94 protein-coding genes and 3 rRNA genes (1 of these 97 only partly in view) are annotated in these 115343 nt (G+C 71.8%); 66 read left to right on the top strand and 31 right to left on the bottom strand.

Translation table 11 applies throughout. From position 1 onward, the window contains the following. Positions 1 to 346: 346 nt before the first annotated feature. The 10 genes from MID12_RS12150 to MID12_RS12105 all read left to right on the top strand — a co-directional run bounded on the left by MID12_RS12150 (position 347) and on the right by MID12_RS12105 (position 11667). Positions 347 to 1876 (top strand): 16S ribosomal RNA (locus MID12_RS12150). A 315-nt stretch (positions 1877 to 2191) separates the two neighbouring features. After that, a 23S ribosomal RNA gene (locus tag MID12_RS12145) occupies positions 2192 to 5314 on the top strand. A 100-nt stretch (positions 5315 to 5414) separates the two neighbouring features. Then, positions 5415 to 5531, top strand: a 5S ribosomal RNA gene (gene rrf, locus MID12_RS12140). Together the 16S, 23S and 5S rRNA genes form the textbook arrangement of a ribosomal RNA operon. A gap of 103 nt (positions 5532 to 5634) precedes the next feature. Beyond that, entirely contained in the window at positions 5635 to 6291 is a 657-nt protein-coding gene (locus MID12_RS12135; protein WP_040249852.1) for an HAD family hydrolase, read from the top strand. Positions 6292 to 6378: 87 nt separating this feature from the next. Continuing rightward, a complete protein-coding gene (locus tag MID12_RS12130; RefSeq protein ID WP_040249849.1) occupies positions 6379 to 7551 on the top strand; it encodes an acetoin utilization protein AcuC in 1173 nt (390 codons plus the stop codon). 243 nt (positions 7552 to 7794) lie between these two features. Then, on the top strand, positions 7795 to 8622 hold the full coding sequence (locus MID12_RS12125; protein ID WP_263166876.1) for a phosphatase: 828 nt from the start codon (positions 7795 to 7797) through the stop codon (positions 8620 to 8622). 128 nt (positions 8623 to 8750) lie between these two features. Further along, positions 8751 to 8960, top strand: a complete 210-nt coding sequence (locus MID12_RS12120) for a helix-turn-helix domain-containing protein (protein WP_040249844.1) — start codon at positions 8751 to 8753, stop codon at positions 8958 to 8960. 152 nt (positions 8961 to 9112) lie between these two features. Then, positions 9113 to 9211 (top strand): 30S ribosomal protein bS22, encoded by a 99-nt coding sequence (locus MID12_RS12115; RefSeq protein WP_003948845.1) that lies wholly within the window; start codon positions 9113 to 9115, stop codon positions 9209 to 9211. Positions 9212 to 9515: 304 nt separating this feature from the next. Next, positions 9516 to 10607: an NAD-dependent epimerase/dehydratase family protein gene (locus MID12_RS12110; RefSeq protein WP_040249842.1), complete on the top strand. Its 1092-nt coding sequence runs from the start codon at positions 9516 to 9518 to the stop codon at positions 10605 to 10607. Positions 10608 to 10620: 13 nt separating this feature from the next. Next, a complete protein-coding gene (locus MID12_RS12105) occupies positions 10621 to 11667 on the top strand; it encodes a lysophospholipid acyltransferase family protein (RefSeq protein ID WP_263166869.1) in 1047 nt (348 codons plus the stop codon). A gap of 13 nt (positions 11668 to 11680) precedes the next feature. Here MID12_RS12105 and MID12_RS12100 read toward each other — a convergent pair whose 3' ends face one another. The 4 genes from MID12_RS12100 to MID12_RS12085 form a co-directional block, all read right to left on the bottom strand. Next, positions 11681 to 12334, bottom strand: a complete 654-nt coding sequence (locus MID12_RS12100; RefSeq protein ID WP_263166866.1) for an SAM-dependent methyltransferase — start codon at positions 12332 to 12334, stop codon at positions 11681 to 11683. 397 nt (positions 12335 to 12731) lie between these two features. Next, a complete protein-coding gene (locus MID12_RS12095; RefSeq protein ID WP_263166862.1) occupies positions 12732 to 13919 on the bottom strand; it encodes a DUF5667 domain-containing protein in 1188 nt (395 codons plus the stop codon). A 251-nt stretch (positions 13920 to 14170) separates the two neighbouring features. Next, entirely contained in the window at positions 14171 to 14974 is an 804-nt protein-coding gene (locus MID12_RS12090) for an ECF subfamily RNA polymerase sigma factor, BldN family (RefSeq protein ID WP_040249834.1), read from the bottom strand. 509 nt (positions 14975 to 15483) lie between these two features. Then, entirely contained in the window at positions 15484 to 16458 is a 975-nt protein-coding gene (locus MID12_RS12085) for an HAD family hydrolase (protein WP_040256944.1), read from the bottom strand. Positions 16459 to 16653: 195 nt separating this feature from the next. Between MID12_RS12085 and MID12_RS12080 the strand changes: the two genes are divergently transcribed. The 6 genes from MID12_RS12080 (at position 16654) to hemB (ending at position 23182) form a co-directional block, all read left to right on the top strand. Further along, positions 16654 to 16941 (top strand): glutaredoxin family protein, encoded by a 288-nt coding sequence (locus tag MID12_RS12080; RefSeq protein ID WP_186095440.1) that lies wholly within the window; start codon positions 16654 to 16656, stop codon positions 16939 to 16941. A 330-nt stretch (positions 16942 to 17271) separates the two neighbouring features. After that, positions 17272 to 18030: a redox-sensing transcriptional repressor Rex gene (locus MID12_RS12075; RefSeq protein WP_040249831.1), complete on the top strand. Its 759-nt coding sequence runs from the start codon at positions 17272 to 17274 to the stop codon at positions 18028 to 18030. After that, positions 18027 to 19394, top strand: coding sequence for a glutamyl-tRNA reductase (locus tag MID12_RS12070; protein ID WP_040249828.1), 1368 nt, complete (start codon positions 18027 to 18029; stop codon positions 19392 to 19394). The genes MID12_RS12075 and MID12_RS12070 overlap by 4 nt, the downstream gene beginning before the upstream one ends. Further along, positions 19391 to 20350, top strand: coding sequence for a hydroxymethylbilane synthase (gene hemC / locus MID12_RS12065; protein ID WP_040249827.1), 960 nt, complete (start codon positions 19391 to 19393; stop codon positions 20348 to 20350). Before MID12_RS12070 ends, hemC begins: the two co-directional genes overlap by 4 nt. Then, positions 20347 to 22023 carry a uroporphyrinogen-III synthase gene (locus tag MID12_RS12060; protein WP_040249824.1) on the top strand — a complete coding sequence of 559 codons (1677 nt, stop codon included), beginning with the start codon at positions 20347 to 20349 and terminating at the stop codon, positions 22021 to 22023. Before hemC ends, MID12_RS12060 begins: the two co-directional genes overlap by 4 nt. 166 nt (positions 22024 to 22189) lie before the next feature. Then, positions 22190 to 23182: a porphobilinogen synthase gene (hemB, locus tag MID12_RS12055; protein WP_040249822.1), complete on the top strand. Its 993-nt coding sequence runs from the start codon at positions 22190 to 22192 to the stop codon at positions 23180 to 23182. Between the two features lie 40 nt (positions 23183 to 23222). On the opposite strand, the gene MID12_RS12050 is transcribed toward hemB, so the two are convergent. Then, positions 23223 to 25439, bottom strand: a complete 2217-nt coding sequence (locus MID12_RS12050) for a serine/threonine-protein kinase (RefSeq protein ID WP_263166850.1) — start codon at positions 25437 to 25439, stop codon at positions 23223 to 23225. 1091 nt (positions 25440 to 26530) lie between these two features. Continuing rightward, entirely contained in the window at positions 26531 to 27865 is a 1335-nt protein-coding gene (locus MID12_RS12045) for a hypothetical protein (protein WP_263166848.1), read from the bottom strand. Positions 27866 to 28594: 729 nt separating this feature from the next. Here MID12_RS12045 and bla point away from each other — a divergent pair. Together bla and MID12_RS12035 are read left to right on the top strand one after the other, a co-directional pair. Next, on the top strand, positions 28595 to 29794 hold the full coding sequence (bla, locus tag MID12_RS12040) for a class A beta-lactamase (RefSeq protein ID WP_263166846.1): 1200 nt from the start codon (positions 28595 to 28597) through the stop codon (positions 29792 to 29794). A gap of 636 nt (positions 29795 to 30430) precedes the next feature. After that, complete coding sequence (locus MID12_RS12035; protein WP_237282720.1) at positions 30431 to 30922, top strand: hypothetical protein; 492 nt, start codon at positions 30431 to 30433, stop codon at positions 30920 to 30922. A 66-nt stretch (positions 30923 to 30988) separates the two neighbouring features. On the opposite strand, the gene MID12_RS12030 is transcribed toward MID12_RS12035, so the two are convergent. Next, positions 30989 to 31969, bottom strand: a complete 981-nt coding sequence (locus MID12_RS12030; protein WP_263166844.1) for a DUF4253 domain-containing protein — start codon at positions 31967 to 31969, stop codon at positions 30989 to 30991. A gap of 297 nt (positions 31970 to 32266) precedes the next feature. On the opposite strand from MID12_RS12030, the gene MID12_RS12025 reads away from it, so the two are divergent. After that, positions 32267 to 33184, top strand: a complete 918-nt coding sequence (locus tag MID12_RS12025; RefSeq protein ID WP_263166842.1) for an LAGLIDADG family homing endonuclease — start codon at positions 32267 to 32269, stop codon at positions 33182 to 33184. A gap of 65 nt (positions 33185 to 33249) precedes the next feature. On the opposite strand, the gene MID12_RS12020 is transcribed toward MID12_RS12025, so the two are convergent. Next, complete coding sequence (locus MID12_RS12020) at positions 33250 to 34443, bottom strand: RtcB family protein (protein ID WP_263166840.1); 1194 nt, start codon at positions 34441 to 34443, stop codon at positions 33250 to 33252. Positions 34444 to 34660: 217 nt separating this feature from the next. Here MID12_RS12020 and MID12_RS12015 point away from each other — a divergent pair, with 217 nt between their 5' ends. The 3 genes from MID12_RS12015 to MID12_RS12005 all read left to right on the top strand — a co-directional run bounded on the left by MID12_RS12015 (position 34661) and on the right by MID12_RS12005 (position 38554). After that, the gene (locus MID12_RS12015) at positions 34661 to 35671 is read left to right on the top strand and encodes a DUF3558 domain-containing protein (RefSeq protein WP_263166838.1); all 1011 of its coding nucleotides are present in this window, start codon (positions 34661 to 34663) and stop codon (positions 35669 to 35671) included. A 113-nt stretch (positions 35672 to 35784) separates the two neighbouring features. After that, a complete protein-coding gene (locus tag MID12_RS12010) occupies positions 35785 to 36597 on the top strand; it encodes a DUF3558 domain-containing protein (RefSeq protein ID WP_263166836.1) in 813 nt (270 codons plus the stop codon). 376 nt (positions 36598 to 36973) lie between these two features. Beyond that, on the top strand, positions 36974 to 38554 hold the full coding sequence (locus MID12_RS12005; RefSeq protein ID WP_411576944.1) for a DUF2637 domain-containing protein: 1581 nt from the start codon (positions 36974 to 36976) through the stop codon (positions 38552 to 38554). Between the two features lie 111 nt (positions 38555 to 38665). Here MID12_RS12005 and MID12_RS12000 read toward each other — a convergent pair whose 3' ends face one another. Continuing rightward, complete coding sequence (locus tag MID12_RS12000) at positions 38666 to 40108, bottom strand: sugar porter family MFS transporter (protein WP_263166834.1); 1443 nt, start codon at positions 40106 to 40108, stop codon at positions 38666 to 38668. 344 nt (positions 40109 to 40452) lie between these two features. Further along, the gene (gene lysS, locus MID12_RS11995) at positions 40453 to 42201 is read right to left on the bottom strand and encodes a lysine--tRNA ligase (RefSeq protein ID WP_263173095.1); all 1749 of its coding nucleotides are present in this window, start codon (positions 42199 to 42201) and stop codon (positions 40453 to 40455) included. Positions 42202 to 42436: 235 nt separating this feature from the next. Here lysS and argS point away from each other — a divergent pair, with 235 nt between their 5' ends. Then, positions 42437 to 44233 (top strand): arginine--tRNA ligase, encoded by a 1797-nt coding sequence (gene argS, locus MID12_RS11990; protein ID WP_263166832.1) that lies wholly within the window; start codon positions 42437 to 42439, stop codon positions 44231 to 44233. Between the two features lie 164 nt (positions 44234 to 44397). Here argS and MID12_RS11985 read toward each other — a convergent pair whose 3' ends face one another. The 4 genes from MID12_RS11985 to MID12_RS11970 form a co-directional block, all read right to left on the bottom strand. After that, a complete protein-coding gene (locus MID12_RS11985; RefSeq protein WP_040249794.1) occupies positions 44398 to 45183 on the bottom strand; it encodes an ABC transporter permease in 786 nt (261 codons plus the stop codon). After that, complete coding sequence (locus MID12_RS11980; protein ID WP_263166829.1) at positions 45180 to 46190, bottom strand: ATP-binding cassette domain-containing protein; 1011 nt, start codon at positions 46188 to 46190, stop codon at positions 45180 to 45182. The genes MID12_RS11985 and MID12_RS11980 overlap by 4 nt, the downstream gene beginning before the upstream one ends. A gap of 177 nt (positions 46191 to 46367) precedes the next feature. Continuing rightward, entirely contained in the window at positions 46368 to 47210 is an 843-nt protein-coding gene (locus MID12_RS11975) for a DUF4097 family beta strand repeat-containing protein (RefSeq protein ID WP_263166827.1), read from the bottom strand. A 159-nt stretch (positions 47211 to 47369) separates the two neighbouring features. After that, positions 47370 to 47879, bottom strand: a complete 510-nt coding sequence (locus MID12_RS11970; protein ID WP_040249784.1) for a hypothetical protein — start codon at positions 47877 to 47879, stop codon at positions 47370 to 47372. A gap of 406 nt (positions 47880 to 48285) precedes the next feature. Here MID12_RS11970 and MID12_RS11965 point away from each other — a divergent pair, with 406 nt between their 5' ends. From MID12_RS11965 to MID12_RS11900, 14 genes are all read left to right on the top strand, one after another. Then, complete coding sequence (locus tag MID12_RS11965) at positions 48286 to 48624, top strand: YnfA family protein (protein WP_040249779.1); 339 nt, start codon at positions 48286 to 48288, stop codon at positions 48622 to 48624. A 184-nt stretch (positions 48625 to 48808) separates the two neighbouring features. Then, positions 48809 to 49579, top strand: coding sequence for an SDR family NAD(P)-dependent oxidoreductase (locus MID12_RS11960; protein WP_040249776.1), 771 nt, complete (start codon positions 48809 to 48811; stop codon positions 49577 to 49579). Between the two features lie 5 nt (positions 49580 to 49584). Next, positions 49585 to 49839, top strand: a complete 255-nt coding sequence (locus MID12_RS11955; protein WP_263166824.1) for a hypothetical protein — start codon at positions 49585 to 49587, stop codon at positions 49837 to 49839. 113 nt (positions 49840 to 49952) lie between these two features. Next, entirely contained in the window at positions 49953 to 50573 is a 621-nt protein-coding gene (locus MID12_RS11950; protein WP_237282717.1) for a TIGR03086 family metal-binding protein, read from the top strand. Between the two features lie 167 nt (positions 50574 to 50740). After that, on the top strand, positions 50741 to 51916 hold the full coding sequence (locus MID12_RS11945) for an LLM class flavin-dependent oxidoreductase (protein WP_263166821.1): 1176 nt from the start codon (positions 50741 to 50743) through the stop codon (positions 51914 to 51916). Further along, the gene (locus tag MID12_RS11940) at positions 51913 to 52569 is read left to right on the top strand and encodes an FMN reductase (protein ID WP_040249768.1); all 657 of its coding nucleotides are present in this window, start codon (positions 51913 to 51915) and stop codon (positions 52567 to 52569) included. The genes MID12_RS11945 and MID12_RS11940 overlap by 4 nt, the downstream gene beginning before the upstream one ends. A 266-nt stretch (positions 52570 to 52835) precedes the next feature. After that, positions 52836 to 54041 carry a glycosyltransferase gene (locus tag MID12_RS11935; RefSeq protein WP_263173093.1) on the top strand — a complete coding sequence of 402 codons (1206 nt, stop codon included), beginning with the start codon at positions 52836 to 52838 and terminating at the stop codon, positions 54039 to 54041. A 361-nt stretch (positions 54042 to 54402) separates the two neighbouring features. Further along, complete coding sequence (gene helR / locus MID12_RS11930; protein ID WP_263166819.1) at positions 54403 to 56589, top strand: RNA polymerase recycling motor ATPase HelR; 2187 nt, start codon at positions 54403 to 54405, stop codon at positions 56587 to 56589. Between the two features lie 235 nt (positions 56590 to 56824). Further along, on the top strand, positions 56825 to 58849 hold the full coding sequence (locus MID12_RS11925) for an NAD-binding protein (protein ID WP_411577057.1): 2025 nt from the start codon (positions 56825 to 56827) through the stop codon (positions 58847 to 58849). An 811-nt stretch (positions 58850 to 59660) separates the two neighbouring features. Then, entirely contained in the window at positions 59661 to 61412 is a 1752-nt protein-coding gene (locus tag MID12_RS11920) for a thiamine pyrophosphate-binding protein (RefSeq protein ID WP_263166815.1), read from the top strand. After that, positions 61384 to 62037, top strand: coding sequence for an SRPBCC family protein (locus MID12_RS11915; protein ID WP_263166813.1), 654 nt, complete (start codon positions 61384 to 61386; stop codon positions 62035 to 62037). The genes MID12_RS11920 and MID12_RS11915 overlap by 29 nt, the downstream gene beginning before the upstream one ends. Beyond that, complete coding sequence (locus MID12_RS11910; protein ID WP_040249762.1) at positions 62034 to 63032, top strand: 3-oxoacyl-ACP synthase III family protein; 999 nt, start codon at positions 62034 to 62036, stop codon at positions 63030 to 63032. Before MID12_RS11915 ends, MID12_RS11910 begins: the two co-directional genes overlap by 4 nt. 46 nt (positions 63033 to 63078) lie before the next feature. Next, positions 63079 to 64404: an aspartate aminotransferase family protein gene (locus MID12_RS11905; RefSeq protein WP_263166810.1), complete on the top strand. Its 1326-nt coding sequence runs from the start codon at positions 63079 to 63081 to the stop codon at positions 64402 to 64404. A 220-nt stretch (positions 64405 to 64624) separates the two neighbouring features. Next, positions 64625 to 68017 (top strand): GH92 family glycosyl hydrolase, encoded by a 3393-nt coding sequence (locus MID12_RS11900; RefSeq protein ID WP_263166808.1) that lies wholly within the window; start codon positions 64625 to 64627, stop codon positions 68015 to 68017. Between the two features lie 114 nt (positions 68018 to 68131). Here the strand turns inward: MID12_RS11900 and MID12_RS11895 are convergent, their stop codons facing one another. The 3 genes from MID12_RS11895 to MID12_RS11885 form a co-directional block, all read right to left on the bottom strand. Next, a complete protein-coding gene (locus tag MID12_RS11895; RefSeq protein WP_040249758.1) occupies positions 68132 to 69478 on the bottom strand; it encodes a lipase family protein in 1347 nt (448 codons plus the stop codon). A 180-nt stretch (positions 69479 to 69658) separates the two neighbouring features. After that, on the bottom strand, positions 69659 to 70237 hold the full coding sequence (locus MID12_RS11890) for a dihydrofolate reductase family protein (protein ID WP_263166803.1): 579 nt from the start codon (positions 70235 to 70237) through the stop codon (positions 69659 to 69661). 316 nt (positions 70238 to 70553) lie between these two features. Further along, positions 70554 to 71918, bottom strand: coding sequence for a lipase family protein (locus MID12_RS11885; RefSeq protein WP_263166801.1), 1365 nt, complete (start codon positions 71916 to 71918; stop codon positions 70554 to 70556). Positions 71919 to 72676: 758 nt separating this feature from the next. Here MID12_RS11885 and MID12_RS11880 point away from each other — a divergent pair. The 3 genes from MID12_RS11880 (at position 72677) to MID12_RS11870 (ending at position 79081) form a co-directional block, all read left to right on the top strand. Then, a complete protein-coding gene (locus MID12_RS11880; RefSeq protein ID WP_263166799.1) occupies positions 72677 to 75205 on the top strand; it encodes a helix-turn-helix transcriptional regulator in 2529 nt (842 codons plus the stop codon). Positions 75206 to 75504: 299 nt separating this feature from the next. Further along, positions 75505 to 76500 carry an AraC family transcriptional regulator gene (locus MID12_RS11875; RefSeq protein ID WP_263166797.1) on the top strand — a complete coding sequence of 332 codons (996 nt, stop codon included), beginning with the start codon at positions 75505 to 75507 and terminating at the stop codon, positions 76498 to 76500. A gap of 535 nt (positions 76501 to 77035) precedes the next feature. Beyond that, positions 77036 to 79081, top strand: coding sequence for an AMP-dependent synthetase/ligase (locus MID12_RS11870; protein WP_263166795.1), 2046 nt, complete (start codon positions 77036 to 77038; stop codon positions 79079 to 79081). A gap of 832 nt (positions 79082 to 79913) precedes the next feature. Here MID12_RS11870 and MID12_RS11865 read toward each other — a convergent pair. After that, complete coding sequence (locus MID12_RS11865) at positions 79914 to 80651, bottom strand: acyl-CoA thioester hydrolase/BAAT C-terminal domain-containing protein (RefSeq protein WP_263166787.1); 738 nt, start codon at positions 80649 to 80651, stop codon at positions 79914 to 79916. 21 nt (positions 80652 to 80672) lie between these two features. Then, positions 80673 to 81128: an acyl-CoA thioesterase/BAAT N-terminal domain-containing protein gene (locus MID12_RS11860; RefSeq protein WP_263173091.1), complete on the bottom strand. Its 456-nt coding sequence runs from the start codon at positions 81126 to 81128 to the stop codon at positions 80673 to 80675. A gap of 304 nt (positions 81129 to 81432) precedes the next feature. Here MID12_RS11860 and MID12_RS11855 point away from each other — a divergent pair, with 304 nt between their 5' ends. After that, positions 81433 to 81933, top strand: a complete 501-nt coding sequence (locus tag MID12_RS11855) for a hypothetical protein (protein ID WP_263166785.1) — start codon at positions 81433 to 81435, stop codon at positions 81931 to 81933. A gap of 106 nt (positions 81934 to 82039) precedes the next feature. On the opposite strand, the gene MID12_RS11850 is transcribed toward MID12_RS11855, so the two are convergent. After that, positions 82040 to 82591 carry a flavoprotein gene (locus tag MID12_RS11850; protein ID WP_263166783.1) on the bottom strand — a complete coding sequence of 184 codons (552 nt, stop codon included), beginning with the start codon at positions 82589 to 82591 and terminating at the stop codon, positions 82040 to 82042. A 208-nt stretch (positions 82592 to 82799) separates the two neighbouring features. Between MID12_RS11850 and MID12_RS11845 the strand changes: the two genes are divergently transcribed. From MID12_RS11845 to MID12_RS11830, 4 genes are all read left to right on the top strand, one after another. After that, positions 82800 to 83981, top strand: coding sequence for a helix-turn-helix domain-containing protein (locus MID12_RS11845; protein WP_263166781.1), 1182 nt, complete (start codon positions 82800 to 82802; stop codon positions 83979 to 83981). A gap of 317 nt (positions 83982 to 84298) precedes the next feature. Continuing rightward, a complete protein-coding gene (locus tag MID12_RS11840) occupies positions 84299 to 84526 on the top strand; it encodes a hypothetical protein (protein WP_263166779.1) in 228 nt (75 codons plus the stop codon). Between the two features lie 11 nt (positions 84527 to 84537). Then, entirely contained in the window at positions 84538 to 84843 is a 306-nt protein-coding gene (locus tag MID12_RS11835; protein ID WP_263166778.1) for a hypothetical protein, read from the top strand. Positions 84844 to 85356: 513 nt separating this feature from the next. Beyond that, complete coding sequence (locus tag MID12_RS11830) at positions 85357 to 86472, top strand: methyltransferase domain-containing protein (RefSeq protein ID WP_263166776.1); 1116 nt, start codon at positions 85357 to 85359, stop codon at positions 86470 to 86472. Positions 86473 to 86987: 515 nt separating this feature from the next. Here the strand turns inward: MID12_RS11830 and MID12_RS11825 are convergent. Beyond that, on the bottom strand, positions 86988 to 87599 hold the full coding sequence (locus MID12_RS11825) for a hypothetical protein (protein ID WP_078844911.1): 612 nt from the start codon (positions 87597 to 87599) through the stop codon (positions 86988 to 86990). A gap of 376 nt (positions 87600 to 87975) precedes the next feature. Here MID12_RS11825 and hemL point away from each other — a divergent pair, with 376 nt between their 5' ends. The 7 genes from hemL (at position 87976) to ccsB (ending at position 96248) form a co-directional block, all read left to right on the top strand. Continuing rightward, entirely contained in the window at positions 87976 to 89331 is a 1356-nt protein-coding gene (hemL, locus tag MID12_RS11820; protein WP_263166773.1) for a glutamate-1-semialdehyde 2,1-aminomutase, read from the top strand. 83 nt (positions 89332 to 89414) lie between these two features. Continuing rightward, positions 89415 to 90062: a histidine phosphatase family protein gene (locus tag MID12_RS11815; protein WP_052483124.1), complete on the top strand. Its 648-nt coding sequence runs from the start codon at positions 89415 to 89417 to the stop codon at positions 90060 to 90062. Between the two features lie 462 nt (positions 90063 to 90524). Next, a complete protein-coding gene (locus MID12_RS11810) occupies positions 90525 to 91850 on the top strand; it encodes a hypothetical protein (RefSeq protein ID WP_263166772.1) in 1326 nt (441 codons plus the stop codon). A gap of 114 nt (positions 91851 to 91964) precedes the next feature. Next, a complete protein-coding gene (locus tag MID12_RS11805; protein ID WP_040249733.1) occupies positions 91965 to 92585 on the top strand; it encodes a TlpA family protein disulfide reductase in 621 nt (206 codons plus the stop codon). Positions 92586 to 92613: 28 nt separating this feature from the next. Next, positions 92614 to 93351 carry a cytochrome c biogenesis CcdA family protein gene (locus tag MID12_RS11800; RefSeq protein ID WP_040256913.1) on the top strand — a complete coding sequence of 246 codons (738 nt, stop codon included), beginning with the start codon at positions 92614 to 92616 and terminating at the stop codon, positions 93349 to 93351. A gap of 6 nt (positions 93352 to 93357) precedes the next feature. Then, the gene (locus MID12_RS11795; protein WP_040249730.1) at positions 93358 to 95163 is read left to right on the top strand and encodes a cytochrome c biogenesis protein ResB; all 1806 of its coding nucleotides are present in this window, start codon (positions 93358 to 93360) and stop codon (positions 95161 to 95163) included. Beyond that, positions 95160 to 96248, top strand: a complete 1089-nt coding sequence (ccsB, locus tag MID12_RS11790) for a c-type cytochrome biogenesis protein CcsB (RefSeq protein ID WP_040249727.1) — start codon at positions 95160 to 95162, stop codon at positions 96246 to 96248. Before MID12_RS11795 ends, ccsB begins: the two co-directional genes overlap by 4 nt. 101 nt (positions 96249 to 96349) lie before the next feature. Here the strand turns inward: ccsB and MID12_RS11785 are convergent, their stop codons facing one another. Both MID12_RS11785 and MID12_RS11780 read right to left on the bottom strand, forming a co-directional pair. Next, positions 96350 to 97111: a ScbR family autoregulator-binding transcription factor gene (locus MID12_RS11785; protein ID WP_052482273.1), complete on the bottom strand. Its 762-nt coding sequence runs from the start codon at positions 97109 to 97111 to the stop codon at positions 96350 to 96352. Between the two features lie 644 nt (positions 97112 to 97755). Further along, complete coding sequence (locus MID12_RS11780) at positions 97756 to 98505, bottom strand: ScbR family autoregulator-binding transcription factor (RefSeq protein ID WP_078844908.1); 750 nt, start codon at positions 98503 to 98505, stop codon at positions 97756 to 97758. A gap of 382 nt (positions 98506 to 98887) precedes the next feature. Between MID12_RS11780 and MID12_RS11775 the strand changes: the two genes are divergently transcribed. Together MID12_RS11775 and MID12_RS11770 are read left to right on the top strand one after the other, a co-directional pair. Then, on the top strand, positions 98888 to 99889 hold the full coding sequence (locus MID12_RS11775; protein ID WP_052482272.1) for a ScbA/BarX family gamma-butyrolactone biosynthesis protein: 1002 nt from the start codon (positions 98888 to 98890) through the stop codon (positions 99887 to 99889). Continuing rightward, positions 99886 to 100971 carry an NAD-dependent epimerase/dehydratase family protein gene (locus MID12_RS11770; RefSeq protein WP_263166766.1) on the top strand — a complete coding sequence of 362 codons (1086 nt, stop codon included), beginning with the start codon at positions 99886 to 99888 and terminating at the stop codon, positions 100969 to 100971. Before MID12_RS11775 ends, MID12_RS11770 begins: the two co-directional genes overlap by 4 nt. Positions 100972 to 101066: 95 nt before the next feature. Here the strand turns inward: MID12_RS11770 and MID12_RS11765 are convergent, their stop codons facing one another. The 5 genes from MID12_RS11765 to MID12_RS11745 form a co-directional block, all read right to left on the bottom strand. After that, positions 101067 to 101726, bottom strand: a complete 660-nt coding sequence (locus MID12_RS11765) for a hypothetical protein (protein ID WP_263166764.1) — start codon at positions 101724 to 101726, stop codon at positions 101067 to 101069. Beyond that, positions 101716 to 101925 carry a hypothetical protein gene (locus MID12_RS11760; protein ID WP_168542543.1) on the bottom strand — a complete coding sequence of 70 codons (210 nt, stop codon included), beginning with the start codon at positions 101923 to 101925 and terminating at the stop codon, positions 101716 to 101718. Before MID12_RS11760 ends, MID12_RS11765 begins: the two co-directional genes overlap by 11 nt. Before the next feature lie 182 nt (positions 101926 to 102107). Further along, positions 102108 to 102452 carry a DUF952 domain-containing protein gene (locus MID12_RS11755; protein WP_040249714.1) on the bottom strand — a complete coding sequence of 115 codons (345 nt, stop codon included), beginning with the start codon at positions 102450 to 102452 and terminating at the stop codon, positions 102108 to 102110. A gap of 9 nt (positions 102453 to 102461) precedes the next feature. Then, complete coding sequence (locus tag MID12_RS11750; RefSeq protein ID WP_263166758.1) at positions 102462 to 103031, bottom strand: CchlQ; 570 nt, start codon at positions 103029 to 103031, stop codon at positions 102462 to 102464. A gap of 36 nt (positions 103032 to 103067) precedes the next feature. Then, the gene (locus MID12_RS11745; protein WP_263166756.1) at positions 103068 to 103544 is read right to left on the bottom strand and encodes a PLD nuclease N-terminal domain-containing protein; all 477 of its coding nucleotides are present in this window, start codon (positions 103542 to 103544) and stop codon (positions 103068 to 103070) included. A gap of 89 nt (positions 103545 to 103633) precedes the next feature. On the opposite strand from MID12_RS11745, the gene MID12_RS11740 reads away from it, so the two are divergent. From MID12_RS11740 to MID12_RS11715, 6 genes are all read left to right on the top strand, one after another. After that, positions 103634 to 105085 carry a menaquinone biosynthesis decarboxylase gene (locus MID12_RS11740; RefSeq protein WP_263166753.1) on the top strand — a complete coding sequence of 484 codons (1452 nt, stop codon included), beginning with the start codon at positions 103634 to 103636 and terminating at the stop codon, positions 105083 to 105085. A gap of 77 nt (positions 105086 to 105162) precedes the next feature. Continuing rightward, positions 105163 to 106002, top strand: a complete 840-nt coding sequence (gene mqnP / locus MID12_RS11735; RefSeq protein WP_052483122.1) for a menaquinone biosynthesis prenyltransferase MqnP — start codon at positions 105163 to 105165, stop codon at positions 106000 to 106002. A gap of 42 nt (positions 106003 to 106044) precedes the next feature. Further along, complete coding sequence (locus MID12_RS11730) at positions 106045 to 106200, top strand: hypothetical protein (RefSeq protein WP_263166751.1); 156 nt, start codon at positions 106045 to 106047, stop codon at positions 106198 to 106200. Positions 106201 to 106320: 120 nt separating this feature from the next. Continuing rightward, complete coding sequence (locus MID12_RS11725; RefSeq protein ID WP_263166750.1) at positions 106321 to 106977, top strand: CatB-related O-acetyltransferase; 657 nt, start codon at positions 106321 to 106323, stop codon at positions 106975 to 106977. Beyond that, positions 106974 to 107966, top strand: coding sequence for a virginiamycin B lyase (locus MID12_RS11720; protein WP_263166747.1), 993 nt, complete (start codon positions 106974 to 106976; stop codon positions 107964 to 107966). Before MID12_RS11725 ends, MID12_RS11720 begins: the two co-directional genes overlap by 4 nt. A 71-nt stretch (positions 107967 to 108037) precedes the next feature. Continuing rightward, the gene (locus MID12_RS11715; RefSeq protein ID WP_263166746.1) at positions 108038 to 108712 is read left to right on the top strand and encodes a UbiX family flavin prenyltransferase; all 675 of its coding nucleotides are present in this window, start codon (positions 108038 to 108040) and stop codon (positions 108710 to 108712) included. A 95-nt stretch (positions 108713 to 108807) separates the two neighbouring features. Here the strand turns inward: MID12_RS11715 and MID12_RS11710 are convergent, their stop codons facing one another. After that, entirely contained in the window at positions 108808 to 108951 is a 144-nt protein-coding gene (locus MID12_RS11710) for a hypothetical protein (protein WP_163011110.1), read from the bottom strand. A 135-nt stretch (positions 108952 to 109086) separates the two neighbouring features. On the opposite strand from MID12_RS11710, the gene MID12_RS11705 reads away from it, so the two are divergent. The 6 genes from MID12_RS11705 (at position 109087) to MID12_RS11680 (ending at position 114029) form a co-directional block, all read left to right on the top strand. Continuing rightward, the gene (locus tag MID12_RS11705) at positions 109087 to 109542 is read left to right on the top strand and encodes an Lrp/AsnC family transcriptional regulator (protein ID WP_040249697.1); all 456 of its coding nucleotides are present in this window, start codon (positions 109087 to 109089) and stop codon (positions 109540 to 109542) included. Between the two features lie 105 nt (positions 109543 to 109647). After that, on the top strand, positions 109648 to 110811 hold the full coding sequence (gene mqnE / locus MID12_RS11700) for an aminofutalosine synthase MqnE (RefSeq protein ID WP_263166742.1): 1164 nt from the start codon (positions 109648 to 109650) through the stop codon (positions 110809 to 110811). A 97-nt stretch (positions 110812 to 110908) separates the two neighbouring features. Then, positions 110909 to 111724: a hypothetical protein gene (locus MID12_RS11695; protein ID WP_263166739.1), complete on the top strand. Its 816-nt coding sequence runs from the start codon at positions 110909 to 110911 to the stop codon at positions 111722 to 111724. Positions 111725 to 111881: 157 nt separating this feature from the next. After that, positions 111882 to 112406, top strand: a complete 525-nt coding sequence (locus MID12_RS11690; protein ID WP_040249692.1) for a GNAT family N-acetyltransferase — start codon at positions 111882 to 111884, stop codon at positions 112404 to 112406. Between the two features lie 293 nt (positions 112407 to 112699). Continuing rightward, positions 112700 to 112999: a DUF4229 domain-containing protein gene (locus MID12_RS11685; protein WP_040249690.1), complete on the top strand. Its 300-nt coding sequence runs from the start codon at positions 112700 to 112702 to the stop codon at positions 112997 to 112999. A gap of 340 nt (positions 113000 to 113339) precedes the next feature. After that, positions 113340 to 114029 (top strand): TetR/AcrR family transcriptional regulator, encoded by a 690-nt coding sequence (locus MID12_RS11680; RefSeq protein WP_040256908.1) that lies wholly within the window; start codon positions 113340 to 113342, stop codon positions 114027 to 114029. A gap of 124 nt (positions 114030 to 114153) precedes the next feature. Here the strand turns inward: MID12_RS11680 and MID12_RS11675 are convergent, their stop codons facing one another. After that, positions 114154 to 115056, bottom strand: coding sequence for a MaoC family dehydratase (locus tag MID12_RS11675; protein WP_263166732.1), 903 nt, complete (start codon positions 115054 to 115056; stop codon positions 114154 to 114156). A gap of 70 nt (positions 115057 to 115126) precedes the next feature. Continuing rightward, positions 115127 to 115343, bottom strand: the 3' portion of a protein-coding gene (locus tag MID12_RS11670; protein WP_040249689.1) for a 3-oxoacyl-ACP reductase. Its footprint extends 1106 nt past the window's final position; only the last 217 of its 1323 coding nucleotides appear in the window; its start codon lies off the right edge, out of view — the gene reads right to left on this strand; it ends in the stop codon at positions 115127 to 115129.

The following is a 115343-nucleotide window of genomic DNA, read 5'->3' as shown; positions in this document are numbered from 1 at the left end:
AGGGAAACGCGAAAGCGGAGAACAGCCCGGCAAACCCCCTCCGGAGGGTGGCGGAAACGGAAATCGGATCTGCTAAAGTCGGAAACACCGAAGGGAAACGCCCGGAGGAAAGCCTCGGCTGAATGGTCGGGGTGAGTACGAAGGAAGTGTCCGTTCCTTGAGAACTCAACAGCGTGCCAAAAGTCAACGCCAGATATGTTGATACCCCTGACTCTCGGCAGTCGTTTGTGACTGTCTTGGGTTTGGGTTCCTTTGAAGAAACACACAGCGAGGATGCTGTGGACCGGGGGGATTATTCCTCCTCCTGGTTCCGCTCTCGTGTGTGTGACCGGATTACCGGTACACATTCACGGAGAGTTTGATCCTGGCTCAGGACGAACGCTGGCGGCGTGCTTAACACATGCAAGTCGAACGATGAACCCGCTTCGGTGGGGGATTAGTGGCGAACGGGTGAGTAACACGTGGGCAATCTGCCCTGCACTCTGGGACAAGCCCTGGAAACGGGGTCTAATACCGGATATTGACCTGCTTGGGCATCCAAGTGGGTGGAAAGCTCCGGCGGTGCAGGATGAGCCCGCGGCCTATCAGCTTGTTGGTGAGGTAGTGGCTCACCAAGGCGACGACGGGTAGCCGGCCTGAGAGGGCGACCGGCCACACTGGGACTGAGACACGGCCCAGACTCCTACGGGAGGCAGCAGTGGGGAATATTGCACAATGGGCGGAAGCCTGATGCAGCGACGCCGCGTGAGGGATGACGGCCTTCGGGTTGTAAACCTCTTTCAGCAGGGAAGAAGCGTGAGTGACGGTACCTGCAGAAGAAGCGCCGGCTAACTACGTGCCAGCAGCCGCGGTAATACGTAGGGCGCAAGCGTTGTCCGGAATTATTGGGCGTAAAGAGCTCGTAGGCGGCTTGTCGCGTCGGTTGTGAAAGCCCGGGGCTTAACCCCGGGTCTGCAGTCGATACGGGCAGGCTAGAGTTCGGTAGGGGAGATCGGAATTCCTGGTGTAGCGGTGAAATGCGCAGATATCAGGAGGAACACCGGTGGCGAAGGCGGATCTCTGGGCCGATACTGACGCTGAGGAGCGAAAGCGTGGGGAGCGAACAGGATTAGATACCCTGGTAGTCCACGCCGTAAACGGTGGGCACTAGGTGTGGGCAACATTCCACGTTGTCCGTGCCGCAGCTAACGCATTAAGTGCCCCGCCTGGGGAGTACGGCCGCAAGGCTAAAACTCAAAGGAATTGACGGGGGCCCGCACAAGCGGCGGAGCATGTGGCTTAATTCGACGCAACGCGAAGAACCTTACCAAGGCTTGACATACACCGGAAAACTCTGGAGACAGGGTCCCCCTTGTGGTCGGTGTACAGGTGGTGCATGGCTGTCGTCAGCTCGTGTCGTGAGATGTTGGGTTAAGTCCCGCAACGAGCGCAACCCTTGTCCCGTGTTGCCAGCAGGCCCTTGTGGTGCTGGGGACTCACGGGAGACCGCCGGGGTCAACTCGGAGGAAGGTGGGGACGACGTCAAGTCATCATGCCCCTTATGTCTTGGGCTGCACACGTGCTACAATGGCCGGTACAATGAGCTGCGATACCGCAAGGTGGAGCGAATCTCAAAAAGCCGGTCTCAGTTCGGATTGGGGTCTGCAACTCGACCCCATGAAGTCGGAGTCGCTAGTAATCGCAGATCAGCATTGCTGCGGTGAATACGTTCCCGGGCCTTGTACACACCGCCCGTCACGTCACGAAAGTCGGTAACACCCGAAGCCGGTGGCCCAACCCCCTTGCGGGGAGGGAGCTGTCGAAGGTGGGACTGGCGATTGGGACGAAGTCGTAACAAGGTAGCCGTACCGGAAGGTGCGGCTGGATCACCTCCTTTCTAAGGAGCACCTCTCACTCGGACTTGTCCGAGTCAGAGGCCAGTACATCGGCGAATGTCTGATGCTGGTTGCTCATGGGTGGAACGTTGACTACTCGGCACACTCGGTTCGGTGGGTTCGCTAGTACTGCTCGTAAGGGCGTGGAACGTGAAGATCATGGAGCTGGGGGTGTCGGGCACGCTGTTGGGTGTCTGAGGGCACGGGCTGTATGCCTGGTGTCTTCGGTGCCGGCCCCAGTGAACTCGGGATGTGGTCCCGGGGTGATGGGTGGTTGGTCGTTGTTTGAGAACTGCACAGTGGACGCGAGCATCTGTGGCCAAGTTTTTAAGGGCGCACGGTGGATGCCTTGGTACCAGGAACCGATGAAGGACGTGGGAGGCCGCGATAGGCCCCGGGGAGCTGTCAACCGAGCTGTGATCCGGGGGTGTCCGAATGGGGAAACCCGGCAGTCGTCATGGGCTGTCACCCATGCCTGAACACATAGGGCATGTGGAGGGAACGCGGGGAAGTGAAACATCTCAGTACCCGCAGGAAGAGAAAACAACCGTGATTCCGGGAGTAGTGGCGAGCGAAACTGGATGAGGCTAAACCATGTGTGTGTGAGACCCGGCAGGGGTTGCGCATGTGGGGTTGTGGGATTCTTCTTGATCAATCTGCCGGTTGGTCGACGAGTCAGAAACCGTTGGTGTAGGCGAAGGACATGCGAAAGGTCCGGCGTAGAGGGTAAGACCCCCGTAGCTGAAACATCAACGGCTCGTTTGGAGAACACCCAAGTAGCACGGGGCCCGAGAAATCCCGTGTGAATCTGGCGGGACCACCCGCTAAGCCTAAATATTCCCTGGTGACCGATAGCGGATAGTACCGTGAGGGAATGGTGAAAAGTACCCCGGGAGGGGAGTGAAATAGTACCTGAAACCGTGTGCCTACAAGCCGTGGGAGCGTCGGGCAAGCACTTGTGCTTGTCTCGTGACTGCGTGCCTTTTGAAGAATGAGCCTGCGAGTTTGCGGTGTGTTGCGAGGTTAACCCGTGTGGGGAAGCCGTAGCGAAAGCGAGTCCGAATAGGGCGGTATAGTAGCGCGCTCAAGACCCGAAGCGGAGTGATCTAGCCATGGGCAGGTTGAAGCGGAGGTAAGACTTCGTGGAGGACCGAACCCACCAGGGTTGAAAACCTGGGGGATGACCTGTGGTTAGGGGTGAAAGGCCAATCAAACTCCGTGATAGCTGGTTCTCCCCGAAATGCATTTAGGTGCAGCGTCGTGTGTTTCTTGCCGGAGGTAGAGCACTGGATAGGCGATGGGCCCTACCGGGTTACTGACCTTAGCCAAACTCCGAATGCCGGTAAGTGAGAGCGCGGCAGTGAGACTGTGGGGGATAAGCTCCATGGTCGAGAGGGAAACAGCCCAGAGCATCGACTAAGGCCCCTAAGCGTACGCTAAGTGGGAAAGGATGTGGAGTCGCAGAGACAACCAGGAGGTTGGCTTAGAAGCAGCCATCCTTGAAAGAGTGCGTAATAGCTCACTGGTCAAGTGATTCCGCGCCGACAATGTAGCGGGGCTCAAGCGTACCGCCGAAGTCGTGTCAATCCAGCAGATAGCCCTAACGGGTGTTGGGTTGGGTAGGGGAGCGTCGTGTGCCGGGTGAAGCCGCGCCGGAAGGCAGTGGTGGATGGTTCACGAGTGAGAATGCAGGCATGAGTAGCGATACACACGTGAGAAACGTGTGCGCCGATTGACTAAGGGTTCCTGGGTCAAGCTGATCTGCCCAGGGTAAGTCGGGACCTAAGGCGAGGCCGACAGGCGTAGTCGATGGATAACCGGTTGATATTCCGGTACCCGCTGTAGAGCGTCAAACATCGAGCATCGTGATGCTAAGGCCGTGAAGCCGCCCTGATCTCTTCGGAGTTGAGGGGAGTGGTGGAGCCGCCGGTCCAAGCGGTTAGTAGGTGAGTGATGGGGTGACGCAGGAAGGTAGTCCATCCCGGGCGGTGGTTGTCCCGGGGTAAGGGTGTAGCCCGTGCGATAGGTAAATCCGTCGTACATAGGGGTGAGACCTGATGCCGAGCCGATTGTGGTGAAGTGGATGATCCTATGCTGTCGAGAAAAGCCTCTAGCGAGTTTTATGGCGGCCCGTACCCTAAACCGACTCAGGTGGTCTGGTAGAGAATACCGAGGCGTTCGGGTGAACTATGGTTAAGGAACTCGGCAAAATGCCCCCGTAACTTCGGGAGAAGGGGGGCCATTTCTGGTGATCCCACGTGCTGGGTGAGCTGGGGGTGGCCGCAGAGACCAGCGAGAAGCGACTGTTTACTAAAAACACAGGTCCGTGCGAAGCCGTAAGGCGATGTATACGGACTGACGCCTGCCCGGTGCTGGAACGTTAAGGGGACCGGTTAGCTCACTTTCGGGTGGGCGAGGCTGAGAACTTAAGCGCCAGTAAACGGCGGTGGTAACTATAACCATCCTAAGGTAGCGAAATTCCTTGTCGGGTAAGTTCCGACCTGCACGAATGGCGTAACGACTTCTCGACTGTCTCAACCATAGGCCCGGTGAAATTGCACTACGAGTAAAGATGCTCGTTTCGCGCAGCAGGACGGAAAGACCCCGGGACCTTTACTACAGTTTGATATTGGTGTTCGGTTCGGCTTGTGTAGGATAGGTGGGAGACTGTGAACTTGTCACGCCAGTGGCGGGGGAGTCGTTGTTGAAATACCACTCTGGTCGTGCTGGATGTCTAACCTGGGTCCGTGATCCGGATCAGGGACAGTGTCTGATGGGTAGTTTAACTGGGGCGGTTGCCTCCTAAAGGGTAACGGAGGCGCCCAAAGGTTCCCTCAGCCTGGTTGGTAATCAGGTGTTGAGTGTAAGTGCACAAGGGAGCTTGACTGTGAGACCGACGGGTCGAGCAGGGACGAAAGTCGGGACTAGTGATCCGGCGGTGGCTTGTGGAAGCGCCGTCGCTCAACGGATAAAAGGTACCCCGGGGATAACAGGCTGATCTTCCCCAAGAGTCCATATCGACGGGATGGTTTGGCACCTCGATGTCGGCTCGTCGCATCCTGGGGCTGGAGTCGGTCCCAAGGGTTGGGCTGTTCGCCCATTAAAGCGGTACGCGAGCTGGGTTTAGAACGTCGTGAGACAGTTCGGTCCCTATCCGCTGTGCGCGTAGGAATATTGAGAAGGGCTGTCCCTAGTACGAGAGGACCGGGACGGACGAACCTCTGGTGTGCCAGTTGTTCTGCCAAGGGCATGGCTGGTTGGCTACGTTCGGGAGGGATAACCGCTGAAAGCATCTAAGCGGGAAGCCTGCTTCGAGATGAGTGTTCCCACCTCCTTTGAGAGGGTAAGGCTCCCAGTAGACGACTGGGTTGATAGGCCGGATATGGAAGCCCTGTGAGGGGTGGAGTTGACCGGTACTAATAGGCCGAGGGCTTGTCCTCAGTTGCTCGCGTCCACTGTGTTGGTTCTGAAACCACGAACAACCGCTGCCCCGCACCACGTGTTGGTGTGGTGTGGCTTCGGTTGTGTGTTTCATAGTGTTTCGGTGGTCATAGCGTGAGGGAAACGCCCGGTTACATTCCGAACCCGGAAGCTAAGCCTTACAGCGCCGATGGTACTGCAGGGGGGACCCTGTGGGAGAGTAGGACGCCGCCGAACGAATTGTAGAGAAGAGCCCCTGTACCGGGAGACCGGTACGGGGGCCTTTTTCATTTCCAGGGGCATTTTCCGTTCCCCTTTTCCGGCACCGTAAGGTCAGGGCATGCGCTACGACCTGGTCATCTTCGACAATGACGGGGTGCTCGTCGACAGTGAGCCCCTGTCGAACCGACTCCTGGCCGCGTACCTCACGGAGCTCGGGCACCCGACCACGTACGAGGAATCGCTGCGGGACTACATGGGCGGGGCCATGCACCGGGTGCATGAGACCGTGCTGGCGCGGACGGGGCGGAAGCTGCCCGAGGACTTCGACGAGGAGTTCCACCGGCGGGTCTTCGCGCTCTTCGAGCGGGAGTTGCAAGCGGTGGCCGGCGTACCGGAGGTGCTGGCGGAACTGGCGGCTGACTCCGTCGCCACCTGTGTCGCCTCGTCCGGGAGCCATGAGCGGATCCGGGTCGGGCACCGGAAGACCGGCCTCGACAGGTTCTTCGACGAGGGCCGGATCTTCAGCTCGCAGGATGTGGGCCGGGGCAAGCCGGCCCCCGACCTCTTCCTGCACGCCGCGGACCGGATGGGGGTGGCACCGGCCCGCTGCGCCGTCGTCGAGGACAGCCCGCTCGGGGTACGCGCGGCGGTGGCGGCCGGGATGGACGTGTACGGATTCACCGCCATGACGCCGGCCGGGCAGCTGGCGGAGGCCACCCGGCTCTTCGCGGACATGCGGGAGCTGACCGGGCTCCTGGACCGCCGCCAACCGTGACGTTCCGCCGCCGACCAGGAGGTTCCGGGTCGTGAGGCGTGCCACGCTCCGTCGAGGACGGGGCGGGCGGCCGGTACGGTGACGGGCATGAGTGGCCGCACGCAGCTGATGTGGGACGAGGCAGTTACGCGCTACGACTTCGGTGCCGGGCATCCGATGGACCCGGTGCGGTTGGCGCTGACCCGTGGGCTCGTCGGCGCCCTCGGCCTGGACGCGGCCGTGGATGTGGTCACGGCGAAGCGGGCCGGGGAGTCCACGCTGCAGCTCGTGCACCGCGAGGACTATGTGAACGCCGTGAAGGCGGCCTCCGAGAACCCGGCCGCCGCGGACGGGTCGTACGGGATCGGGACGGTGGACGATCCGGCCTTCGCGGGGATGCACGAGGTCTCGGCAGTGATCGCGGGCCAGTCGGTCGGGGCGGCCGAGGCGGTGTGGCGGGGCGAGGCGCCGCACGCGGTGAACTTCGCGGGCGGGCTGCACCACGCGATGCCGGGCGGGGCCTCCGGGTTCTGTATCTACAACGACGCCGCGCTGGCCATCGCCCGGCTGCTCGAACTCGGCGCGGAGCGGGTCGCGTACGTCGATGTGGACGTGCACCACGGGGACGGGGTGCAGGCGGCCTTCTGGGAGGACCCGCGGGTGCTCACCGTCTCGCTGCACGAACACCCGCGCACGCTGTTCCCGCAGACCGGCTGGCCGCAGGAGACCGGCGCCGACTCCGCGGAGGGCTCGGCGGTGAATGTCGCGCTGCCCGCGGGCACCGGCGACGAGGGCTGGCTGCGGGCCTTCCACGCGGTGGTGCCCGAACTCCTCGCCGACTTCCGGCCGCAGGTCCTGGTCACCCAGCACGGCGCCGACACCCACTTCGAGGACCCGCTCGCCCACCTCGCGGTCTCCCTGGACGCGCAGCGTGCCGTCCAGGTCGCCCTGCACGAGCTGGCGCACCAGCACGCCGGGGGCCGCTGGGTGGCGCTCGGCGGCGGCGGATACGCGGTGGTCGACGTGGTGCCGCGGTCGTGGACGCATCTGGTGGGCATCGCGGCCGAGCGGCCGGTGGCGCCGGAGACGCTGATCCCCGAGGAGTGGCGGCAGTCCGTGTACGCACGGACCCGGCAGGACGCCCCGCGCCGGATGACCGACGGGCGCTGGCCGGTCGACTTCGCGGAGTGGGAGGCGGGCTACGACCCGGCCGACCGCCTCGACCAGGCCGTCCTCGCCACCCGCAAGGCGGTCTTCCCGCTGCGGGGCATGCTGCCGTAGCCGCGGCGGACCAGACCCGGGCCACCAGACCCGGGCCACCAGACCCGGGCCACCAGACCCGGGCCACCAGACCCGGGCCACCAGACCCGGGCCACCAGGAGCGGGCCCAACCGGCCGCGCGCCGCGCTTGGTTGGCCCCGTGCCTTCCCCCGCCCTCAGTACATACGTACGTACCGTCCGTCGACCGGGTGCCGTTTCGCCGGTGCGGGCGCCGGGGCGGGGCCGCTGCGCGAGCATCGGGGCGTGCTCACTACCCAGGCGCTGCGGGCGCACCTGCTGGCGTCCGGGATCGCCGGGGCGGTGGCCACCTCCCGGGAGGCCAATCTGCGCAGCTACCGGTTGTTCGCCGCCCGGGACCCCCGCGTCCTGCTCGGCCTCGATCCGCGGGGGGAGTGGCCGCAGCGGGCGGTGATGGCGCTGATGGCCGAGCGGTGCGGGATCTCCGGCGATCCCGCGCGGTGCGGCGGGCCCGACGCGATCGACCCGGAGCGCACCCTCGCCGCCCTGGACGCCTTCGCGGACCGGCTCGGGCGGGCCGCCCGGCTGCGCAGCCCGGTGCTGTTCGGCACGGGGCATCCGCATCGGCTGCTCGGCTTCTACGCCGCCCTGGCGCGCGGGATGTCGGCGGCCGGCTGCCCCGTACTCACCCCGGCGCGGGGGGCGGTCCTCCCCCTCATGACGCGCTTCGGTCTACGCGCCCATCACCTCGACTACGTAGCCGAGGTCGCCCTGGTGCGGGAGGCGGGGCAGACGGGGGCGGGGCGTGCGCCGGGGCGTGGGCGACCGGCGCACTCGCATTCCCCGCGCCCGGTGCGCACCGCGCTCGCGGCGCTCGCCGAGGGGGGCGGGCCGCTGCCCGCGCTGGTGGTCGGCGACCACGGCTGGGTCTGCGGGGCAGGTCAACTGGGCATTGATGCCATGGGACTTGCCGACACCGATGATCCGGCGCTCTTCGTCGGCGAGGCCGAGGGGCGGATTTCGGTCGTCGTCCCACTGGATGACGCGGTTCGCTCCGATCACTACCGGCCACTTGTGCGCCATGTGCTGACGCGGGCCGGACTGTCGGGATAAAGGGGACCCGCTGCTCCTCTTCCCCACTCGCACCACCCGCCTCTACTCTGGTGAGTGAGCACGCAACGACGAGGAGTCACCGGAAGGGGAAGCCGGGGCGCGTCGTGTGCGGAAGGTTCAGGTGTGTCATGGCTGGTGGCGAGAGGCCTCTGAACGAGGTTCAGTTCCTTACCGTGGCGGAAGTCGCCTCGGTGATGCGCGTATCCAAGATGACCGTGTACCGCTTGGTGCACAGCGGTCATCTGCCCGCGATCCGGGTGGGCAGGTCGTTCCGAGTCCCGGAGCAAGCGGTTCACGAGTACCTCCGCGAGTCCTATGTGGGGGTGGAGACTGCCTGAGAGAAGGTCCGGTTTCCACCGGCCCGTCACCCGATTACGGGCTCAGCGCTCGGGCGGGTAGGCTAGCCCCTCGTAGGTCGTGTGGGCCCATGTCGCCCCGCACCAAGATCCCCGAAGTGTGGGGATGTTCCGAGAAGTGAGCGAGGGTAGTCGTGGGCTCTGTTATCAAGAAGCGGCGCAAGCGGATGGCGAAGAAGAAGCACCGCAAGCTGCTGAAGCGCACGCGTGTCCAGCGTCGTAACAAGAAGTGAGCGACGCTGACGAGAAGCGCTCTGCGGCCCCCCTGCTGTGACAGCAGGGGGGCCGCGGTCGTTTTCGCGCCCCCGCGGGCCGGGCGCGTCCGGCCCGGATTGAGCGCGGGCCGGGCGGGCAGGCGTGCCGGAGCCCGGAATTCCGGACCGGTGGGAGGCCGGTGGGGGCAATCCCCGCGAATCGGTGCCGCGCGGCGATTACAGCGCGGCGGTGAAGCGCTACGGTGGCGCGTACGGCACGTACCGGTGAACGCGTGGTGCGGGGCCGGGGCGGCGAGCGGCGACGGGAAGGCGGGCGCGGATCGTGGGCGAGGTCGTGCTGGTGACAGGGGCGGCCCGGCAGCTGGGCGGGCGTTTCGTGCGCCGCATCCAGCGCGATCCCGAGGTGGACCGGGTCATCGCCGTGGACGCGGCACTGCCCCAGCACCACCTGGGCGGCGCCGAGTTCGTGCAGGCCGACATCCGGCAGTCCACCATCGCCAAGGTCCTCACCGAACGCGGCGTGACCACCGTGGTGCACCTGGACGTCAGCGGTACCGGACTCGGCGGCACCGGCCGGACCGCGGTCAAGGAGACCAACGTCATCGGCACCATGCAGCTGCTCGGTGCCTGCCAGAAGTCCCCCGCGGTGCGGCGCCTGGTGGTGAAGTCCTCGACCAATGTGTACGGGGCGGCGCCCCGCGACCCGGCCGTCTTCACCGAGACCACCCCGCCGAAGTCGCTGCCGAGCGGCGGCTTCGCCAAGGACACCGTCGAGGTCGAGGGCTATGTGCGCGGCTTCGCCCGGCGCCGCCCCGATGTCGCGGTCTGCGTGCTGCGCTTCGCCAACATCCTCGGGCCCGGCGCCGAGACCCCGCTGACCGAGTACTTCTCGCTGCCCGTGCTGCCGACCGTCTTCGGCTACGACCCGCGGCTGCAGTTCGTGCACGAGGACGATGTGATCGAGGTGCTGCGGATCGCTGCCCGGGAGCCGCGCCGGGGCACCCTCAACAGCGGCACCTTCAACATCGCCGGGGAGGGCGTGCTGCTCCTGTCGCAGTGCTCGCGCCGGCTCGGCAGGCCGACCGTGCCGATGCTGCTGCCCGCGGTGAGCTGGTTCGGCTCGGCGCTGCGCAATCTCGGCGTCACCGACTTCTCGCCCGAGCAGCTGCGGCTGCTCACCCACGGCCGCATGGTGTCGACGGCCCAGATGCGTGAAACCCTGGGATACGAGGCCGGGTACACGACGGCCGAGGCCTTCGAGGACTTCGTGCGCTGCCGGGGCGCGGGGCTGCTGCCCCCGCAGCTGGTGGCGTCCGCGGTCGACAAGCTCGCCGCCCTCCCCTTCCTGGCGGGCGCGCGCGAGGCGGCAGGCACCGGCACGGGCGGTACGGCCCCCGCGCAGAGCGCGAACTGAGGAGCGCAGCAACATGGCGGACGCCAAGGTCATCCCCTTCGACGACGACCGCTCCCGCGCGGGCGAGCGGCGCCCGGCCCGGCGCAGGCCCGCCGCCTCCGGGCGCGGGGCGGACCCGGTGCCGATCCACAAGAGCGCGAGCCTGCCCGGCCAGCAGTCCGGACCGGCCGGGCAGGAACCGGAGCCCGACCCCGAGCCGGGTGAGGCCCCGCCCGAGCCCGGCCCCTGGGAGCGCCGGATCGCGGGCGGCCTCAGCTTCCTGCGCCGCCGGCTGACCGGTGACTACGAGGTCGACGACTTCGGCTACGACGCCGAACTGACCGACCAGGTCCTGATGTCCGCGCTGCGCCCGGTCTACGAGAAGTACTTCCGGGTCGAGGTGAAGGGCATCGAGAACATCCCCGCCGAAGGGGGCGCCCTCATCGTCGCCAACCACTCCGGCACGCTGCCGCTCGACGGGCTGATGCTCCAGATCGCGGTGCACGACGAGCACCCGGCGGACCGCAATCTGCGGCTGCTCGCCGCCGACCTGGTGTTCATGCTCCCGGTGGTCAACGAGCTGGCCCGCAAGGCCGGGCACACGCTGGCCTGCGCGGAGGACGCCGAGCGGCTGCTCGCCCGCGGGGAGGTGGTCGGGGTGATGCCGGAGGGCTTCAAGGGGATCGGCAAGCCCTTCGGGGAGCGGTACAAGCTCCAGCGGTTCGGGCGGGGCGGCTTCGTCTCGACGGCGCTGCGGGCGCGGGCGCCGATCGTGCCCTGCTCGATCGTCGGGGCCGAGGAGATCTACCCGATGATCGGCAACGCCAAGACGCTGGCCCGCCTCCTCGGCTTCCCGTACTTCCCGATCACGCCGACCTTTCCGCTGTTCGGGCCGCTCGGCGCGGTGCCGCTGCCGACGAAGTGGACCATCCAGTTCGGTGAGCCGATCCCGACGGACGGCTATCCGCCGGAGGCGGCCGAGGACCCGATGCTGATGTTCAACCTCACCGACCAGGTGCGCGAGCAGATCCAGCACACGCTGTACAAGCTGCTCGTGCAGCGGCGTTCGGTCTTCTTCTGAGGGGCTGGGCCGCTCAGCCCGGGAGCCGCCGTACCTTCAGGGTGGTGTCCTCGCGGGTGTCCATGACCCCGTCGGGGCGGGCGGCCGGGCGTTCGTAGGTCTCGCTGACCAGGACCTCCCAGGCGCCGGCGGGGAGCCGGAGCTCGGCGAGGACGTCCTCGGGGGTCGGGAAGTACACGTCGGGGTCCGGGTCCTCGGCCCACTTGGGCCAGCCCGCGTGGCCGACGACCAGGAGGATGCCGCCGGGGGCGACCGAGTCCACGGCCCGGCGCAACACCTCCTCCCTGCGCAGGGCGCCGTAGGTGTGCAGGAAGTGCGCGGAGATCAGGTCGTAGGCGCCCGCCGGGAAGCTGTGGCCGAGGTCGTGCCGCTGCCAGTCGACGCGGTCGGCGACGCCCTGCTCGGCGGCGTGGGCGGCGCCCCGGTCGAGCGCGACCCGGGAGACATCGGCGGCGGTGACCTGCCAGCCCTGGCGGGCCAGCCAGATCGCGTCGGCGCCCTCGCCGCAGCCGAGGTCCAGGGCGCGGCCGGGGGCCAGCCGCTCGGTCTCCCGTACCAGGGCGTGGTTGGGCAGCCCGCTCCAGACGCGGGTGCTCTGCGCGTAGCGGCTGTCCCAGAGCTCCTCGTCGGTGACGGGGGCGGGGTCGGGGGCGGTGCTGCCGGTCATGGGTCCTCCGTACGGCTCGGATGCGGGGCGCGGCGGGTTCGGCGCCCGCGGCTGCCGACGATGGTCCGGCCGGGCGGCCCGGCGTGACCAGCTTTGTTGCCGGGTCGGCAAATCGGGGGCGTGCGGTACGGGGTGCGGTACGGGATTGCCGGGGGCGCGGTACGGGGTGATCGGGCGTGCGGTGCAGGGCGATGGGGGTGTGCGGTACGGGGCATGCGAACGGGCCCCGGCGGGAACCGGGGCCCGGTGCTCGCGGGCCGAGAGGGTGGGGCGGCGGGGCGAGTGGGGCGGCGGGCTGACGGGTGCTCAGGCGACGCGCGGTCGGGCGTTCACCGCCGGTCGGCTGCTCACTCGCGCCAGCCGCTCACTCTCGGGGCCGCTCACCCTCGGGGGCCGTTCAGTCCTCGGCGTCCCGGGCGTCGAGGCCGAGGCCGGGGAGCAGGCCGGGGAGGAGGGGCGGGAGGGTGACGTCCGGCTTCGGGCCCTGGCCGCCGCCCGGCTTCTGCGAGCCGGAGTCCTCGGGGTCCGGGAAGAGGCCGCCGGTGTTGCCGCCGAGGAGGCCGTCGTCGGCGCTCTCGGTGGGGGAGGGCTTCGGCCCCTCGGGGCTCTGCTTGTCGCGGTGCTTCTCGTGCGGGCTGGAGGAGGGGGAACGGTCCTCGGAGCCGGGGCCCCGGGAGCCGGAGCTGCCGGGGGCGGCGGGCTCGGACTCGTGCGCGGGCGGCTCGGGGAGCAGCGAGCGCAGCGGTGCGACCTCTTCGTCTATGGCGTCGAAGACGCTGCTGACCTGGTCGCGGATGTCGCCGAGCTGCACCGGGAGCTTCTCGCGCAGCAGGCTCCAACTGTCGCGGTGCGCGCGGGAGAAGGAGGACAGGGTCTGCAGGGGGCCGAGCGAACCGTCGCGGGTGTAGGCCTCGTGGAGCAGGCGGTGGCCCTCGGCGGCGTCGTGGTTCATGCCGGACAGGGCGCGGCGGACCTCGCCGAGCGCCTCGTGGTCCAGGTCCCTGCCGTGCCGGCCGCGGTCCATCAGGCGGCGGGCCTCGCCGAGCCGGGTGGAGGCGTGGTCGAGGTAGATGCGGCCGCGGTCGGAGTCGCTTCCGGCCAGGCCGAGCTTGAAGTCCTCCATGCCGCGCTTGAGGCCGTAGAGGGAGTCCCCGGGCAGGGCGTCGGAGCTGGCCGCGGCGACCCCGCCGAAGGCACCGGCGGCGACGCTGACGGTGAGTCCGCCCGCGGCCAGGCCCTTGGAGAGCCGGGTGCGCGGGCGCAGGGAGCGGAGCGGGCTCGCGCGGTGCCGGCCCGGTTTCCGCTGGGAGGGCACCGCGGGTCCGGCCGGTTCGGCCAGGGTGCCTTCCTGGGCAAGGGACTCCATCGCGGCCATCAGCTGTGCCCGCTGGGTGGCCTTGACGTCGGGGTCAAGTGCCGGTCTGGGCAGGGCGCCGAGCTCGCTCACCAGCTGGGTGAGGCGTCTCGGCTCGGCCGCGGGTGCGGAGTCCGCGCTGTGCTCGGCGGCCGCACCCTGGCCGGAGGCCTCCTCCAGGGCGCGGGCGAAGGCGTTCGCCCGCCGCTGCCCCGACACGTTCGCGATCACGGGCGGCACCTCCTCTCGTCAGGACGGTCGACTCCCCAAGGGGTCCGAGTGGTTCCTGGATCCGCCCAGCCTCACCCGATCGAGTGGGCGGGACTGGACAGGAAGCAACCAGAGGGAGCCTGTATCCCGCACAACGACGGGGGCGGCACTTGGGTTACGGACAGCGGATGATCCGACCGGGAAAGCCAACAGGCTTCTACGGAAGGTGAGTTGACGATCGCGGGGAGTGTCCGCCGGGTGGTGGCCCGGCCTCAGCGGGCGTCGTCGGGCAGCAGCCGGGCCAGCGTGCGTACGGCCCGGTACTGCAGGGTCTTGATCGCGCCCTCGTTCTTGCCCATCACACGGGCGGTCTCGGCGACCGAGAGTCCCTGGAGGAAGCGCAGCGTCACGCACTCCTGCTGCTGGGGGTTGAGCCGCTTCACCGCCTGGAGCAGGGCGGCGTTGGACAGCGATTCGAGGACGGAGTCCTCGGGGGAGCGCTCGACCTCGTTGGCGTCGAGCATTTCGCCGGTGGTCACTTCGAGGCGGAAGCGGCTCGACTTGAAGTGGTCGGCGACCAGATTGCGCGCGATCGTGACCAGCCAGGCCCCGAAGTCGCGGCCCTGGTAGGTGAAGGTGCCGATCCGCCGCAGCGCGCGCAGGAAGGTCTCGCTGGTCAGGTCCTCGGCCGTGGCCTTCCCGCCCACGCGGTAGTAGATGTACCGGTACACGGTGTCGCTGTACTGGTCGTAGAGGCGGCCGAAGGCCTCGGTCTCACCGGCCTGGGCGCGCTCGACGAGTTCCATCATCCGGGCGCTGTCGCTGTCCGCGGCGGGACGGCGCACGGGGGAGGCGGTGGTGCTGGGACGGGTGCGGCGACCGACGGCGGCATGGCTGTTGGTCATGGCGTAGCAGGGGCCGGCCGGGCCACCCACGGCGGTTTGCGGTCCGGCGAGGGCGGGGACGGCATACGCGGGAACGGCGTACGCGAGGGGGACGAGATCGCGCAGGCGGTCGAGGACCGCTCCACGCAGCGTAGCCAGGCCCGAGGCGTCAACCCCGACGTGTGGGTACACGGGACTCCCAGAGGCAGAGCTTGCTTGCATCAGGTGCAGTACCGGCACGTTCACCCGCCGAGGCGACAAAGCCGCGTCCGGGTGGGCACCGGATTGCGTCTGAGGAGAATAACGCTTCGTACAGGGGGCGCTACGCCCAGTTGCTCAAAACTGTGAGGACGTCGCCTCTCCTGACGTTCCGTGTTCGGTCAATCGCCCTTTGCTGATCACCGGTTGACCGAAAAGCTTCGTCTCGGGGTAGCCCCGGGGCGAGTTGTGGCCGAGCGTCACCGAAGCGACCGGTGGGAGGGGCGGCCGGGTAAGAAGAAACGATTGACCTGGGGCCGAACGGGGTCCGCGTGTGTCGTACGAGCCGGTGAGCAGATTTCTGTGGCCCGAACGAGTGCGGTTTCCGCCGTCCGGGCGCGTTGGCGGACGGGCGCGCCCGCGGGTCAGACGGGTGCTGAGTGGGTGCTCAGCTGCTGCTCAGTGGGTGGCCGACGGGAGCGGCGGCAGGGCGGCTGCGGGCCTCAGCGGGCGAAGCGGCGGCGGTGCAGGGCGATGGCGGCCGCGGTGCCGCCCGCCATCGCGCCGACCCCGGCGGCCGCCGGGATGCCGATCTTCGCGGCCTTGCGGCCGGTGCGGTAGTCGCGCAGCCGCCAGTCGCGCTCGCGCGCGTGCCGGCGCAGCTTGGCGTCCGGGTTGATCGCGTAGGGGTGGCCGACCAGCGAGAGCATCGGGATGTCGTTGTGCGAGTCGCTGTAGGCGGCGCAGCGCGCGAGGTCGAGGTCCTGGGCGAGCGCGAGGGCGCGTACCGCCTCCGCCTTGGCGGGGCCGTGCAGGGGTTCGCCGACGAGCCGCCCGGTGTAGATCCCGTCGACCGACTCGGCGACCGTGCCGAGCGCGCCGGTCAGGCCGAGGCGGCGGGCGATGATCGTCGCGGTCTCCACCGGGGCCGCGGTGACCAGCCACACCCGCTGGCCCGCGTCGAGGTGGGCCTGGGCGAGCGCCCGGGTGCCCGGCCAGATGCGGTCGGCCATGTACTCGTCGTAGATCTCCTCGCCGATGGCCATGAGTTCGGCGACCCGGTGGCCCTTGACGATGGAGAGCGCGGACTCGCGGGCGTCCTCCATGTGCGAGGCGTCCTCGATGCCCGCGAGCCGGAACCAGGCCTGCTGCCAGGCGAACCGGGTCAGGTCGCGGGTCTGGAAGAACTTCCGCTTGTACAGGCCGCGCCCCATGTGGAAGATCGCGGCGCCCTGCATCACGGTGTTGTCGAGGTCGAAGAAGGCGGCCGCGCGTTCGTCGCCGACGACGGGGAACTCCGGTTCCGGCGGCGCCTCCTCGACCAGGAGGCTCCCGGCCTCCTCGGCCGCGGGCACCTTCGCCGGCTCCCCGGTCTCGTCCGCTGCCCTGCGCGCGGCCTCGGCGGAGGCCTCGCCTGCCAGCACGCTGCGTGCGGTGGCGGAGCGCCTACGGGAAGTGAGCCATCCGAGAGAGGCCATGGCGTCGAGCATAACGAGTCGGGCCACCGGCTCCTAAGTCGCTGAGCTGCGAGGCTGTGAACTCTCCCCGACAGGGGCGTGAACCGGCCGCGGGCAACCGGAGGCGCCGGGCCGCGGGTGATCCGCGTGCCCCGCGCGGAGGTCTCGGGACCGCCGGGTGCGCAGTTGGCCGGGCAGGGGTCCGGTGGGGCGAGAATGGCAGGCATGAGCCCTCTGTTCCGGCGTACCGAGAAGAAGCGGCCCGAGGACCGGGTCGTGACCCTGATCCGCAAGCCCGGCTGCCACCTCTGCGACGACGCGCAGCGGGTGGTCGAGGCGGTCTGCGCGGAGCTGGGCAGCAGCTGGGAGCAGCGGGACATCACCGAGGACGAGGAGTTGTACCGGACGTACTGGGAGCAGATCCCGGTCGTGCTGGTGGACGGCGCCCAGCACGACTTCTGGCGAGTGAACCCGGACCGGCTGCGCAGGGCGCTCACCTCCTGAGCGCGGCGGGCGCCGCCGTCGCGCCCGTTCGGATGTCTGCGCACTGGCGGAAAACAGCCCGCAAGTCCCGTAGCATCTGGGGCTGTTGGGCCTCCGGGGACGGGGACCGGCGAGGAGCGTGTCCTGTTCGTGACCCCCATCGACGGGCGAGAAAGAGCCGGTTGCCACGGCTGTCGTGGCAGGTGGCGGGGCCGCGTGAGCCCTATCACGTTGCCCGGGCAAATCGGACACAATCTTTGTGCACGCGTTCACAAAGACATAGCCTGCTGTCGATGGGGCGGCCGCGGGACGTGCGACCGCCTACAGCCCCGCTCTACCCGCAGGAGCACCGTGGCAACTGGCCGAACTCACCGACCGGCGACCCGTAGCCGAGGGATTCCCGAGGCCACTGTCGCCAGGCTTCCGCTGTATCTGCGGGCCCTGACCGCTCTGTCCGAGCGCTCGGTGCCCACGGTCTCCTCCGAGGAACTCGCGGCCGCGGCGGGCGTCAACTCCGCCAAGCTGCGCAAGGACTTCTCCTACCTCGGTTCGTACGGAACCCGCGGTGTCGGCTACGACGTCGAGTACCTCGTCTACCAGATCTCCCGCGAGCTGGGCCTCACCCAGGACTGGCCGGTCGTCATCGTCGGCATCGGCAACCTCGGTGCGGCACTGGCCAATTACGGAGGGTTCGCCTCCCGCGGCTTCCGGGTGGCGGCGCTGATCGACGCCGACCCGGCGATGGCGGGCAAGCCGGTGGCCGGGATCTCCGTCCAGCACACCGACGAGCTGGAGCGGATCATCGACGACAACGGCGTCTCCATCGGGGTCATCGCGACCCCGGCGGGCGCCGCCCAGCAGGTCTGCGACCGCCTGGTCGCCGCCGGGATCACCTCCATCCTCAACTTCGCGCCGACCGTGCTCTCGGTGCCCGAGGGCGTCGACGTACGCAAGGTCGACCTCTCCATCGAGCTGCAGATCCTCGCCTTCCACGAGCAGCGCAAGGCCGGCGAGGGCGAGGCCGCCGAGGACCGGCTGCCGCCGCCGCCCGCCACCAAGAGCGACCGCAAAGGACCTGACGGGGACCTGCCCGCCGTGATGCCGGCATGAGTCTCCTCGTCGTCGGCCTCAGCCACCGCAGCGCCCCGGTCAGCGTCCTGGAGCGGGCCGCCCTCGGCGCCGATGCCCAGGCCAAGCTGCTCACCGACACGGTGGCCGCCGAACCCGCCGCCGAGGCCGCGGTGCTCGCCACCTGCAACCGGGTCGAGCTGTACGCGGACGTGGACAAGTTCCACGCGGGCGTCGCCGAGCTGTCCACCCTGCTCTCCCAGCACAGCGGAGTGGGCCTGGAGGAACTGACCCCGTACCTCTACGTGCACTACGAGGACCGGGCCGTGCACCACCTGTTCTCGGTGGCCTGCGGCCTGGACTCGATGGTGGTCGGCGAGGGCCAGATCCTCGGCCAGATCAAGGACGCGCTCGCCACCGGGCAGAGCCTGCACACCGCGGGCCGGCTGCTCAACGACCTCTTCCAGCAGGCCCTCCGGGTCGGCAAGCGCGCCCACAGCGAGACCGGAATCGACCGGGCCGGGCAGTCCCTGGTCACCTTCGGGCTCGGGCAGCTCGCCGAGGGCCGCCCGGTGACCGAATGGGCCGCGGGCAAGCGGGTCCTGGTGATCGGCGCGGGCTCGATGTCCGCGCTCTCGGCGGCCACCCTGGCGCGCGCGGGCGCGGGCGAGATCGTCATCGCCAACCGCACCCTGGAGCGCGCCGAGCGGCTCGCCCGGATCCTCACCGAGCCCGGCAGCGGCACCGCGGGAGCCGGCGCCCGCGCGGTGCCGATGGAGCGGGTCCCGGCCGAGCTGGCCCGCGCCGACCTCGCCCTCTCCTGCACCGGGGCCACCGGACTGGTGCTCACCGGCCGGGACATCGAGGCGGCGCTGGCCGGGCGCGAGGCGCCGCTCGCCCTGCTCGACCTCGCGATGCCCCGGGACATCGACGCCGCCGCGCACCGCCTCGACGGGGTCCGCCTGGTCGACATCGAGTCGCTCGCCGAGGCCAGCGCGGACGCCCCGATGGCCGCCGACGTCGACCAGGTGCGCGCGATCGTCGCCGACGAGGTCACCGCCTTCGGCGCCGCCCAGCGCGCCGCCGTGATCACCCCGACCGTGGTCGCCCTGCGCACCATGGCCGCCGGGGTGGTCTCCGGGGAGATCGCCCGCCTCGAAGGACGGCTGCCCGGTCTCGACGAGAAGGAGCGCGGCGAGATCACCCAGACCGTCCGACGCGTGGTGGACAAGCTCCTCCACGCCCCCACCGTGCGGGTCAAACAGCTCGCCGCCGAACCCGGCGGGGCCGGTTACGCCGACGCCCTGCGCACGCTCTTCGACCTGGACCCGGAGACGGTGGCCTCCGTCTCGCGGGCGGGCGGGGCCGACCGGACCGAACCCTCCACGAACCGAGGCCGCTCATGACCCAGAACGCACTGAGGCTCGGGACCAGGCGCAGCAAGCTCGCCATGGCCCAGTCCGGGCACGTCGCCGAGGCCGTACGGCAGGTGACGGGACGGCCCGTCGAGCTGGTGGAGATCACCACCTACGGCGACACCTCCCGCGAGCACCTGGCGCAGATCGGCGGCACCGGGGTGTTCGTCACCGCCCTGCGCGAGGCCCTGCTGCGCGGGGAGATCGACTTCGCGGTGCACTCCCTGAAGGACCTGCCGACCACGCAGCCCGAGTCCCTGGCGCTGGCCGCGGTGCCGCGCCGCGAGGACCCGCGCGACGTGCTGATCGCCCGGGACGGCCTGGCCTTCGGGCAGCTGCCGCACGGCGCCCGCGTGGGCACCGGCTCGCCCCGGCGGATGGCCCAGCTGAACGCGTACGCGCGCGAGCACGGGCTGATGATCGAGACCGTGCCGATCCGGGGGAACATCGACACCCGCATCGGCTACGTCCACAGCGGGGAGCTCGACGCCGTCGTGCTCGCCGCCGCCGGTCTCAACCGGATCGGGCGAGCGGCGGAGGTCACCGAACTCCTCGCTCCCGAAACGGTTTTGCCCGCCCCCGGCCAGGGAGCCCTGGCCATCGAGTGCGCCGCCGCGAACGTCGCCCTCGCCGCCGAACTGGCCGAACTCGACGACCCGCACACGCGGGTCGCGGTGACGGCCGAGCGGTCCCTGCTCGCCGCCCTGGAGGCCGGTTGCAGCGCACCCGTGGGTGCCCTGGCCGACCTGTTGGGCGACGGGCAGATTGTCACTGAAATGCGCCTGCGGGGCGTCGTCGGCTCGATCGACGGCGCGACGCTGGTGCAGCTGTCCACCACCGGTCCCGTGCCCGAGACACACGACCAGGCACTGGCGCTCGGTCGCGAACTCGCCACCGAGATGCTTGCCAAGGGCGCGGCCGGTCTGATGGGGGAGCGAGCACATTGAGCCCCACCACCTCGAACCGACCCGCAGTCCCCGGCGCCGGGCACGTCACCTTCCTCGGTGCCGGCCCCGGTGATCCAGGGCTGCTGACCCTGCGCGCCGTCGACGCACTGACGCATGCGGACGTACTGGTCGCCGAGCCCGAAGTGCTCGACGTGGTACGCCTCCACGCTCGCGCGGACGTGACGGCCACCGAACTGGCGACGGACACGCCTCAGCTCACGCTTGTCGACGGTCCGTCAGCAGGCGAGGCCCCTGCACCGAGGGACGCGGCCAATCTTGTCATGGAGGCCGCGCGCGGCGGCAAGCGGGTGGTCCGTGCGGTGACCGGCGATCCGGGCCTGGACACCTACGCGGCCGGCGAGATGCTCGCCTGCTCCGCCGCGGGCATCCCCTTCGAGGTGGTGCCCGGCATCGCCTCCGCGGTCGGCGTCCCCGCCTACGCGGGTGTGCCGCTGCGCGACGCCCAGGGCGCGGACGTACGGTTCGTCGACGCGCGGACCGCCTCCGAGCGGTGCTGGACGGAGACGGGCGCCTCGGACGGCACCGTCGTCGTCTCCGCCACCCTGGACTCGGTGGCCGCCGCCGCGGGCGAACTGGTCTCCGCAGGGCGCAAGCCGGACACCCCGGTGACCGTCACGGTCGGCGGCACCACCACCCGCCAGCGCACCTGGACGGCCACCCTCGGCACCCTCGCCCAGACCCTGAAGCAGGCCAAGGTGCTGCCCTCGGCGGAGGGCGGCAGGCCGGTGATAGCCGTGGTCGGCGAGCGCAGCGCGGCCGCCCAGCGCGAGCAGCTGTCCTGGTTCGAGTCGAAGCCGCTCTTCGGCTGGCGGGTCCTGGTCCCGCGCACCAAGGAGCAGGCCGCCTCGCTCTCCGAGCAGCTGGTCTCCTACGGCGCGGTCCCGCACGAGGTGCCGACCATCGCCGTCGAACCCCCGCGCACCCCCCAGCAGATGGAGCGCGCGGTCAAGGGCCTGGTCACCGGGCGCTACGAGTGGATCGCCTTCACCTCGGTCAACGCCGTGAAGGCGGTCCGGGAGAAGTTCGAGGAGTACGGGCTCGACGCCCGCGCCTTCGCCGGGATCAAGGTCGCCGCGGTCGGCGAGCAGACCGCGAAGGCCCTCGTCTCCTTCGGCGTCAAGCCCGACCTGGTGCCCAGCGGCGAGCAGTCGGCCGCCGGACTCCTGGAGGACTGGCCGCCGTACGACCCGGTCTTCGACCCGATCGAGCGGGTCTTCCTGCCCCGCGCGGACATCGCCACCGAGACCCTGGTGGCCGGTCTGATCGAGCTGGGCTGGGAGGTCGACGACGTCACCGCCTACCGCACGGTGCGCGCCTCGCCGCCGCCGGCCGAGACCCGGGAGGCGATCAAGGGCGGCGGCTTCGACGCGGTGCTCTTCACCTCCTCCTCCACGGTCCGCAACCTGGTCGGCATCGCGGGCAAGCCGCACAACGTCACCGTGATCGCGTGTATCGGCCCGGCCACCGCCAAGACGGCGGAGGAGCACGGCCTCCGGGTGGACGTCATGTCGCCCGAGCCCTCGGTGCACAAGCTCGCCGAGGCGCTCGCGGAGTTCGGCGCCCAGCGCCGGGCGGCCGCCCTCGACGCGGGCGAGCCGGTGACCCGGCCCAGCGAGCGCAGGCCCGGCTCCCGGCGGCGCCGGACGACCTGAGCGCGGAAACCTCACTGCGGGCCCGGACGCGGGAAGCGTCCGGGCCCTTGTGCCGCCCGGGGCCGCGCGGACGGCGGGGGCCCGGTCCGTGCCCGGCGGCGGGCGGGCGTAGCGTGAAGAGGTACGGCCCGTGGGGCGGTCGTAGAGGAATGGCGAGGCGGAGCAGATGACGACGAAGTACGGTTCCTTCCCCGGCGCCCGGCCGCGGCGCCTGCGCACCACCCCGGCGATGCGCCGGATGGTCGCGGAGACCCGGTTGCACCCGGCCGACCTGATCCTGCCCGCCTTCGTCCGCGAGGGCGCCGGCGAGCCGGTACCGGTCGGCTCGATGCCCGGCGTGGTCCAGCACACCCTGGACAGCCTGCGCAAGGCCGCGGTGGAGGCGCTGGAGGCCGGGGTCAGCGGGATCATGCTCTACGGGGTCCCCGAGGAGTCCAGGAAGGACCCGCTCGGCACCGCGGGCACCGACCCGGACGGCATCCTCCAGGTCGCGCTGCGCCAGGTGCGCGCGGAGGTCGGCGACGAGCTGATCATCATGTCCGACCTGTGCCTGGACGAGTTCACCGACCACGGCCACTGCGGCGTCCTGGACGAGCAGGGCCGGGTGGACAACGACGCCACCCTGGAGCGGTACGCGGAGATGGCGCAGGTCCAGGCCGACGCGGGCGCCCATGTGGTGGCCCCGAGCGGGATGATGGACGGCCAGGTCGGCGTGGTCCGCGACGCCCTGGACCAGACCGACCACGAGGACGTGGCGATCCTCGCCTACACCGTGAAGTACTCCTCGGCCTTCTACGGCCCCTTCCGCGAGGCGGTCGCCTCCTCGCTGCGCGGCGACCGCAAGACCTACCAGCAGGACGCCCCCAACTCCCGTGAGGCGCTGCGGGAGTTGGCGCTCGACCTCCAGGAGGGCGCGGACCTGGTGATGGTCAAGCCCGCGGGCCCCTACCTCGACATCGTGGCGAAGGTCGCGGCCGAGGTGGACGTGCCGCTGGCCGCGTACCAGATCTCCGGTGAGTACGCGATGATCGAGGCCGCCGCCGAGCGCGGCTGGATCGAGCGGGAGAAGGCGATCCTGGAGACGCTGACCGGCATCAAGCGGGCCGGGGCGAACCTGATCCTCACCTACTGGGCGACGGAGGTCGCGCGGGGGCTGTGAGCCGCCCGCGGGGGCGGGGCCGCGGCCCGCGGGCGGCGGCTCAGCCCAGGTCCTGGGCCTTCTTGCGCACCTGGGCGGCCAGCTCCGGCGGCAGTGGTCCGAAGCCGAGCCCGGCCGTCGCCGACTGGCCTTCCCGGCCCGTCGTGTAGGCGAGGAAGGAACGCAGCGAGGGCAGCGTCCCCGGGGCGTTGCCCTGGTCGCAGACGAGCGCGTAGCCGAGCTGCACGAGCGGGTACGCGCCGGGTGCGCTGGTCCCGTGGTCGAGGTCCACGGCCAGGTCGGCGCCCTCGCCGGTGATCCGGCTCGCCGCCACGGTCTTGGCGGCGGACTCCGGGGTGAGCGCGACCGGATCGGCCGCGCCGGTGTCCAGGGCGGCCTTCGCGGCTCCGCCCTCCTGCCCCCGCTCGACGTAGGAGAGGGAGCCCTCCGTCCCGGCGACCTCCTCGGCCAGCTCCTCGGAGGTCTGCTTCCCGATGCCCGCCTCCGCGGCCATCTCGGTGTCCGGCGCCTCCGGCCAGTCGTAGGCGGCGGCCTTCGCGAGGTACTGGGTGAAGGTCAGATTGGTGCCGGACGCCAGGGACTTGAAGAGGGGCTTCACCGCGGTGGCGGGCAGCTTCGCGCCGGGGTTGAGCGCGGCGATCCGGGAGTCGTTCCACTTGGTGATCTCGCCCCGGTAGATCCCGGCGAGCGTCTTCGCGTCCAGGACCAGCGAGTCCACCCCGCTCAGGTGGTAGATCACCGACACCGGCATGGTGGCCAGGGGGAGTTGGACCGCCTTGCCCTTCTTCCCGCCGCTGCCCTCGGCGCAGCGGGTGGCGGAGGCGGAGATCTCCTGCGGGCGCAGACTGCCGTCGGTCAGGGCCAGTTCGGTCGTGCCCTCCGCGAACTCCCGTACGCCCTGGCCCGATCCGGTCGGCTCGAAGGAGATCTCGCTGCCGGGGCAGGACTTCGCGTACCCCTGGGTCCAGTGCTGGAAGAGGTCGGCCTGCAGGCTGGAACCGCTGGTCGCGAAGCGGCTGCCGGCGCTGGGGCAGCTGAGGGCGGCCGGGGTCGGGCCCGCGGTACCGGCTCCGCCGGTGGGCTTGGCGTCCCCGCCCTCGCCGCGGTCCCGCTCGGCCAGCGCGGAGAGCCCGATCGCGGCCCCCACGGCGACCACCGCCGCCGTCGCCACAACGACCTTGCGGCGCAAGGGGCGTGGCGCGGCGGCGGCCGGGGCGGCGGGGCTCGGTGCCGTCGCCGGGTGGGGCGGTACGGGGACGGGTGTACGGTCCGCGGGGTCCTCGTCGGCGCGCTCGGCGGCGGGCGGTACGGGGTGGTCCGCGACCGGCGCCGCCTCGCCGAGGGGCGGGACCGGTGCGGCCTCGTCGAGGGGTGGCGCCGGGGTGCGCGGGGCCGGAGTACGCGGGTCCGGGGCTCCGGTGGGCCGGGCGGGGGCCTGCCGGGATCCGGGCGGGCCGGGCTCCTCGGCGGCCAGGGCGCTCAACAGCCCCACGACGGTGGCCCGTTGGGCCGGTTCCTTCGCCAGGCAGGAGTCGATCAGGGGCCGCAGGGTCGCGGGCAGGGCGGACAGCTCCGGCTCCTCGTAGACCACCCGGAAGCCGACCGAGTGCGCGTTGTCGCCCTCGAAGGGGCTGTGCCCGGTGGCCGCGTAGACGAGCACCGAGCCGAGCGAGAAGACATCGGTCGCCGGTCCCGAGGCGCCGTGCCGGAACTGCTCCGGGGCCATGAACGGCGGGGTGCCGACGACGAGTCCGGTGCTGGTGAGCGGCGCCTCGTCGGCGGCGCGGGCGATGCCGAAGTCGATGACCCGCGGCCCGTCCCCGGCGAGCAGGACATTGCCGGGCTTCAGATCGCGGTGCACGAGACCGGCCCGGTGGATGTCGCGCAGCGCCTCGGCGAGCCCCAGCGCCAGACGCCGCACCTCGGGCACGGTCAACGGCCCCTGCTCCGCGACGTGTTGGGCGAGCGAGGGGCCGGGGACGAAGAGGGTGGCGAGCCAGGGGACGGCGGCCTCCGCGTCGGCGTCCACCACCGGGGCGGTGAAGGCCCCGCTGACCTGCCGGGCCGCCTCCACCTCCCGGCGGAAGCGGGCGCGGAAACCGGCGTCCTCGGCCAGTTCCGGCCGGATGACCTTCACGGCGACCTGCCGGCCGGACAGCGAACGCGCGCGGTAGACCACGCCCATCCCGCCCGCGCCGAGCCTGCCGTCCAGCCGGTACCCGCCCACCGTGCGCGGGTCGCCCTCCTGCAGCGTCACGTTCTCCCCCGTTTCCGTGCCGCGATCTCCGCGCACTGGCGCTCCGCACGGCGCGGCCGGACACAAGCCGGTCGTACGGGGCCGCGCGCGACGGAACCGGCACAGGGTATCCGCGGCGGGTGAACGGCGGGTGGGCCGGCACCCGCACCGCCCGCTCCGGCCCCGCCGACCGGGCCGGCCCGGACTCCGCGGTGACGTCCTCGCAATACGGCGGCCACCGAACGCGGACTTCTGTGCCGACTCGGTGAAACAACGAATTTACGCAGCGGAGGTACGGACGTCTCCTGCGCGCGCACTCTTCCGGCGCCGACTCGGCGGGGGCGCAGGTGAATTACTCCCCGCGCCGATGCGAACAAGCCGTACGGGGAGTGATTTCACGCCGTGGATACCGTAAGGCCGAAGCGATCGGGCAAGCGTTTTCCGCCGCTGATTGTCCGGAAGTGGACAGGAAGGGGACAGGCGGGGGGAGAGGGGCGATGCCCGGTCGCCTCGGGACGCCGGTGTGCGGACGGGGTGCGGGGCGGGCTCCCGGGGGTGTCGTCGGCTCGGGTCTTCTGCCCAGTTCGGAGCGGGTGTTGAGCGGACGGCCGAGGACGGCCGAGCGGTGGCCGGGCAGGTGCGGGTCGCGTCCTCGGGGTCTCGGGCCCCCGTCCGGGTACGCCCCCTCGGGTTACTGACCGGTCAGTGAAAAAAACCGGATCGGCGGCCCGGTGCTTTCCGTTCATCGCGTGATCGAGGCGCCGAGGTGCGTACGTACGTGACCTGTGAAACAAATCGGCCATTCGGTGCGCCGGGGCGTATGGAATCCACCAAGAAGTCACTTCGCCGCTGTGCCGGACGATTGATTCCGGCGTACCGTCGGGTGGTGTGAGTTCGCGCCGAGCCGTCGGCGTGATGGGGAAACAGAAAGACAGAATACGGAGGGGATTCGGTGTTGTTCGACGACGAATGGGCTTTCGCCCGGACGGGCTCGGCACGCTGAGCCTGACCGGCTCGCAACCAGGCGCTCATCCGCCCCCGGCTGACTCCGGGGCGGGTGGGCGCATCGCCACGCCGGCCCTGAGCCCGCGCCCCGCCCGGCCCGGCGGTCATCAGGTGCCGCCCTGCCCGCCGGGGGACCCCTGGGCTCCCGGAAACCCCTGAGCCCCCGACTGGCCCTGCGCGTCGCCGACTTGGGGCGAGACCATCCCGCGCACCAGATCCCCGAGGATCCCGGCGCGCTGCTCGCTCGTCAGCTCGGCATCGGCGATCAGCCGCTCTGCGGCCAGATACCGCGAGAACTCGAGCGGCTGCGAGAAGAAGGCCCGCAGATGCCCGGCCGCGATCTCCTGCGAGCGGATGAACGTACGGCTCACATAGCCCGCCAGACCCGCCGAGGTCAGCCCGAGCGCCCCGGAGACGATGCTCGCCGTGCTCGTGGGCGCCTTCACCGCGAGCACCGTGAAGACGACGAGCAGGGCGAAGCCCGTCCCCATCGCCGACTGGGCATTGCGGAAAGACCTGTTGGCCTGCTTCAGCGCGGTCTCGTGGTAGAGCCGCAGCCGGGTGTGGGTGGCCTCCCAGAGCGCGGCGAGCAGGAGGGAGTCCTGGGTGTCCCCGGACTGCTGGTAGGCGGGTGGCGGAGGCGGGGGCAGCGGGGGCAGCAGCGGGTAGTCGAAGGACGAGGGCCCCGGATAGCCGTAGCCGCCGGTGTCCGCGAGCGGGGGCACCGGGGACTCGACGTCCGGCGCGGGGCCCCAGCCGCCGTCTCGCGGTCGGCCGGGCTGTTGCTGTTGCCATTGTTGCTGTTGCTGTTGCTGTTGCTGTTGCTGTTGCTGTTGCTGTTGCTGTTGCTGTTGCTGTTGCTGCTGGCTGGGCGCGGGCCGCTCGGTGACCGGCGGTACCCGCCCCTCCGGGACCTGGTCCTTGGGCGGTGGCTGTTCCCGCCGCCGCTCCGCCGGAGGGAACGGCTCTGCCGGTGGCCCCTGCCAGGTCGGCGGGCTCTGCCACTCCGGCGGTGACTGCTGACCCCGGGTGGGCTGCGGGACCGTATACGCGGGCGGCGGGGTCTGCGCGGCCCACTGGTACGCGGCCTGCTGGTACCCCGCCTGGTAGCCGCCTTGGTAGCCGCCCTGGGACTGCCGAGGAGGCCGCAGCCGTACGGCCGCCTCCACTCCGCGGTCCGCGGCGGCGAGATCGTCGAGGGCGGCGAGATGCTCCGCCCGGCGGAACTGGGCGCCGGCTCGCAGCTGCCGCACCACGAGCAGGAGGACGAGCAGACCGCACAGAGCCGAGGCGGCCGTCGCCACCCACCGCCCCGGACCCTCACGGCTCAGGAGCGTGACCCCCGCGCTGCCCAGCCCCAGCACACCGAGCACCGCCATCCATCGCCAGGGCGGCGGAACCGCAAGAGGCTGCCTGCGGAACGGGGGCGTCTGCTGCGTCATGGCTCCATCATGGCCACCCCCGCAGGCGGGGCAAGCGCATTCCACCGGGTCGGACCGCGGAGCCGAACGTCCGGAGAGGGCGACCGGGCCTTCCCGAACTCGCGTGATTCCTCGTCGAGTTGGCGGCCTTCGCGGCGCGGTACGGAGACTCCGCGACGGGTGCCGGATCCCGCCACCGAGGTGCGGGAACCGTGGCCAGTACAGCGGTGTCTTCCTGGGCAGGGACCGCACACGAGGTGCGCCGTCGCGGGGTGGGGCCCGCGAGCACCATGGGAGAGAGCCATGCCGAAACCGCTGGACCAGCAGCGGCCACAGCCCGAACCGTCCGACGCCGAGCCGGAACCCGACCCAGCTCCGGAAACGCTTCCGGACGCGGAAGGGGAAGCGGACGCGGATGCCGATGCCGACGCCGACGGGGACGGGGACGCCGACGGGGACGCCGACGCCGACGGGGACGGGGACGGGGATTCGGACCCGGACCCGGATGGAGGTTCGGACCCGGACCCGGACCCGGACTCCCACTCCGACCCGGGCGCGGGCCGAGGGCCGCGGACCCGCCCGGGCCGCGAGCAAGGGACGGCGTCCGATGCCGATTCGGAGCGCTGGACGGAAACTCCTTACCGGGACGCGGAGTTGACCGCGGACCGTGAGCCGGAGCCCGAGGCGGCCCACGCCGGCCGGCGGCTGGACTGCCTCCGGTCCGGGTCCGGGTGCGGCGACACCCTCGCGGTGCGGTCGGGGCCGGGGCGCCGCGCGGTGCTCGCGGCCGGTGCCGGGGCGGCGGCGCTGGCCGCGGTGACCATGAGCGGCACCGCCTGTGCGGTGGCCGCCGCGGCCACGGGCCGGGCCGGCGGTGGCGTACCCGGCAAGGGCACACCGGGCAGGGAGACCGCGAGCCCCGGGGAGGCGGCGCCGCGCGGCACCGTGGACCGGCTGCGCGCCCTGGAACGCGCCCACGGGACGACCCTCGGAGTATTCGGCCGGAACCTGGCGACCGGCCGTACCGTGCGCTACCGCGCCGGCGAACTCTTCCCCCTCTCCGGCCTGTTCACCCCCCTCGCGGCCGCCGCACTCCTCCGCGACAGCGCCCGCGCCGCCATCCCGGAGAGCGCCCGCACCACCGACCGCGCGGATGCCCGTGCTGCCGACCGTGCCACCGGCCACCCGGCCAACCGCACGGACGATCGCGCCACCGACCGCGCCGCCACTCCGGAGAGCGCCCCCGCCACCGACCGTACGGACCACCGCGCCACCGACCGTGCGGAGGCCCGCCGCACCACCGACCGCCCGGCCGACGCCACCCGCCCCGCGGACGCCCGCGCCCTCGCCGAAGTGGTCCGGTACTCCCGCGCCGACCTGCTGCCGGACTCCCCGGTCACCGGCGCCGCGGAGCACCTCGGGCAGGGCCTGTCCCTCGCCGCGCTGTGCGAGGCGGCGGTGCGGCACGGGGACCGTACCGCCGGGAATCTGCTGCTCCGGCACCTCGGCGGGCCGGGGGCGCTCACCCGCTTCGCCCGGTCGGTCGGGGACCGGGTGACCCGCCTCGACCGCTGGGAGCCGGAGCTCAACTCGGCCGAGCCGGACCGGCGTACGGACACCACCACCCCGTACGCGATCGCGCGCACCTATGCCCATCTGACGGTCGGGGACGCCCTCGGCACGGCGGACTCCTGCCTCCTCACCGGCTGGATGCGGCAGCACACCGCGGGCGCCGCGCGCTTTCGCGCGGGGCTGCCCGCGGGCTGGCTGCTCGCGGACACCACGGGCGGCGGCTCCTACGGCACCGGCCACGACGTCGGGATCGCCTGGACACCCGAGGGCACCCCGCTGCTCCTGGCCTGCCTCACCCGGGGGTCCGAGCCCGGCGAGGAGCCCGATGAGGCGCTCCTCGCCGCAACGGCGGCCCTGCTCGCCGAGGTCCTGGTCTGAGCGGTCGCGCTCCACGCGGTCCCGGCCCGAGCAGACGTGATCTCGAACATCGACGCGGCCACCGTCCGCGCCCTCCCTCCCGCGAGGGGATCAAGCCGACGAGAAGCAGCTCGACAAAGACCGACGCCGCCCGCTACGGCCGCATCGACCTGCTCTGCATCGATGAACCCGGCTGCGTGGAGGCGACCGGCACGGCGCGCAACTGGTCGGCGCCCGCCGCCCGTTCGGGCGGCGGGCCCGCCGACGCGACGTCATTTCTCACGCACCACCACGATCCCGCGGACCGTGTCTCGCTGTCAGAACCGACGGACAAACGCTGCCACTTGAAGTGAACGAGGCCAAACGTGTCAATTGCCGGTGCGGGGGGAATGACTTCACGGCGCGCCAACTCGCTTCAGGCTGTGTTGAGATGCCAACCGGGGGAGGCCGATGGGCGTGGAGCTGACAACGGGGCACGTTGTGGTGATCGGCTTGCTCTGTTGGGCGGTCTACGGACTGTTCGTATGGATGCGCAGAGTCGTCCATCGATGGAGGCTGCCGGAGCCGTTGCTCCCCCCGGAGCAGTTGGAGAGGTGCCAGGGGCAGGCGTTCCGCGAGATCTGCAGACGGGCTGCACACCCGGGTACTCGCGTGGTGATGACGGACTACTTCGCCGAGCGGGGGTGGAACCGGGGGGACGTCATGCGCATTCTGGCCGAGCCGCTCAAGCACGACCTGATCAAGGTCAAGGGGTGGCGCTTCGGCGGGTACGGCGTGACACGCAAAGGCTGGACCGAGTACCAGAGACGGTTCATCTGGATGGGAGGAGGCGAGGAAGTGCACATCACTTCTCAGGGGGGCGTCTTCGTGGCGGTGGTCAACAGCCCCCACGCTGTGGCCCACGGCGGCTATGGCAACCATGCGCATGCACCCGAGATCCCTTACCGGCGTCTGATCGGCGCTCTGCGCGCGGACGCGGATACTGCGACATCCGATGAGGCGGTACGGGCGCGTGAGTACGCCGAAGATCTGGCCTCGGCCGTTGAAGTGCAGGATGCTGACGCAACGTCCCGAGTCCTCGGGAGGATCAACGCCCTCCTGTCCACTGCAACGGCCGCCTTCACCTTGACCCGTGAACTTCTGCCGTAGCGGACCTGTCGACGCCCAGTCCTTCTGAGTGTCGCTGGTGGCTGCGAGCTGGGGCCGTCCTCCTGCTCAGTCCCACCAGAAGGTCCAGAAGTGCTGACCGAGGAGCTCCTTCTTCGCGTAGGCGCGCAGGTCGGTGTGGTCACCCTGCTGGAGGTTGTCCGGGCAGAACGCGAAGTGCTCGGCGGCGAGTTGCTCCGCCTCGGCGAGGGTGGCCGGGGGTGCGGCGACCGAGACCACCATGATGTCGAAACCGAGCGCCACGACCCGTATGCCGAAGCGGTCCTCCCAGGAGCGGAGCACGGCGCACAGGCGCGCCACGTCGTTCTCGTGGTTGACCGGGCCCGACCAGCCGATGGCGGCCGGGATGTCGGCGCTGCGGCGGGCGGGCACCAGGCCGAGGCGGGAGTGCGGAAGCAACTGGTTCCCGCCCGCCACCAGGTCGGCTATCGCGGCGGCCCGCACCTCGGGGTCCTCCTCCTCCCGCCCGGCGGGCGCGAGCCCGGGCCAGTCGAAGCCGGAAGTGGGGCCCCGGTCCTCGGAGTCCGTACCGGAGGCGGTCGTGGAGGTCTCGGAGCTTTCGGAGTCGGAAGCCCCGGCGGCGGCCGAGGGCGCGTCCGAAAAAGCCGGGGTGAAAAGGGACTTGACCCGGGAGAGCACGCCCGGGGTGCGGCCGTTGGAGGACGACTGGCCGTGGGCCTCGGAGAGTTCGTCCTCCGCGTACTCCTCCCAGAAGTCCGCGAGGACGTCCTCGGCGTCGTGGTCGCCGGGGTAGCTCGCCAGCTCCGGCATCAACTCCCAGGTGGCCGGGTCGACTTCGGGCCGGTCGGCGCCGAGCAGCACCGGATGCAGACCTGCCGTGCGGCGGGCGGGCAGCAGGGCCGACCAGTCGCCCGCGCGCGCGGGCGCGGAGGCGCACCACAGCAGGGGCTCGGGCCAGGGGCCGTCCGCCGTGTCGGACACCAGGCCGCCGGGCGGCAGTTCGAGGCCGAGACCGCGACCGGTGGGGTCGTCGGCCAGCTTCGGGAGCGGGTTGGGAAGCATCGCCATGCCGGTGACTGTAAGCGGCCCCACTGACAACGCGGCGGCGGCCCGGCACCCGGACGGTGACACGGGCGGGAACCGAGGCCTCGGGGGCTGCGGAACTCCCTTGCCTGAAGCGGATTTCGATCGGCGGTCTGCTGTCCGCCGACCGATGTTCGAAGAGCAATTCGAACATGGTGGTACTTGAGGCGAAAATATACGCGAATCCTCTACCTTGCTGTTCTCGCTCAGGGTGACGTCTCCACTCCGTCCGCATCTCGGTGGGCGCTGTGGCGCGCCCGGAAGGCAGGGGGTAACCCGGCAATGAACGACGCACGGAATCCGGCAGGCTCGGCATCCGGCCCCGCGGTCGATCCCGTCCCGCTACCGGTTGTGCCGTCCATACCGGCCGTGCCGGACTTCATGGACCTCGAAGTCCCGGACTACGCCTACATGTTCGGATTCATCCAGGCCGACGGCCACCTTCAGCCGGGGCCCGGACAGAAGGGGCGGCTCTCGGTCGAGATCGGATTCCGCGATCTCCACATCCTCGAAGCCTTCGCGCGGCTCACGCCGTACTACAGCCGTATCCGTGAGCGTTCGCGGGACACGAACTTCTCTCCGGGGCACCGCTCCGTCGTGTGGACGCTCTGCTCCCTCGAAGCGCGCACCACCTTGAACCGCCTCGGGATGCCGTACGGGAAGAAGTCACGCGACATCGCCCCTCCGACGGCACCGTTCTCGGTGGGCGCGTACCTGCGAGGAATCCTCGACGCCGACGGTGCCGTCGGCTTCACCGGCCAGGGTTTCCCGTACGTCGCGCTGGCCACGTCCAGCACCGCCATCGCCCGGTTCTACGCGGAGTACGCCAAGCGGATCACCGGAGCCGACCGGACAGTGGCGCGAAACCGGCGGGATCAGGTCTACAACATCCTGTACTGCAAGGAGGAGGCGCAGGCACTGGCCCTCGACCTCTATCCCGCAGGGGCCCTCTGCCTCCGGCGCAAGCAGGAAGCCGCTGAATCCCTCCGGCACTGGGTGCGCCCTCAGGGCATGAGAAAGGTGACCAGGCGCCGTTGGGAGGACTGGGAGGACGAGGTGCTCCTGAGCGGTGTGACCCTGGCCGCCGCCGCCCGGCAGCTGGAGCGCTCCCTGTCGAGCTGTCAGCTCAGGCAGTGGCGGCTTCGGAACGGCATCGCGCCCGCCCCGCTGCCTCGGGAGGGGGCGGCGTCCGGCCGGTGAACCGAGGCGGTGCTTCCGGCGTGCTCAGCGAGCACGTCGGAAGCACCGGAGGGCTGTGGTGGCGCTCAGCCCTTCACGCACACCACCTGCTTGAGCTTGGCCACGACCTCCACCAGATCGCTCTGCTGACTCATGACCTGCTCGATCGGCTTGTAGGCGCCCGGGATCTCGTCGACGACGCCGGAGTCCTTGCGGCACTCCACGCCCTTCGTCTGGTCCTCCAGGTCCTTCGCCGTGAAGCGCCGCTTCGCCGCGTTGCGGCTCATCCGGCGGCCGGCGCCGTGGGAGGCCGAGTTGAAGGCCTTCTCGTTGCCGAGGCCCTTCACGATGTAGGTCGCCGTCCCCATGGAGCCCGGGATGATGCCCAGGTCGCCGTTGCCCGCCCGGATCGCTCCCTTGCGGGTCACCAGCAGCTCCATGCCGTCGTAGCGCTCCTCGGAGACGTAGTTGTGATGGCAGCTGATCTCCTGCTCGAAGACCGGCTTGGCCTTCTTGAACTCCTTGCGGACGACGTCCTTGATCAGGCCCATCATCACGGCGCGGTTGTACTTGGCGTACTCCTGCGCCCACCACAGATCCGTGCGGTACGCCGCCATCTGCGGGGTGTCGGACACGAACACCGCCAGGTCGCGGTCGACCAGGCCCTGGTTGTGCGGCAGCTTCTGCGCGACGCCGATGTGGTGCTCGGCCAGTTCCTTGCCGATATTGCGCGACCCCGAGTGCAGGGTGAGCCACAGGGCATCGGCCTCGTCGAGTGAGACCTCGATGTGGTGGTTCCCCCCGCCCAGCGTCCCCATCTGCTTCCCCGCCCGCTCCGCGCGGAACTTCACCGCGTCCGCGACTCCGTCGAAGCGTGCCCAGAAGTCGTCCCAGCCCGCGGTCGGGAAGCCGTGCAGGCGGCCCGGGTCCACGGGGGAGTCGTGCATGCCGCGGCCCACCGGGATGGCCTGCTCGATCTTGCTGCGCAGCCGGGACAGGTCGCCGGGGAGGTCGTTCGCGGTGAGCGAGGTGCGGACCGCGGACATGCCGCAGCCGATGTCGACGCCGACCGCCGCCGGGCAGACCGCGTCGCGCATGGCGATCACGGAGCCGACGGTCGCGCCCTTGCCGTAGTGGACGTCGGGCATGACGGCCAGGCCCTTGATCCACGGCAGGGTGGCGACGTTCTGGAGCTGCTGGAGCGCCGCGCCCTCGATGGAGGCCGGGTCGGTCCAGATCCGGATGGGTACCTTCGCCCCCGGAACCTCTGTGTACGGCATGGTGTCCTCATTCCCCCGTGGTTCCACCGAAGTGCGGCAGAACGTACATACAGCTGAAATCCTCGCGCGCCTCGCGGGCAGATAACCGCCCCGATCCGGTCGAACAGGACAGCGAATCAGCGGTACGGCAGCGCGTGCGATAGACATTGTGTTCACTGGCCGCCGGGGGGCGGCAAGCCAATAAGCAGGTCCGAGTACGTCGAGAGGGGACACCGCGGTGCAGCGGCGGAAGAGTGCAACGGGTGCCATCGCCCTGCTCGCCCTTGTCCTGGCCGCCTGCACCGGCGGTTCCGGCGAAGAGGGCGCGGACGACGGCAAGCCGGGCAGTCCCGGTTCGCCCACGAAGGCCGCGCAGCCGGGGAAGTACCGCACGCTGCCGGAGGCCTGCGGCGCGGTCGACCAGGACGCGCTGGACTCGCTGCTCAAGGGTCTGAAGTCCATCCCGGACGAGATCCAGCGCGAGCGCGCCTACGCGGGTACGGCCCTGGCGACGTACAACACCGACCGGCGGGTGGGGTGCAGCTGGAAGGCGGAGTCGGCCGAGGCCACCCAGCATCTGTCGGTCGACTTCGAGCGGGTGGTCTCCTACGACCCCGCGGTGAGCGACGCCACCCGCGCCGAGGACGTGTACGCGAAGAAGGCCACCGCCGCCGGGATCTCGCCGGTGCGGCCCTCGGGGTCCGGGGACGCCGAGGACGGCGACAAGGGCGCCGAAGGCGAGGACGAGGGCGGCAAGGGTGCGGGCGGCGAGGAGGCGCGTTCCTCGGAGCGGGGGGCGCGCGGCGCGGCGCGGGGCCTGTTCGGGAGCGCCGCGGACGCGACCTCGACGGCCGGCAGGGCCGCTTCGGGCGACCGGGCCCTGTCCGACGAGGGCGACCGGGCCCTGTCCGACGAGAAGGCCCCGTCCGGCGAGGAGAGCCCCTCCGGCAAGAAGGGCCCCGCGGGCGAGGAGAGCCCGGACCCCGGGGAGAGCGGGAGCGGCGCCGGTGAGGATCTCCCCTCCCGTGCCCTGGACGACCTCGGCGACTCCGCCTTCCTCGACGACAAGCTCGGGGAGTCCTCCTCGCCGAACCGCACCGTGACTGTGGTGTTCCGCACGTCCAACGTCATCGTGACGATTCAGTACGAGGATCAGCCGGTGGGTGCCGCGGTGGCGCCCGACAGCAAGGAAATGCAGGACAGGGCAAGGGGACTGGCGAGTCGGCTCGCCGACAAGCTGGACGACTGAGGTCCCTTTGATCCGCTTTGTCGCGGGGTGCCGGCCGGGCCCGGAGCCCCGCCCCGACCGTCCGGCTCCGCGTACCGTGGCCCCGTCGAGCGAACGTGAAGAGTGAAGGAACCATGCACCGATCTGCACAGCGACTCTCCCGCCTCCTCGCCGTGGCGGCCGTCCCGGTGATCCTCGTGGCCTCCGGCTGCTCCTCGGACGACTCCGGCTCCGACGAGGACAAGAAGGGCAGCGCCACCCCCTCGGCGAGCCCGTCCGTCGCGAAGGCGCGCTTCGCGGACCTGCCCGACCCCTGCGAGGTCTTCGAGAAGAAGACGCTGAAGGACCTGGTCCCGGAGACCGACGACGAGTCGGGCAAGGCGGGCAAGTCCGAGGACAACGCCACGCGCGGCACCTGCGCCTGGACCAGCCTCGACAACAAGGGCGTGAAGGGCTCGCAGTTCCGCTGGCTCAATGTCTCGCTGCTGCGCTTCGACTCCGACCAGTCCCGCGGCACCGGCGACAAGCTCGCGCACGCCTACTTCCAGAAGCAGGTCGCGGGCGCCGAGGCCACCCAGGAGGCGAAGGGCGTCAAGACCCAGCCGGTGGCGGGCACCGGGGACGAGGCGTCGGCCGTCAGCTACGAACTGAAGAAGAAGGAAGGCACCTTCAAGCAGCAGACCGTGGTGGCCCGTACGGCGAATGTCGTGGTCACGGTCGACTACAACGGTGCCGGTCTCGCGGGCGACAAGTCCCCGAGCGCGGAGGATCTGGTGAAGGACGCCCAGGCCGCCGCGAAGGAGGCCGTCGCGGCCGTGGAGAAGGCCAACTCCGGTGCGGACGCGGGGTCCGGCGCGGACTCCGGCTCCGGCGAGAAGAGCGACAAGGACGAGAAGGACGAGAAGAGCGACAAGGGCGAGAAGGGCGACTCCGGCAAGAAGTCGTAGCGGTCGGGCGCGGGCCCCGCTTGCGGTCCCGCTTCCGGTGCCGGTGCCGGTGCCCGTGCTCGGCCCCGGCCGACGGCTTCCGGTGCAAGATTCCGGATCCGTAACGGAGCCGGGTCGGCCGCCCCGCCCCCTCCGGCCGGGCATAGCGGCATCGACGCACCTCAACGAGGGTGCGGACGCGGGTACTTGACCATCCTGGCGCGGAGCCCGGTGGCCTCCGGTCGCCGGGCTCTCGGCCTGCCGGTCGTCCGTTCCCCGTACAGGTGTGCCAGTCTGTTGCGCGCATGTCCCGGATCCGCGGGCCCGCCCGCGGGGCGGGCCACCGGTGCGGAGCCGGTGCCCGGAGGGCGGGACTCGGAGAGCGGGAGGGGAGAAGGTGGCCGCGCCACTGCAGCTGACTCGGACGCATCGCATACTCATCGGTGTGGTGGTGGCCGGTGCGGTCGTCATCGCGGGTATCGGTTTCGCGGGTTCGTATGCGGCCGTGCGGGAGTTGGCGGAGAAGAAGGGGTTCGGGGACTTCTCGCTGGTCTTTCCGATCGGTATCGACGCGGGGATCTGTGTGCTGCTGGCGCTGGATCTGCTGCTGACGTGGATCCGGATCCCTTTCCCGCTGCTGCGGCAGACGGCGTGGCTGCTGACGGCGGCGACGATCGCGTTCAACGGGGCGGCGGCCTGGCCCGATCCGCTGGGTGTGGGCATGCACGGGGTGATCCCGGTGCTGTTCATCGTGGCGGTGGAGGCGGCGCGGCACGCGATCGGGCGGATCGCGGACATCACCGCCGACAAGCACATGGAGGGCGTGCGGCTGACCCGCTGGCTGCTCTCGCCGGTGCCGACCTTCCTGCTGTGGCGGCGGATGAAGCTGTGGGAGCTGCGCTCCTACGAGCAGGTCATCAAGCTCGAACAGGAACGCCTGGTCTACCAGGCCCGGTTGCGCTCCCGCTTCGGCCGCGCCTGGCGCCGCAAGGCCCCCGTCGAATCCCTGATGCCGCTGCGCCTGGCCCGCTACGGCGTCCCCCTCGCCGAGACCGCGCCCTCCGGCCTCGCCGCCGCCGGTATCGAGGCCTCCCTGCTGCCGAGCGCACCGCCCGCCCGCGCCCTGGAGCCCGCCGCGGAAGCCGCCCGGCCCGCCGCCGGGCCCGCGCCGGCCGACGCCCGGCAGCGCTACGCCGAGCCGGAGCCTGAGCAGCAACTCCCGCAGGAGAGCCCGTGGTTCGCGGCCCAGCCGCATCCGGTGCCGTACGAGGGCGCCTACGACCCCGCGTACGTACCGGAGGAGCAGTACGAGCAGTGGTACGAGGAGCAGCAGCGGGCGGGCGGCGGGCCGGGCTGGGAGAAGGCGGCGCGGCCTGAACACCCCGAGGGTGTCGAGGACTTCGAGAATCCCGAGCATGTCGAGAACCGTGAGTCCTACGAGGACTTCGCGGACCCCGGTGCCATGGACCCGGCGGCGGTCCGGCGGGCGCGGGTGCCGGAGGCCGGGCAGTACCCCGTGGCGCCGGAGGAGGCGCTGCCGCAGGAGCTGCCGGTGCCGGACGAGATGCCCGAACCGGAGCCGTTCCAGGGGGAGTTCGCCGAGGAGGACGCGGGCTGGCGGGTGCCCTCGGGGCCGAACCGCACCCGGCGGCTCGGCGGGGCCTCCGCGGGTGCCGGGCGGGCCGGGGCGCAGATCCCGGGGCCGCGCGAGGAGCAGGCGGGGCCCGAACAGGGCGCACCGGGGCCGGAGTTGCCCGATGACGTCTCCCGTGCGCAGGCCTACTTCCAGGCCTTCCGGAAGTATGTGAGCGAGAACCAGGACTTCCCCAACGCCCGCCAGTTCGGGCGGTACTTGCAGGAGCTGTACGGGATCGTCGGCCAGTCCGGGGAGCCGTTGGCGGAGAGCACCCTGCGGCCGTACCTGCGGGACTTCCAGGTGCGCTATCAGCAGGAGTTGGACGCGGAGTCCTACTCGTAGTCTTCGCGGTCTTCGGATCCCTCGCAGTCCCCGGCGTCCTGCTCGTGAACCGGCTTGCCGCGTACGGGCGTTGAGCGGCCCGGCACCCGCGTACAGACCGGGCCGGGGCCCTCAGCCCCCCTCCGTGCCCGCCCCCACCGGAACCGGCTGCCCCTCGCCGCGTGCCGCGTGGGTCAGGCGCAGGCCGTTGGTCTCCGGGGCCCAGCGGTAGGAGGTGATGCCGCCGATCAGCGAGACCGTGGCCATGAAGATCATCGACCAGCTCAGGCCCAGGTGGTCCAGGGAGAGCGGCAGCAGGAAGGTGCCGATGGCCGCGCCGATCCGGCTGGCGCCCGAGGCCAGGCCCACCCCGGAGGTGCGGATCGAGGTCGGGAAGACCTCCTCCGGGTAGATGCCGGGCAGGATGCTCATGATCCCGTACGAGTAGAGGTAGCCGAAGAAGCAGCCGGTGGCGAGCCAGATCGGGAGCAGGTCGCCGAGGCTGACCAGGAAGAGCGCGAGCGCGCAGCCGAACATCGGGCCCACCAGGATCTGCCGCCGCCCCACCCGGTCCACCAGGTACCAGCCGGTGACCGCGCCGAGCAGCGCGATGACGGTGCCGATCAGGGCCCCGGCCAGGGCGCTGCCGCCGAGCCCGATGGCGCGCAGCACGGTGGGCTGGAAGAAGGTCAGCGCGAAGTAGGGCAGCACGATGCAGATCCAGAAGGTGCAGACGAAGAGCGAGCGCTGCCGGTAGGCGGGCGAGAAGAGGTCGCGGTAGCGGGTCTCCTCGGCCTGCTCGGCGCGCAGGTCCTCGGCGTCCGCGGCCGCCTGGGCGCGCTGGGCGGCGGAACCGCCGGCGCCCACGTGCCGCAGATGGGCCTCGATGACGGCCTTGGCCTCGTCCTTGCGGCCCTTGGAGAGCAGCCAGCGCGGGGACTCGGGCAGTCCGTGCCGGGCGAGCAGGCAGAGCACGGCGGGGACGGCGCTGGCGGCGAGCGTCCAGTGCCAGGCGTCGGGCCAGTGGGTGTTGATCAGGTAGCCGAGGAGGTAGGCGACCACGTAGCCGACGTTCCACAGTATTTCGAGGATGCCGAGGTAGTGGCCGCGCCGGGCGCTCGGCGAGAACTCGGCGAGCAGCGGGGAGCCGATCGAGTAGTCGGCGCCGACCGCGAGGCCCATCACCAGGCCGAGTACGAAGAGCTGCCAGGCCTCGGTGACGGTGAACATCAGCAGGGCGGTGACCAGGAAGACCGAGAGGTCGAGGGTGAACATCGGCTTGCGGCCGAGCCGGTCGGTGACATAGCCGAGCAGCAGTCCGCCGAAGAAGGTGCCGATCAGGGTGGAGGCGGAGATCAGTTCGGTCCAGGTCGAGGTCACCCCGATGTCCCGGGACATCGCGCCGCCCGCGAGCGCGGCGGCGAAGGAGGCGAAGACGAAGCCGTCGATGAACATGCCGCCGCCGGTGGCCAGGGTCAGCCTGCGCAGAAAGGCCCGCTGGTGCGCCGCCTGGTCCGCGCCCGGCTCCTCTCGGGGTTCCTCGTCCTTGGGTGAGATGTCCGCCGCTGCCGTCATCCGCACTGCCTCCTCGGTGTGCCCGCCTGCCGCCGGTACCTGCTCGTGCTTCCGCTCCTCATCTGTCCGCGGCCGCGGAGGGCATGCCGGGTGGGAGCGCCCGGGCCGCGCCCCGGCAGCGAAATGGTGCAGATTGCAGTGATACGTATACGCCGGGCCGGGCGGGCGGAGGGCCCCGGGCACGCCGAAGGGCGCCGTCCCGGTGCCGGGAACGGCGCCCTTCGGCGGAGGCGGGGCCGCGATGCTCAGGCCCGGGGCGGGCCCGGTGCTCGGGCTCCGGGGCGGGACCGGCGCTCAGGCCCCGGGGCGGGGCCGGCGCTCGGCCCCGATGACAGCGGCGGGCTTCAGGACCCGAGCAGCTTGCGCACCCGCTCCGCGCCGACCGCGAGCAGCAGGGTGGGCAGCCGGGGTCCGGTGTCCCAGCCGACCAGGAGCCGGTAGAGCAGGGCGAAGAACGCGCGCTGGGCCACCTTGAGTTCGGGCGTCGGCTTGGCGTCCGGCGCGAGGCCCGCCCGCTGCTTGGGCACCCCGTAGACGAGGGTGGTCAGGCCGTCCAGGGACCAGTGCGAGTCCAGGCCCTCGACGAGCAGCCGCAGCGATTCGCGGGCCTCCTCGTCCAGGGTGGAGAGCAGCTCCCCGTCGGGCGCGGTGCGCACCAGGGTGCGCTGGTCGGCGGGGACCTGGGTGTTGATCCAGGCCTCGGCGCGGTCCAGGCGGGGGCGCACCTCGTCCAGGCTGGTCAGCGGGGCGTCCGGGTCGAGTTCGGTGAGGATGCGCAGCGTCTGGTCCTCGGCGCCCGCGGTGATGTCGGCGACCGAGGCGAGGGTGCGGTACGGCAACGGGCGCGGGGTGCGCGGCAGTTCACCGGCGGCGGTGCCGACCGCGCGGCTGTGCGCGGCGGCGTCGGCGGGCAGCGCGCTGCCGTCGGCGACCTTGGCGCTGAGCTTGTCCCACTCGTCGTACAGCCGCTGGATCTCCTGGTCGAAGGCGATCTTGAAGGACTGGTTGGGGCGGCGGCGGGCGTAGAGCCAGCGCAGGAGCTGGGGCTCCATGATCCGCAGGGCGTCGCCGGGGGTGGGCACGCCGCCCTTGGAGGAGGACATCTTGGCCATGCCGCTGATGCCGACGAAGGCGTACATCGGGCCGATCGGCTGCTTGCCGCCGAAGATGCCGACGATCTGCCCGCCGACCTGGAAGGAGGAGCCGGGCGAGGAGTGGTCGACGCCGGAGGGCTCGAAGACCACGCCCTCGTAGGCCCAGCGCATCGGCCAGTCGACCTTCCACACCAGCTTGCCCCGGTCGAACTCGCTGAGCCGCACGGTCTCCTCGAAGCCGCAGCCCTCGGCCCCGCAGACGTAGGTCAGCGCGGTGGACTCGTCCTCGTAGGAGGTGACGGTGGTGAAGTCGCGCCCGCAGCGCCCGCAGTAGGGCTTGTACGGGAAGTAGCTGCTGCCGGAGCTGCCGTCGTCCTCGGCCGCGGCGCCGGAGCCCTCGGCGGCCTCCAGCTCGGCCTCGTCCACCGGCTTCTGCGACTTCTTCGGCGGGGCCTTCTTCGTGCGGTACTGGGCGAGGATCGCGTCGATGTCGCCGCGGTGCCGCATGGCGTGCAGGATCTGCTCGCGGTAGGCGCCGGAGGTGTACTGCGCGGTCTGGCTGATGCCGTCGAACTCCACGCCCAGCGCGCCGAGGGCCTCGGTCATCGCGGCCTTGAAGTGCTCGGCCCAGTTCGGGTGCGGGGAGCCCTCGGGGGCGGGCACCGAGGTCAGCGGCTTGCCGATGTGCGCGGTCCAGGAGTCGTCGACGCCCGGGACCCCGGCCGGGACCTTGCGGTAGCGGTCGTAGTCGTCCCAGGAGATGAGGTGGCGCACCTCGCGGCCGCGGCGGCGGATCTCGTCGGCGACCAGGTGCGGGGTCATGACCTCGCGCAGGTTGCCCAGGTGGATGGGGCCGGAGGGGGAGAGCCCGGAGGCCACCACGACGAGTGCGCCCGGGGCACGGCTCTCGGATTCGGCGATGACCTCATCGGCGAAACGGGAGACCCAGTCGGCGGTCTCGGTGCTCTGCGCCACGATCGGTACGTCTCTTTCTTCCAGAGGTTCCTGAGGTTCCCGCGGTCCTGGCGGATTCCGGGGGCCCGGAGGCCGGACGGCACCATTGTCCCAGCACGGGCGCCGAGCGCGAAAACCACTTTCGCCCGGGTGCGCGGCGGGGGGTGAAGCCCCTCCCGTACGGGCGGGCGCGGGGCGCGCGCGAGCGTAAAACCGTTTTACACCCCGTGGGATACTGACTGTGTCTGTCCATATCCTCCAGGAGAACGGCTTCCCTTCCATGGCCTCGGTCACGTCGCTCACCGCTTCGGTCCACCAGCGTCTCGCGGACGCGCTTTCGGCTGCCCTGCCGGAAGCCGGCGCCGCCGACCCGCTGCTGCGACGCAGCGACCGGGCCGACTTCCAGGCCAACGGCATCCTCGCGCTGGCCAAGAAGGCGAAGGCCAACCCGCGGGAGCTGGCCGGGCAGGTCCTCGACGGCCTGGACAAGGGCACCGTGATCGCGGAGGCCGAGGTCTCCGGGCCGGGCTTCCTCAACCTCACCGTCACCGACCGGGCGATCACCGAGAACCTCGCCGCCCGGCTCGCGGACCCCGAGGGGCGGCTCGGTGTGCCGCTGTCCCCGGAGGCGGGCACCACGGTCATCGACTACGCCCAGCCGAACGTCGCCAAGGAGATGCACGTCGGCCATCTGCGCTCGGCGGTCATCGGCGACGCGGTCGCCCAGATCCTGCGGTTCACCGGCGAGAGCGTGGTGCCCCGGCACCACATCGGCGACTGGGGCACCCAGTTCGGCATGCTCATCCAGTACCTGATCGAGCACCCGCACGAGCTGGACCACTCCGCCGGGACCGCCGGGGACACCACCGCCTCCGGCGAGGAGGCCATGTCCAACCTGGACCGGCTCTACAAGGCGGCCCGCGCCCTCTTCGACGCCGACCCGGAGTTCAAGGACCGGGCCCGGCGCAAGGTCGTCGACCTCCAGGCCGGGGACCCCGGGACGCTGGCCGTCTGGCAGAAGTTCGTCGACGAGTCGAAGGTCTACTTCTACTCCGTCTTCGACAAGCTCGACATGGTCATCGAGGACGCGGACATCGTCGGCGAGTCCGGCTACAACGACATGCTCGACGAGACCTGCCGCCTCCTGGAGGAGTCCGGCGTCGCGGTGGTCTCCGAGGGCGCCCTCTGCGTCTTCTTCGACGACGTCAAGGGCCCGGACGGCAACCCGGTCCCGCTGATCGTGCGCAAGTCCGACGGCGGCTACGGCTACGCGGCCACCGACCTCTCCGCGATCCGCAACCGGGTCTTCGACCTCAAGGCCTCGACCCTGCTCTACGTGGTCGACGCCCGGCAGTCCCTGCACTTCAAGATGGTCTTCGAGACCGCGCGGCGGGCGGGCTGGCTGAACGACGAGGTCAAGGCCCAGCAGCTGGCCTTCGGCACGGTCCTCGGCAAGGACGGCAAGCCCTTCAAGACCCGGGAGGGCGAGACGGTACGCCTCGTCGACCTCCTCGACGAGGCCGTCGAGCGGGCCAGCGCGGTCGTACGGGAGAAGGCCGAGGGGCTCCCCGAGGGCGAGCGGCTCTCCGAGGAGGAGATCGCCGAGCGGGGCGCCCAGGTCGGCATCGGCGCGGTGAAGTACGCGGACCTGTCCACCTCCGCCAACCGGGACTACAAGTTCGACCTGGACCAGATGGTCTCGCTCAACGGCGACACCAGCGTGTACCTCCAGTACGCCTACGCCCGGATCCAGTCGATCCTGCGCCGGGCGGGCGAGACGCGGGGCGCGGCCCACCCGGAGCTGGCCCTCGCCCCCGCCGAGCGGGCCCTCGGGCTGCACGCCGACGCCTTCGCGGAGACCGTGGCCGAGGCCGCCGCCGAGTACGCCCCGCACAAGCTGACCGCGTACCTCTACCAACTGGCCTCGCTGCTCACCACCTTCTACGACAAGTGCCCGGTCCTGAAGGCGGAGAGCCCGGCCCAGGTCGAGAACCGCCTCTTCCTCGTGGAGGCCACCGCCCGGACCCTCCACCAGGGAATGGCCCTCCTCGGCATCCGGACCCCCGAGCGCCTCTGAGGCGCCGGGGGGCGATGGCTCCTCGTACGGCACGAGGACCTCGTACGGCACGAACACCTCGTATACGAACGCCTCGTGTACGACGGGGACCCCTCGCGGGAGGCTTCCGCGAGGGGTTCCGTGTGCGTGGGGGGGGCGGGCCGGAGGCGGGCCCCGGTGGTGGCTCAGCGCTTGGTGGTGGTGCGGAAGAGGGAGCGGGACCAGAGGTAGCCGATCAGCGTGATCCCGGCGCACCAGGCGAGCGAGATCCAGCCGTCGGCGCCGATCTCGGAGCCGGTCAGCAGTCCGCGCAGGGTCTCGGTCATCGGGGTGAACGGCTGGTTCCCGGCGAACCAGCTGAGGCCCGGCGACATCGACCCGGCGGGTACGAAGGCGGAGCCGAGGAACGGCAGGAACTGCACCAGGAGCGGCTTGTTGCTCGCGGACTCCACGGTCTGGGAGATCATGCCGAGCGGCACCGACAGCCAGGTCACCGCGAAGGCGATGGCGGTGAGCAGTCCGGCCGCCGCCAGCCACTCCAGCGGGCTCGCCGAGGACCGGAAGCCGAGGGCGAGCGCGAAGCCCACCACCAGCACGAGGCAGACCATGGTGCCGAGGACGCTGCCGAGCACATGGCCCGTCATGAACGAGGAGCGGGTGATGTCCATGGTGCGGAAGCGGTTGATGATGCCCTCGGTCATGTCGGAGCAGACCGCCACGGAGGTCGACATCGAGCCGGAGGCGACCCCCATGATGAGGATGCCGGGCGTCAGGTACTCCAGGTAGGCGTCCCGGTCGCCGCCCATCCCGGCGCCGATCGAGTCACCGAAGGCGTACACGAAGAGCAGCAGCATCAGGATCGGGGTCAGGGCGCTGCCGAGGCCCACGGCCGGGTAGCGGATCGCGTGCTTGAGGTTGCGCCGCAGCATGGTCATCGAGTCCTGCACGGCGTAGCCGAGGGTGCTGCTCATCGGAGGGTCTCCTTGACGTGGAGCGGGGCGTCGGCGGCGGCCCCGGCGGTGCCGTGGCCGGTCAGGGTGAGGAAGACGTCGTCGAGGTCGGGGGTGTGCACGGAGAAGCCGTCGGCGCGGATCCCGGCCGCGTCGAGCCGGTCGAGCAGGGCGCGCAGGGCGTCGAGCCCGCCGTCGCCCGCCACGCGCAGGGCGAGGTTCTCCTCGTCCCGGGCAGCGCCGGAGAAGACCTCGGCGGCCCGCTCGTACTCCTCGGGGTCGGTGAAGCGCAGCCGCACATGGCTGCCGGGGATCCGCGCCTTCAACTCGTCGGCGGTGCCCTCGGCGACGATCCGGCCGCCGTCGAGCACGGCGATCCGGTCGGCCAACTGGTCGGCCTCCTCCAGGTATTGGGTGGTGAGGAAGACCGTGGTGCCGCCCGCGACCAGCTCCCGCACGGTCTCCCACATGGTGCGGCGGCTGCGCGGGTCGAGCCCGGTGGTCGGCTCGTCCAGGAAGATCACCCGGGGGTCGCCGACCAGCGTCATGGCGAGGTCGAGCCGCCGCCGCATCCCGCCGGAGAAGGTCGCGGCCCGCTTCCGCGCCACGTCCGCGATGCCGAAGCGGGTGAGCAACTCCCTTGCGCGGGCCCGCCCTTCACGCTTGCCGAGGCGCAGCAGGTCGGCCATGAGGAGGAGGTTCTCCTCGGCGGTGAGCAGATCGTCCAAGGCGGCGAACTGTCCGGTGACGCCGATGGCGGCGCGTACCGCGCCGGGGGCGGAGTCGATGTCGTGGCCCGCGACCTCGGCCCGGCCGCCGTCGGCCGCGATCAGCGTGGACAGGATCTGCACGGTGGTGGTCTTGCCCGCGCCGTTCGGGCCGAGCAGCGCGAAGACCGAACCGGCCGGGATGCGCAGATCGACGCCGTCGAGCACGGTCTTCTCGCCGTACGCCTTGTACAGACCGGTGGCGGTGACGGCGGGGGCGGCGGGTGCCGGGTCACCGCCACCCTTCCTGGATGTGGGCATGACAAAAGAAGGCATGGGGCCCTCCGTTCGAAGGCTGGGGTGGATGGGGGAGGGGGACGACGGGTGCGTGAGGGTGGGGGCGGGCTCGCCGGGCGGGGAGCGGGGTGGCCGTTCAGAGGGGGCGGGCGGCCGGGGCGGGGCTCAGGACCGGGCGCGGGCCGCGTCCCCCGCGCGGACTCAGGCCCTGGCGCGCCGGATGTCGATGTTGCCGTGCCGGGTGCGGGCGCGGATCTTGACGGTGTCCTCGCTCTCCTCCGGGCTCCCGGCGGCGGTGAGCGTGTTGCGCACCTGCCCGGAACCGGAGCTGACGTCCAGCCAGGCGGCCGTGCCCTCGCGCACGCCGACCTCGATGGTGCCGTTGGAGGTCTCCAACTGGACGGTGCCGCGGGCCACTTCACCGATGCGCAGGGTGCCGTGGGCGGTGGTGGCGGTGACCGAGTCCTCGGCGCGGCCGATCTCGATGTCGCCGTTGGCGCCGCGCACCCGGAGCTCGCCCCGCGCGGTGCCGACGAGCGTGGTGCCGTGCGAGTTCTTCAGCTCGGCGGCGCCCTCGACGAGGCCGAGGCGCAGGCTCCCGGAACTGGTGGTGATCTCGGCCGCGCCCTCCACCCGCTCCACGGTGATCGAGCCGTGCGCGGCGTTCAGCCGTACCGCGCCGGCGGTGTCGAGGCGGACGTCCCCGGAGGAGATCTTGGCGCGGACCTCGCCGAGCCGCCCCTCGCCGAGCACCTGGACCCAGGCGCCGGTCACCTCGACACCTGAGCCGGCGGGCAGTTCGACCGCCACGTCGACGGTGCCGGTGCGGCCGAACAGCCCGGGCTTGGGCATCCGCACCTGCAAGGCGCCGCCCGCACAGGTGACGTGGGTCTGCTCGGCGGCCCGTACGTCCGGGTCCCGCTCCGGGTCGCGGGGCCGCACCTCGACCAGGGTGTCGGCGCGGTCGCTCGCGGTGAACTGGAGGGATCCGGCGTCCACATGGGCGGTGACCGAGATCGGTTCGGGGGTGTCGAAAGCAGGCATGGCGGTCCCGTCCTCTGGGCTCTTCGGGGCGTCCCCGCTGGTGGGACGTGGTGTGGGTGACGTGGTGGGGTGAACTGGGGCCTTGGAGCTCCGAGTTGACCTGGCACGAGTGAAGTGGGGTGTCCGGGTGCGGAGTTGGCCGGGCGCGGCGGGATGCGGCTAGCGCACCCAGCCCGTGAAGCTCTGGCCGACCGTGCGGGCCTTCTCCGGGGCGGGCGGCCGGGTGCCGCCGTCGACCGCGGCCGAAACCGCCCGTACCAGCCAGGAGTTGACCGAGAGCCCCTCGCGGTTCGCGGCCTCCTCGGCGCGGGCCTTGAGGGGGGCGGGCAGGCGCAGGTTGACGCGTGCGGTGCCGCCCTCCTCGCCCTCGGCGGGCGGCTGCGCCGCGGCGGGCGCGGGGCCCGCCACCGTGGTGTCGCCCTCGGCGGGCGGCGGCGTCACCACGAAGTCGGGGTCGAGACCGCGCAGCCGTACGTCGACGGAGCCCGGGGCGAGCTCGCGGGTGATCTCGTCCATCGCGGCGGAGAGCACATGGAGCATGGTCAGGCGGGTCGCCGACTCCAGCGGGGCGGTGAGCCGCTCGGCCAGGGCGCGGGCTTCGTCCCCACCGGCTTCGGCGGCCACCGCGAGTTCGCGGCGGAGAGTGTCGACATAGGGCGTGAGGTCCATGGCGTCATAGTGGCACCACTTTGGCGCTACGCGCAAGCCTGAATGGTGTCTTCGGGGGGCGGGGTGGGGGTGACCGCGCGGGAATAGGTGCCGATTGACCCTCTGAACTGGGGCTTTGTAAGGGCGGGGTGTTGCCGCAAGGTGATGCGGAGGTACTTGCGTCCGGCCTGATGGAGGAGTGGTGACCCTCGAGTGGCATCCCGGATGGCGCCTGTGTGGCGTCACCGTGGTGCCGGATGGCGTCACCTGCCACCGCGTGGCGCCACGTAGGCGCCAGCCCGGCGCCAGTCGACGCCCCCCGCGCGCCGAACGCCGCCCCCCCGCCGAACGCCGCCCCGCACCCGAGGAGGGCGCCGATCCCACGGTGCCGACCGGCCCCCCGCGACCCGTCTGGAAAGCTGCCCCCATGTCGATCCTGCGTTCCGTGGTCCTCTTCCTCGTCGCCGCGCTCTTCGAGATCGGGGGCGCCTGGCTGGTGTGGCAGGGCGTGCGGGAGAGCCGGGGCTGGGTGTGGGTCGGGGCCGGGGTGGTGGCGCTCGGGCTCTACGGTTTCGTGGCCACGCTCCAGCCGGACGCGGAGTTCGGGCGGATCCTCGCCGCGTACGGCGGGGTCTTCGTCGCCGGTTCGCTGGTCTGGGGGATGGCGGCCGACGGCTACCGCCCCGACCGCTGGGACGTCCTCGGCGCGCTGATCTGCCTCGCCGGGATGGCCGTGATCATGTACGTGCCGCGCGGCGGGCGTTGAGCGGACCCGAGGCCCGAGGCGCGGCGCCCGGGGGGCCTGGCCGCGCGGAGGGCGGCGCCCCGGTCACTGTGAGAACCGGCACCCCGGCCCCCGCGCCCCCGATCCGCCGGTGCCGCCCGCCTATCCTGGGTGCGGATCGCGCGCCCGTACGAGCGAGGGCGCCCCGCCGGACGAGGAGCACCGTATGACCGCCGCGCAGGATTCCGCCCGTACCGCCGTGGTGACCGGCGCGAGCAGCGGGATCGGGGCGGCGACGGCGCGGCAGCTGGCCGCGGCCGGGTTCCGGGTGGTGCTGACCGCGCGCCGCAAGGACCGTATCGAGGCGCTCGCCGCGGAGTTGCGGGAGTCCGGCGCCGAGGCCGTGGCCCAGCCGCTCGATGTCACCGACCGTGGAGCCGTCGAGGACTTCGCCCGCTCGCTCGGCTCCTGCCACGTCCTGGTCAACAACGCGGGCGGCGCCCTCGGCGCGGACCCGGTGGCCTCCGGCGACCCCGCCCAGTGGCGGCAGATGTACGAGACCAATGTGCTCGGCACCCTGCACGTCACCCAGGCCCTGCTGCCCGCCCTGACCGCGAGCGGCGACGGCACCGTGGTCGTCCTCACCTCGACCGCGGGGCACGGCACCTACGAGGGCGGCGCGGGCTATGTCGCCGCCAAGCACGCCGAGCACGTCCTCGCCGAGACGCTGCGCCTGGAGATCGTCGGGCAGCCGGTGCGGGTGATCGAGGTCGCGCCGGGGATGGTGAAGACCGAGGAGTTCGCGAAGACCCGCTTCGGCGGCGACGAGGAGAAGGCCGAGAAGGTCTACGCGGGCGTCGCGGCGCCGCTGACCGCCGAGGACGTCGCCGAGACGATCACCTGGGCCGTGGACCGCCCCTCCCACGTCAACATCGACCTCCTCGTGGTCCGCCCCCGCGCCCAGGCCTCCAACAGCAAGGTCCACCGGGAGCTGTGAGCGCCGTGACCGGGACGGGAGGCGGCGGCACGGGTCCGGCCGGGGACGAGGAGCCGGACCCGGCGGCCGATGCCCCCGCGCGCGCAGACGCCTCCGCTCTCGCTGGCGCTGCCGCCCCCGAGCCCGAGGCGCAGGCGGAGACGCGGCGCGCGCACCAGAAGCACAACGAGCGGTACGCCTGGTGGGCCCTCGCCTACTTCCTGTTCGGCCTCCATATCGTCGCCTTCGTGATGATCTACGCGGTGCGGCACGCGAAGTAGCGGGACCCCGGCCGCCCCGTCCGTGGGGCCGTGGGGGTGCCGCGGGCCGGTCGGGCCGGTCCCGGTCGCGTTTGTCCAGGGCTGGGGCGCCCGCTGCTCGTACCGTCGTCGGCATGAGCGACCTGCCGAAGATGCCGTCCTTCTCCGCCCCCAGCCGGGGCATCGCCGACTACCTCGCCGCCGCCGCGGACCACTGCGTCCGGGTGGTGCACGGGATCGCCGACGAGGACCTCGGCCGCCCCACGCCCTGCCCCGACTACGACGTACGCCGACTCGCCGACCACCTCATCCAGATGTCGGAGCAGTTCCAGCTGCTGGCCCGCAAGGAGGACTCCGACTTCGGCACCACCCCCGGCAACGCCGGTGTCCGGCCGGACTGGCGGGAGCACTTCGCGCGCGAGTGCGAGGGGCTGGTCGCGGCCTGGGCAGAGCCCGGCGCCGAGGAGGGCACGACCGGTTCCCTGGAGATGCCCGCCGGGACCGTGGGCCGGATGGCGCTGCTCGACCTCGCCGTGCACGGCTGGGACCTGGCCCGGGCGACCGAGCAGGGGTACGTACCGGATCCGGGCGGCCTCGGAGTGGTACGGGAGCTGCGCGAGACCATGGCGGCGATCGGGCCGACCGGGCGCAGCATGGGCGCCTTCGGGCCGGCCGTGCAGGCGCCCGCCAACGCCACCGAGTGGGACAAGCTGCTCGCCGAGACCGGCCGTGACCCGCACTGGAGCCGCGGCTGAGCCGGTCCGCGCCGGGCGGTGGGAGAGCGCCGGGGCTGGTCGCGCGGACCGGTTCCGGCGCTTTTCCGGTTCCGGCCCCGTGGCGGCCGGTCGGCAGGAATAGTCGTGGGGGTGCCTCCGTTCCAGGGGTATAGTTGAATCGTCAACAACCTGGAGGGTGAGCGGTTATGCAGTTCGGGATCTTCAGCGTCGGCGACGTCACACCGGACCCGGTGGCCGGGCGTACGCCGAGCGAGCACGAACGCATCAAGGCCATGGTCACCATCGCGCAGAAGGCCGAGGAGGCCGGGCTGGACGTCTTCGCGACCGGTGAGCACCACAACCCGCCCTTCGTGCCGTCCTCGCCCACCACCATGCTCGGCTGGATCGCGGCCCGCACCGAGAACCTGATCCTGTCCACCTCGACCACGCTGATCACCACGAACGACCCGGTGAAGATCGCCGAGGACTTCGCGATGCTCCAGCACCTCGCCGAGGGGCGCGTCGACGTGATGATGGGCCGCGGCAACACCGGCCCGGTCTACCCCTGGTTCGGCAAGGACATCCGCGACGGGATCCACCTGGCGGTGGAGAACTACGCCCTGCTGCACCGGCTGTGGCGCGAGGACGTGGTCACCTGGGAGGGCAAGTTCCGTACGCCGCTCCAGTCGTTCACCGCGACGCCGCGCCCGCTGGACGGGGTGCCGCCCTTCGTCTGGCACGGCTCGATCCGCTCGCCGGAGATCGCGGAGCAGGCCGCGTACTACGGCGACGGCTTCTTCCACAACAACATCTTCTGGCCCAAGGAGCACACCGCCCAGATGGTCCGGCTCTACCGGGAGCGCTATGCCCACTACGGGCACGGCACCCCCGAGCAGGCCGTCGTCGGACTGGGCGGCCAGGTCTTCATGCGCCGCAACTCCCAGGAAGCGGTACGGGAGTTCAGGCCCTACTTCGACCGGGCACCGGTCTACGGCGGCGGCCCCTCCCTGGAGGACTTCTCGGCGCAGACCCCGCTCACGGTCGGTTCGCCGGAGCAGGTCATCGAGAAGACGCTCTCCTTCCGCGACTACGCGGGCGACTACCAGCGGCAGCTGTTCCTGGTGGACCACGCGGGGCTGCCCCTGAAGACCGTCCTGGAGCAGATCGACCTGCTCGGCGAGGAGGTCGTCCCCGTCCTGCGCAAGGAGTTCGCCAAGGACCGGCCCGCCGGGGTGCCGGAGGCGCCGACCCACGCCTCGCTGCTGCGGGCGCGTGCGGAGCGGGCGGCCGGGGAGCCGGAGACGTCCGGGAGCGGGCAGGCGTCCGGGGGCGCGGAGGCGTCCGCGGACGGGAACGTGAAGTCGGAGGTGGAGAACACATGACCAGGATTGTCGTGGTCTCGGGCGGGCTCGGCTCGCCCTCCTCGACCCGGCTGCTCGGCGACCGGCTCGCCGAGGCGGTGCGCCGCGCGGCGGGGACCGGGCCGGACGGCACCGCCCCCGTCGAGGTGGAGGCCGTCGAACTGCGCGACCTCGCCGTGCCGCTCGCACACCACCTGCTCACCGGCTTCCCCGGGCCCGAACTGGGCGCGGCGCTCGGCAAGGTGGCCTCGGCCGACGGGATCATCGCGGTGACCCCGGTCTTCTCGGCCTCGTACAGCGGGCTGTTCAAGTCCTTCTTCGACGTGCTCGACCCGGACGCGCTCACCGGCAAGCCGGTGCTCATCGGCGCCACCGGCGGCACCCCGCGCCACTCCCTTGTGGTCGAGCACGCCCTGCGGCCGCTCTTCGCCCACCTGCGGGCCGTGGTGGCGCCGACCGGCGTCTACGCGGCCTCGCAGGACTGGGGCGCCGACGGCCTGGCGGAGCGCATCGACCGGGCGGGCCGCGAACTCGCCCTGCTGGTACGGGAGTCGGCGCCGAGCACGGCGGCCTCCGGCGGCACCGCTCCGGAGCGGGAAACCGGCGCGGAGGCCGTGCAGGGCTTCCCAGTGGTCCCGTTCGCCGAGCAGTTGGCGGCGGTACGGGCGGCCTGAGCGGGGGTTCGGCGGGTCGGCTGCCCCCGGGTCGCACAGAGCAAGTCGAGTGCAAGCCGAGGGCAAGCCGGGAGGAAGTCCGGGGTGAGCCGAGGGCAAGCCGGAGCCCAGGCGGGGAGGGGGGAGAAAGGGCGGCGAAAGGAGGAGACCCACTCCTTGCCACTCTCAACGTATAGCGCACTGGGGGGCTTGCGGCAAGGCCCCCAGTGTCCCGCAGAATTGCCGGCCGAAGCCAGGACCTGCGGAAACGGGAGTGCGAAGTGCGTGTGGTGCTGTCGACCTATGGGTCGCGCGGAGATGTGGAGCCACTGGTGGCGCTCGCGGCGCGGCTGCGGGAGCGGGGCGCGGAGGTGCGGGTGTGCGCGCCGCCGGACGAGGTCTTCGCCGCGCGGCTGGCCGAGGCGGGCGCCCCGCTGGTGCCGGTCGGGCCCTCGGCGCGGGCGCTGACCGTGGCGAAACCGGGGCCCGCCGGGCTGCCCGAGCGGGCGGCCGCGCTGATCGCCGGGCAGTTCGAGGCGGTCACCGAGGCCGCCGAGGGCGCCGACGTGCTGATGGCGACCGGCATGATGCCCGCCGCGGCCGGGGCGCTCTCGGTGGCCGAGAAGCTGGGCGTCCCCACGGTCTCGGTGACCTTCCAGCAGCTCACCCTGCCCTCGCCGCACCATCCGCCGCTGGCCTATCCGGGGCGGCCCCTCCCGCCGGAGGTGACCGGCAACAAGGCGCTGTGGGAGCTGGACGCCGAGACCATCGACCTGCTCTTCGGCGAGGCGCTCAACACCAACCGGGAGTCCTTCGGGCTGCCGCCGGTGGCGCACGTCCGGGACTACGTCGTCGGCGAGCGGCCCTGGCTGGCCAGTGACCCGGTCCTCGACCCCTGGCTGCTCCCGGCCGACCTCGACGTCGTCCAGACCGGCGCCTGGCTCACCCGGGACCGGCGCCCGCTCCCGGAGGAGCTGACGGCCTTCCTGGACGCGGGGGAGCCGCCGGTGTACGTCGGCTTCGGCAGCATGCCGCTCGGCACCGCCGCGGAGGTCGCCGGGGCGGCCGTCGAGGCGGTCCGCGCGCAGGGCCGCCGGGTGCTGCTCGGGCGCGGCTGGGCGGACCTGGACCTGAGCGAGGACCGGGCGGACTGCTTCGTCCTCGGCGAGGCCAACCACCAGGCGCTCTTCCCCCGGGTCGCCGCCGTCGTCCACCACGGCGGCGCGGGCACCACCACCGCGGCCACCCGGGCCGGTGCGCCCCAGGTCGTCGTCCCCCAGGCCGCGGACCAGCCCTACTGGGCCGGCCGGGTCGCCGACCTCGGCATCGGCGCGGCCCACGAGGGGCCGACACCCACCTACGCCTCCCTGTCGGCCGGTCTCCGGGTCGCCCTCGCTCCCGAGACCGGGGAACGCGCGGCCGCCCTGGCGGGTGCGATCCGTACGGACGGGGCAGAGGTGGCGGCCAAGTTGCTTCTGGAGACGACGACTTGAGGGGGCGGGGGCTGCCAGGCGTGCGGCGGCATCACCGGCGCGCGCTGCGGCGGCCCCGTACCTTCCTCTCGTCAAGTCCCGCTACGGTGCGTGCTCTTGCGGCCGTCGGGTCAAGTCCGCATCCCATGGCCGGACTTGAAGGCCCGGCTCCCAGCTGGCTGCCGTGCCCTGACTGCACCGGAGATGCCCCGCCAAGTCCTCCCGCCACGGCGCCATTTACGACGCCACACCGGTCAAGTACAGCCGCGATGGCTGCACTTGCGTGAAGTCCGCACCCGCGAGCGGACCGGCCAAGTCCCGCCGCCCCACCCGCATGTGAAACACCCCCGGCCCCCGCGGCCCCCAGATCGGAGCTGTACCAGTGAAACCCCCGCCCCGCCCCAGCGCCGCCACCACCTCTACCAGTGCCCGTCGTGCCAGCGCCTTCGACCTTCCCGAGCGGCTCGCGGCCAAGGCCGATCCGGCGCTGATCGCCCGTGACGAGGAGCACTTCGCGGCCGTCGAGGCCTGCCTGGAGGAGTCCATCGGCGAACTGTCCGAGCAGCTCGCCGCCGAGCTCAGGGCGCCCGGGGGCGCGGGGCGGCAGGCGATGGACCGGGACGTGGAGGTCCACCGGCTCAACGGACGGCTGCGCGCGCTGCGCCGCTTCGGCCTCGACCTGTGCCTCGGGCACATGGTCGCGGCGGACGGCTCCGAGCCGGTGTACGTGGGGCGGCTCGGCCTGAAGGACAGCACGGGCCGGCGGCTCCTGGTGGACTGGCGCTCCCCGGCCGCCGAGCCCTTCTTCGGGGCCACCCACGCCCGCCCGATGGGCCTCGCCAGCCGCCGCAGATACCGCTGGACCGGCGGCCGGATCAGCGACTACTGGGACGAGGTCTTCACCGCCGAGGGCTTCGCCGGGCATGCCGCGCTCGACGACCAGTCCGCCTTCATCGCCAGCCTGGGCAGCCACCGTTCGGCCCGGATGCGGGATGTGCTCGGCACCATCCAGGCCGACCAGGACGCCATCATCCGGGCCGGTTCCCAGGGCGCCCTCGTGGTGGACGGCGGCCCCGGCACCGGCAAGACCGTGGTCGCCCTGCACCGCTCGGCCTATCTCCTCTACGCCGACCCCCGCCTCGGCCACCGCCGCGGCGGAGTGCTCTTCGTCGGCCCGCACCAGCCGTACCTGGGCTATGTCGCCGATGTGCTGCCCAGCCTCGGCGAGGAGGGCGTGCGGACCTGCACCCTGCGGGACCTGGTGCCCCAGGGGGCCGAGGCGGTGGAGGAGTCCGACCCGGAGGTGGCCCGGCTGAAGTCCGCCGCGGACATGGTGCGGGCCGTCGAGACGGCCGTACGGTTCTACGAGGAGCCGCCCACCGAGGTGCTGACGGTCACCACCCCCTGGTCCGAGGTCCGGCTCGGCCCCGAGGACTGGGCCGCGGCCTTCGAGGCGGCCGAGGCGGGCACCCCGCACAATGACGCGCAGGACCAGGTCTGGCAGGAACTGCTCGCCATTCTGACGGACCGTCATGACGAGCAGGTGCCGACCGAGCTTCTGCACCGATTCCTCACCCACCACCGGGAGTTGGTGACCGCCCTGCACCGCGCCTGGCCGCTGCTCGACCCGGCCGACCTGGTCGGGGACCTGTGGACGGTGCCCGCCTATCTGCGGATGTGCGCGCCCTGGCTCGCACCCGAGGAGGTACGCAGGCTGCGGCGCGCGGAGGGCGCGCCCTGGACGGTGTCCGACCTGCCGCTCCTGGACGCGGCCCGGCAGCGGCTCGGCGACCCCGAGGCGCCGGTGCGCAGGCGGCGGCAGCGCGCCTCGCTCGCCGCGCAGCGCGCGCGGATGGCCGATGTCATCAGCGACGCGGTCGCGGCCGACGCCGACGGCGAGGGCGCGGTGACCATGCTGCTCGGGCAGGACCTCCAGGACACCCTGGTCGACGAGAGCGGGCTGCCCGGGGCCGAACCGGAGCCGCTCGCCGGGCCGTTCGCGCACATCGTGGTGGACGAGGCGCAGGAACTCACCGACGCCGAGTGGCAGATGCTGCTGCTGCGCTGCCCCTCCCGGAGCTTCACCATCGTCGGGGACCGCGCCCAGGCCCGGCACGGCTTCACCGAGACCTGGCAGGAACGCCTGGCCCGGGTCGGCTTCGACCGGATCGGCCTGACCTCGCTGAGCGTCAACTACCGCACCCCGGAGGAGATCATGGCGGAGGCCGAGCCGGTCATCCGCGCCGTGCTCCCGGACGCCAATGTGCCCACCTCGATCCGCAGCGGCGGCGTCCCCGTCGTGCGCGGCTCCCTCGCGGAACGGGACACCGTCCTCGGCACCTGGCTCGCCGCGCACCCCGAGGGCACCGCCTGCGTCATCGGCGACCCCGGCTTCCGCGGAGGCGACCGGGTGCGCTCGCTGACTCCCGTACTGGCGAAGGGACTTGAGTTCGACCTCGTCGTCCTGGTCGACCCGGAGAAGTTCGGCGAGGGCATCGAGGGCGCGGTCGACCGCTATGTGGCGATGACCCGGGCGACCGGCCGACTCGTGATCCTCACGGGCGGTTGAGTGCCGCCGGCGCCGCCGACTCGCCGCCCGCGTGTGCGCCGGGGCCGATCAACTCCCGCTCCCGGAAGGTAGGTTCAGGGGACCCGTACGGCCCCGTACCAGGAGAGGACGCATGGCTTCCGAGCGAGGACGCACGGCATCCGAACGCGGGCGGGCGGCCTCCGAGCGTGCCCGGACGGCCTCCGAGTGGGGGCGGACGGCCTTCCGCCCGCAGCCGCCGCCCGAGGCGCCCGGGATGATCGTCTGCGGGGACGACGCGCTCGCGCACCGGCTCGGCACCGAGCTGGCCGAGGTCTACCGGGTACGGACCACCGTCGTCGTCGCCACCGACACCGCGCTGCCCGGCGAGGGCGCGCGCGAACGCGGATTCGCGGGCGGCGGCGCGGCGGGCCGGGCGGCGGCGCTGCTCGGCCGGATGACGACGGCGATGGCCCGCGGCACCGCCGCACCGGCGAACGGCCAGGCGGGACAGGGGAGTTCAGGCCCGGCGGACGCCTCGGGGCACGAGTCGCAGGGCGGCCCCGGCAGCCGTGAGGGCGTACCGCGGCAGGGCGGCGGGCAGCGCGGGGCGGCCCGGCCGGTGCCCAGTGCCGAGGCGCAGGTCCTGGTGGCGCCCACCGTGGACGACGCCCTCCTGGTACGGCTCGGCGTGGAGGAGGCGAGCGCGCTGGCGCTGGTCTTCGAGGACGACGAGCTGAACATCCACACCGCGCTGCGCGCCCGCCGCCTCAACCCCCGGCTGCGCCTGGTCATCCGCATGTACAACCGCAAGCTCGGCAGCCATCTGGAGGAGGTCCTCGACCAGGCCGCCGTGCTCGGCGACCCGAGCCTGGACGCCGAGGCCCTGGACGCCACCACCACCGTGCTCTCCGACGCCGACACCGCCGCCCCGGCGCTCGCGGCCACCGCCGTCGCCGGCACCCGCAAGATCGTCCAGGCGGACGGGCTGCTGCTGCGCGCCGTCGAACGCACCCCCGCCGACCAGGACGAGAGCGCCGGGCAGGGCCTGTGCACCCTGGCCCTGCTCTCCTCCACGGCGGGCGACCCCGCGGGCAGCGAGGGCTCCGACAGCAGCGGCACCGAGGGCCCGCTGCTGCTGCCGGACGAGGAGACGGTGGCCCGGGCGCGCGGGCGGGCCGCCGTGGTCCTGGACACCGTCGCCGCCCCGGCCGCCCGCCGCTCCCGCCCGCAGCGCCTGGTGAGCCTGGCCGCCCCGATCTCCTCGCTGCTCTCCCGGCGCCTGAACTGGTCGCTCGCCGCGATCCTCCTCCTGGTCGTCGCCCTCGGCGTCGCGGGCTGGCTCACCACCGGCGAACACCCCCTGCACGCCGCCTACTTGTCCCTGCTCGACCTGCTCGCCATCGGCGACCCCGCGGACGGCGAACCGGTCAGCCGCCAGATCCTGCAACTCCTCTCCGGCTTCGTCGGACTGCTCCTGCTGCCGGTGCTGGTCGCCGCGGTCCTGGAGGGGCTCGGCACCTTCCGCACCGCCTACGCGCTGCGCCGCCCGCCGCGCGGACTCTCCGGCCATGTCGTGCTGCTCGGCCTCGGCAAGATCGGCAGCCGGGTGCTCCAACGGCTGCGCGAACTCGACATCCCGGTGGTCTGCGTGGAGGAGGACCCCGAGGCGCGCGGGGTGCCGCTGGCCCGCAGGCTGCGGGTGCCCACCGTGCTCGGCGACGTCACCGAGGAGGGCGTACTGGAGGCGGCGAAGGTGCACCGCGCCGCCGCCCTGCTCGCCCTGACCAGCTCCGACACCACCAACCTCGAAGCCGTCCTCTACGCCCGCGGGGTCAAGCCCGACCTCAAGGTCGCCCTGCGCCTGTACGACGACCGCTTCGCCACCGCCGTCTACCGCACCCTGCGCGCCGCCCACCCCGAGGGCCTGACCCGCAGCCGCAGCGTGACCACCCTGGCCGCGCCCGCCTTCGCCAGCGCCATGATGGGCCGTCAGATCCTGGGCGCCATGCCGGTGGAGCGCCGCGTACTGCTCTTCGCCGACCTCCAGGCCGGTGCGCACCACCAGCTCAGCGAGCGCACCGTCGGCCAGGTCTTCCGGCCCGGCGTCTGGCGGGTCCTCGCCCTGGACACCGAGGCCGAGGAGGCCCCGTCCCGCACCGAGACCCCGCACGGCACCGCCCGCGAGCCCCGGCTGCTGTGGGACCCGCCCGCCGGGTACGTACTGCGCCCCCAGGACCGGGTGATCCTCGCGGCCACCCGGCAGGGGCTCGCCGAACTCCTCCTGGACGCGGGGGAGTAGTCCGGCCGCGGCCGTCCCCGTATCCGTCCCGGGGCCGCGGTGCCCGCGGCCTCCGGGCGGACCCGGCTCCCGCGCATCCCGGCGCACCCCGGCGCACCCCGCGCATCCCCGCACCGCTCGCGCCCCGCCACGGAATGCGGGGGGGCGGGAAGTGCGGACGACGGTCACGCATGGCCCGTACGTTTTTCCCCGGTGGTGCGTCCGGGGCGGGAGCAAGGCGGCTTCGGTGCGTCCGTGAATTCCTCGGCCGCGTCCGGAGAATGAGGAAGGGCGGCCCTTCTCCATTCACCGGACGGGGAAGGGCCGCCCTTCGGCAGACGGCTCGGGAATAGGGCCCGCCGGTTTCAGGGGAATCGGCCCGGCGGGTGTCCGGGGAATCGGCCCGGCGGATGTCGGGGGAATCGGGATAACCGTGCCGATGCGTACGGGAAAGGGAACAGTTCGTGACCGGCGGCCGGGTGCCCCGCACGGGGAGCGCGCGCCGCGGCGCTGCCCGCCGCCGTGCCGCTGCCCCTGCCTCCGGCCGCCCGTGACCGGCCGGAAGCCCTCGACGGGGCCCGCTGCCGGGCGCCGGTTCCCGGTGGAGCGGGGCCGCGGGGAACACTAGTGAAACTTGCAGACCGGTCGCCCCGGACCATTTGGGCGCCCCTCTCCCGGGCTAGGTTGGGCACCGCCGGGCCCGCCGCCGAGGACTGCTTCCCGCTGTCTTCCGCGGCGCTCCGGCGCGATGTCCGGCTCTTTCCGAGAAACACCGGAAGGAATAGCACAGTACGTTTACGGGCCCGGTCTCCGGAGCCTCAAGGGAGACGTCATGCGAAAAGGTCCCCCACGCGTCGCCGATTACGTCATCTCCTCCCTGGCCGCCCAGGGAACCGACCACGTCTTCGGAGTGGGCGGCGCGAACATCGAGGATCTCTACGACGCCGCCCACCTCTCCGGCGGGCGCGTCACGGCGGTCGTCGCCAAACACGAGTTCTCCGCCGCCACCATGGCCGAGGGCTACCACCGCACCTCCGGCCGGCTCGGCGTGGCCATGGCCACCTCGGGCGCCGGCGCGATGAACCTGGTCCCGGGCCTCGCGGAGGCGTACGCCGCGCGCATCCCCACCCTCGCCCTCGTCGGCCAGCCGCCCCGCTCCCTGGAGGGCCGCGGCGCCTTCCAGGACTCCAGCGGCCTCGCCGGCACCTTCGACGCGGTCGACCTCTTCACCCCCCTCAGCCGCTTCTGCGCCCGGGTCGACGACCCGGCGGACATCGGCAAGCTGCTCGCCGAGGCCGTCGCCGCGACCCGCGGCCCCTGCCGGGGACCGGCCGTACTGCTGCTGCCCAAGGACGTGCAGCAGGCCACCGTCGAGCAACTGCCGCCCCTCGACCAGCTGTTGGCCGAGCCGGACGGACCGGCCGCGGCGGCGGGCAACCGGGCGGCCGCGGCGCGGATGCTCACCGGCGCCGCCGCGAGCGGCGCCGAGGTCCTGGTGATCGCCGGGGACGGCGTCGGCCGCGGCGGCGCCCGGGCCGAACTCGCCGAACTGGCCCGGCTCCTCGGGGCCTCGGTGGCCGTGACCCCGGAGGCCAAGGACGCCTTCGACAACGGCGACCCCCGGTACGCGGGCGTCGCCGGAACCATCGGACACCCCACGGTGCGGCGGCAGTTGGAGCGGGCGAGCCTGTGCGTCCTGGTGGGCACCCGGCTGCCGGTGATGGCGCGGGCCGGACTCGAAGCGGCCCTCGACGCCACCCCCCTGGTCTGCTTCGACCCCGAACCCCCCTACACCGGGCCGCCCCGCGCGGACGCACCGGTGGTCCATGTCGACGGCGACCTGCGCACCGAACTGCGCGCCGCCGCCGAGGCCTTGGCTGCGCTGCCCGCCCGCGGGGCCGGGACGCCGCCGCCCGGCGGACCGGAGTACCTGGTGGCGCCGCGCCCCGACTCCCCCGGGGTGCGCCTCGACGACGCGGTGCGGGCCATCGAGTCCGCGCTCCCGGACGGCGCCACCGTGGTCTCCGACGCCGGGAACGCCAGCTCGGCGGTGATCCACCACCTGAGCGTGCCGCCCGAGGGCCAGTTCGTCCTCGCCCTCGGCATGGGCGGCATGGGGCACAGCTTCGGCGCCGGGATCGGCGCCGCCTTCGGCACCGGAAGGCGCGCCTACGTGCTCTCCGGCGACGGCGGCTTCTACGCGCACGGCATGGAGCTGCACACCGCCGTCGAACACCAACTGCCCGTCACCTTCGTGGTGTTCAACAACAACGCGCACGCGATGTGCGTGACCCGGGAGCAACTGCTCTACGAGGCCGACTACTCGTACAACACCTTCCGGCCCGCCGACCTCGCGGCCGGAGCGGGCGCGATGTTCCCCTCGCTGCGCACCGCCACCGCGACCACGGCCGAGGAACTGCGCCGCGCCCTGCTCGCCGCGAACGAGCGCACCGGCCCCGCCCTGGTCTGCGTCGAGGCCGACCCCGACGAACTGCCGCCGTTCCTGCCGTTCCTCAAGCTGATCGACGACCGCGCCACCCCTTCAGGAGCACATGATGACGACCGCGTCACACCAGTTGGCTGACATCCCCGGGCTCGTCCGGTGCGAGACGAACAGCGTGCCGGACATCCTCGCGCAGGCCACCGGGATGACCCGCACCGCGTACCCGCACGAGGAGGTGTACGGGGACTACTGCACCATCCAGCAGTACATCGACTGCCCGCCCGAGGACGTCTTCGACTACCTTTCGGACATCAACAGCCTGGACGAGTACTCCGTCAGCACCCGCGCCTTCGAACCCGCGGGTGAGCCGGGCCTCTTCGTCGGCTGGGACACCCTGGCCGAGAACACCAGGATCTACATGCGGCTCAAGCCCAACCGCGAGGCGCTGACGCTGGACTACCACTGCGCCTGGGACCAGGGCGAGGAACTCTGGATGATCTACCTGTTCCGGATCGTCCCCGCCGAGCAGGTGCTCGGCAAGCCGGGCTCGGTGGTCCTGTGGACCAACTGCCACCACCCCAACTACGACAAGAACCCCTACCCCGAGCTGTCCCCGGACCCGGAGCGGATCTGGGTCGGCGACCTGTGGCCCCTCTTCTACGCAGGCCACCGCATCGAGCTGGAGAACCTCAAGCGCATCCTGGAGTACCGCAGCAGCCGGGGCCTTCCCGTCGCGATCGCCCCCGGTCCGGAGGCCGCCGCATGATCCCGGTCAGCCTGGTCGACGTGGACAGCTACCTGCCCGAGCGCAGCGTCGGCACCGAGTTCTACACGGGCGGGACCGCGCCGGACTCCGAGGGCGCGATGTTCGGACCGCCGCTCGCCCGGCGGCACGCCGCCCCCGAGGAGAGCGCCACCGACATGGCGGTGGCGGCGGCCCAAGGGCTCCTGGAGCGCCGCCGCGCGCGGGGCGACGGGCCGCTGGACGTGCTGCTCACCAATGTCGCCCTGCCGGACCGGGCGTTCACCGGGGCGGGCGCCGACATCGCGGCCCGGCTCGGGCTCGACCCGGTGCCCGAGTGGATCATCGACGTGCACAACAGCGGCTGCGCCGCCTTCGTCCACCTGATGAAGATCGGCCGCGCCCTCATCGCCTCGGGCCAGGCCCGCACCGCCCTGATCTGCTGTGTGCAGAACATGGCCGGCCAGGTCTTCGCCCGGCCGGGCGTCCGCGGCCGCAAGCACGCCCCGGTCCCCGGCGACGGCTGCGGCGTCGGCTACCTCAAGGCGGGCGACGAGTCGCCCATCCTGGACGTGGTGACCCACCACGGGGTCGAGTACGCCAACGACATGAGCCTGTCCGCGGACACCCGCAAGTACTGGGAGCCCGGCGAGGGCGAGATCGACATCGGCTTCACCGACAGCAAGGTCAAGCAGATCGTCGCGCGGGGCAACCAGCTCGTCCCGCAGGTGACCAGGGAGCTGTGCGAGCGCCTCGGCACCCCCACCACCGACATCGACCTCCTCGTCACCAACCAGCCGAACCGGATGTTCCTCAGCAACTGGCACCAGGAGCTGGGCCTCAAGCCGGAACGCCACCCCGACACCTTCGACCGCTACGGCAACCTCTTCGGCGCGGGCATCCCGGTGACGCTGACCCACGCCCGCGACGAGGGGAGCGTCCGCAAGGGCGACCTCGTCGTGCTCTCCGGCTTCGCGCACGCCGGTGACTTCGCCGCCGCTGCCGCCGTGCGCTGGTAGCCCCCGCCGCCACCCGCCCCGACCGCTTCCCGTCTGGAGTCCGCCGATGACCGACACCCCGCCCGGAACCACCGCGCCGCGCCCCGCCGGAGAGGAACTGGCCGAGCTCGACCGCCGCCACCTGCTGCACCCCTGGACCCCGTACGGCATCGGCGACCAGCTGATGCTGGTCGAGGGCAGCGGGGTCGAGGTCACCGACTCGCACGGCAACACCTATCTGGACGGGCGCAGCGGCCAGTTCAACGCCACGCTCGGCTACCGCCACCCGCGGGTGGTCGCCGCCCTGACCGAGCAGGCCGGCAAGCTCATGACGTACGCCCTGCTCGGCTCGTCCAACGAGCCCGCGGTGCGGCTCGCGGCCCGGCTGGCCGAACTGCTCGGCGAGCCGGGCGTGCGCACCCTGTTCTGCAACTCCGGTTCGGAGGCCACCGAGGCGGCCATCCGCATCGTGCGGATGTACCACGCGCTGCGCGGTCAGCCGCAGCGCACCACGGTGCTCTCGCTCGCCGACAGCTACCACGGCACCACCCTCGCCGCCGCCGCGATGTCCGGCTCCCCGCTCGCCTGGACGGGCTGCGGCCCGCTGCCCGAGGGCTTCGTACGGGTGCCCACCCCCGGCTCGACCGTGCGCGACCAGGGCGATGTCCGGCCGGGCGCGGAGGCCCTGGAGGAGGCGATCCTCGCTCAGGGCGCGGAGAACGTCGCCGCCTTCTTCGTGGAGCCGGTCCTCGGCGTCGGCGGCATCCGCCCGCTGCCCGCCGGGTATCTGCGCGCCGTCCGGGAGATCTGCGACCGGCACGGGGTCCTGCTCGTCGTCGACGAGGTGACCACCGGCTTCGGCCGCACCGGCGAGTGGTTCGCGCACCGCCGCGAGGGCATCCGCCCCGACCTGCTCACCCTGGGCAAGGGACTCGCCGCCGGATACGTGCCCTTCGCCGCCGTCACGACCACCGCGGAGATCGCCGAGGCCTTCGCCGCCGACCCGATGCTCGGCGGCCTGCGGCACGGCCACACCACCAGCGGTCACGCCCTGGGCGCGGCGGTCTCGCTGGCCGTCCTGGAGACCATCGAGGAGGAGGGCCTGATCGAGCACGCCGCCGCCATGGGCGAACGCCTCTGCGGCGGCCTCGCCGACCGCCTCAAGGACCTGGAGGGCGTCAGCGACGTCCGCGGCGTCGGCCTCTTCGCGGGCATCGAGTTCGACACCTTCGACCGCGCCACCCAGGTGATGCTGGGCTGTCTGCGCGCCGGGGTGATCGTCCGCAGCGAGGGCCCGGTCCTCGCCGTCGCCCCACCGCTGATCGTGAACGCGGCCCAGATCGACCGCATCGTCGACACCCTCCACCGGGCAACGGCGGCCGCCACGGGCTGAGCTCGGGAGGCAGGTGGCGGGGGCCGCCCGGCGCTGTGGGCGGGCGGCCCCGGCGTCGGGCGGCCCCGGCGTCGGGCGGACCCCCGTCCAAACCCTTGACAGCCCCGCCCGCGCCCAGAAGCATCTACCGGCAGATTCTGACAACGTTGTCTGGTCGAGTGCGCGCAACGGTCGGACAGTTCACCGCCCCGCCCCCCACCCGTACGCAGGAAGGGCAGCAATGGTGTCGTACAGATCCACCAGGCCGGACACGTCCCCCGCCCCGCCCGGCCGCCCCCGCCGGCGCCTGGCCCTCACCGCCCTGGCGGCGGCAGTCACCGCCCTCGCAGCCGCCGGACTCACCGCCCCGGCGGCCACCGCGGCGACCCCCTCGGCCCCGGCGGCCGAGAAGCTGACCGCCGACCCCGTCCCGTACGTGGACCCCCTGATCGGCAGCGCGAACCTCGGCAACACCTACCCCGGTGCCGTGGTCCCCTTCGGGATGCTGGCCTGGAGTCCGCAGAACTCGAAGGGGAGTCAGGTGGCGACGCCCGCGCCCGGCGGGTACCAGTACGACGCGACGCGGATCCGCGGCTTCAGCCTCACGCACCTGAGCGGGGTGGGGTGTTCGGGGGCCAATGGGGACATCCCGATCATGCCGCACGTGGGGGAGGTGACCTCCTCGCCGAGCGCGGACACCAAGGACGAGGTCTACGCGAGCACCTTCTCGCACCGGAACGAGAAGGCGGCCGCCGGGTACTACAAGGTGGGCCTGGACAGCGGGGCGAGCGCGGAGCTGACCACCACCGCCCGTACCGGCTCGGGACGCTTCGGCTTCCCCGGGGACAAGCCCGCGAGCATGCTCTTCCGTACCTCCAACTCCGAGACGGGCAGCACCGGTTCACAGGTGAAGGTGGACGCCGGGCGCCGTACCGTGACCGGCTCCGTGGACGCGGGCAACTTCTGCGGGCCGCAGAGTGCCAACAACCGCAAGGCGCTCTACACCCTGCACTTCACCGTCCGCTTCGACCGGCCCTTCGCCGCCTCCGGTACCTGGCAGGACGAGAAGCTGCGCCCCGGCACCGACGCGGCGCGCGGCGGCACCGGCTTCGACGAGAACGGCAAGCCGGTCGCGGGCAAGGGCTCGGGCGCGTACGTCACCTTCCCGGAAGGCACCCGGCAGGTACGGGCCCGGGTCGCGATCTCCTACGTCAGCGCGGCGGGTGCCGAGGCCAACCTCCGTGCGGAGAACCCGAGTTCGCGGAGCTTCGGTGCGGTGCGGTCGGCCGCCCGGGAGCAGTGGCGGCGGGCCCTCGGCCGGGTCCAGGTCGGCGGCGGCACCCGCGAGCAGCGCACCACCTTCTACACCGCGCTCTACCACGCGATGCTGGAGCCGACCCTCACCAGCGACGCGGGCGGCCGGTACCGGGGCGCCGACGGCCGCACCCACCGCCTGACGAAGGGTCAGCACGCCCAGTACGGCACCTTCTCCGGCTGGGACCAGTACCGCAGCCAGGTGCAGTTGCTCGCGCTGCTCCAGCCGAAGGCCGCGAGCGACTATGCGCAGTCGCTCTTCCACTACGCCCGGCAGCGCGGCGGCGAGTGGGACCGCTGGCTGCTGCAGCACGGCAAGACCAGCGTGATGAGCGGGGATCCCTCGGCGCCCGCGCTCGCCGGGATGTACGCCTTCGGCGCGCGGGACTTCGATGTGAAGGGCGCCCTCTCCTCGCTGGTGCACGAGGCCACGGTGCCCACCGCCAACGACTCCAGCGACGCGGGCTGCAATGTCGAGTGCGTCGGTCAACGCCCGTCCCTGGACAAGTACTTGGCGAACGGCTACGTCCCCGCCGACGACTGCCACTGCTGGGGCGGCGCGGCCGAGACCCTGGAGGACAGCGCCGCGGACTTCGCCCTCGCCGAACTCGCAGGAGAGACCGGTGACTTCGCCACCCGGCGGACCTTCCTGAAGCGGGCCGGGAACTGGACCAAGGTCTTCGACCCGCACGCCACCCCCGAGGGTGGCTATATGCGCGACCGCAAGGCGGACGGCTCCTGGGCGGGCGCGTCCTTCGACCCGGCCACCGAGCAGGGCTTCGTGGAGGGCACCAGCGCGCGCTACTCCTGGATGGTCTACTCGGATGTCGCCGGTCTCGCGCAGGCCATGGGCGGCAGGCAGCGCGCCGTCGAACGCCTCGACGCCTTCTTCCGCACCCCGGACGGGGCCTTCGACTTCTCCGCCGAGGACCCCACGCGCTACGACCCCACCAATGAACCCGATATCAACGCCCCTTATCTCTACGACTACTTGGGCGCCCCCTACAAGACCCAGGAGACCGTCCGCGCGGAGCTGGACCAGCTGTGGACCACCGGCCCGGGCGGCATCCCCGGCAACGACGACGCGGGCACCATGTCCGCCTGGTACGTCTTCTCGGCGCTCGGGATGTACCCGCAGGTCCCCAGCCGCGCCGACCTGGTGCTCTCCAGCCCCGTGTTCCCGCGGGCGGTCGTGCACACCGGAGGCGGCAAGAAGATCACCGTCCGGGCTCCGGGGGCCTCCCGGGAGAACATCTACATCCACGGCGTCGAGGTCAACGGCCGTTCCTCCGACCGGCCTTGGGTCCCGGCCTCCTTCGTGGAGCGCGGCGGCACCCTGGACTACACCCTCGGCGGCAGCCCCGACACCTCCTGGGGCAGCGACCCGCAGGACGCGCCGCCCTCCTTCCGTACCGGGGAGTCGCCGTTCTTCGCCGGGACTGTGCCCGACCAGGTCAAGGCCGAGCCCGGCACCTCGGTACGGGCCGCCCTGGAGGTCTCCACGCTGCGCGACCGGCGGGTCCCGGTCCGCTGGTCCGCGAAGCCGCCGGAGGGGATCCGGGTGTCCCCGAGCCGGGGTGCCCTGACCGTGCCGAAGCGGGGGAGTGCCGACGCGAAGCTTTCGGTCACCGCGGCGGCGGGCACTCAACCTGGGCTCTACAGGGTGCCGTTGACGGTGTCCTCGGCGCAGGGCGGCACCGTCCCGAAGGCCTGGCTCTCGGTGACGGTCGGTCAGCGCGGCACCCTCAGCTGGCTGGTCAACAACACCGGCATCTCCGCCGACGACACCGAGCCCACCGGCAACTTCGACGGCGGAGGCTGGAGTTACTCGGCCAAGGCCCTCGCCGAGGCGGGCGCGGTGCCCGGCGGGAAGGTCACGGCCGGGGGCTTCGACTTCAACTGGCCTCGGGTGAAAGCCGGTTCGCCGGACAACGTCCAAGTGGGCGGCGGTGACCAGGTGTTGGACCTCTCGGCCGGATCCGCCGGTGCCACCCGGCTCGGGCTGCTCGGCAGCGCCGCCTCCGGCCCGAGCAGCGGAAGCCTCACCCTCACCTACGCGGACGGCAGCACCGAGAAGGCCGAGTTCGGCTTCAGCGACTGGACCCTCGGCGGCGGCAGCGAGGAGCCCTCGTACGGGAATGTGAAGGCGGTGCACACCCCGTACCGGACGGTCGAGGGCGGCACCACCGAGCCGGTGGACACCTATGTCTTCGCCACCGCCCCGATCCCGCTGCGCCCGGGCGCGCACCTGGTGAGCGTGACGCTGCCGGAGTCGACCCAGGGCGGTGACCTGCACGTCTTCGCGGTGGCGACCTCCTGAGGGTCGCCGCGCCCGGGAGAGCACCGAGGCCGGGCCCCGGCAGTTCGCGGGGCCCGGCCTTCCTCACCCGGTCAGGACCCGGCGGTCACGGGGCCGGGCTCCGCAGCCCGGTCGTCACGACCCGGAGGTGGGCCGCTCCGGCTCCAGGGAGTTGCCCGCGGGGATGCGGCCGCAGTCGGAGGGTGCCTTCTTGCCCGCGAACCGGTCGTTGAGCCAGCCGAGCGCGCCCGGCGCCCAGACCGCGGCGCTCGGGAGATGGCTGAGCAGGTCGTACTGCTGGTAGCGGATGGAGTCGTTGCCGGTGGCGCAGTACTGCCGGGCGAGGGCCCGCACGTCCCCGGCGACCATGACCCCGTCGCCCCGGCCGATGCCCTCGGGGTTGCCGAAGGTCCCCTCGGTGACGCCGCCGACGCCCTGCGCGATGTGCCCGGGGACGGTCGGGGTGGCGGCCGAGCCGAGGTTGACCTTGTTCACCGCCGTGACGAACTCCGGCACCGAGTTCGGGTCGGCGTACTCCGGCTTCGCCAGCTTCTTCCAGGTCAGCCCCGGGTAGTGGCCCAGGGCGTCGAGGAGGCTGCCGTCCTCCAGCTTCTCGTAGACCCCGACGCCGTAGGGGCTCAGGTACTTCTTGAGGTCGATGTCGTACGAGCGGGCGATGCCGATGATCGCCATCGGGATGACCCCGGACCAGACCAGGGAGCCGTTCACGTACTTCAGGTTGTGCGCCGGGGCGACCAGCAGTCCGCCCTCGGTGAAGCCCACCAGGCGCTTGTTGACGTCCGGCGCGTACTCGGGGGCCCGCGCCGCCGCCCAGTTGGTGGCGATGGCGCCGCCGGAGTAGCCGATCAGGCCGACCCGGGTCGCGGCGTCCATCCCGGCCCCGGCCTCCGCGCGGGTCGAGGCGCGGATCGAGTCCAGGGTGTTGGCCCCGTACTCCGGTCCGGCGGCGAAGTCGGCCCGCTGCCCCTCGGTGTCCGGGATGATCACGTTGTAGCCCTGGAGCAGCAGCGGCGCCAGGAAGACGGTCTCGGCGTTGGCGATGAGCCCGCCGAGCCGGACATCGCCCGCGATGGCCCGGGACGGCGCGTCCTCCGGGTTGAGGGAGTCGTAGAAGGACTGGTACGAGACCGCCTTGGTGGAGTCGCCCTTGATGCTGCGCACCACGGTGGTGACATTGGCGGCGGGGCGGCCGAGCGCGTCGGTCGAGCGGTAGAGCAGCTGGATCGCCTTGACCGGCGTGGGGATGCCCACCACGTGATAGGTCAGCGTCCGCTTCTTCAGGACGTCTCCGGGCCGGTACGAGGAGAGCGGCTTGCTGCCGTCGTAGCGGTAGAAGGGGTCCTTCGCCGTGGCCGCGGCGGCGGCTTCGGGCGCCGCCTCCGCCGTGGCGGCGGGGGCGATGCCCGCGGCGAGGGCGGTGACGACGGCGCAGGCCAGCAGCCGTACGGACTTCCTGGGCATGGGTCCCCCGGGGTGAGTGAACTGGAACACACTGGTGGTCTCGGAGGAAGGTATCCGGCGGTAACGCCACTTCCTAGTCGCCGGATGAGCATTCCCCGGGGGTCGCGCGCCCCGATTCCGTACGCCAGGCGATTGCGCCGGGAGCGGGGGACCTGCTAGGCGGGGCGCGCGTGGAGCGGCTCAGGTGTGCAGGGTCGGCCGGTAGACCAGCTCCTGGACGCGGCCGTCGAGGGTGCGGTGGTCGAGCAGTTCGAGGTCGAAGTCGTCCGCGCCCCGGAAGATCGGGTCGAGTCCGGTCCGGCCGGTGATCGCGGGGAAGACCGTGACCTGGACGCGGTCGACCAGCCCGGCGGCCATCAGCGCCCGGTTCATCGACAGGCTCCCGTGCGAGCGCAGCGGCACCGCGGACTCCTCCTTCAGCCGGGCCACGACCTCGACGGCGTCGCCGCTCACCAGCTGCGCGTCCGGCCAGTCCAGGGGTCCTTCCAGGGTGGTCGACACCACGGTGGCCGGCATGTTCCGCATCCGCGTGACCCAGGGGTCGCGTACATCGGAGTCCTCGGTGCTCGACGCCAGCATCTCGGCGAACGCCCGGTAGGTGCGCGCCCCGAAGACCATCCGCTGCTCCTCGGCGTACAAGTCGAGCCGGTGGTCGAGGAGTTCGGGGCCCTGCTTGCCCCAGTAGCCGGTCCAGTCGCCCCCGGCGGCGCCGAAGCCGTCGAGACTGGAGAAGACGTCGAAGGTGTAGGTGGCGGTCATGGTGCTCTCCTCGGTGCGGCCGATGGGGTCTGGCGATGGGGTCTGTCGACGGGGTCCGTCGGCGGAGTCCGTCGAGGGGTTCCGTCGATGGGGTCTCGGGAAGAGAGACCGGCCATCACGACAAGAGTCATCGCCCGGGCCGGAAGAGAAGTGCGGCACGCCGAGCGGGGCACGGCGGCGGCTGCGGTGCAACCCGGGTGCGCGCAGGGGGCGGGGCCGGGAAGGCTCCGCCCCCTGCGCGTGCCGCACGGGACCCGACCGCGCCCGTGCCGCACGGGACCCGACCGCGCCCGTGCCGCACGTGACCCGACAGCGGTCAGGAGCGCGGTGCCGGCTTCTGCGGTTCCAGGGAGTTGCCCTCGGGGATCCGGTCGCAGTCGGAGGGGGCGGGCTTGCCCTCGAAGCGGTCGTTCAGCCAGGCCAGTCCGGTGGGCATCCACGGGACGGCCGCACCGAAGTGGCCGAGGAAATTGTGCTGCTTGTACGTGATCGCGGTGTTGCCGGTGTCGCAGTACTGCCGGGCCAGCGCCTGCACGTCGCCGGTCACCATGACGCCGTCGCCCCTGCCGATGCCCGGGTGGTTGCTGAAGGTCCCCTCCCCGATCCCGGCGTTGCCCTGCACGATGTACCCGGGAACCGTCGGGGTGGCGGCGGAGCCGAGGTTGACCTTGTTCACCGCGGTGACGTACTCCGGCACCGAGTTGGGGTCGGCGTACTCGGGCTTCGCGATCTTCTTCCAGCTCAGGCCGGGGTACTGGGCGAAGACATTGATGATCGAGGCGCGCTCCAGCTTGGCGACGAGCTTGACGCCGTAGTCGTTCAGGTACGGCTTGAGGTCGATCTCGTAGGAGCGGGCGATGCCGAGGACCGCCATCGGGATGATGCCGCCCCAGCTGAGGCTGCCTCCGACGTACTTGAGGTTGTGCGCCGGGTTCGCGAGGATGCCGCCCTCGGTGAAGCCCACCAGCTTCTTGTCGACCTCGGGTGCGTACGCGGGGGCGAGCGCGGCGGCCCAGTTGGTCGCGATGGCGCCGCCCGAGTATCCGGCCAGGCCGAAGCGGGTGCCGGAGCCCATGCCGGTCTCCGGGGAGCGGGTGGCGGCCCGGATCGAGTCCAGCGTGTTGGTCCCGTACTCCGGCCCGGCCGCGAAGTGGGCCTCCTGCCCCTCGGTGTCCGGGATGACGAGGTTGTAGCCCTGGAGCAGGGCCGGTGTCAGGAGCAGGGATTCGATGGTGGCGATGCTGCCGCCGAGGCTGACGTCCCCGGCGATGGCGCGGGACGGCGCGTGCTCCGGGTCGAGGGAGTCGTAGAAGGACTGGTACGACAGCGCCTTGCCGCTGTCGCCCTTGATGCTGCGCACGACCGAGGTCACGTTGGCGGCCGGACGGCCCTTCGCGTCGGTGGTGCGGTAGAGCAGCTGGACCGCCTTCACCGGGGTGGGGATGCCGGCGAAGTGGTAGGTCAGCGTCCGCGTCTTCAGTACGTCGCCGGGGGCGTACGCGGAGAGGGGCTTGCTGCCGTCGTAGCGGTAGAAGGGGTCCTTGTCCTTCGCCGCCGCCTTGGCGGCGACCGCCGGGGCGGCGGGGGGCGCGGCCGTGGCCGCGGGCGCGGCGACGAGCGCGAGTGAGGTGAGTGAGGTGACGACGGCGGTGGCCAGCAGTCGTGCGGAACTACTGCGCATGGCTCTCCTTGAGGTCCGTGAAAGAGCTCACGAATTCGGCTCGGGTGAAGTGATCGACAGATGGAGCGCAGGTACCTGCGTGTGCGGATACGCGCTCTTCGGATGCGTGCGGCTGCGTCGGGTGAGGCCGAGTCCGGTCGGGTCCGGTCGGTGAGGTCGCGGGCCGCCTGCGGGGGCGGTCCCGTCCCGCGACCGCTCGTGCGCCTGCCTGTACTCGTGACCGCGGCCGTCCCGTCGGCCGTCCCGGGCGGGGCGGGTCCTCGCCCTGCCGGGTGCGTCGAAGAGCGGAGGCGCGGCGAGGCCCGGGAAGGGGTCGGGCCCCTGCCGGGCGGTGCTGCCGCGCGAGCCGGTGAGTCGGCGTCTCGCCGGTTCGCTGTGCAGATCCTGCTGGCGGGGGCGGCCCGGCGCCTCCGCCATCCGGCGGATATTCGCGCCCCGGTGCTTCCGCGGTGCGGTCGTACGAGGGCTCGCCGGGGGCGGCCGGTCGGTGGTCCGGTGCCGCGGGATGGGGCGCCGGACGGTCAACCGGCGCCGCGGGCACGGCACTTCAGCCGTCCGTCCGCCCGTCCGGCCGCGGGGCGCCGGGGCCGGTGCGCGGCCCCCGGGCGGTCCCGGTCGACGGTCGCTCTTCCTTTTCCGTCCGAGACGCTGATAATAGGCAACGCTAACGGTTTGTTTCTTCAATTGTCGGTCGTGTGTCATCCGCCCGTGCGGCGGCGGTCTCACGACCAGGCGGTACGTGATCGGCGGGGGAACGGGTGGGTGACGATCTGCTGGGGCGGGAGGCGGAGCTGGACACCGTCCGCCGTGCCGCCCGGTCCGCCGCCCGGGGTGACGGCGGACTGCTCCTGTTCACCGGGCCGCCGGGCATCGGCAGGACCGCACTGCTCGGCGCCGCCTGCCGAGTCGTCCGGGCCGAGGGGCTGCGGGCGGTGCGCGGCGGCGGAGTCCCCCTGCACCGGGGCGTGCCGCTGGCGACCCTGCTCGCGACGTACGAACCGGGCTCCGGCCGGGCGGCCCCGGGCTCCGGCGGCGGTCCCGCCGGTGCCGCGGCCCCGCTCGCGGACGGCCCGGACCTCGACGCGACCGCCCCGCTCGCGGACGGTTTCGCCCTCGACGCGGCCGCCGCCCGGATCCTCGGCGCCTGGCGGCGGGGCGGCCCCACCGCCGTACTCCTCGACGACCTGCATCTCGCGGACGACGACACCCTGCGCGTACTGCACCTGCTGACCGGCCGGCTGAAGACCGCCCCCGTCCTGGGCGTGGCCACCGCACGCATCGGTCACGCCCGGCTGGCCCCGGTCCTCGACGGCGCGCGGGTACGGTCCCTGGCCGGGCTCGGCGCCGGGGACGCCGCGGAGCTGGCGCGCCGCGCCGTCCGGGAGGGCGGGGACCGGCATTCCGGCCGAGGCGCCGGGCCGCTGTCCGGGGCGGGCGGCAATCCCCGCTACGTCCTGGCGGCGGCCGCGGGGCAGTTGGCGGGCCCCGCCCTGCGGCTGATGAGCGAGCTGCCCGAGCCCGGCGCCGCGCTGCTGCGCACGGCGGCGCTCCTCGGGGACGGCAGTGAGGTGGAGGAGTTGGCGGCGGCGCTGGGGCGCCCGGGCACGGAGGTGCTCGGCACCGTCACCGCACTGCTCGCCCAGGAGCTCCTGGTACCGCACGGCCGCGGGGTGGCCGTCGTACCGCGGGCGCTGGCCGCCGGGCTGCGCGAGGTGTTCGGTCCGCTGTTCGGGCAGCTCAATGCCCTTTCCCTGGCGGCGGGTCCGGTCGCCCCGGCCCGTATCGCGCAGCTCCTCGACCGCGATCCGGCCCCGCTCGGGGCCCCGGCCCGCCGGTGGCTCCTCGGGAACGCGCGCACGGTGGCGGCCGGTGAGCCCGAACTCGCCGTACGCCTGCTGAGGCGGTGGCTGTCGGTGCCCGTGTCCCCCCGGGAGGCGGTCGCCGAGGCGCGCTCGGCGCTGGCCGAGGCCCTGCTGTGGTCCGGTCGCCCCGTGGAGGCCGAGCGCGAGGCCCGGTCGGCGCTGCGCGTCCACGAATCGGCCGCACTGCGCACCACCGTGGCCATGGCGAGGATGACCGCGGCCGACGCGGGGAGCGGCTTCGCCGTCCTGGAGCCGCGGCTGGCGCGGGACGAGCGCCTGCTCGGGCCGGCCGCGCTCTGCCTGACGATGGCCGGGGACCTGCCGGGGGCAGAACGGCTCATCAAGCGCTCGGTGGGCAGCCGGGACTCCGGGGTCCTCGCCCATGTCCTGCACGCCCGGGCGGTCCACGGCTGTCTGAACGGCGACCGGTCCGCCGCGGCCGGGCAACTGGCCGAGGCCCGCCACCTGTTGGAGCGGGAGCTGCCCGACCCCGGGCTCACCGCGCTCAACTCCCTGCTGCGGCTGGTCTGTTCGGACGGCGAGGCGGAGCGCCTGCGGATCGACGCGGAGGCCGAGCCCCTGGTGCGGCGGCTCGGCGGTCTGTGGCTCTCCTGGTTCGCGATGGAGTCCGCGCTGACCGCCACCGGCGCCGGGCGCTGGGACCTGGCGCGCGCTCTCCTCCAAACCGCGCTCACCCGCCGGGAGTTGTACGGCATGGCGGGCCCCCTGTACGGGCTCGGAGCCCAACTCGCCCTACAGCAGGGGGACATGCCCTCCTTCCGCCGCCAGGCGTCGGCCGCCGCGGCGCAGCGGGCCGGGCTGCGCGGCGCGGCGGTCCTCTACCGGGGCGTACCCGCCCTGGCCGAGGCCCTGCTCGCGGAGGCGGACGGCCGTACCGGTGAGGCGCTCGCCCTGGTGCGCGGACTCCTCGGCGACGCGAACGCCTCCCTGCCGCACCACTGCGTGCCCGCGGCGGCGGCCGTCCTGGTGCGCCTGTGCCACTCCGCCGGGGACCGCGAACTCGCCCGCGCCCTCGCCCGTACCGTCCGGGACGGTGCGGCCGCCGGGCCGGAGCCGGGCGGAGCGGAGGAGGGCGGGGTGGCTCTCGCGGTGGCGGCGGGCGGCTTCGCCCGGGCGGGTGCCTCCGGCGAACTCCCGTACTCCTCCGCCGTGTTGGGGGTGGAGGGGCTCGGCGCCGGCGAACGGGAGGGGCGGTCCCGGCCGGTCTCGGGCTGGGAGAGCCTCACCCCGGCTCAGCGCCGGGTGGCCGAGTTCGTCGCCGAGGGCTGTACCAACCCGGAGACCGCACGCCGCCTCTTCGTCTCGCCGCGCACCGTGCAGAGCCATGTCTCGCAGATCCTGCGCAAACTCGGCCTCAGCTCCCGTGTCGAGATCGCGGTCGAGGTAGCCCGGCGCCGGGACTGAACCCCGCGGACGGCGGGTGCGGCGGGACGAGTCACCGGGGCCGCCGGTGCCACCGGGCGGGCCGCTCCCCGAGCCTCCCCGCCGGACGTCAGCCGAGCTGATAATGGGCAACACGAATCATTTGCTTTCTCCGCCGTCTGAGGGGAGTGACGCGGGACATGACCGAGTGGAGAACCGGACCGGGAACCGGACGAGGAACCGGACGGGGAACCGGACGGAGAAGCAGCGGGTCCCGCGAGTCCCGGGACGGCTGCCGGGGCCCGGCGCCTCTGCCCTCCTCGGCGGGGGAGAGCCGGACGGTGCCCCCGTACTATCTGGGGCGCCTGCTGCGGTACGCGGAGCGCTGCGGCGAGGACGTGCGGCCGCTGCTGCGGGAGGCGGGCATCGCCCCGGACATCGCGAGCCGGCCGCGCGGCGCGGTCACCCCGGAGCAGATGGCACGGTTCACCCAGGCCCTCTGGGACCACACCGGCGACGAACTCTGGGGCCTCGGCCGAGCCCCGGTCCCGCGGGGCACTTTCCACCTCCTGTGCATCCCACTGGTCCACGCCCGTGATCTGCGGGGGGTGGTGGCCCGCTTCGAGCGCGCCACCAAGGTGCTGCCCGGCGTCCCGGAGGCCCGGGCGGTGCACGGGGGCCGCCTGACCAGGATCGAGATCGACCTGCGCGGACTCGACGATCCGGAGCACCTGGGCGCCGATCTGATCTCCGCCCTCCTGCACCGGGTCGCCGGTTGGCTGATCGGTCGGCGCATCCCGCTGCGGCTCCTCGAACTGCCCTGCCCGGCACCCCCGTACGTCTCCGACTACGAGCAGGTCTTCGGGCGGATCCCGGTGTTCGGCGCCCCCGCGGCCGTCCTCGGTTTCGACTCCGTGCTTCTGGAGGCCCCCGTGGTCAGGGACGAGGCGGACCTGGCCGGCTACATCCGCGAAGCCCCCCACGAGCTGTTCCGTACCCGCGACTACGGCTCCGCCCGGTCCGACCAGGTACGCAGGATCCTGGAGGAGGGGCTGCGCGGCCACCGGCCGGACTCGGCGGAGGTGGCGGCGCGCCTCGGGATGAGCCCGCAGCACCTGCGCCGGCTGCTGCGCGAGGAGGGCACCTCGATGAGCGGCCTCCGGCAGGAGATCCTGCGGGACGCGGTGATCACGAGCCTGCTGCGCGGTGACGAGTCCGTGGAGGAACTGGCGGCGAGGCTCGGCTACTCCGAGGCGAGCGCCCTGCGCCGGGCCTTCCGGCGCTGGACGGGCGCCGCCCTCGGCGCCTACCGCCCCGGGGCCTCACTGCCCGGGTGACACCGGGCGGACACGCGCTCCGGCCCCGGGCCGCTCCGCCCCCGGGTCAGTTCCCGGTCCGACACCCGCCCTCCCGGCCGCAGTTCCCGCGCCGACACCCGCCCCCGGCCACAGGCCCCGGGCCGATCCATGCCCCTCCCCGGTCACAGATCCCGCGCCCTTCGCACCCCCGGGTCACAGGTCCCGTCCGATACGCGTTCCGGTCCCGGAGCGTGTGCGTTCCGGTCATCGCGGCCCGGCGGCCGCTCGCCCACGATGGGGGCGTACGGGCGCACCGCGGCGGGACGGGGTTCGCGCCGGACGGGCGGCCGGGGCCTTCGGCGGGCTCCGGACGCTCGGGCGGCTCGACGCTCTCTTCCGCGGCAGGTGCTCCGTCCCCGGCACGGGCCGGTACCCGCGTCCGCACGGTCCGCGGCAGCGCGGGAACCACCGGCCGCACCACACCCGGTGACCTCCCGCGAGCCGGGCCCCGTACCCGACGACGAGCCCGTATCCGGCGACGAGCCCGGGCCCGTACCCGACGAGAGGAGAAACGGTGGGACCGCCTTCCGGACACCAGCCCTCCGGGACCGCACCGGGGGCCGCGCCGCCCCCCGGCATCCCGGGCGGACACACGGCCCAGCGGCCGCCGACCGCGCGCGGTGGCGACCCGCGCGAGGCCCGGCCCGCGCCCCCGCCGGCCGGGGAACCCCTGAGCGATCCGGCCCTCGCCCCCGACCGGATACGGCGGCTCCTTGCCGAGGCGCCGAGCCTGGCGGAGGTCTTCCAGCACACGGTGGCGGCCGTGCCGGACCGGGTGGCGCTGCGGTCCTCGGACGGCGCGGTCTCCTACACCTGGGCCGAGTACGACCGGCGGGTACGCGAGCTGGCGGCGGGCTTCGCGGCGCTCGGGGTGGGCCGCGGGGACACCGTCGCGCTGATGCTCGGCAACGGGCCCGACTTCCACCTGGTGGACGCGGCCCTGTTCCACCTCGGCGCCGTCCCCTTCTCCGTCTACAACACCAGCACCCCGGAGCAGATCGCCCACGTCCTGGCCAACGCGGACAACGCGGTGGCGGTCTGCGAGGAGGCGTTCCTGCCCCGGCTGAGGGCGGCCGCCGCCGACCGGCTGCGGCACCTGGTCTGTACGGACGGGCAGCCGGACGGTGCCCGCACGCTGGCGGAGGTGGCGGCGGCCGGGGACCCCGGCTTCGACTTCGACGCCGTCTGGCGCCGGGTCGGCAGGCAGGACGTCCTCACGCTCATCTACACCTCGGGCACCACGGGACCGCCGAAGGGTGTCGAGCTGACCCACGGCAACATCCTCACCAACCTGGGGTCGCTCGCCAATCTGCCCGAACTCGCCGACCGGGTGGTGGGCGGCCGGCTCGTCTCCTACCTCCCGGACGCGCACCTGGCCAACCGGTACTTCGCCCACTACCTGGCGATGATCACCGCCTCCTCCGTCACCACGGTCCGCGACATCAGGACGGTGATCGAGGTGCTCCGCGCCGTGCACCCCACCGTCTTCCTGGGCGTGCCGATGTTCTGGTACAAGATCAAGGCCGCCGTCGACGCGGCGGTCGCCGCCGAGCGCGGCCCCAAGGGGCACCTCGCCCGCTGGGCCGTGCGCACCGGCCTGGAGGCGAGCCGCAGGTCCCGTTTCGGCGGCCGCCGGACACTCTCCCTGCGCCTGCGGCACACCCTCGCCGAACGGCTCGTCCTGGCGAGGCTGCGCGAGGGCATCGGGCTCCACCGCACCATCGCCCCCGGCACCGGTGCCGCGCCGATCGCCCAGGAGACGCTGGAGTTCTTCCTCGGCCTCGGTCTGCCGCTCCTCGAAGGCTGGGGCATGTCGGAGCTGTCCGCCGTCGCCACCATGAACCGCCCCGGTGACATCCGCCCCGGCAGTGTCGGCAGAGCCCTCGACGGGGTGGAACTGCGGCTCGCCGAGGACGGCGAACTCCTGGCCCGCGGCGAGATCGTGATGAAGGGCTACCGCCGGGATGCGCAGCGGACGGCCGAGGCCCTCGACGCGGAGGGCTGGCTGCACACCGGGGACATCGCCACCATCGACGCGGCGGGCTTCGTACGCATCGTCGACCGCAAGAAGGAACTGCTCATCAACTCGGCGGGCAAGAACATGTCCCCCTCCAACATCGAGAACGCCCTGCGCGCGAGCTGTCCGCTCGCCGCCTCGGTGGTGGCGGTGGGAGACCGCAGGCCCTACGTCGTCGCCCTCGTCGTCCTCGATCCGCAGGCGGCCCCGGCCTTCGCCGAGCGGCACGGCATCCACGAGACCTCGGCCGCCGCGCTCGCGGCGCACCCCCTGGTGCGGGCGGCCGTGGAGCGGGCCGTGGCGGAGGCCAACGGCGCCCTGTCCCGCGTCGAGCAGATCCGGAAGTACGCCCTCCTGCCGGTCTTCTGGGAGCCCGGGGGCGAGGAGCTGACCCCCACCCTCAAGCTGCGGCGGCGGCCCATCCTGGAGAAGTACGCGCAGACCGTCGAGGCCCTGTACGCGAGCGACGAGCGGCGCCCGGCGGCGGAGCGGGGGAGCACCCGGCCGGGCCCGGGGCCCACGCGCACACCTCCCCCCAACTGACCTCCCGGGTACTGGAGGAGGAACTGTCCGCCACCGAGCCGATCCTCGGCGGACTGGTCACCGACGCCGTCCGGTACGCGGGCGGCCCGTCGCCCTGCGCCTCATCCGCGACCGGGTCCTGGTGTGCGAGGCCTCCGGCCCGAGCAGCACCCGGTCCCGACGCCGATGGCTGAACTCCCGCCACCCGTAAGGGAGTCGGCGGACTGCCGCAGCGGCCCGGGGCGACGGGAAGGCGCGGTGCGCAACTCGGCCCGTTTCCCGGCGGGTTGGGGACGATCAGGCCCCGCCCGCAGCGCAACTACCCACGGCAAGCGGCCACTACGGCGGCTGCGCCCGCACCGGACAGTACGGCTCTACGGCCACACCAGACAGTAAGGCTGATGCCCCGCCTCATGCAGCCGGTGGCTGAAGTCCTGCCATTCGTGGAGGGATTGGTGATGGGAGGGCACTGACCTGGGAGTTCGCAAGGGAATGTGCGTTGGCCTGGGAAAGCTCCACTCGGCAGTTCTCATTGGGTCAACGCTGTTTCTGCGATCGCCCATGGGTCCTCTCCCGTAGCGGGTGGACACTGGTCATCAGCGCTTTCCCACCCGGCGCTTCGACTGCGCTGCCCAACGAGCGACGTGCCGAACTGGCACGCGATCACCCCCATCCTTCACATCGAACAGGTGTTCTGTGAAGGGGGTGTTGGGATCGATCGCGGGTGGAGGTCGGCTGAATGGGTCGCTCATCACGTTGACGGCCAGTAGGGCCACCCGAAGACCAGGGCCATTGAGCGAGACGCTCGGTCGGGCGGGGGGAAAGGGGTGAGGTGGCCGGGTCCACGAAGTACTCAGCGGTCGAGTAGCTGCAATATCCGAGGCCAGCTGTCGGCCTTCGATCGCGCGTCGTCGGTCGAGGTCCCGCCCAGGTTTATCCATCGCTTCGACACCGGGTGGCGTGTCAACGTGCCCGCAGCCCGATAGGGCGCGCCCCCGACTCCGTGCCCTGCAGCGTCGTAGATCAGCGCGCGGTGCCTGGCCCCGGAGGAGTTGGTTCGCTCGGCAATACTCGCGGCCGAGTCGGCAGAAGACCACAGCCGGTCATCCTTGCCCGCCACGGCCAGGACCGTGCCACGCACCCGGTTCAGCGGAATGGGGCCGATCCGTATCGGCTGGCCCGCGCGCGTCCAGCTCACGAGATCCGCAGCCGAGCCTGCCTCCGGGAAGAACGTCCTGATGCCGGGTGCCAACACCACTGCATCCCTCACCAGGCCGGGGTAGTACTGGGCGAGCAATTGAGCCGCTTCGCTGCCGCGCGAGACGCCCACGACTGCGAGTCTGTCCGCGGCGGTACCGGACTTGCTCTGCAGCAGCTTGGCGGCCCGGACGAAGTACTCCAGAGCAATCCCCTGCAGCTCCTTCGGCCGCCCCTCGCAGGCGAAGTAGCAGATCGAGAGCGCCGGATGGCCTCGGGAAGCCAGCAGCGCCGCCTCGAAGTCCAAACTGCGCCCGCCCTCCGAGCCACCGATCAGCAAGACGGGCCCTTTGCGAGCGGCGCCGGACCGGGGCAGGAAGAGCATGCCGTCCATCTGGTCGTTCGCGACGGTGAGTTACTGGTGTCCTACCCCGGTAGCCCGCCACTGCCGGGTCGTCGTCCGGTGTGCGATTTCCCGGTTGCCGCTGCGCACCGCGATCCGCACCTTGTACGACGGCTTGTGTGCAGGCGTGTCGGAGGAGAACCAGCTTTCGTCCGCTTCTCCCTTCTGTGGGCGCATCGACCAGAACAGGCCCATACCGTCAGTGTGACGGAACGTGCCCGCGACAGGCCGCTGGCGCGCGAGTGCCACCGAGCCGTTGGCGTCGGCTGTGAACTGTGCCCACGCCGACCACCTCAGCCCCTTGTAATCGACGGCCCGTGAGGCAACGGTCACACGCTCGCCAGGGTGTAACCCGGTCACCCGGATCCGTATTGGCTCGTCCGCGAGTGCCGTCGGCCGATCGATCGCGATGCGCGCACTCGCACTCGCCTTCGGCGATGCCTCCTTCGTGCATGCTGTGCCTGACATCAGCGACAACACCACGGCGCAGAGCGCCACTCGAACCCCCGCAGGCCTCATCCGGGCAGCTTGCCTTACCGAATAGCCGGGACGAAAGGCTCTGCCCGTTGTCAGCGCGTCGCGTGTTCAGCCGCTCAGGGCCACGCCTGGAAGGGCGCGGAGCCGAGGAACCGACCAAGGCTGCACTGAGGCTCTTTCGTCTTCGCTCTGGGCTGGCCAGGTGCAGAGGGAGGGCGGCCTGGACGAGGCGGGTGACGCGGGTGGTAGAGCCCCCGGGCCTCCCTCGGCAGCGGTCAGCCGAGAGAACCGGAGGGTGCAGCAAGCGACGCAGGTGTGCTGGGACGTGATGGAACGCGGCGGCGCTGCGGTCATCGTCGAACGGGCCACAGCCTATGCCTCCGAGGAGACATGGCGGGCGCTGGTGAAGCGGCACCGCAGGAGGGGATGCGACGATCTCGCCCTCCTGGCCCGGCAGATTCTTCAGGGCAAGGATCAGTTGCACGATGCCATCGGGCGAGCGGCCGGAGGTCTCTTCGGGTTACTGGGCAGACCGCGGATCGAGCGCGTCTTCGCACAGGAACTGGCTCGGAGAATCCCGTTGCCTGGCGGCGGTCACCTGTCGGCGGCTGCCCGCGGTTTGCAGATCACGGGGATCTGCCTCTGCGTAGTCCATCGCCGAGACCTGACCGGATGCGCCTGTTTGCGGGATGTCCTCTTCGCCGAAGGAGAGGACCACCTGCACCGGCTTCTCCAGGGCGGGTTGGAGGACTGGTGGGGTCTGCCCGCTCGGGTGGGGGACACCGTCACTGGCTGAGGTAACCGGCGCCCACCGGGTGCGTGCGACAGTGGGCATGCGTTGTTACGCGCGGGAGACACCTCTTCTGGGAGGAGCGCCTGCCTAGGAGCGCCGCCGTGGCAGCTCACCGATCGCGGTTGCCGAGGAACTTTCCCAGCGCCCCCACCGCCCGAGCCCAGGGAAAGCCCCGCGGGTCACCTTGCTTGGGCGGATGCGCCTCGTAGCCCTGCGATCCGTCGAGCACCAGCACGCCTTGTTCCCGAAGAACCGCCAGCGACCGGGCGACGGCGGGTTGTGCTCCCTGGGCCTGGTTGAAGTACGGCATCGCGGCCACCGGTACGCCCAGGTGCACGGCTTCCGAGGCCAGCCCGATGGCCAGGGTGTCCGAGATTCCCGCGCCCCATTTGTTCAGGGTGGTGCTCGACATGGGCGCCATCAGCATCGCGCTCGCCTTCGGCAGCACGTCCTTCTCCCAGGGCAGCTTGTACTGGGAGCGCACGGGGTGGCCCGTCAGCTCGGCCATCTCGGCCATGCGCGGTTCCCACCACCGGGCGGCCGAGGGGGTGAGCACCAGGCATACGTCCCATCCGGCTTCCTGGGCTGCCCGGACTCCCTCGTCCACGTACTGTGCGGGGCCGGCCGCACAGGCGATCAGGTAGAGCACCGGCTTCGTCATGCCCGCAGTCCACACTCCAGGGCCGGGTCGCGCAACACCCTGTTGGACTGGGGACTTGCCCGGGTACGTCCCTCACCAGGACGACCGGGTCCGCCGATCACCGCCGAGCGTGATGAAGCCCCACCGCCCTTGGGCGGTGGGGCTTTCGTCGTTCCCCCGTTTTCGGGCGGGGGTACCGTTCTGGTGTCGAGTCAGAACGGAGTTCGGTATGCCTCAGCACACTGACGAGCACACCGGCGCTCGTGTGGCGCGCCTGCGCGCACTGCGCCACCTCACGCAACAGGGCCTGGCCGACCGGGCGCACGTATCGGTATCGCTCGTCCGGGCGGTCGAGCAGAACCGGGCTCCGGCCAGTGCGGCTTTCATCGGTGCGGTCGCCCGTGCCTTGTCCTTGCCGACGACCGAGATCACTGGTCAGCCGTACATCGACGAACTGCGCCAAGACCAACTTGACGGCCTGATCCAGCCGATCAGGGAAGCGCTGGACGTGTACGACCTCGGGGCGGACCCCGAGGTGCGCCCTCGCCCCGGTAGCGCCCTGCACGCCGAGACGGAACGGCTGTGCGCGGAGTTGCGCAAGACCAACATCAAGCTGGCCGCGAGCGAGTTGCCCGCGTTGATCCACGAGGCCACGACGGCGGCCCACCTCGCCCCTTCCTCGGACTCGTGGGGCACTCTGGCGTCGGCATACCGCACCGCCTACGACATCGCCACCAAGCTCGGGTACTCGGATCTCGCGACCACTGCCCTGGACCGCGTCGACTGGGCAGCGCAGCGAGGGGGCGACGCCTCGATGGGCGCCTTCCGCCAGTACCTTCGGGGCCTCGCGTACCTGCGAGCCGCGCAGTACCGCACGGGCAAGCGGCTCGTGCAGCTGGGGCTGTCCACGATCGAGCAGGCCGAAGCCAGTCGGGAACGCGATGTCGTCACCGGCCAACTCCACCTGGGCGCCGCGATCCTGGCAGCGAGGGACCAGAGGCCCGACGATGCGAACAGCCACCTGCAGGAGGCCGACCGGATCGCCGGACAGACGGGCCCGGCTGAGCAAGTGCTGTGGGCTTCCTTCGGTCCCGCCAACGTCGTGCTGCACAGGGTCTCGGCGCACATCGAGATGGACGCCTACGACGATGCCGTGCGGGCGGCGCACGGTGCCCAGTTGAACACCCTCCCCCCGTCGCGTATCGCGCACCACTACGCCGACGTCGCCCGGGCGGAGCTGTGGTCGGGTCATGCGGACGACGCGTGGACGACCTTGCGCAAGGCGCGCGCCACCGCCCCTCAGCAGGCGCGGTACTCGCCCGTGGTGCGGCAGACGGTTGAAGGGCTGGCGAGTCACTACCGGAACCTCCCGGACAGCTTTGCCAACTATGCGCGCTGGGTTGGGGTGTAACACCCGGTCAATCGATGGCCCTGGGTGACAAAGAGGTTTGTCACCCAGGGCCCTTTCCTGTCGGCATCTTGGTACGCAGAGCAACCGAGCGCTTACAGGAGTCGAGACATGGCCGAGACTGCGGCACCCTTACGTCCGCTGCCGTCGGTGGCCGACCTGTCCGAAGCCCAGCTGAGCGGCACCGCGTGCGTCTGGGGAGGCGGCTCCCTCGCGGGTTCCGTGTCCCTCGTGGACCTCGGCACTCAGCCGCACCCCGATGGCTATTCGTACTGGTTCCCACGCGCCTGCGTCGGCTGCCACTTCCGAGAGGTGGCCTCTTGACGGCGCCCGCAGAGCCCGTGGAGCCCGTAGACACCGCGTACAGCAGCTTCTCCGGGCACTTTCTGGACCACAAGTACTGCCTCGGTGAAGAGGGCCTGTGCCTCACCGGCAGGATCCGGCGCCAGATCAACAAGCACGGTATGGACTCCACGACCGGCCAAGTCTCCGAGTGGCACAGGCGGGACTACCGCAAGACCCGTACGTATATCGGCCCGATGCCTTGAAGAGGTTCCCCATGGATTACTACGTCCCCCACTACGTCCCGAGCCCGAAGGAGCCGGCGGTCGATCTGGAGTTCTGGGATCCGGAAGGTCGGAAGGAAGCCGCCGCGGCCGGGCAGGAACTGGTCAACGCGCTGGACGAGTTGGGCATCGCGCTGGACGACATCGAGATCCGCGAGCCCTGCTCCCACTGCCGTCGCCAGGACTACCTGCTCAGCCTCGGCACGATCGACCTCGCCACCGCCCGTGAGTGGGCCGAACTCCTGCGCAAGCTGGCCCCGTTCGGCGACGAGAACGCCCAGGGCGCGGGCACGAGGTGAGGCTCTGACCCCCGCTCCCGGGCTTGACCACCCTGTCCGGGCAGCTGCCCGGGCGGCCCGGGAGTGGGCCCCGGGGCCGCTGCCCACCCCACCGGGCAGCCGCCCCTCCCATCACCAACAGCCCTTGGCGGGGCACAAGGAGCGCGATGCGCACGACCGAATCCGCCTACGGCGAGCCGGGCGGCGGCAAGAAGCCCAAGCCCGACCCGACACCACCGACCCCGGCCCCCAACCACAACACCCGTACCCAGTAGGCGACTTACCGGATACCCAGTAGGCGACTTACCGGAAGGATCAGCACCATGACGCAGACGCATCCCGGCCCCGTGCAGCACGGTGGAGGCGGCGACCCGCTCCCCGGCGAGCCCTGGCCGGCGCCTCCGCCTCCGAGCCCGGACGGCGGGCCCGGCGTTCCCATGCCGCCCAAGAAGGACTCCCCGTACGAGAGGGACTGCTGAGTTGGCATCCCACAGCCAGGCGCGCCCCAGCCACGTCGGGCTGGGGCGTGCCCTCATGAGTGCGGGCGTCCTCACCTCGGACTGGGCGCCCTCCTTCGCCGCCGTGCCCCGGAGCTTGTTCCTGCCCGAGGCCGTGTGGCCCTTCGACATGGAACGAGGGACGAGTGTCGCGGTGTCGCGCGCTGTCGATCCCGAGCGCTGGCAGGACTACGCCGACTCGGACGTCCCGATCGTCACCCAGTGGGACGACGGCGAGCACACGGGAAGCGAGCCCGGAACGCTGCCGACGTCCTCGGCCTCCATGCCCAGCGTCGTCTTCGCCATGCTCGGCTCCCTCGGCGTCCGAGCAGCCGACCAGGTACTGGAGATCGGGACCGGGACGGGCTGGAACGCGGCCCTGCTCGCCCACCGCCTGGGCGCCCGGAACATCACCACCCTGGAAGTCGACGCCACCGTCACCGAGACCGCGCACACCGCGCTGCACCAAGCCGGACACCCGGTGCGGGTGGTGTGCACCGACGGCGCCCTCGGCTACCTGGACCACGCACCGTACGACCGGATCATCGCCACCTGCGCGGTACGCGAGATCCCCGCCGCCTGGATCGAGCAGTGCGCACCCCGCGGTGTCATCCTCGCCCCCTGGGGGACGCACTGGGGAAACGGGGACGCGGTGGTGAAACTCGTGGTGAGCGCGGGTGGCGGCAGTGCTGGGGGGAAGTTCACCGGCCCCGTGGAGTTCATGAAGCTGCGCGAGCAGCGCCAGCCGCCCGTCCGCCACCGGGACTACGTCACCGCCGACGCCGAACGCGAGGAACACACGAGCCACTTGACCCAGCAGCAGTTCCCCGGCGGCCCGTTCAGCGCCTTGCAGTTCACGCTCGGGCTGCGCGTGCCGCGCTGCGTGCGCGTCGTGGCCGAACCGGAGAACGGGCGGCAACCTGTGTGGCTGTACAGCCTCACCGACCGCTCCTCGGCCTGCGCCCTCTTCAAGGACCAACAACCCACCCAGGTCTGGCAGTCCGGCCGTCGCCGCCTGTGGGACGAGGTCGAAGCCGCCTGCACCTGGTGGACCATGAACGGCCAACCCGCGCACGAGCGCTTCGGGCTCACCGTCACCGCCGAAGGTCAATCCGCTTGGCTCGACTACCCGCACAACGCCTGGCCTCTGTGATCTCCACACCTCTACGCGCGAACTCAATGCCGGGCGAGCGCTGACACCGCGGTGAAGCCATCATCGGTGCCGCGGTGAATTGACGAGCGATGGTCCTATTAGTCCGTGGGGACAGTGGCCTGTGTGGGCTCCGAGGCCGGGAGCTAGACATCAGGACCTGCGGGTCCGACACAGACGCCAGATGAGATCGAGAGTGAGAATCGGCCTCGGCCAGGCTAGATGCCCCGCCGTAGCCGCTCTACGTAGCGTCGGTGGGCGTGACGTGTGCCCCCGGGTTTCACCTCGGGGGATACGCGGACCTCGGTGTTCGGCAAGATCCGTGCACGATGAGCGATCCACACCACGTGTTCGTTGGACGGTCTGGGTGGAGACACTGTGGGGACGTCCGTACCCTCGACGAAACCTCTGTGCCTTCAGTGCCTGGCTGCTTGACGCACTCTCTCCGGCACGAAAGAGGGCACGAGGCCCCAAGCCTCTACTACCGGTGATTCGCCTGCCCCCGGTGAACCCTCAGCTCACGGCCACACCAGACAGTAAGGCTGATGCCCCGCCTCATGCAGCCGGTGGCTGAAGTCCTGCCATTCGTGGAGGAGTTGGTAGACGTCGAAGGCGTCGCGGGGGCCGCCGCGGTCGGGGACCGTGGACCAGATGAAGGCGGCGGCGCCGACCGATTCCTCGCCGATGCCGCGCAGCGGGTCGACGACGGTCATGGGGAGCTTGACGACGGCGTAGTCCGGGTGGAGGACGACGAGTTCGAGCGGGGGGACGCGGTGCAGGGGGACGCCTTCGATGCCGGTGAGGACCATCGCGGCCATGGTCTCGGGTTTGATCTTGGTGAACATGCCGCCCATGCCCAGCTCGTCACCGCCGAGCTCGTCCGGCCGCATCGAGATGGGGACCCGGGCCGCGGTCGCGCCGTCGGGCGCGCCGAAGTACTTGTAGGTCACCCCCACCCGGCCACTCCTGCTTTCCGGCACCGTTCCGCTCGTCTCGCTCCGCTCGCCGGGCAACTGGCCGCCGGTCGTGTCCGTCTCCGCCGCGTGCGTGTCCCGGCGGTGCCTGCCCCGCCGGGCACGCCTGGGACCGAGGTCGTCAGTGCCCTCGCCCAGTCCGCCACCGCGATGCATATCTCCACCCGACTGCTCATCTGGATGCACAGCAGTACCGCGCAGCCCGATCATCGTGTCAATGACCTCCCCCACGGCCGCCCGCCGAAACGTGCGGCGGCACACCTGTCCGCGAGGTGCGGGCGCGTGGGGCGCCCGGACGCGGCGGCATGCGGGAGGTGCTCGTGAGAACCCCGGCCCATGGTAGGTGGTGTGCCCGCGCCGCGACCACGGAAGAAGGGGGCCGATCGCTTGCGGGAGCGTATTTCCGCCGCCGCCCCCCTTTCGCCACCCGCCGCTCCCGCTCCCGCCACCCCGCGGCCCGCCCGCCCCGGCCCGCGGCCGCCCGCCCGGGCCGGGCCGGGGCGCCCACCGCGCGGGCCGTACGCTGAGGGGTATGGCAGAGGCGAACATTGACCACGGCACCGTTCACCCGGCGGAGACCGTGCCCTACCCCGCGGACGCGCCCCGGTCCGCGGCGCTCTTCGACCGGGCCGCGCAGGTGACCCCAGGTGGCGTGAACTCGCCGGTCCGCGCCTTCCGGGCGGTCGGCGGCACCCCGAGGTTCATGGTCTCGGGCACGGGTCCTTACCTGACGGACGCGGACGGGCGCGAGTACGTCGACCTGGTCTGCTCCTGGGGGCCGATGATTCTCGGCCATTCGCACCCGGAGGTGCTCGCCGCGGTGCAGGCGGCCGTCGGGCGCGGCACCTCCTTCGGTACGCCGGGGCAGGGCGAGGTCGAGCTCGCCGAGGAGATCGTCGCCCGGGTCGCGCCGGTCGAGCAGGTGCGCCTGGTCTCCTCCGGCACCGAGGCGACCATGTCGGCCATCCGCCTCGCCCGCGGCTTCACCGGGCGCAGCAAGGTGGTCAAGTTCGCGGGCTGCTACCACGGCCATGTCGACGCCCTGCTCGCCGCGGCCGGTTCGGGGGTCGCCACCTTCGCGCTGCCGGACACCCCGGGGGTGACCGGCGCCCAGGCCGGCGACACCCTGGTGCTGCCGTACAACGACCTGGAGGCGGTACGCGCCGCCTTCGCCGCGCACCCCGGCGAGATCGCCTGTGTGATCACCGAGGCCTCGCCCGGCAACATGGGCGTGGTCCCGCCGAAGGACGGTTTCAACGCCGGGCTGAAGGAGCTGTGCGCCGCCGACGGCGCGCTCTTCGTCTCGGACGAGGTGATGACCGGCTTCCGTACGTCGAGGGCGGGCTGGTTCGGCGTCGACGGTGTGGTGCCGGACCTGATGACCTTCGGCAAGGTGATGGGCGGCGGCTTCCCCGCGGCGGCCTTCGGCGGCCGGGCGGAGGTGATGGCCCACCTCGCCCCCGCGGGCCCCGTCTACCAGGCCGGCACCCTCTCCGGGAACCCGGTGGCGACCGCGGCGGGCCTCGCCCAGCTGCGGCTGCTCGACGAGGCGGCGTACCAGAAGGTGGACGCGGCCTCGGAGCGGATCCGCTCGCTGGTCACCGAGGCGCTGAGCAAGGAGGGCGTGGCGCACCGGGTGCAGTCCGCGTCCAATATGTTCTCGGTCTTCTTCACCGAGCGGCCGGTGTACGACTTCGCGGACGCCAAGTCCCAGGAGGGCTTCCGCTTCACCGCCTTCTTCCACTCGATGCTGGCGCAGGGCGTCTATCTGCCGCCCTCCGCCTTCGAGTCCTGGTTCGTCTCGACCGCGCACGACGACCGCGCCGTGGAGCGCGTCGCCGCCGCGCTCCCGGCCGCCGCCCGCGCGGCCGCGGAGGCCACCGGATGAGCGGGCGGCAGCAAGAGCGCACGGGCGGGGAACGGCAGGGGAGCGGTGAGGCAGTGAGTGGGGAGCGGACCGTCGTCCATGTGATGCGGCACGGTGAGGTGCACAACCCGGAGGGCGTCCTCTACGGCCGCCTCGACGGCTACCACCTCTCCGAACTCGGCCGCCGGATGGCCGACCGGGTCGCCGAGCACCTGGCGCCGCGCGACATCACGTACGTCGTCGCCTCCCCGCTGGAGCGGGCGCAGGAGACGGCGGCGCCGATCGCCGGGAGCCACGACCTGGAGCTGGCCACCGACCCGCGGCTGATCGAGGCGGAGAACGTCTTCCAGGGCAAGACCTTCGGCGTCGGGGACGGTGCGCTGCGCCGCCCCGCCAACTGGAAGCACCTGGTCAACCCCTTCCGCCCGTCCTGGGGCGAGCCGTACACCGAGCAGGCCGAGCGGATGCTCGCCGCCGTCGAGGCGGCGCGGGACGCGGCCCGGGGGCACGAAGCGGTGTGCGTGAGCCACCAGTTGCCGATCTGGACGCTCCGCAGCCACCTGGAGAACCGCAGGCTCTGGCACGACCCGCGCAAGCGGGAGTGCACCCTCGCCTCCCTCACCCGCTTCACCTTCGAGGGCGACCGGCTCGTCTCGGTCGGCTACAGCGAGCCCGCCCGCGATCTGGTCCCGGCCCACCTCCTGGCGGGCGCCAAGCCGGTGAAGGGCGAGAGCAAGGCGTACGGGGCGTAAGGGACTTCCGTCCGGAGCGGCCCCGGGGGCCCGTTCGTGCCCGCGCGCGCTCCGGACGCCTCGCCGGACACGGCGGAACGCGCGAGCAAGTACGACACGTACGACATGGGGGCGCACAAGCCCGCGCACACGGCGCACGCACGGCCTGAAAGGGAACCATGCGTGCGCCGTTGCCGTCGTTGTCAGTGACGCGTGTGGCTCCTCGCGCCTTCCGGTGACCCTGAGCCCCGCGTGGTGCCCCTCGGGGGCCGGGCCCTGCTGCCCGTTCGCGCTCGCTCCCCGTAGCGGATGGGGAACGGAACGTGGCGAATCGGTGCAGAGGGGTTCACAGCACAGCACAAGGCTGCAAAGGGCATTGAACACAGCAATCCGGCGCAACCTCCGCGCCCTGAGCGGCCTCTCACACAGTGCCCGGCAGCCGCCGGGGACGCAGCAGACGACCAGAGAGAGGCGGGGCCGGAGATGAGCGGCATAGGCGGGGTCAGCCGCAGGGGCGTACTGGGAGCGGGGGCCGCGGCGGCGGCGCTCGGGCTCACCGGGTGCGGCACCCTCAGCCACGACAAGGGCGGCAGCGGCGGACCCGGCCGGACCCGGCCCGAGGGGCGGCCCCCCGCCTCGGTCCGCGATCCGCAGCTGATCGGCGACGGCTCGACCGCGTACACCGGGCGCCAGCCGCACCAGCCCGAGACGCCGAAGCCGCTCGAACCGGGCGAGACGCCGCCGCAGTTCGTGGTCTTCTCCTGGGACGGCGCGGGCGAGGTCGGCAACGGGCTCTTCCCCCGCTTCCTGGACCTGGCCAAGGAGCACGGCGCCGCGATGACCTTCTTCCTCTCCGGGCTCTATGTGCTGCCCGAGTCGAAGAAGCGCCTGTACCGCCCGCCGAACAATCCGGTCGGCGCCTCCGACATCGGCTACCTCACCGACGCGCACATCAGGGACACCCTGACCAACCTGCGCCGCGCCTGGCTGGAGGGCCACGAGATAGGCACCCACTTCAACGGGCACTTCTGCGGCGGCACCGGCTCGGTCGGCAACTGGACCGGGGCCCAGTGGCGCGACGAGATATCCCAGGCGAAGTCCTTCGTGACCAAGTGGCGCACCCACACCGGCTTCGAGGACCTCGACCCGCTGCCCTTCGACTACGAGAAGGAACTCGTCGGCGGCCGCACCCCCTGCCTGCTCGGCCAGGAGAACCTGCTGCCGACCGCCCGCGAACTGGGCTGGCGCTACGACGCCTCCTCGCCCGGCGGCCTCCAGCGCTGGCCGCGCAAGAAGAGCGGCGTCTGGGACCTGCCGCTGCAGGCGGTCCCCTTCCCCGGGCACAGCTTCGAGGTCCTGTCGATGGACTACAACATCCTCGCCAACCAGTCCAAGAACTCCACCCAGGCCCCCGCCCACAACTACCCGGGCTGGCGCACCCAGGCGACCGAGGCCTATGTGGCGGGATTCACCCGCGCCTACGAGTCCAACCGTGCGCCCCTGTTCATCGGCAACCACTTCGAGGCCTGGAACGGCGGGATCTACATGGACGCCGTCGAGGAGGCGCTGAAGCGGATCGTGCGCACGGGCGAGAAGAGCGGGAAGAAGGACGTGCGCCTCGTCTCCTTCCGGCAGTTCACCGACTGGCTCGATGTGCAGAAGCCCGCGGTGCTCGAACAGCTCCAGGGCCTCGACGTCGGTCAGGCCCCGGCTGCGGGATGGAGCGGATTCGCCAAGGAGGCCGAGGGCTCCTCCGGGCAGGGCGCCCCGGACTCCTCCGGGCAGGGCACCCAGGAGAGCGCGGGCTGAGCCGCCCCGCCGGAGACCGGCCCCGCACCCCGCCCAAACCCCCGCTGAAATGGGAAAATCCGTACAGGCGGGGGGCGGCCAAGATCCCCTGATCCGGCATGCGAAACTTTTCACATGAGTGCCGCCAGCCGCGATTCCCGCCCCGCTGCAACCGTTCGTCGTGCCGTCCGCCTCGGCGCGCTGACGGCGGCCGCCGCGCTCGCGCTGGCCGCCTGCGGGGCCGGCGGCACCTCCGGCGGCTCCGGCAACACCAACTTCGTCACCAGCAAGGACGGCATCTCCACGGTCAAGAGCGCGGACCGCAAGCCGGGCCCCGAGATCAGCGGCAAGACCCTCCAGGGCAAGCCGCTCGACCTCGCGGACCTGCGCGGCAAGCTCGTCGTCCTCAATGTCTGGGGCTCCTGGTGCCCGCCCTGCCGCGCCGAGGCCCCCGGCTTCGTGAAGGTCGCCAAGGCCACCGAGCCGAAGGGCGTGGAGTTCGTCGGCCTCAACACCCGGGACACCGGCACCGGTCCGGCCAAGCGCTTCGAGGAGAACTTCGGCGTCCCCTACCCGAGCCTGTACGACCCGGCGGGCAGGCTGATGCTGCGCTTCCCCAAGGGCACCCTCAACCCGCAGGCCATCCCCTCCACGCTCGTCCTCGACCGGAAGGGGCGGGTGGCCGCCCGCTCGCTGCAGCCTCTCAGCGGGGAGGATCTGCAGAAGATGCTCGACCCCCTGATCGCCGAGAAGTGATTCCGTGGACACCCTCGCCGCCGGCACCATGAACCAGACGGTCTACAGCGGAGCCCTGCTGCTCGCGCTGCCGATCGCCGTCATCGGCGGGCTCGTCTCCTTCTTCTCCCCGTGCGTGCTGCCCCTGGTCCCCGGCTACCTCTCGTACGTCACCGGGGTCAGCGGCACCGACCTCGCGGAGGCCCGGCGCGGCCGGATGGTCGGCGGCGCGGGCCTGTTCGTGCTCGGCTTCACCGCGGTCTTCGTCTCCGGCGGCGCCCTCTTCGGCTACTTCGGCGCCACGCTGCAGGAGTACCAGGGGCCGCTGTCGAAGATCCTCGGCGTGCTGATGGTGCTGATGGGGATCTTCTTCATGGGGCTGATGCCCTGGCTCACCCAGCGCGAGTTCCGCTTCCACAAGAAGCCGGTGACCGGGCTCGCCGGTGCCCCGGTGCTCGGCGCGCTCTTCGGCATCGGCTGGACGCCCTGCCTCGGCCCGACCCTCACCTCGGTGAACCTGCTCGCCGCCGAGCAGGGGAGCGCGTGGCGGGGGGCCATACTGATGGTCGCCTACTGCCTGGGACTCGGCCTGCCCTTCGTCGCCGCCGCGGTCGCCTTCCGCAAGGCACTGGGCGCCTTCGGCTGGGTCAAGCGGCACTACGCCTGGGTGATGCGCATCGGCGGCGGCATGATGATCGCGACCGGACTGCTGCTGCTCACCGGCGCCTGGGGGCGCGTCGTGCAGGAGATGCAGGTCTGGTCCAACGGCTTCACGGTGGGGATCTGAGATTCGATGAGCAAGTCTTCTGCCCCGACGGGGACCAGCGCCCCGGGCGAGTCCGAGGCGCCGGACACCGCGCCGTCCCGCCCCGAGGACGCCCGCCCGGAGAGCGAACCGGAACTCGGCGCCGCCGGTGCCCAGCTGTCCACCGCGCCCCGGGAGGAGAGCCTCGCCCAGCTGCCCGCGCTCGGGGTGATCGGCTGGGTGCGCTGGTTCTGGCGCCAGCTCACCTCGATGCGGGTGGCGCTGCTGCTGCTCCTGCTGCTCTCGCTCGCGGCCATCCCCGGCTCGCTGATCCCGCAGACCGGCGCCGACGAGCTGAAGGTCGAGGAGTTCCAGCGCACCCACACCACCCTCGGGCCGCTCTACGAGAAGGTCCAGCTCTTCGACGTCTACAGCTCGGTGTGGTTCTCCGCGATCTACATCCTGCTCTTCGTCTCCCTGGTCGGCTGCATCGTGCCGCGCTCCTGGCAGTTCGTCGGCCAGCTGCGCAGCCGCCCGCCGGGCGCCCCCAAGCGGCTGACCCGGCTGCCCGCGTACACCACCTGGCGCACCGCGGCCGGTGAGGAGGAGGTCCGTGCCGAGGCGCGGGCCCTGCTCGGGCGGCGGCGGTTCCGGGTGCACGCGAGCGGGGACGCGATCGCCGCGGAGAAGGGGTATCTGCGGGAGGCGGGCAACCTCGTCTTCCATCTCTCGCTGATCGTGCTGCTCATCGCCTTCGCCTGCGGCCAGCTCTTCAAGTCCGAGGGCGGCAAGCTGATCATCGAGGGCGACGGCTTCGCCAACACCCTGCCGCAGTACGACGACTTCAAGTCCGGCAGCCTCTACGACCCCGAGGACCTGGCCCCGTTCAGCTTCGACCTGGACAACTTCGTCGGCACCTACGAGCGCAGCGGCCCCAACACCGGCACCCCGCGCACCTACCGCGCCGACATCACCTACCGCGAGGGCGCCGACGGCCCCCCGAAGAAGAAGTCCATCGAGGTCAACAAGCCGCTCAACGTCGACGGTTCCAAGGTCTACCTGGTCGGCCACGGCTACGCCCCGGTGATCACGGTGCGCGACGGGCGCGGCGAGAAGGTCTACAGCCAGGCCGTGCCGCTGCTGCCGATCGACTCCAACCAGACCTCGACCGGCGCCGTCAAGGTCCTCGACGGATACAAGGACGGCAAGGGCAAGAAGGAGCAGCTCGGCTTCAACGCCTTCTTCGTGCCGACCTTCGCGGGCGCGGGCAAGGGCCAGATGTTCTCCCAGTTCCCCGCCCTGGACTTCCCCGTCCTCGCGCTCTCCGCCTACCACGGCAGCCTCGGCGTGGACTCCGGCATCCCGCAGAACGTCTACCAGCTGGACACCCGGAAGATGGCGAAGTTCAAGGACGCCAAGGGCGAGCTGCTCAAGAAGCGGCTGGTGCCCGGCGAGACCATGAAGCTGCCGAACGGCGCGGGCTCGATCACCTTCGAGAAGGAGATCAAGGAGTGGGCCACCTTCCAGGTCTCCCAGCAGCCCGGCAACGGCTGGGCGCTCGGCGGGGCGGTCGCCGCCATCGCCGGGCTCAGCGGTTCGCTCTTCATCCAGCGCCGCCGCGTCTGGGTGCGCGCCCGCACCGGTGAGGACGGCGTGACCGTCGTCGAGATGGCGGGCCTCGGCCGCAGCGAGTCCGCCCGGCTCGGCGAGGAGCTGGGCCAGCTCTCCGGCGCGCTCCACACCCGCGTACCGACCGTCGGCGAGCCGGAGCCCGAGACCTCCGCCGCCACCCCGCCGACCGCCGCGGCCGGCGCCGACCCCGACCTCGTACCCGCCGAAGGGGCTGAGAAGTGACCCTCGCCGTCGCCAACAACGAGAACCTCGCGCAGATCAGCAATGTCCTGATCTACTCCGCGATGGCCGTCTACACGCTGGCCTTCTTCGCGCACCTGGCCGAGTGGATCTTCGGCAGCCGGAGCAAGGTCGGCCGGACCGCGGCCGCCCTCACCGCCACCGGGGAGGCCGCCACCGCGGCGGCGCCCGCCGTGCGGGTCGAGCAGCAGGGCGGCGGCACCGCGGTCCTGGAGCGGCCGAAGGTCGTGACCCGGTCCGCGGCCGGTGCCTCGGACGTCCCCGACGGCCCCGGCGCCGCGGGCGGCGACGAGCAGGGCGACCTCTACGGCCGCATCGCCGTCTCGCTCACCACGCTCGCCTTCCTGATCGCCGCGGCCGGCGTCCTCACCCGCGCGCTCTCCGTGCAGCGCGCGCCGTGGGGCAACATGTACGAGTTCAACATCACCTTCTCCACGGTCGCGATCGGCGTCTACCTCGGCCTGCTCGCGCTGCGGAAGAACGTCCGCTGGCTCGGCCTGATCCTGGTCACCACCGTCCTGCTCGACCTCGGTCTCGCCGTCACGGTCCTCTACACCGAGAGCGACCAGCTGGTCCCGGCCCTGCACTCGTACTGGCTCTGGATCCACGTCTCCACCGCGATCTTCTGCGGCGCGGTCTTCTACGTCGGCGCGATGGCCACGGCCCTCTTCCTCTTCCGCGACTCCTACGAGAAGAAGCTGGAGCGCGGCGGTCAGCCCGGCCGCTTCGCCACCTCGGTCCTGGAGCGGCTGCCCGCCTCGGCCTCGCTGGACAAGTTCTCCTACCGCGTCAACGCCGCCGTCTTCCCGCTGTGGACCTTCACGATCATCGCGGGCGCCATCTGGGCGGGCGACGCCTGGGGCCGCTACTGGGGCTGGGACCCCAAGGAGACCTGGTCCTTCATCACCTGGATCGCGTACGCCTGCTATCTGCACGCCCGCGCCACCGCCGGCTGGAAGGGCCGCAAGGCCGCCTACATCGCCCTGCTCGCCTTCGCCTGCTGGCTGTTCAACTACTACGGCGTCAACATCTTCGTCAGCGGCAAGCACTCCTACGCGGGCGTCTGAGCCCGCGGGCCCTCCTCGCGGGGGCACAGCACGGAGGCCGGTCCCCGCACGCGGTGTGCGGGGCCGGCCTCTTCCGTGGGGGGAGGACTGGGGTGCGGCGCTCAGCCGCGCAGGCGGCCGGGGACCAGCTGCCGTACGGTGCCGTTCGTGCCCGCGGGCAGTCCGGGCGGGGGCACGCTGCTGAGCGGGGAGCCCCCGGAGGGGAGCGGGGAGCCGACCGCGGCAGCGGCGCTGTGCCGGGGGCCGGGGGCGGCCGCCAGCGTCGGGCGCAGCACCCGCCACATCCGGGACATCCACTGCTGGGTGCTCTCCGCCGGTACCTCCGGGCGCCCGAGCGCGGCCCACTGGTACGGGGTGCTGGTCAGCCGCTCGGCGCCCATGGTCACCGACATGATCAGCGCGGTCGCCGCCCGCACATCGGTGCCGGGGGCCAGACTGCCGTCCGCGACCGCGCGGTTGAGCATCCGGTGCAGGGTGCTGAGCCAGTAGACCTGCGCGTTGAGGGCAGGGTCCTGGGGGCTCTCGAACTCCTGGGCCAGGCGGGTCCCCGCGCGCACCACCACGTCCGCGGTGAGCAACTCGGCCAGCGCGTGCGTCATTTCGACCACGATCTCCAGGGCGGGGCCCTGCCGCTCGGCCAGGTCCTCCAGGACCGCCGCCGAGAGCGAACTGGCCTCGGCCTGGACGGCGCGGCCCAGTTCGGCCTTGGTGGTGAAGTGGAAGGACAGCCCGCCCTTGGTCACCTTTGCCTGTTCGCTGATGGTCATCAGGGTGGCCCGCTGGTAGCCGACCTCGTCGAAGACGGTCGCCGCGGCCTGGATCAGCTTCGCCCTGGTTCTCTCGGCTCGTTCCTGAAGTGCCACTTCACACCGCCCCGATGCTTGGCTCGCCACCGCGTCCGCGCGATGGGTACGTGGAGATACGCACGGTTCGGCCACGGCCATGGCAGCCGCCGAACCTGACTCTGACACCTCACAGCCTAAAAACAGACCGACCGGTCCGTCAACTGTGCGGCCCATCCGCTGTTTTCTGGCGTGAACCCCCGTGGTTCCTGGCGCGAACCGTGCGAAGGAAGCGGGCGAGGTCACAAATGCAGACGATTGATAAACCAGGCACCCGGTTTTATGCTCAGCCCACTGGACGGCCGGAGCCGTGCCCTCAGGGGCCATGGCCGGGGGAGTCAGGGAGGGGAGGGCATGAACGCGGTGCGAGAAGTCCGCGGCGAACACGCCATGCCCTCTCGGGACGCCCTCGACTGCCGTGCGGGAAAGGTGAGTTCCCAGGGAGCGGATCCTTCACGCTCCGGCCGGCCGGTGCGCTCCCGCCGCGTACAGGGGGCGCGGCGGCGAGCGCACGGCGAGCGATCGCAGGGGACACGGCCGGAGGGGACGCGACCGCGGAATCCGAAGTGCTCGCGGTGCGCGAAGTGCTCGCGGTGCGCGAACTGGCGTACGGGACCCGCGCGTTGGGCGAGGTGCCCGAGGCCGCGGGCGCGGGTGCGGCTGCTTCAGCCGACGCGGTCGATGTGGTTGAGGTCCCCGGCGCCCGGGGCCCCGGCGGCGGCATCGATGCCACCGCCCGTGCCGCGCTCGGCCGGGGCCGAGTCGCGCTCCTTCTCCTCCTCCAGCGCCGCCAGCTCCTCCAGTGGGAGGGTGCCCTCGGTCTTGATCCAGGAGATGACCGCGGGGTTGGCGATGCCGGGCAGCAGGTGCCGCCACAACTGGGCGACGCGCTCCCGCAGATCGGCACGCTTGGTGACCGACTCGGAGATCAGCTGGATCCCGGTGAACGAGGAGACGATCAGCTCGGCCGTGGTCTCCGGGTCCACATGCGGCAGCACCTCGCCGCGCGCCTTGCCCTCCTTCAGGAGGTGGGCGGTGGTGTCGAACCAGTCGCCCCAGGGGTGCGGCCCCCCGAAGAAGACGCCTTCTATGGAGAGCCGGGTGCCGGCCCGCGCCATCGGATCGTGCCGCAGGGCGTACGCGAACTGCTGGCCGCCGTCGACGAGTGCCTGGAGCGGGGAGCCGCCCGCGCGCTCGTGCGAGGTGAAGTCGACGGTCGCCGTCTGCTCGTCCATGATCGCCTGGGCGATGGCTTCCTTGGACTGGAAATGGAAGTAGAGGGCACCCTTGGTGACGTTCGCCCGGCGCAGTATCTCGGAGATGGCGGCGCGTTCGTAGCCGTAGTCGTCGAAGACGCTCGCGGCGGCTTCCACGATCGAGCGCCGCGTCTGCACGGCACGCGCCTGCTTCGCCATTCGTTTGCCTCCGGACGTTGCTCGCGTTCACCCGCTTCGTACCGGGTAATCATCAAGGGGGTGACGATCTGTCCAGTCTACGTGAGCACCGGTTTGTTTTGTGCGGGCAGGGGATTCCCCTCTTTGCCGGGTAAAGGGTTCCAGCCAGCGATTGCCGAGCGCCCCGAGGGTCGTGTGAGCTGTGCTTCGGCACCCGCGTTACCGGCGTCACCGGGCCGAAATCTCTGGTAATTCGCCGTTCTGTCCGTTATCTCGGCCGCCTCGAATCGCGGCCGAAGATGACAAAGAATGTTTGAGACCCAAACAAACCGGTCCGGTGGTTTTTTTGATATCGTCGCCACACGAGAGGCGCCCCGCTTCTCACGCAAGGGGGGAGAATCAGATGAGCTTGATCGTCGCCGCATCCGGTCAGCCCGTTCACGCCGCCCAGCGTCACTTCGCCGTGGACTCCCCGGATGTCACCTCCGTTCCGCGCCAGATCGTCCACCGCGCCGACGATGCGGACGTCCTCCTCACCCACTTCCGCCAAGTGGGCACCGACAGCTACCACTTCGCCGTCCGCTGGCCCCAGACGCACGCCCTGTTCCGCCCGGTGCGCGGCAGGCAGAACCCGATGCTGATCGCCGAGACGATCCGCCAGGCCGGCACCGCCCTCGCCCACGCCGCTTACCACGCCCCGCTGGACAACCAGTTCCTCCTGTGGGACCTGCACTACGAGGTGCCGGACCACCCGGTCGTCGCCGCGCTCGGCGCCCCGGCCACGGCCGCCGTGCACGCCCGCGAGATCAAGATGCGCGGCAAGCGGCTGGCCGTGATCCGGGTCGAGGTCGAGCTGTACTGCGAGGGCATCCTGGTCGGCCGCGGCGGCGCCGCCGCCAACTGCGTCTCGCCCGCGGCCTATCGGCGGCTGCGCCCCGGCCGCGCCGACTCCGTCCAGATCGAGGTGCCCTCGCCCGTGCCGCACGGGCTGACCGGCGCCGAGCCGGGGGACGTGATGCTCGCCGCCTCCGGCCGCCCCGGCACCCTGCTGCTGCGCGCCGACCCGGCCCACCCGGTCATCTTCGACAGCCAGAGCGACCACGTCCCCGGCCGCGGCATCCTGGAGGCGATGCGGCAGGCCGCCCAGCTCGCCACCGGCTTCGAGCACGCCCTCGCGCCCTACGTCAGCGCCGAGTTCAGCAAGTACGTCGAACTCGACCGCCCCTGCTATCTCACCGCCCGCCAACTGATGCCCCAGGACCCCGAGTCGACCCATCCCGTACCGCACGGGCAGATACCCGTCGCGGTGACCCTGACCCAGGACGAGGAGACGGTCGCCCGCGGCCTCCTGCGCATCCAGGACGCGGAACCCGAATTCCCCCACCGCCCCGCCCCGCCCCGATGACCACCCGCGGACGCCTCCTCCTCACCGGAGCCACCGGTTTCATCGGCTCGGCGGTACTGCGGGTGCTGGCCGAGCGCCTCAACGGGGCGGCGTACGTGCCCGGTCGCCCTGATCCGGGGACTCCGGCCGCGCCCGCCCGGGGACTGCCCCACCCGCAGCCCGTGATCCCGGCCCCGCGTGCCGAAGCACGACCCCCGCGGCCGGGTCATCTCACCGCGCTCGTACGGCAGTTCCCCGATCCCGGCAGCCGCGGCTGGCAGCCCGGCGTCGAGTTCTGCGCCGGTGACCTCACCGACGCCGCCTCGCTGCGCGCCGCCTGCGAGGGCGCCGACACCCTGGTGCACTGCGCCTCGTACGTGGGCGGCGACGCCGCCGCCTGCGAGGCGGTCAACGCGCAGGGCACCCGGGACCTGCTCACCGCGGCCGAGCGCGCCGGGGTGCGCCGCGTCCTGTACGTCAGCACCACCGCCGTCTACGGCCCGGGCCCGCACCGGGGCCTCGGCGCGGAGGAGCTTCCGCCCGCGCCGACCTCCCCGACCAGCCGCAGCCGCCTCGCCGCCGAGGAGGCCGTACTCGCCGCGGGCGGCACCGTCCTGCGCGCCCCCTTCGTGCTGGGCCCCGGCGACAAGTGGGTGGTCCCCGCCCTCGCCGAACTCCTGCACCGCGTTCCCGCCCTCCCCGCCGAGGGACGCGCCCTGCTCTCCTTCGTCGCGGTGGACGACCTCGCCGCCCTCCTCGCCGAACTCGCCCTGAGCCCCGACGACTCGACCCCCGGCATCCAGCACGCCGCGCACCCGGACCCCGTCCCGCTGCACGAGTTCGCGGCCCTGCTCACCCGCCACCTGGGCCTGGCGGCACCCACCGCTTCCCTGACCGCCGAGGAGTACCTCGACCGGGTGCGGGACACCCCCGGCCGCGTCACCGCCCACCAGGCCCGGATGCTCACCGAGGACCGCTGGTACCGCACCGAGGTCTGGCAGGCGGCGGGCACAACTCCCGGCCCGGGCACGGCGGTTCGGCTGGCGGAGTACGCCGGGTGGTACCGGGGGGTGCTCACCCCTCCGCGTCATCGCGTGCCGTGACGAGGGTGAGGCGCCCCCTACTCAAAGGGCGGTCCGGAGCGGGAGCTGGCGAGGGGCGCGGCCAGCAGGCTGCCGACCGCGCCACGTAAGCGTCTCTACGACTGTTGCTGTTGCTCCCGCATGAATTCCTCGACGAGTGCCGTGTCACGTCGCATCGCTGCACGCAACTGGCTGCGATGGAATCGGTTCCGGCCCTCCTCGACCACCTGCTCCCAGCCCTCCCGGGGCTCAGCCAGCCGCTCGTTGACGAGAAACTCGATGACGTCCTCCAGGCTCGGCCGGAAACGCTTGCCGCCGACTGGAAAGTGGATCTTGTCCAGCGATCTCTTGCGGTCGCCGTCTCTGTTCAGGGCCTGCAACGCCGCGGACTGTCCGTAGACCTGGAGGTGCGCGGCCGTGTACTGCTCCTTCTCGCGCTCGAAATCGAAGTGGCAGAGGGCCGTCTTCAGATCCGCGTCGGAGAAGATGCCACAGTACGACTTACTTACCGTTAGGTATTTCTGCTCATGATCCAAGTGCACCTGGTAGCTGAGGTTCATCCACAGCCGAGGGGCCTTTTTGTCGATCCGGACGGGGAAACCCTCTGGTTGCGTCAGGTTCTGACGAGAGAGGCCTGAACCCACAGTGAAGACGTCCAGCGTCCGTGACGGTCGCTGGACAGCCACGATGCGTACATCGCTGCAGATCGTGGCGTTCAGTGTGTATTGCAGATCCCTGGCGAAGTCACGAGCCTGACGCCCAAGCTCAAAGGTCAACCGTGCCGCCGATGGATACCCAGAGGGCGTGTGCCTGAGCCGAGGAGAAGTCTCTGCGTTCCGCCTGCTCTTCCAGGTCCGCGTAGGTCAGGCCCAGGTCGGCTAGCGCCCGTGCTGCGGCCTCCCGGAACTCGTCTTCGGAGACAACGATGACGGACTCGTCTTCATGATCGGTCGTCCACTGCTCAACCACTGTCATCGTCTGCCCCCAGCGAACGGTGCCTTGTGTAAGTGAGTGTTCTCCATAGCTCTGACACTCTCTCGTACTCGCAGGTACGTGCACTACTTCCGTTCCCACAATGGCCAAAGATCCACCGTCATGGCGTCAACCTCGAACGGCTGACCCCGTACCTCGCAGCCTGTCCGCCGCGACCACCCTCTTCACCCCTCCCACCGCTCCACCCCCACCACGGCCCCCACCTCGATCGCCCCGTACACATGCGGAAAGGTCTCCTCGGAGTCGGGGGAGCCCGGTTCGTGGCGGATGGGGGCGGTGAGGCGGGTCGGGTCGACGACCAGGACGACGAGTTCGTCGGGGCCCTGGTAGGAGCCGTACAAGAAGGCCGCCACGCGCGGGAGTTGGTGGCGGGCGGAGCAGTGGATGAAGCCGACTTCGGCGAGGGTCCTGCCCCGGGTGGACCACTCGTAGGTGCCGCTCGCCTTCGCGGCCTCCCACAGGGAGCGTTCGGTGAGGTGGAGGAGGGGTTCGGGTGCGGTGTCCGGCATGCCGGGAGGCTACCCGGCCGGGCCGCCGCCGAGTCCGGGCTCCGCCGCACGCTCCCGGCAGCTCGGGCAGCGGTCCCGGCCGTCCCAGCTCTGCCAGCCGAAGGCGGCGGGTGTCAGCGAGCGGCCCTCCAACTCCCGGCGTACGGCGACCCGGTAGCGCCAGACGCTGTCCAGGTACGGGTGGTAGGCCTCGTGGAAGGCGGCCGAGTCCTGGGCGGCGCCGCCCGCCACCGCGCGCTGCAGGGCGCGCAGGTGCTCGAAGAGGGACTGCCCGGCGCCCGCCACGGCGGTCGTCGCGTCGATGTAGAGGCGTTCGCGGGCCTCGTAGATGCCCGTGTCGTTGAGGGCGGCCCGGGAGTCGGTGTCGCGGTCGGCGGTGGTGGCCGGGTGCTGGGCGATCTCGCGGAGGCGGGTGTGGCAGGCCCCGGCGGCGGCGATGAAGTCGAGGTAGAGGGCGCGGCGGCGCTCCTCCAGACCGCGGTCGTCCTCGTGGTGGTGGCGCAGGTAGTCGGCCAGCACCGTGCCGGTCACGGCGAGCAGGCCGCCGCTGGCCGTCGCGACGAGGGTCCCCCAGTCCACCGTGCTCCCCCTGCTGTCAGATCGTCGGGCCCGCTGTCAGGACTCGTCCTCCGACCTGCGGCCCTCCCCCTCCGGCCGGTCCGCGGACTCGCGCCGCTTCAGCTCCTCCTCGCGGCGGCGCAGGTCGGCCTCCCAGTCCTTCAGGAGGGCCTCGTCCCTGTCCGGGGCAGCCGTGTCCGGGTCCGCGGGGCCGTCCTCGTCCGCCGCTCGCGCGGGCCCGTCCTTCTTCAGCCCGTGCAGGAAGTCGGGGTTGTCGTCGGGGGCGACCCAGCCGCCCCGGGAGCCGCCCCGGTTCCAGGGGGTGTTCGCGCCCCCGGCTCCGGCGGAGCGGCGCGCCTTGCCCGCGACGAGCCAGGCGACCGGGCCGATCAGCACCTCGCCGAAGAGGAGCACGATGATGACCCAGACCACCTTCGGGAGGTGCTTGACCTCCTCCTCGGGGGTGTTGAGGCAGTCGATGAAGGCGTAGATCCACAGCGCCAGGACCAGCAGGAACGGCAGATACCTGAGCATGGTGGTGCTTTCCCCCAGCAGGAGACGGTGCGGCGGGGAGCGGGCCCCGGTGACGGGCTCAGGGTAGCCGGTGCCGGATACTGGGCCCCATGGCTTACGACGATCTTCGCTCGCTGCTCCGGGCCCTGGAGCGGGACGGCGACCTCAAGCGCATCAAGGCCGAGGTGGACCCGTATCTGGAGGTCGGGGAGATCGTCGACCGGGTGCAGAAGTCCGGCGGCCCCGCCCTCCTCTTCGAGAACGTCAAGGGCTCGGCGATGCCGCTGGCGATGAACGTCTTCGGCACCGACCGGCGGATGCTCAAGTCGCTCGGGCTGACCTCGTACGACGAGATCGCGGAGAAGATCGGCGGGCTGCTGAAGCCGGAGCTGCCGCAGGGCTTCGTCGGCGTACGGGAGGCCTTCGGCAAGCTCGGCCGGATGGCGCACGTACCGCCGAAGAAGGTGAGGGACGCGCCCGTGCAGGAGGTCGTGCTGCGCGGGGACGAGGTGGACCTGGAGCGGCTGCCCGCGCTGTTCACCTGGCCCGAGGACGGCGGCTCCTTCTTCAACCTCGGGCTCACCCACACCAAGGATCCGGACACCGGCATCCGCAACCTCGGCCTCTACCGGCTCCAGCGCCACGACCGCCGCACCATCGGCATGCACTGGCAGATCCACAAGGACAGCCGCAACCACTACCAGGTGGCCGCCAAGCGCGGTGAGAAGCTGCCGGTCGCGATCGCCTTCGGCTGCCCGCCCGCGGTGACCTACGCGGCGACGGCCCCGCTGCCGGGCGACATCGACGAGTACCTCTTCGCCGGGTTCCTGCAGAACAAGCGGGTGGAGATGGTCGACTGCAAGACGGTGCCGCTCCAGGTGCCCGCGCAGGCCGAGGTGGTCATCGAGGGCTGGCTGGAGCCCGGGGAGATGCTGCCGGAGGGGCCGTTCGGCGACCACACCGGTTTCTACACCCCGCAGGAGCCCTTCCCGGCGCTGCGGATCGACTGCCTCACCATGCGCGAGCGGCCGCTGCTCCAGTCGACCGTGGTGGGCCGGCCGCCGATGGAGGACGGTCCGCTGGGCCGCGCCACCGAGCGCTTCTTCCTGCCGCTGCTCAAGATCATCGTGCCGGACATCGTGGACTACCACCTGCCCGAGGCGGGCGGCTTCCACAACTGCGCGATCGTCTCGATCGACAAGAAGTACCCGAAGCACGCGCAGAAGGTGATGCACGCGGTCTGGGGCGCGCACATGATGTCGCTGACCAAGCTGATCGTCGTCGTGGACTCCGACTGCGATGTGCACGACCTGCACGAGGTCGCCTGGCGCGCGCTCGGCAACACCGACTACGCCCGCGACCTCAGCATCGTCGAGGGCCCCGTCGACCACCTGGACCACGCCTCGTACCAGCAGTTCTGGGGCGGCAAGGCCGGGATCGACGCGACCGCGAAGTGGCCCGAGGAGGGGTACACGCGCGACGGCGGCTGGCCGGGGATGGTGCTCTCCGACCCCGGCACGGCCGCCACGGTGGACCGGCGCTGGAAGGAGTACGGACTGTGAGCACGGCGGAGGAGGTCCTCGGCGGCCCCGGCGACGCCCGGCCCGAGGGCAGGGTGCGGGCCTTCCTGCGGCTCGTCATGATCGAGCACTCGGTCTTCGCGCTGCCCTTCGCCTATATCGCCGCGCTGACCGCGATGTACGAGTGGGACGAGAACGTGCACTGGGGGCGGCTGCTCCTGGTCACCGTCGCCATGGTCGGACTGCGCACCTTCGCGATGGCCTGCAACCGGATCATCGACCGCGAGATCGACGCCCGCAATCCGCGCACCGCGACCCGCGAGCTGGTCACCGGCGCGGTCTCGGTCCGCTCCGCCTGGACCGGGGCGCTCGCCGCCCTCGTCGTCTTCCTCGGCGCGGCCGCCCTGCTCAACCCGCTCTGCCTGGCGCTCGCCCCGGTCGCCGTGGTGCCGATGGTCGTCTATCCGTACGGCAAGCGCTTCACCCACTACCCGCACGCCATCCTCGGTCTCGCGCAGGCGATGGGCCCGATCGGCGCCTGGCTCGCGATCAGCGGCGCGTGGAGCTGGGAGGCGGTGCTGCTCGGCCTCGCCGTCGGCGTCTGGATCGGCGGCTTCGACCTGATCTTCGCCTGCCAGGACGTCCAGGCCGACCGCGCGCACGGCGTGAAGTCGGTCCCGGCCCGCTTCGGCATCCCCGCCGCCCTGCACGGCGCCCGCGCCTGCCACCTCCTCACCATGGCGCTCTTCGTCTGGTACGCCCTGGCCACCGGCGCCGGCCTCTTCTTCTGGCTCGGCCTGCTGATCGTCGCCGCCGCCTTCCTCTACGAGCACGCGATCGTCCGCCCGCACGACCTCTCCCGCCTGAACCGCGCCTTCTTCACGGTCAACGGCTTCATCGGGATCGCCCTGTTCGTGTGCGCGCTGCTGGATCTGGTGGTGCGGGGGCTGACGGTCTGAGTACGGTGCGCCTTACCAGCGGGTACAGGAAGGGAGAACGCCGTGACCGTCTCGGAGATCGACCGCCTGCACTCACAGCTCAGCCGTTTCGAGGGCATGTTCCCCGGCTTTGAGTACGGCAAGGAGCCGACCGCGGACTCGACGGCGGGCCGCCTTGTCGTCGACACGAGTCCTCTTCCGGTCGACCCGGGGGCCTAGGGGGCACGGCGCCGCCCCGCCGAAACCCCGTTGTCCCCGCCGCGAGGCCTGGGTCAGACTCCGTACGGCGCCGTCGGCGCGCCCCGGCCCGCCTCGTGGACCCATCGAAGGACACCCGCCTTGGCACCTGATCCCTCCGTCGTCCATCCGCTGCCCGCGCATGAGCGGGTGGTCTTCCTCAGACCGCTGGTCAGCTCGCCGAAGATCGCGGTGGGGGAGTACACGTACTACGACGACCCCGAGGGCGCCCGGGAGTTCGAGCACCGCAATGTGCTCTACGCCTACGGGCCGGAGCGGCTGGTCATCGGCAGGTACTGCGCGATCGCGGCGGGCACCCGGTTCCTGATGGCCGGTGGAGAGCATCCCTCGATGGGGGTGTCCACGTATCCCTTCGCCATGTTCGGCGGGGAGTGGGCCGAGCGGACCCTCGACCTGGTCACCGGGATGCGCAGCCGCGGGGACACGGTGGTCGGCAACGACGTCTGGTTCGGGTACGGGGCCACCGTGATGCCGGGGGTGCGGATCGGGGACGGGGCGATCGTGGCCGCCGGGGCGGTGGTCACCGCCGATGTGCCCCCTTACACCGTGGTGGGAGGCAATCCTGCCCGGACGATCCGCCGCCGCTTCGAGGCGGAGGACGTCGAGCGGCTGCTGCGGGCCGCCTGGTGGGACTGGCCCGCCGAGCTGGTCACCGCGCACGCCCGCACCCTGATGGCCGGTTCCCCGCAGGAGATCGCGCGCATCGCCGCGGCCGAGGGACAGGAGCGGCGGGGATGACGCCCCGGGAGGGCGAGGAGGCGGAGGAGTACGTGGAGATCGAGGGAGAGGGAGCCGAAGAGGCCGTGGGCGTCGAGGAGTTCGCGCAGGGCGAGGGGTTCGCGGAGGTCGAGGAGTTGACGGTCTGCGATCCCGGTGGCGGTCCGTACGCGATCGCCGCGGGTCCCGACGGGGCGCTCTGGTTCACCCTGGTGCACAGCGGGCGGATCGGGCGGCTCGTCCCGGGGGAGGAGCCGCGCAGTCACCGGCTCGACCCGGACAGCGGTCCCACCGTGCTCTGCGCGGGTCCGGACGGGGCGCTGTGGTTCACGCAGTACAAGGCGCACCGGATCGGGCGGATCACCGTGGCCGGTGAGGTCACCGGGTTCGCGCCGCCGACCGCGGAGTGCGGGCCCTTCGGTATCGCGGCGGGGCCGGACGGCGCGCTCTGGTTCACCGAGACCGCGGCCGACCGGATCGGGCGGCTGGGCACCGACGGGACGTTCACCGAGTACCCGCTGCCGGTGACCGGTGCCTTCCCCTCCGCGATCGCCGCCGCCGGGGACGCGATGTGGTTCACCCTGAACCAGGCCGACGCCCTCGGCCGGATCGGCATGGACGGCGCGGTCACGGTCCACGAGCTGCCCACCGAGGGTGCCGCGCCGGTCGGCATCGCCGTGGGGCCGGACGGCGGCGTCTGGTGGACCGAGATCGGGGCCGGGCAGATCGGCAGGCTGGCGCCCGGCGGCCGGATCACCGCGTACCCGCTGCCCGACCGCTCGGCCCGGCCGCACGCGATCACCACCGACGCGGCGGGCGCGGCCTGGTTCACCGAGTGGGGCGGCAACCGCCTCGGCCGGATCACCGCCGAGGGCGCGGTCACCCACTACGCGCTGCCCACTCCCGCCGCCGAACCCCACGGCATCGCGATCGGCCCGGACGGTGCCGTGTGGGCGGCCCTGGAGATCGGCGCCCTGGCCAGGCTCGGGCGGGCGGGCACCGGCGCCTGAGGCCCGCCGCGCCCCCGGCACCCGGCAGGGTCCGCCCCTCGGCTCCCGGGGTGGCCGGATAGGCTCGGGGTGTGAATCCAGGAGAGAAGCAGCGGCGGCCTTGGATCGTGGGGGTGTCGGGGGCCTCGGGCACCCCGTACGCCGCCGCGGTGCTGCGGGCGCTGCTCGCCGCGGGGGAGAGCGTCGACCTGGTCGTCTCGCGTGCCTCGCGGCTGACCCTGCTCGACGAGACGGGGATCGCCTTCCGGGACGCGCACTGGCAGGAGGACCTGGCGGCATGGCTCGCGCGCGGGGCGGACGGCAAGCCCCTCGGTTCTGCTCCGGACCTCGCGGACGTGCGGTACTGGAGCGCGGGTGACCTTGCCGCCGGGCCGAGTTCGGGCTCGTACCCGGTGAAGGGGATGCTGATCGTCCCGGCGTCCACGGACTGCGTGGCCGGGGTGGCGCTCGGTCTGTCGAAGGACCTGCTCCAGCGCACGGCGAGCGTGACGCTGAAAGAGGGCCGGCGGCTGGTCGTCACGGTGCGGGAGACCCCGCTGAACGGCCAGACGCTGCGGCACCTGGTGACGCTGGACGAGGCGGGCGCGGTGGTGCTGCCCGCCTCGCCGGCGTTCTACGCGGGCGCGAGCCACCTGCAGGATCTGGTGGACTTCGTCGCCGGGCGGGTGCTCGACGCGGCGGGTGTGCCGCACGGCCTGTACCGCCGCTGGGAGGGAGAGCTCTCACGTGGCGCGCGGGAGAGTTGACCGCTGCCCGGCGCCGGGGCGCCGGGCGGAACCGGGGGGTGCCGGTTCCCGCGAGGGCAGCGCGAAAGGGCCGGGCGCGGGCCCGGCCCGGCAGGTCAGCGCTTCTTGGCGGTGCGCCTGCGGCCGAGACCGGCGCGGCGCGGGGAGGCGGACTGATGAACACGCGAGCGGTGGGCAGCGTCCTGCAGCTCGCGCATGCGGGCGTACGCCATCTCGATCGTGTACACGGGGTAACTCACTCCTGAATGATCGTTGCTGAACGATTGAATGCTTCGTCGCCAGTTCGGCGAAGATTCACAGGGTGTCGGACCCTGTGTGCCTTAGATTCTACACCAAAACTGCGGTCATTGCAGAAGAAGGAAAGGCATCGACCTATGGACGCCGTGGACAGGCAGCTCATCCAGGCACTCCGTGAGAACGGCAGAGCCTCGTACGCCGAACTGGGGCGCCTCGTCGGCCTCTCCGGCCCCAGCGTCACCGACCGCATCAACCGCCTGGAGGTCGCCGGGGTGATCACCGGCTACCGGGCCACCGTCGACTCCAAATCGCTGGGCCTCGGGGTCACCGCCCTGGTCGGCATCTCCCTCTCGGACGCCACCGACCACGAGGACGTGGCCGAGCGCCTGAAGGACCTCGGCGAGATCGAGGACTGCTGGTTCATCGCGGGCGAGGACTCGTTCATGCTCAAGGTGCGGGCCAGCGACGTCGACGGCCTGGAGCGGACCATCCGCCGCCTCTCCGCGATCAAGGGGATCTCCCGCACCCGCACCATGGTCGCCCTCTCCACCAAGTGGGAGAACCGGGTCGGCGAGCTGCCCGAGGCCGAGTGAGGCACGGGTGCGCGCGGCCGCCCCGGGCGGGGCGGCGGGCGGCGTAGCGGCAGGGAGTACGGTGGCGGCGGTACGGGGCACGGACACAGGAGAGGCGGTCGGCGCATGGACGCGGGGCTGAAGCGCGAGCTGGAGGAGAAGGTCCGCGGGGGCGAGCGGCTGAGCCGGGAGGACGGCCTCGCGCTCTACGACTCGGACGACCTCGCCTGGCTCGGCGGTCTCGCCCACGAGGTGCGCACCCGCAAGAACGGCGACGTGGTCCACTTCAACATCAACCGCCACCTCAACATGACCAATGTCTGCACCGCCTCCTGCGCCTACTGCTCCTTCCAGCGCAAGCCCGGCGAGAAGGACGCGTACACGATGCGCATCGAGGAGGCGGTCCGCCTCGCCGGGGAGATGCGCGGCGAGAACCTCACCGAGCTGCACATCGTCAACGGGCTGCACCCGAAGCTGCCGTGGCGCTACTACCCGCGCTCGCTCAGCGCCCTCAAGGAGGCGCTGCCCGAGGTCTCGCTCAAGGCCTTCACCGCCACCGAGATCCACCACTTCGAGAAGATCTCCGGGCTGCCCGCCTCCGAGATCCTCGACGAACTGATCGACGCCGGACTCGAATCGCTCACCGGCGGCGGCGCCGAGATCTTCGACTGGGAGGTCCGGCAGCACATCGTCGACCACGAGACCCACTGGGAGGACTGGTCGCGCATCCACCGCCTCGCCCACGAGAAGGGGCTCAAGACGCCCTGCACCATGCTGTACGGGCACATCGAGGAGCCGCGCCACCGCGTGGACCACGTGCTGCGGCTGCGGGAACTCCAGGACGAGACCGGCGGTTTCCAGGTCTTCATCCCGCTGCGCTACCAGCACGACTTCGTGGACATGAAGGACGGCAAGGTCCGCAACAAGCTCCAGGCCCGCACCACCATGGCCACCGGCGCCGAGGCCCTCAAGACCTTCGCCGTCTCGCGGCTGCTCTTCGACAACGTCCCGCACGTCAAGGTCTTCTGGGTGATGCACGGGGTGCAGACCGCCCAACTCGCCCTGCAGCACGGCGCGGACGACATGGACGGCTCGGTCGTCGAGTACAAGATCACCCACGACGCCGACAACTACGGCACCCCGAACAAGCTCACCCGCGACGACCTGCTCGACCTCATCCGCGACGCGGGCTTCCGGCCGGTGGAGCGGAACACGCGGTACGAGATCATCCGCGAGTTCGAGGGACCGGACCGCGGGCGGCGGGAAGTACCGCAGGCCATGAGGGTCTGAGGTCTCGGGGGCCAGCAGAGTCCGACGGCTCAACTCTGTTAGCTGCAAACGGAGTTGAGCGGGGGAGCCTGTCCCCGGATCCGGGTATGACAGGTGGGTGGAGAGCCCGGTAGAAGCACAGGATGCAGCGCGCCCCGTCCGTCTGGGGGTGCTGAAGCGGTGGGAGCGGCCTGCGGCCGGAGTGGCCGGCGGTGTACTCGCCGGTGCCGGAGTTGCGGCGGTCTTCGTCTCCCGGAACCAGGCGGGCAGTGCCACTCTGGTGGTGATCGGCGGACTGTTCCTGCTGATGGCCGTGAGTGGCCGGACTATCGAAAGCGTACGATTCGGCGACTGGGAGTTCACAATGGCGGAACTGCGCAGGCAGGCGGCCGAGCAGGCTCGTTCCGGGCGAACCGATCAGGCGCAGGCCACCCTGCATGTTCTGAAGAAGCTCAGTCCGGTGGCCGACCGGGATCCAGAGGTTCGCGCCGTGGAGATCTCGCTCTTCGAGAACCGGGTCGTCGAGGCCGTCGAGGCCGCGCGTATCGAGGGCGAGCAGGTGGAAAGCCATGAGAACGCCGACTTGGGCGAGCCCCTCGCCATCCTCGTGGCCCAGTCCGGCGGCGTTCGGATCGGTGTCTTCGCCGCTTACGCCTCGAACGATTCAGGCCGCATCGACGCCTCGGTGGTGGATCAATTCGTCCGGCGGGCGAGGGACATGGCCTGTGAGGCCCTTCTCTTCGTCAACGGAACACTGCGTCAGGAGGATCTTGAACGCCTCGTCGAGGGTATTGAGCGGGACGGGGGCCCGCTCGTGGGTGTGGAGACCTGGGCTTCCATCACAGAAGCCGGTTCGCTGCGCCCCGCCGTCGACTACCTGCTGGAAAGAGTTCGCGGCTCGCGGGACGAAGGCATCACCCTCCCTCACCAGTGATCTTGGGTGCGGTATCGCTTGCCGTGCTCCGGGTCGACGTACCTGGGGTTGAGGTGCCCGACGACGATATGTGGCGCCCGAGGCATGCGCGGGGCGTGGTGCGTACCACCCCGAAACCCCCTTGAGTGCCTCGGCGGGTAATAACTACTCTGCCTGGATGGCCCTTACCTTCACCCTCGACCCCCCGCTCACCCCCGAGCTGCACGAAGGCCTGCTCGGTCTCTGGGCGGATGTCACCAACGCGGGCGGGGCGGTCGGATTCGTGCCGCCGGTGGTGCCCGACGACATCCGGCCCATGCTGATCAAGAGCCTGCACGAGGTGGCCGAGGGCCGCAGCAGGCTGCTCGTCGGGCGGGACGGGAGCGGTGCCGTCGCCGCGACCGCCTTCCTCACCCACACCACGCACCGGCTGATGCGGCACTGGATCTGGGTCTACACGGTGATGGTCCACCCCTCCCACCAGGGCAAGGGCTACGGCCGCGCCCTGATGGCGGCCACCGCCGCCTCGGCCCGCGACCTCGACGGCATCGAGGCGATCCGGCTCACCTGCCGCGGCGGCATGGGCATCGAGCGCTTCTACGAGTCCTGCGGCTACAAGGAGGTCGGCCGGGTCCCGGGCGCCATCCGCGTCGCCCCCGGTGACGACCGCGACGACATCACCCTGCTGCTCCCGCTGCGCTGAGCCGCCCCGCCGTACCGCCGCCGCCCCGCACCCGGCCCCGTGCTCCGGTCGCACCGGCCCCCCGCACCCGGCCCCGTGCTCCGGTCGCACCGGCCCCCCGCACCCGGCCCCGTGCTCCGGTCGCACCGGCCCCCCGCACCCGGCCCCGTGCTCCGGTCGCACCGGCCCCCTGCTCCGGTCGCACCCGGCCCCGCTCCACCCCGTTCCGGGACAGAAGCCGCCGCGTGCTTCACTGGAGTGATGCCCGGCGCCGTCCCGCCGGGCCGCACCGCCGGACAGGAGACGGAAACGACATGCTCCGCTACACGCTGATGCGCCTCGGGATCTTCGCGGGCTGCTTCCTGGTGGTCTGGGGTCTGGTCGCCACCGGAATCGCGCCGCGCGGCCTCGGCGACTCCAACTACCTCTGGATCCTGCTGCTCGCCCTGGTGCTCTCCGCGCCGATCAGCTTCGTGGTGCTGCGCGGTCAGCGCGACCGCGCCTCCGAGCAGATCGTCGCGCGGGTCCAGCGCGCCAAGGACGGCTTCGAGGCCAGCCGCAGCCAGGAGGACCTGGCCGACGACGCCGCCCGCGCCCAGGGGCAGACGGGCTGACGCCCCGCTCACGGGATGCGCGTACGGGGCGTCGCTTCCCGTACGTCCAGCCCTCGCCTGCCGTGCGCCCGGCCCTTCGCCGCGAAGCCGCACCTTCCGTGCCGAGCGCCCATGTACCCGCCCACGTACGGCAAGTGACGCGCGCGTAACCGGGAGCCGCACGGGGCCCGCGTACCCTGGCCGGTGACCATCACGGGGAGCCGCGGCGAGCGCCCTGTGAACATCGCGGGGGCGAGGGGACGTTGGCGTGGGTGCGGTGAGGCGGGAGGGCGCGGCGGGCGGCGGGCCGGCCGAGGGGGCGGAGGGTTCCGCTCGTCCCAAGGCGGCGCGCAACCGGCGCATGCCGCGGGCCGTCCGCGAGAAGCAGATGCTCGACGCGGCGGTACGGGTCTTCGCCGCACAGGGCTACCAGGCCGCCTCCATGGACGAGATCGCCCGGCTCGCGGGGGTGTCCAAGCCGCTCGTCTACCTCTATCTCCACTCCAAGGAAGAGCTGTTCAGCGCCTGCGTCGAGCGCGAGTCCCGGGCGCTGATGACCGCGGTGCTGCGGGGCGTCGACGTACGCCAGCCCGCGGACCGCCAACTCTGGGACGGGCTGCGGTCGTTCTTCCTGCACACCGCCGAACACCCGGACGGCTGGGCGGTGTTCCACACCCGGGCCCGCACCCACGAGCCCTTCGCCACCGCCGCCGCGAAGGTCCGCGAGGACATGGTCAGCTTCGTCACCGCCCTCATCCACGCCGCCCACCGGGAGCAGGCGCAGCACGGCCCCCTGCACGGCCCGCCCGCCGGTGCCGAGGGCAGGGAACGCGAGGCCGTCGCCCTGGCGCAGGCCCTGGTCGGCGCCGCGGAGTCCCTCGCGGGCTGGGCGCTGGCCGACTCCCGTACGGGCGGTACGCGCGCGCACCAGGCCTTGACCACCGGCGCCAACCAGGCCGCGGCCACCATGATGAACTTCGCCTGGGCCGGACTCGGCAACCTCCTGGAGGGCCGCCCCTGGACGGCGGTCGCGGCCCAGCCGACGGGGTGAGCGGTGCGGTCTACGGGGTGAGCGGCGCGGTCGGCCGGTTGACCGGTTGAGCGATGAGGTTGCCGGGTCCCCGAAGTAGCCGCCGGACCGGGCCTCGGCACGGCCCGCCCCCACCCCGTACCCCTCAGCCCAGCGGGCCCGTGCTCCCCGTCAGATGCACCCGCTCCCCGCTCCGCAGCGCGAAGTCGCCGCCCTCGGCCGCGTAGGTCACCGTGGCCGGGAGCAGGACCGGGGCCCTGAACTCCGCCCGTACCCGCACCGGGCCGGTGGCCCGCTGTGCCGCCAGGCAGCGGGCGACCGTCCACATGCCGTGGGCGATGGCGCGCGGGAAGCCGAAGAGGCGGGCGGTCAGCGGGTGCAGATGGATCGGGTTGCGGTCGCCGGAGGCGGCGCCGTAGCGGCGGCCGAGGTCGCCGGGGAGCTTCCACTCGGCGGCCTCGGGCAGCGTCAGCGGGTCCGGGGCCTCCGGCTGCGGGGCGCCCGCGTGCTCGCGCTGCTCGGCGGGTACCGCGTGCCGGGCGAGATAGGTGCTGCGCGACTCCCAGACCAGGGCGCCGTCCACCCGGGCCTCGGTCACCAGATGGGCCTCGGTGCCCCGGCGGTGCGGCGCGAGGCGGTCCGCGTAGACGGTGACTTCGGACTCGGCGAGGGGGTGCAGGGCGCGGTGCTGCTCGATGCTGATCGAGGTGTGCACCAGGCCGAGCAGCGGCAGCGGGAAGGCGCGCTCCGACATCAGGCGCATCTGCAGCGGGAAGCCGAGCAGATGCGGATAGGTCACCGGCAGCGCCGCCCGGTCGGGTGTGAAACCGCAGATCTCCTCGTACGCGGCGAGGCGCCCGGCGTCGGCCCGGGCACCCGGCAGCACGATCCGGGTCGGCGGCGCCACCGCGCCCGGGCCCGCCTTCTTCAGCGGCGAGAGCAGGGCGCCGCGGGCGAGCAGCGGCGGCAGCGAGGGCGGGCCGCCGAGGGTCACCGTCCGCGGGCGGTCCCCGGCGTGCGGCTGCGGGTCTGGTTGCGGGTGCGGCATGGGTTCTCCGTACGTTCCTCGAGTGCGTCGGCGCCGCGGCCGGGTCGGGCGGCCGCGGCGGAGGGCGGGCTCAGGCGCCGAGCAGGCTCTGGCCGCAGACGCGGACGACCTGGCCGTTGACCGCGCCGGAGGCGGGGTTCGCGAACCAGGCGATGGTCTCGGCGACGTCGACCGGCAGCCCGCCCTGGGCCATCGAGTTCATCCGGCGGCCGGCCTCGCGGATCATCAGCGGCACCGCGGCGGTCATCTTGGTCTCGATGAAGCCGGGGGCGACCGCGTTGACGGTC

The sequence above is a fragment of the Streptomyces sp. SCSIO ZS0520 genome (genome assembly GCF_025643355.1).
Taxonomy (GTDB): Bacteria; Actinomycetota; Actinomycetes; order Streptomycetales; family Streptomycetaceae; genus Streptomyces; species Streptomyces physcomitrii.
This window is presented reverse-complemented; position numbering and strand designations above follow the sequence as displayed.

Coding starts and splice junctions, on each gene's coding strand:
- MID12_RS11950 (WP_237282717.1), top strand. CDS start 49,953: ATGAGCGACCTGCCGAAGATGCCGTCCTTCTCCGCCCCCAGCCGGGGC.
- MID12_RS12030 (WP_263166844.1), bottom strand. CDS start 31,969: ATGGCGATGCTTCCCAACCCGCTCCCGAAGCTGGCCGACGACCCCACC.
- MID12_RS11860 (WP_263173091.1), bottom strand. CDS start 81,128: ATGTCAGGCACAGCATGCACGAAGGAGGCATCGCCGAAGGCGAGTGCG.
- MID12_RS11770 (WP_263166766.1), top strand. CDS start 99,886: ATGACCACCCGCGGACGCCTCCTCCTCACCGGAGCCACCGGTTTCATC.
- MID12_RS11720 (WP_263166747.1), top strand. CDS start 106,974: ATGACGCCCCGGGAGGGCGAGGAGGCGGAGGAGTACGTGGAGATCGAG.
- MID12_RS11675 (WP_263166732.1), bottom strand. CDS start 115,056: ATGCCGCACCCGCAACCAGACCCGCAGCCGCACGCCGGGGACCGCCCG.
- MID12_RS11900 (WP_263166808.1), top strand. CDS start 64,625: ATGGTGTCGTACAGATCCACCAGGCCGGACACGTCCCCCGCCCCGCCC.
- MID12_RS11775 (WP_052482272.1), top strand. CDS start 98,888: ATGAGCTTGATCGTCGCCGCATCCGGTCAGCCCGTTCACGCCGCCCAG.
- MID12_RS11810 (WP_263166772.1), top strand. CDS start 90,525: ATGAGCGGCATAGGCGGGGTCAGCCGCAGGGGCGTACTGGGAGCGGGG.
- hemL (WP_263166773.1), top strand. CDS start 87,976: ATGGCAGAGGCGAACATTGACCACGGCACCGTTCACCCGGCGGAGACC.
- MID12_RS11940 (WP_040249768.1), top strand. CDS start 51,913: ATGACCAGGATTGTCGTGGTCTCGGGCGGGCTCGGCTCGCCCTCCTCG.
- MID12_RS11965 (WP_040249779.1), top strand. CDS start 48,286: ATGTCGATCCTGCGTTCCGTGGTCCTCTTCCTCGTCGCCGCGCTCTTC.
- MID12_RS11885 (WP_263166801.1), bottom strand. CDS start 71,918: ATGCGCAGTAGTTCCGCACGACTGCTGGCCACCGCCGTCGTCACCTCA.
- MID12_RS11895 (WP_040249758.1), bottom strand. CDS start 69,478: ATGCCCAGGAAGTCCGTACGGCTGCTGGCCTGCGCCGTCGTCACCGCC.
- MID12_RS12020 (WP_263166840.1), bottom strand. CDS start 34,443: ATGCCGTACACAGAGGTTCCGGGGGCGAAGGTACCCATCCGGATCTGG.
- MID12_RS11805 (WP_040249733.1), top strand. CDS start 91,965: ATGAGTGCCGCCAGCCGCGATTCCCGCCCCGCTGCAACCGTTCGTCGT.
- MID12_RS11985 (WP_040249794.1), bottom strand. CDS start 45,183: ATGAGCAGCACCCTCGGCTACGCCGTGCAGGACTCGATGACCATGCTG.
- MID12_RS11760 (WP_168542543.1), bottom strand. CDS start 101,925: ATGACAGTGGTTGAGCAGTGGACGACCGATCATGAAGACGAGTCCGTC.
- MID12_RS11905 (WP_263166810.1), top strand. CDS start 63,079: ATGACCGACACCCCGCCCGGAACCACCGCGCCGCGCCCCGCCGGAGAG.
- MID12_RS11815 (WP_052483124.1), top strand. CDS start 89,415: ATGCGGCACGGTGAGGTGCACAACCCGGAGGGCGTCCTCTACGGCCGC.
- MID12_RS12105 (WP_263166869.1), top strand. CDS start 10,621: ATGGCGGACGCCAAGGTCATCCCCTTCGACGACGACCGCTCCCGCGCG.
- MID12_RS12120 (WP_040249844.1), top strand. CDS start 8,751: ATGGCTGGTGGCGAGAGGCCTCTGAACGAGGTTCAGTTCCTTACCGTG.
- MID12_RS12085 (WP_040256944.1), bottom strand. CDS start 16,458: ATGGCCTCTCTCGGATGGCTCACTTCCCGTAGGCGCTCCGCCACCGCA.
- MID12_RS11890 (WP_263166803.1), bottom strand. CDS start 70,237: ATGACCGCCACCTACACCTTCGACGTCTTCTCCAGTCTCGACGGCTTC.
- MID12_RS11685 (WP_040249690.1), top strand. CDS start 112,700: ATGCTCCGCTACACGCTGATGCGCCTCGGGATCTTCGCGGGCTGCTTC.
- MID12_RS11835 (WP_263166778.1), top strand. CDS start 84,538: ATGGATTACTACGTCCCCCACTACGTCCCGAGCCCGAAGGAGCCGGCG.
- argS (WP_263166832.1), top strand. CDS start 42,437: ATGGCCTCGGTCACGTCGCTCACCGCTTCGGTCCACCAGCGTCTCGCG.
- MID12_RS11830 (WP_263166776.1), top strand. CDS start 85,357: ATGAGTGCGGGCGTCCTCACCTCGGACTGGGCGCCCTCCTTCGCCGCC.
- MID12_RS12025 (WP_263166842.1), top strand. CDS start 32,267: ATGAACGACGCACGGAATCCGGCAGGCTCGGCATCCGGCCCCGCGGTC.
- MID12_RS12035 (WP_237282720.1), top strand. CDS start 30,431: ATGACGGACTACTTCGCCGAGCGGGGGTGGAACCGGGGGGACGTCATG.
- MID12_RS12070 (WP_040249828.1), top strand. CDS start 18,027: ATGAGTCTCCTCGTCGTCGGCCTCAGCCACCGCAGCGCCCCGGTCAGC.
- MID12_RS11740 (WP_263166753.1), top strand. CDS start 103,634: ATGGCTTACGACGATCTTCGCTCGCTGCTCCGGGCCCTGGAGCGGGAC.
- MID12_RS12100 (WP_263166866.1), bottom strand. CDS start 12,334: ATGACCGGCAGCACCGCCCCCGACCCCGCCCCCGTCACCGACGAGGAG.
- MID12_RS11705 (WP_040249697.1), top strand. CDS start 109,087: ATGGACGCCGTGGACAGGCAGCTCATCCAGGCACTCCGTGAGAACGGC.
- MID12_RS11970 (WP_040249784.1), bottom strand. CDS start 47,879: ATGGACCTCACGCCCTATGTCGACACTCTCCGCCGCGAACTCGCGGTG.
- MID12_RS11920 (WP_263166815.1), top strand. CDS start 59,661: ATGCGAAAAGGTCCCCCACGCGTCGCCGATTACGTCATCTCCTCCCTG.
- mqnE (WP_263166742.1), top strand. CDS start 109,648: ATGGACGCGGGGCTGAAGCGCGAGCTGGAGGAGAAGGTCCGCGGGGGC.
- MID12_RS11680 (WP_040256908.1), top strand. CDS start 113,340: ATGCCGCGGGCCGTCCGCGAGAAGCAGATGCTCGACGCGGCGGTACGG.
- MID12_RS11915 (WP_263166813.1), top strand. CDS start 61,384: ATGACGACCGCGTCACACCAGTTGGCTGACATCCCCGGGCTCGTCCGG.
- hemB (WP_040249822.1), top strand. CDS start 22,190: ATGACGACGAAGTACGGTTCCTTCCCCGGCGCCCGGCCGCGGCGCCTG.
- MID12_RS11845 (WP_263166781.1), top strand. CDS start 82,800: ATGCCTCAGCACACTGACGAGCACACCGGCGCTCGTGTGGCGCGCCTG.
- MID12_RS12130 (WP_040249849.1), top strand. CDS start 6,379: ATGAGTGGCCGCACGCAGCTGATGTGGGACGAGGCAGTTACGCGCTAC.
- MID12_RS11925 (WP_411577057.1), top strand. CDS start 56,825: ATGATCGTCTGCGGGGACGACGCGCTCGCGCACCGGCTCGGCACCGAG.
- MID12_RS11745 (WP_263166756.1), bottom strand. CDS start 103,544: ATGCTCAGGTATCTGCCGTTCCTGCTGGTCCTGGCGCTGTGGATCTAC.
- MID12_RS11755 (WP_040249714.1), bottom strand. CDS start 102,452: ATGCCGGACACCGCACCCGAACCCCTCCTCCACCTCACCGAACGCTCC.
- MID12_RS11865 (WP_263166787.1), bottom strand. CDS start 80,651: ATGGACGGCATGCTCTTCCTGCCCCGGTCCGGCGCCGCTCGCAAAGGG.
- MID12_RS12080 (WP_186095440.1), top strand. CDS start 16,654: ATGGCAGGCATGAGCCCTCTGTTCCGGCGTACCGAGAAGAAGCGGCCC.
- MID12_RS11825 (WP_078844911.1), bottom strand. CDS start 87,599: ATGCATCGCGGTGGCGGACTGGGCGAGGGCACTGACGACCTCGGTCCC.
- MID12_RS11975 (WP_263166827.1), bottom strand. CDS start 47,210: ATGCCTGCTTTCGACACCCCCGAACCGATCTCGGTCACCGCCCATGTG.
- MID12_RS12135 (WP_040249852.1), top strand. CDS start 5,635: ATGCGCTACGACCTGGTCATCTTCGACAATGACGGGGTGCTCGTCGAC.
- MID12_RS11850 (WP_263166783.1), bottom strand. CDS start 82,591: ATGACGAAGCCGGTGCTCTACCTGATCGCCTGTGCGGCCGGCCCCGCA.
- hemC (WP_040249827.1), top strand. CDS start 19,391: ATGACCCAGAACGCACTGAGGCTCGGGACCAGGCGCAGCAAGCTCGCC.
- MID12_RS12045 (WP_263166848.1), bottom strand. CDS start 27,865: ATGACGCAGCAGACGCCCCCGTTCCGCAGGCAGCCTCTTGCGGTTCCG.
- MID12_RS11910 (WP_040249762.1), top strand. CDS start 62,034: ATGATCCCGGTCAGCCTGGTCGACGTGGACAGCTACCTGCCCGAGCGC.
- MID12_RS11780 (WP_078844908.1), bottom strand. CDS start 98,505: ATGGCGAAGCAGGCGCGTGCCGTGCAGACGCGGCGCTCGATCGTGGAA.
- MID12_RS11945 (WP_263166821.1), top strand. CDS start 50,741: ATGCAGTTCGGGATCTTCAGCGTCGGCGACGTCACACCGGACCCGGTG.
- mqnP (WP_052483122.1), top strand. CDS start 105,163: ATGATCGAGCACTCGGTCTTCGCGCTGCCCTTCGCCTATATCGCCGCG.
- MID12_RS12010 (WP_263166836.1), top strand. CDS start 35,785: ATGCACCGATCTGCACAGCGACTCTCCCGCCTCCTCGCCGTGGCGGCC.
- MID12_RS11960 (WP_040249776.1), top strand. CDS start 48,809: ATGACCGCCGCGCAGGATTCCGCCCGTACCGCCGTGGTGACCGGCGCG.
- MID12_RS11980 (WP_263166829.1), bottom strand. CDS start 46,190: ATGCCCACATCCAGGAAGGGTGGCGGTGACCCGGCACCCGCCGCCCCC.
- MID12_RS11795 (WP_040249730.1), top strand. CDS start 93,358: ATGAGCAAGTCTTCTGCCCCGACGGGGACCAGCGCCCCGGGCGAGTCC.
- MID12_RS12000 (WP_263166834.1), bottom strand. CDS start 40,108: ATGACGGCAGCGGCGGACATCTCACCCAAGGACGAGGAACCCCGAGAG.
- MID12_RS11800 (WP_040256913.1), top strand. CDS start 92,614: ATGAACCAGACGGTCTACAGCGGAGCCCTGCTGCTCGCGCTGCCGATC.
- MID12_RS11690 (WP_040249692.1), top strand. CDS start 111,882: ATGGCCCTTACCTTCACCCTCGACCCCCCGCTCACCCCCGAGCTGCAC.